The organism is uncultured Haliea sp., from assembly GCF_963973825.1.
Lineage (GTDB): Bacteria > Pseudomonadota > Gammaproteobacteria > Pseudomonadales > Halieaceae > Haliea.
The window spans coordinates 1-115,343 of sequence record NZ_CAXBAE010000012.1 but is presented as its reverse complement, the minus strand read 5'-3'; the positions used below and the strand labels follow the sequence as shown (position 1 = coordinate 115,343).

The window sequence follows — 115,343 nt, the reverse complement described above, 5'->3', positions numbered from 1 at the left end:
TTCCCGACAGGGGGGTTACTCCAGTTGCCTGGAAGCGTGGATTGGCGGCGCTGCCGTGGTACCGGTTGCACAATCCGTCGGTACCTCTGGTACTGCCTGCCACTGAATCCGCAGTGGCCACGGGTAAAGCCGGTCCCTTTTAAAGGCTAGTTGCGGCTGGTGGGTTCCTCGCAGACGTACTGCAGGTATTTCAGCATACCGCGGGCATTGGCAAAGCCTGGGTGCTCGGCGATCCGCTGCTGGGGAAACCAGTCGGCCAGGTGCTCCGCAAGCGCGGCGCTGCCGCCGCCCACAAACACCACGGTGTCCAGTTCCGCGCCCATGCCCAGCTGGCGCCGGGTTTCGGCATGGATCTGCACCACCAGCTCGTGCTGGGCAGCTTTCACCAACTCAGAGACATCGTGCGCCCTGCCGTGCAGGCGGACGCTGCCGGAAGACATCGCGGCGGCGAGGGTCTGTTCGCCCAGGGTTTCGAGATCAAACCGCTTCTGGATCTCCCGCGCGACCTGCGCCTGAACATCCAACAATCCCCGAGTCAGGGAGCCCGATGAGCGGTGCACGATGCCCTGGTCCTGCACCACCACGTAATCGGTGGTACGGCCGCCGATGTCCACGATCGCCATGGAGGCCTCCAGCAGGCGTGCGTCAAGCGCAATCCCGTCCGCGCGCTGCCGGATGACCTGGTCATACCAGGCCGCCAGCGCCTCGGGAATCACCTCGTGAAAGGCCACGGCCACCGGCAGACGCTGGGTGGCATACAGCCCACCCGTGGACACCGGTTGCACGGGAATTTTCAGGGACTCGCGTTTCAGACCGATCGCCTGCTCGCGCTTCTGGCCGTCCTTAAAATAGAAGGCGGACACCGGCAGGCCGGAGACCACGTGCACCGAGTGGCCGGCGAGCATCGCCTCCTGAAAGGCGTGCTGGACAATGGCGCGGTGCAGCCCGGAAATCGGATAACCGTCATAGCAGGTGGACTCGCCATCGATCTGACCCACGGCATAGCGGGATCCCTCGGTGTCGTACTCGAAAATCTGCTGTTGCGCGGAGTCCATCCAGGTAATCCCTGCCTGACCGATGCGGCCCCGGGAGGGAATGGCGATCAGGCGGCCGTCGGCCAGCGCCAGTTTGGTGTAGGCATAGCCATCGTCCAGACCCACCTGAATCACCGTCATGTTGTCGTCGTGGTTGGCGGCGCTCACCTCCTCCAGGGACGCGCCGACGTCGGGCTCGGCCGCAGTCTGCGGGGCAGACAGCGGGGGCAGCTCCCGGGCGTTTTCACGCTGACTGTTCTGCATGATCCCTCCTCATCCAATCAGTGTACGGAGGCCCGCCAGGGGTTTGCCGCTCGGCGTACCGGCGGTGAGTGGGACGTAAATATCTTCCGCGGCAGCCCTCGGGGGCGCCTGGTGCGGGCGGGAAACTGGCGCGATGTGCAGGGGCACTGTGACCCGTGCGGGAGCGTCGGCCATCGCCTGACGCAGTCCCAGACATTCGCTGCGAAATCCCTGCAGCAGCACCTGCCGGAGCCATTCCTGGCGACGGGCTGCGGGATTGCGGCGCAGTGCGGTGATCAGCAGCGCCTCCAGCGGAACCCGGGTATCGAGCACCACCGTCAGCCGCACCTGTGGGCTGCGCGCGGGCCCGGCCACCGTCTGTACTCACCGGGGACCACCCGCAGCCGCGGGTGCCACTGGCATCGACTCAGGGGCAACGCCCTCGAGCTGCTCAGCTGTGCTGGGTTCCAGCTGATCTTCGGTTTTCGTGAGACTGCGTGGTTCAGCATGCGCCAACGGCGATACACGTGACGGCGCATGGCCCGCGGTACGTTCACCGCTCAGGATGTCCAGCGGGAGCTCACCGAGGTGCGCTCGGGCCTGCTGGGCCCGCTGGGTGTTGTGGTGAACGTCGGCGCGGTTGATGGCAAAGACCCGAAAGCCCTGGGGCAGGCTCAACACACCCCGCAGGCGGTGTGCACCCAGCGAAATCAGATCACCCATCTGACCGGAAGGGCAGGCCCCCACATGCTTTAGGGTCAGGCACTGGCAGACCAGGGCATCGTACTCCCCCAACAGCTGCGCGGCGCGGTAGGCGTGGGGCGTGGCAAACTGCAGCATCAGGGTCTGGGGGCGGCGTGACTGTGAAATACCGACGCGGAACCTGAAATTGTCCAGCGCCACGCCGTCCACCTGGACCCGCTGGGTGGCGAGGAAGGTCTGGGCGGCAGCAATCGCCTCCTCCACCCGGACCAGCCACCAGTCGGCGTAAGGATCATCGTCCGCTGCGGCCTGCCAGAGAATGTTCATCTGCGACGCAAATCCCAGCAGGCCGGTGATCGCGGGCTTGTTGCCCCTGCGCACCCGGCCACGGATCAGGCGCTGGGCCTGGTCGGTGTGGATTTCAAGCCAGGCCTCGCCGGTCAGGCGCCCTACCCGTCCCTGGCTGGCGGTGGGTGTAGCGGGTGTCGAGGATTCGTTGATGGCATTGAGTGGCTGGGCTGTCACGGCGGCTGACCTCTTCCGGATCGCGTTCACTGGCGGCTATGAACGCATCGAGGGCACCGTCGCAACAACAATAAACCCCGTCAGCGTCCGACGGGGTTTGTGGTTACAGTGTAACCACTTTACTGCGGTTAAGTTATCGTGAATCTGGTGGGATTTAGCGCCGTGGTCCCCGACCCAGGGTCTGCTGGATCAGGGCCAGCTGTTCGGCGGCGGTCTGGCGCAGGGCATCCCGTTCGGCCTCGGTACGTGGCGCTGGAGGTGGCTCGGCGGGTAAGAGGGTGTCAGCGTTTTTGCGGTTGCGCGCGTCGGCGACTTTCAGGCCCAGATTGGGCACGAAGGTCCCGGCCCGGGCGGCGCGGCACAGGGCGTAGAAAAATCGGAGCTCATCGTAGAGCGGCTTTGCGCCCTGGGTTTCAGCCTGCACCCGGCCCGCAAGTTCATCCAGCAGGGGCTGGTGCAGCTCAGTTGGGATCGGGGTCAGGTACTGCAGCGCCAGTGTGCGCTGGTTGTCCGTCAGGCGCCGCGGAAAAATCAGGGCATCCAGCGTTGGGGTTTCTGACAACGGCGATTTGCGCGATGCAAAATTTTGGGCGGACTTTTCGGTAGTTGTCGTAGTAGTTGTTGTTGTATTACTACTACAACTACTACCTACAACTTTCACTAAATCAACCGCCTTCGAATTTTGGTGCTGGTTAATGGCACGGGCTGCATCGGGTTGTGACAGGAGGTCATCCCGCGCATCCAGTAATCCCGCGGTGAGGTCCGCCAGGGAGCGCGCTGTGCCGTGCGCCGGTCCGGCACTCTCCGCGGAGTCCATAGCCTCTCGCACCCGCTGTTTGATATCCGGTAACGGCGCCAGGGGGTCCTCACCCTGCTCCACCGCACCCGCCAGTGTGGCCAAGACTGCCGTGGCCACCCGTCGGACCCGGGCGTGGCTGTGGCGCTCGCTCTGGCGCACGAAAGCCATATACCCCTCGTCCAGATACAGTGCATCGGCGAGCGGCAGCGGGTTGTCGTGCAGGGCATACACATTGCCCTGAAACTGCCCCGTACTGGCACGCACCCGGGCGCACAGGGATAGCCAGCGGGTCAGACGGAGGATGGCAATGGCCCGGGCAATGGTGGAGGTTGAAGCGATATTGGCGAGTTCGGCAATCACCTCATAGCGGGGAAACGCCGCCCGGCCGCCGGTCTCGTGGGCCTGCAGCATGATCACCATCCACACGACTTTATCCACCGGCTCCAGTACAGGGTCGCAGACGACCGCCGTGGGATACGCCTGGTGCCAGTGCCCCAGAAACAGCAGGTTGTCCTGCGCCGAGCCCTGGGCGCGGCTGGTGGCGGCCTGGATCAGACGATCCAGGGCATAGGTCTCCGGCCGGGGTTCACGCTCGATGCCGGACATGGGGTTGCCTCAATGGTCGTCGGCAGACTCACCCTCGGGGTTGCCGTAGGTGGTCCAGCGCTGGGTCAGACACCAGATCGTGCGCAGCTCAAGCCCGGTGGCGTCCTTCAGGGCCAGATAGTCCTCGCCGGTCAGTGAGACTTCGCCGTCGTCACCCGCCCGCGCCTGCCAGGCCAGCCACAGCGCATGGGCGGGTTCCTCGTCGGGCTCACTGGGGCGGCCCACCGCGGCGGTAAACCCCAGCAGACGACGCCAGCGTGCGTACTCCTTGGACCCGAGCCCAAACAGGGCGCGCATCATTTCCTGAGGGGCGTCGGCCTGCATCAGGGTGAGTTGCAGCTGGTCGGATTCACGCTGCTGGCGCAGGCGCGCCACCAGGTGCCAGAAGACTTCCCGGTCGAGCTGGACCTGCAGGCAGTGCCCCCGAAAGGTCCCGGTCCGGCAGAGATCGGTGATGTTGAGCTGCTGGAGAGCGTCAACCTCTTTGGGACCGAACTGCATGGCCCGCAATGCGAGCTGATCGCCTTCGTCGAGGCAGCGGACCGCGTACAGGAGTACCGCGGTGGTTAAGTCAGACTCCTTACTGGTTGGCATCGCTCCCCTCCCTGGGTAACCACAGATCAAGACCCGCGCGATCCGCAGCCTCGTGGATCGCGCGGTAGGTGGCCATCAGCGCCAGCAGATCGCGCCAGTCGGCATCGGCGAGCGACCGCCACAGCTGAAAGCCCCAGCGCCCGGGATCCGGCGTCCAGACATGCCGATGGAGCACGCCCGGATCCTGCTGCGAGACCGCCGTGCGCAGCACCGAATCAACCACCAGATGGGGAAGAACCTGATTCGCCGGTGCCGTCGTCAGCTCCGCGCAGGCCGCCAGCTGCCACCACAGGCAGGACACCTCGCCAAACAGGGCCGGATCCAGCGTGTCGCGCAGCTCCGGGGCCGGCACATCGGTCAGCATGAAGCCCAGACCCTGATCCGGCAGTGGAACCACCAAGGCTGCGAGCCCGTAGTGCTCTCCCAGCCCGGCGGCCAGTGTGTAGGCGGTGAACCGCAGCGAGACCAGTGGATCCTCGGGCACTGGGACAGTTGCGCTGACCGGCTCCGCGGCCTTGGAGGGTATATTCACCCTCCTCTGCGGCTGTGTCGGGTTCGATGGCTCTTTCACGCCACCTGGTTGCGTGGCCTCTGGCTCGTGTGCAGTCGGCAGTGGTTCCAGCACCACTTCGGTATAGCCAGAACCGCTGAGCAGAGCATCGAGTTGCAGGCGGACGCTATGGAGGCTGGTATCCGTTGCTTCCGCCACCTCGTTCTCGAGGGCGGTCCTCAGCAGCTCCAGGTTCCAATCGGGCGAATCGTAGCGCTGACAGAGCGCGGCAAAGATTTCCGCGCACTCGGACTCTGGACCGAGCGCATGGCGGTACCAGAGCTCGAGAAAGGCGTTTTCCAGCGCCTGGAGCTTTTCCACCTGGGGACGGCCCAGGCCGGCATTCAGGGCCTCCGGGATCAGCGGCAACAGGCGCTCCACCGCATAGACCATCTTGGAGATCACAGTGTGGTTAATGCCAAGGCCCCGCTGGGTCATGATCTTGGCAAGCCCCCGCAGCGTGAGGGTGCGGTGGGGTGATTCAGACTCGAGTATGGCTTTGAGATCCATCACCGCCAGCGCCTTGTCAATAAAGATCAGGCTCCCCCGAAGCTCGTTCTCCCTGAGGTGCGCCAACAGGACATGGGATTCCTCCGTCCAGGGCCTATAGACGCAGTTGACGGTACCAAACCGCTCATCCCGGGTTTCCTGGTAGAGTTCCTGCAGGATTTTTAGGCGCGTGTTGCCACCCACAAGAGGTACATAGTGGTTTTCACCAGGGCGCTGAGTGACCACCAGGGGCTGGTCGAGACCCTGTGAACGGATGGATGACTTGATGCGCTGGTATTCTGCGTTGAACCCATGCCGGGGGTTATGTTCATACGGCTGGAGGTCAGAGAGCGGCATCACCAGAGCGCCTGAGGCTGCTGGCTGGGCGACCGGTAAAACCGGCTGCCCATTCACGATCCTACCCCCGCTGTAAGGATCACCAGTGGGCAGGGGCATTGCCGACATGGGGATCCGCGATAGCGATCAGGTCGCAAGGGGCCTGCTCGGGGAGCCCAGCGCGGCTCGGGGCGGGATGTGACAAGCTGGGACGAATCCCCGGGATACGCGCGGTCGTTGATGGCATGCAGAAGCCGGTACGGAGAGATCATGGAGAAAATCCTTTTCCTCGCAACTCTCTAAACGTAGCATCGATAGAAAAACTTGCATTCATCATTTGCGTCCAAATTTAGCTGACTAGCCCCAACTTGCGCAGAACGCCACCCGGTGCCCTGTGTCTGAGGAGGCTTATCGACCGAATCGGCGATAGATACTATGGTCCGTATGTAAAGTCGGTGCTGCGCAAAGTGGTCGAGCGACGGGTATGAGCCGCCCCGAGCATTCACTCCCAGTCCAGATTAACGTCGACAGCTTCGCGTGTTCCGCGTCTGTTCCCACTCTTCAATCTCAGTGAGTCGCCAGCGTGTGCAGCCCACTGAGAGCTTGATAGGCTTGGGAAAGGCAGCGGAGTGGGTCCAGCGCCAGACCGTGGCGCGGCTAACTTGAAATCGCTGTGCGATGGCAGTGTCGGATAAATAGACTGTACTGTGCATGGCATTGCATCCTTTGTTTATTGGAAGCATTGCGAGAGAGTCTGCATGGATCGGTGAAGAAGCAAAGAGAAAAACCCGCACAGGCTTGACCCGATTTCCAGGAGCATATACTTGACCACCACATTTAAGAACAATAAAACAGAGTAAGCCCCGGATCATACTGTTGAAATAGTCGCTCTCTGGCCTTGGATCGATGAAGCGACAGCGGATGAACAACACGGCGGATGACGTGGAAACGGTCTGCCACGATCATCGCATTGGGGAAGTAGCGACGAGCGATATTGCGGTAGGTCTCCGACAGATCCATGACGATCAGCTGGACGTTGTCCTTTCCCGGCGGGGCCTTCAGATAACGCTGCGTATTCCGCAGCCGATCCCGGAACTCTGGGGGATATCTCGTTAGTTTGTTCATTGCTCCATCCTCTCAAGGTTTGGAGCCTCCGGCAAACTCAGGGCGATTCAGGGTCTTCACAATGGGCCGTAATATGCAAGCAGCAGCACATCTTCGGTGGGCGCGACATTGTAGCGTGGCGGCGGTAAGCGTACATCGATGCCCAGAGAATCCAGCAGGTTCTGGAGGCCGGGCTGACACTTCGTTAGCCTTGGTCAAATAGGCGTTGACGTAAATTGGCGCGTACACGTTGCAACTGTCCGATCAAACTGTCGCGCTCTTCGATCGGGATGCCGTCCAGTAGAATCTCCTCAATCTGTTCAACGACATTTTCCAGTTCGGGCAGCAAAGGTCGGATCCTGCCCGTGAGCACAACGCGTTTCACGCGTTTGTCACTTGCGTCTGGCATGCGTTCAACCCAGCTTGCGTCTTCCAGACGATCAACGATTTTGCCCAGCGGCGGCTTCGCCATCAACAGTCTTTCGGCTATCTGTGTCTGGGTTAGTGGCCCCTCTGTATAGAGTAGGTAGAGAACCTGCCACTGACTGCGAGTCAGTTCGAAGTCTCGAACCTCGCGATTGAAAATCTTGGCAACCATTAAACTCACTTCGTGCATCAATGTACTCACGTGATGGTGCGTAAACCGCTTGCCCTGAATTTCTTGACTTTTCACTGAAATATTGATTACCTTAGTTATAGAAACTACAGTTACTTTTTAGCTGACATGCAGACACTAGTCAACTCTCTGAGCGCTTATTGAAAGAATGGACACAGTTTCACCGCCCCGTAAATTCCTGCTGGCCGGCTGTCTCTTGACAGTACTTGCGGCCTGTGACCATTCAACCACGGAACCTGCAGCGGGCCTAGAGTCCAACGAAACCGCTCCCCTGGCCCAAATCCAGATCGGGAGGCCAGAACAGGTCCATATCAGCGAACCCATACTGACAACCGGTTCCGTATTTGCGCACAAGACAACCAATGTTGTGCCCCTTGTTGGCGGGCTGATTGAGGAAATCCGTGTGAACGTTGGTGATCGTGTTGACCAGGGTGACCCGCTCATAATGCTGCGACAAACAGAGTTCGAACTCGCGGTGAAGCGGCTGGCACATGCGCGAGATCTGGCCAAATCGGAACTTGAAGATGCCCTGCGCAATTTGGACAACGCCAACAGGCTCAGAGAACGGGAGGTAATTTCCCAGGAAACCCTTGACGCCCTGGAGACGCGCGTTGCGGTGTCCACGTCCAAATTGGGCATGGCTGAAGTCAACTTGTCTCTCGCGCAACAGGAGTTGACCGACTCAATTGTAAAGGCGCCTTTTCGCGGTGTCATCACCAAGCGTTTTGTCGATGAAGGCGCATTCGTGCCCTCGGTAATGCGCTCGGAAAGTCCGGTCGTTCAATTACAGAAGATTGACATTGTTATCGTTCAGATCTTTGTGCCAGAAACATATCTCACATCAGTGAGTCCTGGCATGCGGGCAATTGTCCATATTCCCAGCCTGGGTCAAACCTTCGAATCACGTGTGGCCTTGATCAACGATAATCACGAACTGAATACACGCAATATCGAATTGCGTATCGGTATCGCCAATCCTGACTATGTCATAAAGCCCGGGCTGTTTGCGGTGGTCAAGCTTTACCCTGAAGCCCGAGAGATTCGGATTCTGCCACCGGAATCACTTTTAGGCGCGGGGCAAGACAGGCACGTGTTGACAGTAGAAGATGGCAAAGTCCAACGGATGAATGTGGCGGTAAAAGCCTTGACTGATGGCAGCTTGGAACTGCTTTCTGAACTAGATCCTGATACCAACATTATTGTCGGCACGCAACGTCACACTCTGGAACCGGGCAACCCGGTCACAGTCGACCAACTGCTCTGATGTGGATCGCTGACCTCTCGATTCGCCGTCCTGTCATGACCGTCATGTTCGTCGGCGCATTGGTATTGCTGGGCGCCATATCAATGCCGCGCGTCAATATGAGTCTGTTCCCCCATGTTGACATTCCCATTGTCACTGTTGAAACAACTCTGGAAGGTGCCTCTCCCGCGACAATGGAATCAGAGGTAACAGACCGACTTGAGGAGGAACTGTTTGCGATCGCGGGACTAGACAGTCTTCGCTCGGCAAGTGCCGACGGGTACTCCCAGATCATCCTGGAGTTCGAACTGGAAACGGACGTGAATTTGAAAGCACAGGAGGTTCGAGACAAGGCAGCCAGGGCTTTCCCGTTTTTACCAGAGGGGACAAAACAACCACTGATTACAATCCTCGATCCGGATTCCGAGCCGATAGTCTCCATCATCATGTCTGGGCCTCTGCCGACAGGCGAGTTAACCAAACTGGCCAAAAGCACAGTGAAGGAACGCTTACAGAGGGTTCCGGGTGTCGGTAGCGTACAACTTGTGGGAGATCGTGAAAGGGAAGTCCGGATTTGGCTCAATGCAAGCCGGATGCGCGGCTATGGCACTACTGTTGACGATATATCTGCAGCCATAAGACGAGAGCACGTGGACATCGCCGGTGGACGACTGGAATACCAAAACGGCAACTCTGAGTTCACCGTCAAGACACTTGGAGAGGTGACAAGCATCGAAGAGTTGAAAGATATTGCGATATTCCGCGTCAACCAGGCACTGGTCCGATTGAGAGATGTGGCAAGATTGGAAGATGGGCTTGAAGATGAACGAAGTTATGCCGAACTCGACGGAATAAATGGCATTAGTCTTGAGATACGCAAGCAAAGCGGTGCAAACACCGTCAACGTGGCTCGAGCCATTAGAGCAGAGCTCGAAAAGATAAGGGACGAAATACGATCCGACATTTCCCTGACCCCGGTCAGGGATAATTCCAGATTCATTGAATCCACGGTACGAGACGTTTCATTCGACATTATATTGGGTGTCGTGCTCGTTGTTGCGGTGACACTGTTTTTCCTTCTGAGCATTCGTGCCACTATCATTGTTGCTACGGCCATTCCTACGGCACTCATAGCCACCTTCTTTGCCTTTTACGTCCTGGATTTCTCAATAAACATGATGTCGCTTATTGCGATTTCTTTGTGCGTTGGCCTACTGGTCGACGATGCCGTCGTAGTGTTGGAGTCGATATACAGGGAAATCGAGGAAGGTCAAGAACCCGCTGTTGCCGCGTCGGTAGGCACAGGAAAGGTCGCTATGGCAGTGGTTGCCTCGACGTTCGCAGTCATGGCTGTTTTCCTGCCCATTTCGTTCACGGATGGACTGATCGGCGTATTCATGTACCAGTATGGCGTTACCGTCGCAGTTGCTGTCGGAATCTCTTTGATAATATCACTGACTTTGACTCCCATGCTCTGCTCCAGACTGCTGCAGCGCAGTACCACGAAAAGCTCAGCAGTACACGCATTGGAACGCGCACACTCCAGGCTGGAATCCAGCTACGTGTCCTTGGTACGAGCGGCATTGTCCGCAAGGTGGCTGGTTCTGATTTTTGCCGGAATAGCCGTCGCCATTGGTGTCCATTACGCGGGCAAGGTTCCGCTGTCATTCACGTCCAAAGCTGATCGGAGCGAGTTTATCGCTGCGGTTGAACTGCCGCTGGGCACCGGAATAGCTGAGTCAAAGCGAGTGGCTTCCAGGTTGAGTGCAAGGGTCAAGGAGTTCGAGCATGTTCAGCTGGTCTTCGCCGTTATCGGCTCAGGCGCACAGACAAAGACCAATGAGATCAGCTTTTATGTCGGCTTGACCCCCAAACAGGAACGCAATATTCATCAAAACCTGATTATGGATGAAATCCGTCTCGCCTTGACTAAAGCAGCGCCTCAGGCTCAGCACATCACCATGGCTCAGGTACCCTGGATCTCCGGCGGCGGCTTCTTCGGCGCGGACCTCGATTTGGCGCTTAGTGGGCCGGATCTCGACAAGCTTCAGCGCTATTCCGAACATATAATGCAGGCGATGCAGGCCTCGGGACTGTTTCGCGACGTCAAATCCAGCTACGAATCCGGCAAGCCCGAGATTCAGGTAAGCATCAACCGCGACCGTGCGGCCAAGCTTGGTATATCCGTGCACAATATCGCCAGTGCTGTTGGTACAACTATGGGCGGCAAGGATATCGCCAGCTTTCAAGAGCACGGTGATCGCTACGACGTCAGGCTCAGATTCGATCAGGAGTATCGCGATCACATTGGCACATTTGACCTGATTCAATTGCGATCCTCGGACGACAGCCTGGTCGACTTCCGAAGTGTTGCTGACGTAGCAATCAAGGATGGGCCGGTACAGATCGACAGGTATAACCGTGCCAGAAAAATTTCTGTATCAGGTAATGCGCCGGCGGGTACTGCCGCTGGAGAGCTACTGGTAGCAATGGACAGAATTCTGACCGATATGGAATTTGAGCCAGGTTATGAGGCAACCTATCTTGGAACCTCCGAGCAGGTGCGCGAGGTTGCCAACTCCTTGTTGTTCGCTTTCATGCTGGCCCTGCTGATTCTGTACATGATTCTCGCAAGTCAATTCGAAAGCTTCGCCCAACCTGTCGCCATAATGCTCACCGCGCCTCTGTCTTTTGTTGGCGCATTCACTTTACTGGCTCTGACCAACTCCGAGCTTTCCGCGACGACACAGATTGCCATGGTAGCCTTAATGGGCCTGGTGATGAAGAATGGTATTTTGCTGGTGGATCAGGCCAATCAGTCCATGTCGCGAGGCTTGGCGGCAAAAGACGCGATGATAGAATCGGCAAAGTTACGGCTACGTCCAGTTCTGATGACGGCATTCTCCACTATATTCGGCATGATCCCCATCGCTCTGGCGACAAGCGACGGAGCAGAACTACGGACATCTACCGGTATTATCGTGATTGGCGGTTTGGGTTCTTCAACTCTCCTGACTCTGTTTGTGGTGCCGGTGGTATTCACCCTGATTGTAGACTCGAAAATCAGGCTTAATCGCTTCTTGGCAGAACGGAAGGAATCCGTGAAATGACTTCAGATCACATAAAGCAGTTGTATGGGCTGTTTTCCAGCCGAGTTGGGGCGCATCTTGATCTAGGCCTGAAACTGGTCGACATAGAGGGCGACACGGTAAGGCTTCTCCTGCCTTTTCAGCAAAAACACGCCAATGCATTGGAAAACGGAGCGATCCATACCAGCGCACTGGCGACGGCCATTGACAGCGCTTGCGGGTTCGCCGTCATGCTCAGACTGAAAGAGCCAACAGCGATAGCCACGGTCAATTTGAGAATAGATCATATTCGGCAACCCGAATCGGGACAGAACGTGACAGTCGAGGCGCAGTGTTATCAACAGTCGGGAGATTTTGCCTACGTTCGTGCCAGGGCCATATCAACGAAAACTCTCTTCACCTACTCTAGTGCCATCAGCATTTTTAAAGTTGGCACGCCAGGCCCAGCTCTGAACTCAGCCCTTTGATTCGGTACAGGATATGAACACAACCTCACTTGCCTTGTTTATTGAACAATCCCCTTATGCGCTCAATTACGGTACAGAGATCCTCTCTGCAGAGGAGTACGTTGAGTGCGTGACACAGTGGCGGGAGATATTCACCGGAAACCCGCTATTGCGCGCTTGGCACGGCGGTATTGTATCAGGCGTTCTTGAATTAACTGGCACCCTGGCCGCCATCAGAGCTGCAAACAATCAGAATTGTGGCCTGATCTCCATCAATACAAGCTATTTGCGCCCTACCAGCGGTGACAAAGCGATGTTCAGCAGAGCGAATATCGTCAGAAGTGGCAAGCAGATTCAAACAATCAATGCCGTCGCCTGGCAAAACTCACTCGAAGAACCTACGGCGATCGCCTCATTGACATTTGTTAACGCGCGGTAGTTCAGGCTTGCCCTGACAGTAATTGCCGACATCGAACCGTGAAGTGGTTAAATGGATGTTACCAACCCAGTTAAGGATAATACCCTGAAACTGGAGATGGGATATGACCACAAGAAAGCAGTACTCGAAGGAATTCAAGCTGGATGCTATCAGCCTAGTGGTGGAGCAGGGCTATTCACGGGCCGAGGCAGCGCACGGCTTGGAGATTAATGCAAACATGCTGGGGCGCTGGCTCAGAGAGCACGAGGCACCGGAGGGGCACGCTGAGCCTGATCGTTCACAAACTGAAACACTGTGTCGACTCTCGGAGCGCTTGCTGAAAGAATGGACACAGTTTCACCGCCCCGTAAATTCCTGCTGGCCGGCTGTCTCTTTACAGTAGTTGCGGCCTGAGACCATTCAACCATGAAACCTGCAGCGGGCCCAGAGTCCAACGACACCGCTCGCCTGCCCCAAATCCAGATCGGGAGGCCAGAACAGGTCCATATCAGCGAACCCATACTGGCAACCGGTTCCGTATTTGCGCACAAGACAACCAATACCGTGCCCCTTGTTGGCGGGCTGATTGAGGAGATCCGGGTGAACTTTGGTGATCGTGTTGACCAGGGTGCCCCCTCATTCGGCTGCGACAAGCAGAGTTCGACCTCTCGGTGAAGCGGCTGGCATAGACTGGGGCTTGATGAAACTGAACGCCGAGAACAGGCGTGATCTGCTGGAAGTGCTGGAGGATCGCCACGGCAGGCGCTCGACCATCGCCACCAACCAACTGCCCATCGAGGAGTGGCACGCACGCCGTGATCGGCGATCCGACACTCGCTGACGCCATCCTGGATCGCCTGGTTCACAACGCCTACAAGATCAACCTCAGGGGAGAATCCATGCGAAAACGGGGACTGGACCCATTATAGATGAACATCGGAATTAATCAGAGTAGCCCTAAGGCACATCTGAACAATGGTAATAGTTCCCATCGGAACCAAAATGGCCTCACTGAAGGCGCGGAATCGCCCATACACCACATAGACCATACGGGCCCCCAAGGACATCATGGCCTTCCTGCGCCACCAGGCTTAGGGCAGAAACGGTATCGGCGACCCCATGGCTCGCCTGTAAAGAGCGGACCAGTTCTGCCTCCAGAAGTAAAATTTGCCTGGAAAACTCTCGAGACAGATCAACAGAGGACTGTTCACACTAGGAGATTTCTAGCACTGACAGCCGATGCGCCCCCGGATGCTCTTCATCTTGGCCGTAGCTGGCAAACCTTCGCGGCAGAATCTTTCCCAATCAGCCATCAGCTTACGGCGCTTGTCGATCAGTTCGGATCGAGCATAAGCTACGCGAGTGGCATCGCTATTGACGTGCGCCAAGGCGAGTTCACAGACTTCTTCAGGATAGGTGGTGTGTTCCTGAGCCCAGGTACGGAATGTGGCCCTGAAACCGTGCTGTGTGACTTGGTGGCCCATATCCTTTAACACCTTTGTCAGGGTCATATTTGACAGCATCTTGCCGGTCGGGCTCACAAATATCAGGTTGGAGTCATGGTCGCGGGGGAGTGATTTCAGCAGGTCCACCGCCTCGCGGCACAAAGGCACCTTATGGTCGCGACCGCCTTTCATGCGCTCACACGGAATAGTCCAGACTTTGGCTTTGAAGTCGATTTCGCTCCACATGGCGCCGCGTATCTCGCCGGATCGGGCAGCAGTCAGGATAGCGAACCGCAGCGCCATTGCACCGGTGCTGTCCTTGGCGGCCAGCTCGCTCATAAACGGCGGGACTTCATCGACCGGCATGGCTGCCAAATGCTTTACCTTGCTCACCTTACCCGGCAGGGGGAGAGAGAGGTCGAGGTTGCCGCGCCACCGTGCGGGGTTGTCGCCATTGCGGAGACCCTCGGCGCCTGCCATATCGAGGATGCGTTCGACTGTGACCCTAACCCTGGTTGCGGTCTCGGTTTTTGTCTCCCAGATGGGAGTCAGCATTTTTATAATGTCCGCCCGCTCGATGTCGGAGACCTGCAATTTACCCAATATCGGATAGGCGTAGGTTTCGAGGTGAGCGGTCAATTTCTGAACCTGCTTAACGGTCTTTAACTCCTTGCTCTTCTTGACGATGAACCTGTCAGCCACTGTGCGAAACGTGACTGCTTTCGCCTGTTCAGCGGCCAGAGCCGACGCAAGTGCCTTTCGCGTCACACGCGGATCAATGCCCTGCCTGATCTGCTCCTTGAACTCACGAGCCTTCTGGCGGGCCATAGACAGCGTCACTTCAGGATAGGGGCCCAATCCCAGCTCAGGCCGGTCTTTGCCGATAGGCGTTTTCAGAATCCAGGAGCGGGCAAAGGTGGTATTACCGGGTGCGGGTGGAGCGCAGTACAGGTACAGGCCGCCAACACCGCCGACCGCGTGCAGCTTGGTACAAGGCGCGCCCTTATTACTCCCGGATTGTACCCTGCCCCATTTCAGCCGACGGACTGCGGCATCAGATAGCTCCTGCGCGAGTCTAGGCATTATCAATACCCCGAATGTGATACCACTTGTTTTCGGAACCGAACTTTAAGCCCCCCATTTCTATCCCTACATAGGAGGATCAATTGCATGCTACAGCTTGATATGGGAGAAGACAACGTAATTGGTGCGATCGCTTTATTTATAGTATATTGCGACAAAATGCGACTCGGAGAGACCGGCAAAAATTCATATCTCCGGCACCATCCCCCCACGGTGCATTCTGGCCGGATAGGGAATAGTCAAGATCAGTCTACCTCCCCGAACAGTTTTTTGTGCAGCTGGGGAGCAAAGATCACCGTACGCTGGTGGTGCTCCAGCGCCGCCGCATCCTCTGCCAGCCAGTACACTATATCCGCCACCGTCTCGGGTGCGGTTGGCTTGAAGCGCTGGGCGATCTTGTCGTCAAAGCCGTTGGCTTTCATCACCTCTGTGAGCACAAACCCGGGTTCGACGGAAAAAAACCGAACGCCACTGTCCCGGTGTTCAACCCGCAACGCTGGCATCATGCGTATCAACGCGGCCTTCGAGGACGGATATACGAAGCCCCAACCGCCTTCGTCTGCCGGTGCCGGCGGGTCGCTGAGTGCGGAGCCCGAGACCATGTTGATCACCGCACCACTGGCGCGCTCCAGCATGCCGGGGAGCAGGGCTTTCACCAGCACCAGCGGCGCGAGAATGTTCCCCTGATACACTCTGCGCGCCTGCTCAATCTCGACTTCCAGAACGCGCTGCATATTGCCGGGCCCCTGATAGCAGGCGTTGTTGAACAGGACATCGACTTTGGCGAAGTGCTCCAGGGCGCGATCAGCCGCGGCCTGGACCGACGCCAGGTCCAGTATATCGGAGCGCAGCAGGAGGACCTCTGCGCCGTGGGCGCGCGCCGCTTCGCCGGTCGCCTCCAGTGAGCCCGGGAGGGAGGTGGTCGTCGGCTTCCAGCTCCCGTATTCATGTTGCTCGCCTTCCTGCATGGTGCGAGCCGTCAGCACCAGGTTGTAGCCCCGACGGGCAAACTCGATCGCCGTGGCAGCACCCATGCCGCGGCTGGCGCCGGTGATAAACGCGACTTTTTTCATATCCTGTTTCTCCTTCCGGTCAAGCGAACAGGCCATCAAGCCTAGCCTTTTCGGTTATGGGTGCCGAGCCGGTATACGATCTGGTTCCACACGGTGAGTGCAAAACACACGGCCATCCTGATTATCTGTACAACGGGCTGTCTATACCAGTGAAGGGCGTCGCCAGAGCCCGCCAGCAATGCCCAATCGGCTTGCGTGCATGGCGCTTGCTTCCCCTCACCCCTCGCTTGTAATCTGCTGCAATTCCTACCCCAGTGAAGGCCTTGCCCGGAGATCCCATGCCATGACAAACAAACCAGGCGTTTGGTTCGGCGCCCTGCTGCTGGCGCTGGGTGTTGCCGCGGCCGGCTGGACGGTCGGTGACGGTTTGCAGCGCTTCAAGTTGGCAGACCGTTCAGTCACCATCAAGGGGCTGGCGGAGGCGGATGTGGAGAGCGACTTCGCAGCCTGGAATCTCACCTTTCGCCGCGCTGGCAACGCCTTCGCTGACGTCCAGCAGGCGCTTGCCGAAGACCGGTCGCGGGTTATGCGCTTCCTGGAAGCCGCCGGCTTCACTGCCGAGGAACTGGAGATCAGGCCATTGCAGGTGCAGGACGCCTATTCCCGGGAGTACGGTGCGAGCAACCAGCCCCTGCGCTATACCGGCAGCGGCCTGATCATTGTCCAGTCAGACCGGGTGGCGCTGGTGGAAGCCACGGCGCTGGCGATAGACCCGCTGATCGAAGCCGGTGTTGAAATCGAAGGCGGCAGCGGCCCGCGCTACCAACTGCGCGGATTCAACGAAATCAAACCGGCGCTGTTGGCGGAGGCCACACGCAACGCGCGGGAGCAGGCAGAGAAATTTGCGGCCGAGGCCGGGGCCCGGGTCGGTGCGCTGCGCACGGCCAATCAGGGCGTCATCCGTATTACCGGCAGCGATGGTAATGACTGGGACGACGGCAGTTCCCGGGTAAAACGCCTGCGGGTGGTGAGCACCTTCGAGTACACGCTGGAGTAAGGCGCTGCCCCAACGCGGTGCACGGTGCCGCCCGTCCCGCTGTCAGGGCGAGAGGGCACCCTCCGGCGGAGCCACCACGGTGAAGGTATCTGTCGCCAATACCTGATGCTGTAAACCCGTAACGTAGCGCGCGCTGTAGACGCCGGGCGCCTCGAACGGATACCGCCTGACGCTGCCCGTTCCCCCGGTTTCACCTGTCGGCACGATAAACCCGTAGCGGGCACCCCAACCCCACATCTTTTCATCGGGCACATCCAGCGGGGCTATCACCACGCGGTCACCGCGGTACCCCGGGCCAGCCCAGGTGATGTCGAAACTGTCACCCATGACCACCTGCTCCGGCGCCTGCACCGTTGCATCCGCGCGCGTGATGGTGATCGGCTGCCGGGCGAGCACGGCATTCCCGGGGCTAAGGAAGTAAATCAACTCGTAGTCGCCCGCTATGTTGGGCGCTTGCAGTGCCAGCTGCCCATCCCCGGCGCCAGCGCGACCCAGCGTGACTCTGGCATCGCGGTTTGCCCGGGTCGCGCCGGGCGCGGCAATGGAGATGTAGTCGTCTTCCCAGTCCGGCGGGAGCGTGACCGACACCGGGACACTGGATCCTCCGACTGCGGTCGCAGGCCCCGCAATGCCCGCCACAACCGGCACTACACTGACAGGTGTCGTTGCCTGCACCGCGTGTTGCATGCCTGGGTACAGGGTATAGCCATTCGCCAATACATAGCGGACCTCGTATTCCCCCGGCTGCGGCGGCGCAGTAAGCTCTGCGCTGCCGTCCTCCCGCAACGGGCTGGTATATCCCCGCGCAAAGGCCGCCGCGCTGCCCGCCTCGACAATGGTGACAAAGTCACCGGGGGTGGCCTCCCCGGCCCACGCGACCGAGAACACCGAACTGACCGGGACCTCAGCCGGCGCCGACACGGTAAAGCCGCCATCCGTCACACGTAACGCATTGCGGGCGAGGATAAGGCGCGGTTGATCAAGCACGTAGCGCACTTCATAAACACCCTCTGTGGACGGGGCAGCAAGCGAGGCCGTGAGTGGCTGGCTGGCGTCGGACACGCCAGCCTTCGTGCGCGTGGGCATTGCGGCGAAGAAATAGATCGGCTCTCGTGGACCGTCTTCGGGGCTGGCGACGTGGAGATACGCACCCAACTCATCAGGGCCCGACCAGGTGACATCGAACGGGACACCCTCACGGGTCACCGCCGGGGTCTGGAGACTGACCTTGAAACCGAGGTCCACGGGCACGGTAATCACTTTCGGCTGCTGGGCTTCGACGGTGAATTGCAAGCGCCCGGTTTTCACCTCGCGGCCATCCTGCCAACCCCGCCAACGCGCCTCGGCGACATACTCGCCGGGCAGGACCTCGGTCATCGCGCTGCCGGTATCGGTGGCGGAAAAAACCGTCTCGCCGCCCGCAAGGGCTGTGACCGTCCACTCAAGCTGCGATTGGATCAGAGGCCCACCGGGCAGTACGGTGGCTTTCATCGCCAGGGTCGACGGCACTGCGTCGCCCCCAACTTCTCCTCCGGCCGGCCCCGCTTCCGCAAGGGTGCGCAGCGCCGATGCAAGCTCACTGGCACTGGCTGCGGCCACAAAGGTGCCGCCGGTTTCATCCGCCATGCACTGCAAACCCGCGCGCTCTTCCACGGTGACATCAAAGCCCACAACATGCACGGTAAAATCAAGACCGTTCTGTTCCAGCATTCTGGCCAGTGCACAGGGATCCACATCGCAGGTTTCCAAGCCATCGGACACCAGAATAACGGAGGCCGCCCGCTTGCGGTAATCCAGCGTCAGCGCGGCGTGTTCCACCGACTTCGCCAATGGCGTTTTTCCGTGGGGTGTGAGTTCCCGGAGAGCGGCGACCATGTCGGCCCGCTCTGCTCCCACACCTGCGAGCGTCTCGATGTCACTGCAGTCGCCCTCGCGGCGATGACCATAGGCGACCAGCCCCAGACGTTGCTCCGGCGGCAGCCCGAGTACGAGCCCCTCGACCACGTCCTTGGCAATCACGATCTTGTTGACCCCATCGATCTGCCCCCACATGGAGCCAGAGGCATCTAGCACAAGAATGGCATCGTTGGGCGACGATGCAGCCACGGGTAAGACAGGAAAAGACAGCATGGCGGCCAGGACGGCGCCGGGCACTGAGAGTCTGGACAGGTTCATTGCTGCACCCCACACACTGGATTCAGGCGATCGGCATGTCACATCCGCAATGCTGCCGAAGGCACAGCATCGACGAAGCGACACGTCCCAAGCATAGTGCAGAGTTGAGGATACAGCGAGTCACTGCGCCGCAAATGGACTGGCGCGGGGGTGTAGAAAGAAAAACCCGAAGGGTTGCGTTTGCGCCCCTTCGGGTATCGGGCATGGAACCGCGAGAGGTTCCCTCAGTCCTGGATCACGATCTCGACCCGCCGATTTCTCTGGCGACCCTCAGCCGTCGCGTTGTCCGCCACAGGCCGCGACATGCCGAAACCTTCAGTGCTGATGCGCTCCGGGCTGACACCGGCATTCACAAGGGCCTGGCGCACCGACAGGGCACGACGCTCAGACAAACCCTGGTTGAAGTCCGCACTGCCGGTGCTGTCGGTGAACCCCTCGATCAACACCGTTTTCTCCGGGTATTCCTCGAGGAAGTTGGCCAGCCGCTGAATGGTAGTCGCGGCGCCGGGCTGCAGCTCCGCCTTGCCGGTGGCGAACAGCACGTCTCCCAGCGTCATCACCATGCCGCGTTCCGTCTTCACCGCCTGCAGCGCGAGCAGCTCACGGCGCAGGGACTCGGCGTCCGCCTGGGTGCGTTGCAGCTCGGCCTCCCGTGCCTCCAGTTGCGCCTCACGCGCCGACAGCAGAATCTGGTCCTTGGTCTTGCCCAGCGTTTTCAGCTGTTCGCTGGCTGCCTTGCGATCTGCGATGGCCACCGCGGTATCGGTACGCACCTTGGCGACGTAGGCCAGGGAGGTCATATCCTCTTCGGAGGTCGCGACCGCCGCAGACTCCAGCGCCTTGTTGGCCCGTTGCAGTTCCGGACCGGCGTAACGCAGTACCGTCTCGCTCTGCTTGGCGGCGTTATAGCTCGCTTCCGCATCCAACAATGCCTGATTTTTCTGCAGGCTACCGCAGGCCGACAATACGGCCACAGACGCCACCAGCACACACATTTTGATCCCGGTTGAAAGTTTCATAAACGCTCCTGCTATCCTGTATGACGCGCTCAGTTACGCTGGCCGCGTTCGATTTCGCTGCGCAATGCCTCAATGCTGGCCTCCAACTCACGCAGAGCGGTCTCTACGCGGGTCTTGCTGGCAAAGGCCTGGGCATATTCCGCATCCGCTGCCGCCTCGTCCGATAGACGCTTGGCTTCTGCGTAGTCCTTCTCATCCATGGCGCGCTGGGCACGCCGCAGCTTCTCCTTGGCGCGGTCCATTGCGACCGGCGCATGCAGCGCAGCCTCGTTGTTTTCGGCGCTGGTCAGCGCGGTGCTGGCGCTGGCCATCTCGGCCTCGGGGCGGGGGGTGCTGCTGCAGCCCTGCGCCAATACCAGTACACTGCCGGCGAAGACGGCCGCGGCAATCCGCCGCCATTGGGGTTGCAATACATTCATTGTCGCTCTGCTCCTTGTCGGGTAGCTGCACGCTGCCCGGGTAGAAAAACATGGGTGGCCAAACGTGCGGATCATGCGCCTCGCCGTACAACTAAACAAGCGGTATGCAGGCCGCAGAAACGGTAATATTGCGGCCTGGCATCGAAGTCACCACCCTCATCCCACCATGGAGAGAACGCCCATGCATCGCTCGCTCGCCGCAATACTGATTGGCGTCATCACCTGCCTGACGACAGCGGCCCAGGCGTCGGACAGCAGCGGGCTTGCGCCCACCTCCGGCAGCAGCGTGCTGGAGGGTTTCACCTTTGATGACGGCTCGGTACTCGATCTGCGCCAGCACTACTACACCCTCGGCACGCCCCGACGCGGCGCCGACGGACGCGTTGAGAACGCGGTGCTGATCATGCACGGTACGACGGGCAGCGGAGACGGCTTCCTGCGCGATAACTTTGCCGGAGTGCTGTTTGGCAAAGGACAGTTGCTGGACGCAGATCGCTACTACCTCATCCTGCCCGATGCAATTGGCCACGGGCGCTCCAGCAAGCCCAGCGACGGGCTCCGCGCCGCCTTCCCCAAATACACCTACGACGACATGGTGCGGGCACAGTACAGACTGCTCACGGAGCATCTGGATGTCGACCATCTGCGGCTGGTGACCGGCACCTCAATGGGCGGCATGATGAGCTGGGTATGGGGCTACACCTATCCCGATTTCATGGATGCACTGATGCCCCTGGCCAGCCTGCCGGTGGAGATCGCCGGCCGTAACCGCATGACCCGCAAAATGATCATCGACGCCGTGCTGGACGACCCGGCATGGAACGGGGGTGATTACACAGAGCAGCCCCCTGGCCTGAAGGAGGCGATGTATGGCCTGCTGTTCATGGTCTCCAGCCCCCTGCAATACCAGTTAAAGGCACCGACCCGCGAATCCGCGGAGGCCATGATGGATTCACTGGTGGAGCGCTACCGATCAGCCCTTGATGCCAATGACCTCATTTACGCCTTCGACGCCTCGCGATTCTACAACCCGGCACCGCACCTGGAATCGATTCGTGCACCACTGCTGGCCATCAACTCGGCGGACGACCAGGTCAACCCGCCCGAGCTCGGCATTCTTGAACGGGAAACGGCGCGTATTCCGGGGGCTCGCGCTGTTGTGTTACCGATTACCGAAATGACGCGTGGCCACAGTACCCATTCGCAGCCCACTGTGTGGGGGCCTTATCTCGCGCAGCTGCTCGCCGCCACCGGGCCCGAACCCGTGTCCGAAGGATCAGCGCCCGGCCTGTTGCTGAACACAGCTGACCCGGCCTGGACCCAGCGCGCGCCAGAGCGTTTCAGGGCACGCTTCCTCACCACCGAAGGCGCATTCACCGTGGCGGTGCACCGCGACTGGGCTCCCCGCGGTGCCGACCGCTTTTACCAGCTCGTGCAGCAGGGTTTCTATGATGGCGTACACATCAATCGCGTGATGCCCGGCTATATCGCGCAGTTCGGACTGAGCCCTTTCCCTGCAGTCACGGCGGCGTGGAAGGACAACACGCTGGTCGACGACCCAGCACAGGTCAGTAACTCCCCGGGGCGCGTGGCCTTCGCCATGACCGGCCCCGACACCCGCTCGACACAGGTGTACATCAACCTGGGAGACAACGCGCAGCTGGATACCGAGGGCTTCGCGCCGTTTGGCGAAGTCGTTGAAGGAATGGAGGTGGTGGAACGCCTGTATCCGCTGTACGGCAATGAAGCCGGGGGCGGTATGCGACACGGTCGCCAGGGCCCCATCGAGCAGGGCGGTGCTGACTACGTGTTCACCCACTACCCCTTGCTCGACTTCATCGTCGCAGCAGAGGTGGTCGGCGATTGAGGCGCAGCCGCTCTAGGCCGCGGGCTGCTCCCCGGCCAGCACACAGTCACGCAGGGTGCGCTCTCCCAACTGGGCGCTGACCGCGTCGTCAATGCCCTGCAACAGCGCATCCACCGGCTCTGCGGAAACCACGCGGCGCTCCATGAGCGCCTGTTCCTCATTGGGACTGCGGATACTGCGCAGCAACTGTGCAACGGTCATGGTGGACGGGTCGCGTGCCACCAGATACTCGGGGGGCTCACTGCTGGTTTCCACCAGCAGGTCACGGCTGGCCAGCAATTCCACCGCTTCGGCAACGCGGTCAGGGGGCGCCTGCAGCGCATCAGACAGCGCATCCACCGTCATTGGCGGCGCCTTGCCGATGAAGGCCCGGGCAATCTGATAGATTACCAGCAGGGTGAGCTGTTCACGAAAACGGCCACTCAGCGCAACCCGCTGGTCAGAAAGCCGGATGCGCTCAGGATACTGGTGATAGAACGCCACCTGCGCACCGATCAGCAGGATCAGCCAGCTGACATACAGCCAGATCATGAACATGATCAGAATCGCAAAACCGGAGTAGATGGCCGCATACTTGGTGGAGCCAGCGGCAAACTCGGCGAACACCAACCCTGAGCCCTGCCACAGGCTGCCGCCAACAACGCCCCCCACGAATGCCGACGCAAAGTTCACCCGCGTGTTGGGCACAAACACGTAGGCAAAGGTGAACGCGAATATCACCAGCAACAACGGCAGCAGGCGCGACGCCAGCACCAGGAGGCTACCAAAGGGCTCGATATCCATGACCGACTGCATAACACTGCTGTTCATCATGGAGGCGGTCAGCCCCATGGCGGAAAACACCAGCACGGGGCCCACCATGATCACGCTGAGGTAATCGCTGAAGCGTCGGGATATGGGCCGGGAAGACTTGGCGCGCCACACATAGTTGAAAGACACTTCGACTTTCTGGATCAGCGATACCACCGTGTAGAGCAAGAGCGCGAGGCCCAGCGATCCGAGCACGCCAACCTTCATGTTCTCGACAAAATCCAGCAGGTTGAGCACGATTTCATGCCCCTGCTCGCCCAGGGGGGCCACCAGGTTGTACAGCAGCGGCTCTATCTGGTTGTGCACCCCAAAAGCCTTGAGGACCGAGAAACTCACCGCAAGCAGCGGGACCATGGACAGCAGGGTGGTGTACACCAGGCTCATGGCACGCAGCGTGAGCTGGCCCTGTGATATTTCCCGCACCAGCACAAACACAAAGCGGATCGCCTTGTAGGACCAGCGCTGCAGGCTGGAGAGCTGCTCGAGGTCCACTCGCCAGAGTTCGTTCAGCAGAAAGCCCCTGATGGTGCCGTAAATACCTGCCGGGCTTTGCATGGTGTCTCCTTTTACCTGCGCGCTCGCTCTGCCCTCCATCATAGCGCAGATTGAAAATCCGGGGGCATGGGCCAGCCGTGTGATTTCGGCTATTCTGTGGCACGGCCGCTAGCTGCCGCCCAACCTCAAGGAGACTGCACATGATTGGATACATCACCATCGGCGTGAACGACATGGCCAAGGCCAAAGCCTTCTACAGCGAACTGCTGGCCGACCTCGGCGCCGAGATAACCATCGACATGGATCGCATCGCGTTTTTCGGCACCGGCATGGACCAGCCCATGCTCGCCGTCTGCGTGCCTTACAACGGCGATGCTCCCAATCCGGGCAACGGCAACATGTTCGCGATCAGTGGCGGCACCAAGGAGAATGTCGACAAGCTCTACCACAAGGCTATCGCGCTGGGTGCCACCTGCGATGGCGAACCCGGGCAGCGCATCCCGGACATGTTCTACGGCGCCTACGTGCGCGACCCCGATGGCAACAAGATCGCATTTTACGTGTTCGGTTGACTTGATATCGGCAGCGGGTTGCATACCCCAAACAAGGTATGCACCCGCGCCCCCCTCAGCCGTACTCTCTGCGCCCGCAATAACCGTACAGAACAAGAGGTAAACTCTATGCACGCACGCAAGCCCATCACACTTCTGGTCGCCGCCTGCCTGGGCGCCGGCAGCGTCAACCTCATGGCACAGGGCCTCGAGGAAGTGGTCGTCACCGCGCAAAAGCGCGAACAGACCTTGCAGGATGCACCGATCTCGATTGCGGCCTTCAATGCCGACCAGCTGGAGCAGAAAGGCGTCAACACCATCGACGACCTGGGCACCTCGGTACCCAACGTGAAGATCACCCGCTCGCCGTCCAACACCTCCGCGGCCACCATCGCCATCCGCGGGTCCGCCACGATCAACCCGGCGATCACCTGGGAGCCGACTGTCGGCATCTACCTGGATGGCGTATTCATTGGCAAAAACGTCGGCGGCATTTTTGATATCGCCGAGCTGGAGCGCGTGGAAATGCTGCGTGGCCCGCAGGGCACGCTGTACGGCAAGAACACCGTCGGCGGCGCGGTGAACCTGATCACCCGCAAGCCCAGCGGCGAACTCAGCGGCACGCTGCGTGGCGGGGTGGGCAACTACTCGCTGGGCACCTTCTACGGCAGCCTGGACCTCCCGGCAATCGACCTCGGCGGCGCGGGCCAGGTCATGGCGAAACTGACCGGCTCCTACCGTGAGCGCGACGGTCTGTACGACAACGTCAACGACCCCTTCGGCAACCCGCTGGCAAATCCGGTGTTGATCGATGAGTTCAACAATATCGACAATACGGTCGGGCGCTACGACATTCTCTGGGAAGCCTCGGATCGCTTCGACCTGCGCTACACCTGGGACTACAGCGACCTGGACCTGGCGCCGTCCAAGAACCAGCTCACCTACCTGGACCCCAACGACCCTGCCGGGGTGAACGCACTGCTGGCACCCTATGTCACGGGCGAGAACGAAAACCGTGACAGCGTGAGCCTGGACCAGGCCAAATTCGAACGCTCCAAGTCCATCTCACAGTCACTGTTTGCCGACTATGATGCGGGCAGCTGGGGTGCCCTGGGCGATGTCACGCTGCGCTACATCGGCAACGACCGCTCACTCGACTGGGACGACGATATCGATATCGACGGTTCTCCGGTCAACCTGTTCACCTCAGCCCGCTTCATCGACTACGATCAGGCGTCGCACGAGGTGCAGATGATCGGCAGCACCGAGCGCACCAACTACGTGTTCGGCGTGTACTACTTCGAAGAGCAGGCGGACGTCTACAACCCGATCAGCTTCTTCGGCGCTTTCGGCGCACCAGTCTCGCAAAACCGTTACGGCTTCGACAACGACTCCGTGGCCGTGTTCGGCCAGGTGGAATGGCGCCCCGCAGCGGACGTTTTTCAGGATCGCCTGACCCTGACCCTCGGCGCCCGCTGGACGGAAGAGACCAAGGACACCTACATCGACCACCCCAATGACGTCGATGCGCAGGGTAACCCGGCTCCCTTTTCCGGCCGTGCCAAGAAGACCTTCAACAACGTGTCACCGACTTTCGTTGCCGCCTGGGATGCCAGTGACAACGTGAATATCTACGGCAAGATCGCCAACGGCTGGAAGGCCGGCGGTTTCAACGGCGAAGCGCCCTTTGAGGCCGCGTTCACCACGCCCTACGATGCGGAGGAGATCCTCTCCTACGAGGTCGGTATCAAGTCCCGCTGGAAAGACAACCGGCTGCAGGTCAATGGTGCCTACTTCTACAATGACTCGACCGACATGCAGATGTCGATCTTCGTCGCGGGCAGCAGCGCTGCGTCCATCGTCCAGAACGCCGGTGAAGCCACCATCCAGGGCTTCGAGGTGGAACTGGTTGCACTCCCCATCCCGCAGCTGGAACTGGCGGCGAGCTATGGGTATCTGGACACCACCTACAACGAGTTCATAGAAAACGGTGTGGACGTGAAGGACCAGAAGGACTTCCCCTACGCACCCCGCAACAGCGCGAGCCTGTCAGCGGAGTACAGCATTGCCGCCGGCAACTGGGGTGACCTGACGGCCCGCCTCGATTACGAGTTTGTGGATCGCCACGTGCCCTACATCGAGCCGAGCCAGAATGCGACCTCCGAAGTGCGCCCCTATGGCCTGGTGAACGGTCGCCTGACCCTTGCCAATGTGCCTGTGGGTGACGGCCAGTCACTGAAGTTTGCCCTCTGGGGTAAAAACCTGGCCGACAAGGAATACCGGATCAACACCATTCCGTTCGGCATCTGGACTGCCAGCTACTACGGTGACCCGCGCACCTACGGCGTGGAGGCCACCTACGAGTTCTGACACGCAGCCGCAGCAATGGCGCCTCCGGGCGCCATTGTTTTTTGTAGCGAACGGGACGCAACCACCGCAGAAGGAGGCGCACATGACGCCGGACATGGAACAACAGTTGCAGGCGCTGCTCGACAAGCAGGCCATCATGGAGTTGATCAACGCCTACTGCAACGCGGCGGATCGACACGATAACGAGAAATTCCGCTCCCTCTACCACGAAGACGCGATTGATGACCACGGCTCCTTCTTCAAGGGCCTCGCCATGGATTTCATCGATACCTTGCCGGATATCCAGGCCAATATGGAAATCCTGCACCACAACGTCACCACGGTGAACATCAAGCTGGACGGTGACCGCGCCGAGGGGGAGGTCTACATTCTGGCCTTTCACAAGATCAGCACCGAAGAGGGGCCGCTGGACCTGCTGATTGGCGGGCGTTACTTCGACAAGTACGAAAAGCGCAACGGGGTGTGGAAATTCACCTACCGCGCGGTGGACGCCGACTGGGCCCACCTGCACCAGCCCTCGCTGGTCAACCTGAAAAACCCGATTATCGACGGCGCACACATCGGTCGCCCGGGGCCGGAAGACCCCTCCTACTCGATTTTCGACCTGCTACAGTGGGGGCAGCGCTAGTCACCGCCCCTGCACACCGGACAAGGATACCCATGAGCAAAGCTGAAAAACTGAAGATTGCCAATGCCCACTTGCCACCCTGCCTGCAGGTCCTGCACGGCGAGTTGCTGGACTTCGATGACACCGCGGGCACGGCAGAGATGCAGTTCGACGTCAGCGAGCAGTTCTGCCACTCCGTCAACGTGGTGCAGGGCGGCAACGTCACCGTCATGCTGGACGCCGCCATGTCGCACGCACTGTTCATGCAGCAGGCTGATGTGGCCGCCATCCCCACGCTGGAGCTCAAGGTCAGTTTCCTGGAACCCACCCTCGCCGGACGCAGTGTCGCCCGTGGCAAGGTGGTCAAGTGCGGCAAGAGCATCGCCTTTCTGGAGGGCTCCCTGATCAACCCCGCTGGCCAACTGGCTGCCGTGGCCTCGGCCACCGCCAAAGTCGTGCGCAAGAAAGCGGATTGACCGTGCTGCCCCGCCGCTCGCTCGCCCTGCGTTCCCTGGGATTCGCCACCGCCCTCGCCGCCTGCCTGCCGGTTTCCGCCGAAGAGCACAGGGAGTGGCGCAGCTATGGCGGCGACGCCGGGAACACGCATTACTCCAGCCTTGCACAGATTGACCGCGACAATGTCGACGAACTGACCCTGGCCTGGCGCTACGCCAGTGCAGCCGGTCAACCGCTGCCCCACAGCTCTGAACTGCAGGTTAACCCGATTGTCGTGGATGGCGTGCTCTACGGGCGCAACCCGCTGTATAACGTGTTTGCCCTGGACGCCGCCACGGGGCGTGAACTGTGGACCTTTGCACCGGACCAGGCGCATGTGGGCATGTCGAACATGCGCGGCGTCACCTACTGGCAGGACGGCGATGACCGCCGCATCCTGTTCACCACGGGCCACTTCCTGATGGCCCTGGATGCCGACAGCGGCAAGCTGATCCGTGGCTTTGGCAATCAGGGACGGGTGGACCTGCGGGAAGGCCTGGGGCGCGCGCCCGAGCAGGTCAGCATCAACGCCCCCTCCCCCGGTGTCATCTTCGACGACCTGATCATCATGGGCTCTGCGGTAACGGAAACTGCGGGCTCTGCACCGGGTGATATCCGCGCCTACGACATACGCAACGGCAAGCTGGCGTGGACCTTCCGCACCATCCCCGCTGCCGGTGAATTCGGCGCCGACACCTGGCCCGCGGGCGCTCGCGAGACCGCCGGGGGCGCCAATGCCTGGGCGGGCATGAGCGTGGACCACGCACGCGGCGTCGTCTATGTCCCCACCGGCTCCCCGGCCCCGGACTTCGACGGCTCAGGCAGGCCCGGAGACAACCTGTTCGGCAATACCTTGCTGGCGCTTGATGCCCGCAGCGGCAAGCGCCTGTGGCACTTCCAGACCGTGCACCACGACCTCTGGGATCGCGACCTGAGCTCGGCACCGACCCTGGCGACCGTCACCAGCAATGGCGAGCAGCGGGATCTGGTGGCCCAGGCATCCAAGGAGGGTGTGGTGTACCTGTTCGACCGCGACAGCGGCGAGCCGGTGTTCCCGATAGAAGAGATCCCGGTACCCCCCTCTGACATACCCGGCGTCTACAGCTCACCCACACAGCCCCGGGTCACCCTGCCGGAACCGTTTGCCCGCCAACACATGACAGCTGACGATCTCACCGATCTGTCACCCGAGGCGAATGCGGCCGCGCGCAAGGTGTGGGAAGAAGCGCACGAGCTGGCCTATCTGCGCCCCGCCGGCCTGCGCAAAACCATCCTGTTGCCGGGCTTCTACGGTGGCGCCAACTGGGGCGGCGGCGCCTTCGATCCGGAAACCAACCTGTATTACATCAACGCCACCAACGCGCCCAACATTCTGCAGATGGAGCCGGTGCAGGTGACGCGCGGTTCCAGCATGGGCGTCGGAGAGTTCCTGTTCCGCCAGCAGTGTGCCGGCTGTCACGGCGTCGATCTTGAAGGGTTCTATCCCTATGCACCCGCACTCACCGGGGTCGAACAGCGTATCTCCCGCCGCGAGGCACTGGAGGTGGTCACCGGCGGCAAAGGGCGCATGATGCCCTTCGGGCACCTGTCCCGACACGAACGTGATGCCGTGGTGGATTATCTGTTTGCTTACAGCGCGGGCGAGCTGGGCACGGCAAGCGAGGATGAGGGCGCCGAGAAGGAAACGGTATACGTATTCGCCGGCTACCGTGATTTTGTCGACGCCGAGTACTACCCGGCAATCAAGCCACCGTGGGGTACGCTGACCGCCATCGACTTCGTGAGCGGCAAGATCCGCTGGCAGATTCCGCTGGGCGAGTACGCCGCCCTCACCGAGCGCGGCATTGCCCCCACCGGTACCCGTAACTTCGGCGGCCCGGTGGTCACCGCCGGCGGTTTGCTCATCATTGCCGCCACCGCTGACGAGAAACTGCGCATTTTCGACAAGCGGGACGGCACACTGCTCTGGGAGTACCAGTTGCCGGCGGGCGGCTACGCCACCCCCGCGACCTACGCCATCGATGGTCGACAGTACATTGTGATCACGGCCAGCGGCGGCAAGCTGGGCACCCCTACCGGGGATCAGTACCTCGCCTTCGCCCTGCCTGAGTCCGCAACAGACTAGGGGCAGGCCACCCGGCGGTTGTGTTGAGCGGACGTGAATGCGAGAATCGCCCTTCGTCCGCGCGGAGAGCAGCCCATGACCGTCATTGTGGAATTTCAGGTACATCGCGACAACGTGCGCGAAACGCGCACTCAGCGGCACGCTTGCGCGGCACTGGACAACGACCAGCTGCTGGTGCGCATAGACCAGTTCGCACTGACCTCCAACAACGTCAGCTACGCCGTCGCCGGCGATATGATCGGCTATTGGCAGTACTACCCGGCGCCTGCGCCCTGGGGCATTGTGCCTGCCTGGGGCAGTGGTACCGTCATAGCATCCGCTCATCCCGAAATACCGGAAGGTGAGCGGCTGTGGGGGTTCTTCCCCATGGCCAGCCATACGGTGCTCACCGCAGGACGTGTGCGGCAGGACCAGCTCACTGACGTGGCCGAACACCGCCAGCCACTGCCCGCCCTCTACAACAACTTCCGCCGCACCGCGGCGGAGCCGGCCTTTCTGCAGGCCATGGAAAGTCAGCGCAGCCTGCTGTTTCCGCTGTTCTCGACGGCCTACGTACTCTTCGACTACCTGCAGGACAACGCCTGGTTTGGGGCCACCCAGATCGTGATCGGTTCAGCGTCGTCGAAGACGGCCTACGGGCTGGCCTGGCTGCTGCGCCAGTCAACGGCGGCACCACCTGTGGTGGGGCTCACCTCGCCGGGCAACGTGGCATTCACAAGTGCCCTCGGCTGCTATGACAGCGTGCTCACCTACGGCACTGAGGCGCAGCTGAACCCTCTACCCAGCGTGTGGGTAGACATGTCCGGCAACACCGGGGTGACCGCCGCGGTGCATGAGAGCCTGGATAGCCGGCTGCAGGCCAGTGTGAGTGTGGGGCTCACCCACTGGGACGCACCTGCCCGCAAGGGTCCACTCCCCGGGCCCAGGCCCGAGTTTTTCTTCGCGCCGGCGCAGATCGGCAAACGCGAAAAAGAATGGGGGCCGGGCGTGATCATGGAACGTGCGACTCAGGCGAGCGCCGACATCGCGACAGCCACGGCCGAACACACCGTTATAGAACACCGACACGGCACCGAGGCATTGCGCGATGCGTGGTTGGAGTTGCTGGACAACCGCGCCCCGGCGCAGCGCGGCCTGCTGCTGTCACTGGCTGAACCGTAAACCACCAGCGCGCTCAGCCGCGCCAGTGGTCGGGCCCCGGACCAAGCACTGCATAAGAGCCCACGTGACCCCGGTTGTGCTTGCAGCGATGCTGCAGGCGCCAGCAGCCGGCCACCAGCCTCCACTCATCGTGATAATCACCGAGAGTCCTGAACGTCTGCCCCTCATGCACCCCGCTACCGAGGTGCATATCGCTGACATAGGCGCGACTGCTGGCCCGCTCACCCTGCACCTCTATCAGCACGTTGCCCAGCAGGTGCTGGGTGGGGCCGCAGGCGTCGAGAAAGGAGCGCAGCAGCGTGATGATCTCCTCTACACCGCGCAATTCCCCGGTGCCGAGGTCCGCCGTTACCTCCGGTGCGCAGAGCGCACCCAGGGCCTCCCAGTCCCGATTGTCCATGGCCCGGGCAATGGCAACCAGATTGCGGTAAATGGCGCGCTCGGCGAGCAGTGTAGCCAGTGTCGCTTCGCTCATTGCTGCGCCTTCCGCGGCAGCAACACCGCGCGTATGTTGTCTGCCATCTGCCGTAAGGCGTCGCGCCGCGGCATGCCCAACAGCGCGTCAAACATGGCCTGGTTCTGCTCGCCGGCGATGTACACGGGTCCATCATCCAGGTGCTTTAGTGCCAGTTCAGCGACCTCCCGCGGGGCCATCATGCCTTCCAGCGTCGCCGGGTCGATGCCCTGCAGGGCGTGTGCCTCGGTATCGGTACTGCCGGGGCAGAGCGCCAGCACATCGATACCCTGTGGCTGCAACTCGCCCCAGAGGGACTCCCCGAGGCTGTTGATAAACGCCTTGCTCGCCGCGTAGGCCGCCGAAAAGGGAATCCCCATAAAGCCTTCCACCGAGCTGGTCAGAATGATGCCGCCACGACCGCGTTGCAGCAGCGCCGGAATGAAACGCTGAGTGAGGTGCAGCGGTGCCGCGCAGTTGACCTGCAGCAGCGCCGTCATCTGTGCCGGGTCGTTGTCCTGGTGCGGCCCCTTGAGCCCGAAGCCCGCATTGCTCACCACCAGGCCGATATCCATCGCCTCCGCCGCCTTGGTGATGGCCTCAATGGCATCGGGGTGCGCAAGATCGACGCAGCACAGCGCCACGCCAACACCGTGGGCGGACGCCAACTGCGCAGCCAAGGCCTGCAGACGGTCGCCGCGCCGCGCAACCAGCAACAGGTCGCAGCCGCGTTCAGCCAGACTGTGGGCAAAGGCCTGCCCGATGCCGGATGAGGCGCCCGTCACCAGGGCCGCTGGGCCATAGCGGGCTGTAAAAGCATTCTCCTTCATTGGGGTTTCTCCCGGTAGTCGGTTTCGGCACCCTGCTCACCGGGTGCCTCCAGCCGCTGAATCTGGTGTCGCAACCAGGCGCTCAGCCAGAAGTTGCCGCTGTCCTCCAGCAGTGCGCGATGGGCATCTGCCGCCAGCGCCCGGGCCGCCCTGTGGGCGGGGTCAGCCTGCAGCGCAATATCCAGCACATGCAAGGCCTGCTCAGCCTCACCGGCGGCCAGTTTCGTTTCCGCGCGCGCAACCAACGGTGCTATGCCACCGGCCAGTTCCACAATGTCAGCGGCCACCGCTCCCGCCGGCACCGCATACAGCTCGGTGGTGGAGCGGTGGTGAAACCAGCCCGCGTAGTATTCCCAGATGGCGCGCACGCCCCAGGCAACCTTGCCGTAGCCCTGCCCCACCTCGAGTTCGGGCGGCAGGGCAATCTCTGCCATCAGCGTATGCACGTCCTTCCCCGCATTCATACCCTCAACCACGGCGTCGTGGACATGGAGAATGGCATCGCGCAACACAGTGAGTTCTTCCTGTATCAACTGCCTGCCCTCGACTGGGCCGTGGTGGCCGTACAGAATGAGCTCCGGTTCCAACGCGCGCACGGTCTCCGCGGCCGCGGCACAGACCAGCGCATCCCGGTAGCGATCTCCGCGGATGGTGACCAGGTTGGGGAAGTGACCAAAAGGGCAACCGAACAGGTTACCCGTGAGGCAAATACGGTGCTGGGGGAGCCAGACGACGAGTGAGTCGTTGGTCTCGGCACCGGGAACAGCAATCAACTCAACCTCGAGGCCACCGTGCTCGAAACGGTGGCGCTCGTGAAACAACAGATCAGGTACCGGGCGCGCCTGGGCGGGAAAATCGGTATAGCCCTGTGCCGCATAGTAGGCGAAGGTGTCCCTGAACTTGTCCGCGAAAGCAAACGCGGAACGGCTGCCCCTGAAGGCGTGGAGGCGGGCATCGTAAGCCTGATGTTCGGGATTGCCCGCCTGGGCAATAATCTGCAGGCCCGGATACTGCTGGCGCAGCCAGTCTGCGCCACCCACGTGATCCACATGCCCCTGGGTAAAGATCAGGTGGGTCAGCGGGTCCTGGGTAAATGCCTCATAGCTCTGCTTGATAACGGGCGCCTCGAAGCCCATACCGGCATTGACCTGGATGTTGCCTGCAGGCGTTTGCAGCAGATAACTGTTGGAGAACGCCTCGCACTGCAGGATGAATGCATTGATGCGGCGCGCCCCGAAGCGCGCGGCATTCGGCTCCACAGGGCGTGACCGGTACAGGGGTTCCCCGCTGCGGCGCAGGGCTGCCTTCTTGTCATCGTGCACGACAGGTTCCTTGTTGGCGGCATGGGCCCCGCACAGTAGCGCGAGGCGTGGCCGAGGCTCTACTGCTCGCACCGCATCGTCAGCCGGCGGTTCGTGAAACTGTACCAGCGCCAGGCGGCCCGCCCAGCGAAGCGGGCGCCGCTAGCGCGGCAGGTAGAACTGCTCGTACCAGCGGCGCAGTTTGTTGATTGGCCCATCGCCATCACAGAGGATCGGATCCGCGCGGTAAACCTTGTCCTTCCAGATCTCCACATCCTGCCCGAATGCCGCGTGGGCACCGATCGCGTACTGCTCGGCGAACTCCTCGGGCACCGGTTCGCCATCCAGCCCACTGACGATCACGGCGCTGCAGAGATCGACTTCCTCACGATTGACCGGGGTATGGTAATTGACCCACCAGCTGCGATAGTCGACCCCGCCACCCCGCGACTCCGTGTAGTAATACATGATCGAGGGGCCATGATAGGTGGCATCGCCCCAGGCATCTGCAGGATTCGCGATGCTCTGTTCGCGCATGGCCTGCATATCGAAAGGCAGTCCGGGCGGGATGACCCCGCGCGCCGCCGCGCTCTGCTGCACCCGCGAAACCTGGGTGACCGTGCGCTCGCCGAAGCGGTTCTCGAACGACCGCACCTCGCCGCCGTGAACGTGGGGAAAGTGCGCAATATCGACGATATTCTCGATGACGTCACAGGGCTGCGCGCGAATCCGTGAGCGATGGAAACGCCAGTCGCCCCAGCCACCTTCGCCATCGCCCCACGCGTCGATGCCGGGCAGGTAATCTTCCGGCGGACCCGCCTCCGGATCATGCCACACGGCGATAAAGCCATTGCGCTCCAGCACCGGCCAGCCACGCAGCGCATTCCGCGCGCGCTCGGGTATGCGACTGGCATAGGGAATGTCGATGCATTCCCCGTCACCGGCGAAGGTCCAGCCATGAAAGGGGCAGGCCAGCGCATCGCCGACGATCCGCCCGCCATCGCTCGCCAGGTGCGCGCCCAGGTGCGGGCAATGTGCGTCGAGCACCGAGGCCTTGCCGGACTCACCGCGAAACAGCACCAGATCAACACCAAAATAATGCAGCCGCTGCACGGTCCCCGGCGGTAATTCACTGGAGAACGCGACAATGTGCCAGCCACGTGCGAAGCGGCCGGGCTCGAGAAACGCGTAACGGTAGTTACTCATTAGCCGACTCCTCGTCGTTCAGCGCATGCAGCGCCGCAAGGTAGGCAAAGGTCATGGCAGACCCGATTGTGGCCCCTGCTCCCGGATAGGTATCCCCCATCACGGCGGCGCTGGTATTCCCCGCGGCATAGAGCCCCGGTATGGCCTCACCCGATTCCTTCAAAACCCGCCCATGCTCGTCGCACAGCAATCCACCCTTGGTGTCCAGATCACCGGCTTCGCAGCGCAGCGCGTAGTAGGGGGCCGTATCCAGCGGGCCGAGACAGGGGTTGGGCTGCACTTTCGGATCCGCGTAATAGCGGTCGTGTTCCGAGTCACCGCGTCCGTAGTCCGGGTCTCGCCCTTCCCGGGCGTGCCGATTGAACCGCTCGACAGTGGCCAGGAGGCCCGCTGCGTCGATGTCAAGCGCCGCAGCAAGCGCGCCCAGCGACTCCGCCCGGGTCAGCAGGCCGGAGCTGAACAATGCCTCGGGAAGCTGCCCGTCACCGACCATTTTCCCAGGCTTGATATGGCCGACAGGGTACTGTTGACGATAGCGTGCATCGAACACCAGATAGCAGGGGATGGCGCCCTCTCCACGAGCTTCCGAGGCGTACTGGTCTTTCACCACATCCTCGTAGGGTTGCGCTTCGTTGGTGAAGCGCAGGCCCTTCCGGTTCACCATGATGGACCCCGGGTAGGCCTTGCCCGCGATCAGGGCCAGCACGCGGCCGTCGGGCATCCTGTAGGTCGGCGACCACCAGGCGCTCTTCATAAAACCCAGCGCCGCCCCCAGCGACTGCCCCATACGGATGCCGTCGCCGGTTGCACCCGGCGCGGCGGCCGTCCAGTCGGCGCCGATCGGCGCCTGCTGGAAGGCCTGTCGCATCGCGGCGTTGTGCGAAAAACCGCCCATCGCCAGCAACACACCGCGACGCGCCCGAATGCGCTGCTCCACGCCCTCCCGGACCACCACCGCACCGGTGACCCGGCCATCCTCCAGCAACAGCTCGCCCAGTGGCGCATTCAGCCACAGGGGAATATCCCGATCCATCAGCGAGCGTCGCAAGCGGGCCACCAGCCCCGCGCCCAGTGTTACCCGTTGGTCGGGCTTTCCGCGCAGGCGTGCCGGGAGATCCAGCCAGTAACGCGCATACAGGCGCACACCGAGCCAGATCGCCGCGAGCCCCATATCACCCAGCTTGCGCCCCTCGGGCACCGTGATGTTACAGCGCAGCAGCGAATCATAGTCGTTTCGTATGCGCTCGGCCTCGGGGCCGAGCTCGCGCAATGAGAAGGCACCCGGGTCCATGGAACGGCCCCCGGATTTGTAGCCCGGCTGGGTGGGGTAGTAATCCATGTACTCCGGCAGCGGCGTGAACTCCACGCGGCTGTGGCGCATCATGAAGTCCAGCATCTCGCCCGCGCGCGTTGCAAACGCCCGCAGCCGGGCCGGACTGACACTGTCACCGATCAGCGCCCGCAGATACCGCCAGCCCTCCTCCGCACTGTCATCAATGCCCAGCTCAGCCTGGCGATGATTGCCCGGCAGCCATGCAACGCCACCCGACTTGCAGGTTGTGCCGCCGTAGCGCGGCTCTTTTTCCACAACCAGTACACGACCGCCCAGCTGGTGTGCCACGACGGCACCCGTCATGCCCGCGGCACCACTGCCCGCCACCAGCCAGTCCACTTCCTGATCGTAATGCAATGCCGACCTCGCTTTGTGTTGTCAGGGAAGTAGCTTGGAGAATACGGGGCTGAGCCGCCCCTAGAAACCCGCAGGGCGGTAAAGTGCAGAGTGGTATGAATGCCTGAACGTCAGCCGCGGGTGGCCGATATCCGGCCAGCGATCACGGCAGGCTGGCCAGCCAGTCGTCAACGAGCGTCAGGGCACGCGCGTAATCGTAGGCCGCCAGTGCCCGCTGCAGGTTGCGGAACCGCTCCGGGGCCGCGGCGCGCAGGGCCGGGGCCTCCGCGTTCAACAGGGGACGCGCGGCGGCATCGTCCTCGGCCAGCAGTGCGCGCAGTCGGGTCAAGGCGCCGACGGTGTCACCTGCTGCCTGCTGGCCGCTATCAACCGGACCGCTTGCCCCTCCCGGCGACGGAATCTGCTCCAGGGCGGCCAGCAGTGGCAGCAGCAGCTGCGCGACATCCTGCAGCAACGCATCGACCTCCGCGGCATCCGGCTCGTCGGGACGACAGGCCTGCTCCAGCGCCGCGGCCGCCTGCGAGAGCCCCGATGCGCCCACGGTTGCAGCAAGCCCTTTCAGTGAATGTGCACTGCGCTGCGCCTGATGCCAGTGGCCACGCTGTACCGCCGTGTGGAAGGCATCGACAAACTGCGCCTGGTCTGTGGCGAAGCCGTGCAGGATACGCAGGTACAGGGCGGTATTGCCCTGCAGCCGCTCCAGCCCGGCAGCGGCATCGACATCGGGCAGCGCCAACACCTCCTCTGGCAATTGCACGGTGTGACCGGGGCGGGCCGCGCTAACGGACGGCGTCTCCACGGGCCCGGCACCCTCCGCAGGTGCTATCCAGCGCGCCATTGTGACCAGCATCACAGCCACATCAAGCGGTTTGCCGATGTGGTCATTCATTCCCACCGCGAGCACCCGCTCCCGGTCTCCGGACATGACGTTGGCCGTCATGGCAATCACCGGCAGCGCCTGCGTTGCCGGGTTGGCCCGGATACGACGTGTGGCCTCGTAGCCATCCATCACCGGCATCTGGCAATCCATCAGCACACCGTCAAAGCGCTGGGCTTCCAGTAGCTGCAGGGCCTCAAGGCCATCTCCCGCGAGCGTTACGCGTATGCCGTAGCCTTCCAGCAACTCACGCGCCACATCCTGGTTGACCAGATTATCCTCGACCAGCAAAACATGGGCTCCTCGCAGGTGATCGACAGCCTGCTGCAGGTCCCGGGTTTCCGACGCGCGGCGGGCACCCGCCCGAGGGCCGCCCTCGACCGCCTGAACCACCGCATCCAGCAGCGCCGATGGTGTCACTGGTTTGGTGAGGAAGGCGGCAATCGGCAGGCCGGTGTCGGGTTCCTCCACCGGTTCAGCACCGATATCCAACAGGACGATCACCGCGGGGGGTGGCAGCTGCGGCTCTTGGTGCTGCAGTTGCAGTAGCACCTCCCGCCCGCTGGCGTCACCCAGCTTCCAGTCCAGCAGGACCGCGGCATAGTGCGCGTCCTTTGCGCTACGCCGCAGGGCATCAATGGGCTGTGTGACATCGGCCGCGTAATCCACACGGTAGCCAAATGCGCTCAGGTACTGGCCGAGAATCTCCCGGGCGGTTCGGTTGTCGTCCACGACCAACACACGCAGCGGATCCTGCGACTGGGAGATACCGGGGCGCGCCTCATCGATGCCACAGGGCAGCGTGAAGCGGAACACCGAGCCCACACCAAATTCGCTTTCAACCCAGATCTGTCCACCCATCAGGTCGACGAGATTCTTGCAGATGGCGAGGCCAAGGCCGGTACCGCCATACTTGCGCGTGGTCGAAGGGTCAGCCTGGGTGAAGGCCTGGAACAGCGCGGACTGCTGCTCGGTTGTCAATCCAATACCGGTGTCTGTGACGCTGAATTGCAGCCGCAGTTGGTGTTCACTGCGCTCAATGATGTCAACGGCGACGATCACCTCACCACCGTCCTCGGTGAACTTCACCGCATTACTGCACAGGTTCACCAGAATCTGCCCCAGGCGCACCGGGTCACCCAGCAGCAGGCGCGGCAGGTCGGCGGGCAACCGGAACAGGAACTCGATGTTCTTTTCAGCCGCGCGCATGCCGGTGGTGTTCGCGAGGCGCTCAAACACCTCGTCCAGGGCAAAGGGGATGGTCTCGATACTCAGCTTGCCCGCTTCGATCTTGGAGAAATCCAGAATGTCGTTGATGATCGAGAGTAGCGTCTTCGCTGAAAGTTCAATCTTGCTCAGGTAGTCGCGCTGTCTGTCGTCAAGTGGTGTGCGCATGGCGAGGTGCGTCATGCCCATGATCGCGTTCATCGGTGTGCGAATCTCATGGGACATGTTGGCCAGGAAGCTGGATTTGGCGGCTGTCGCGGCCTGCGCTTCGTCACGCGCGGCTTCCAGTTCCTGGTTGAGCAGACGCTCTACATGGTGATTGATGCGCACACCGGCGATGCGCGTCATGCGACCGCTTTCGTCGCGCTCGACCACCTGGCCGACATCAAGAAACCAGCGCCATTCCCCATCGGCACACAGCTGTCGGTACTCACAGCGATAAACATCCGTGCGCCCTTCGAGGCAGTCCGTCGCCAACGCGATGGCCCGCCCGACATCGTCCGGGTGCGTCAGGCGCACGACGGAATCGATGCCGTGACGCAGCGGCGCCCAGGTGTCCTCACTCTCGCGCAATTCCAGCGGCGAATAGCGCATCAACCGGGTGAAATTCACATTGGTGATAAAGCGATCACCCTCGGAGAGGTACTCCCAGAGGCCGAGATCCGCCGCCTCGGCGATCAACAGCAGGCGTTGCTCGCTCTCCTCCCGGCGCTGTTCGGCGCGCATGCGCGGGGTGATGTCGATGAGGGTTCCGACGAGAGTCTCCGGGGCGCCCTCCTCGTTGTACTCGGCGCGCCCGGTCTCAAACACGAGTCGCACCTCTCCGTCCCGGTCCAGAATGCGGTATTGCAGCGTGAATGTGTGGTCTTCCTCGATGGCGGCGCTGATCACACGGCTCACGTGTTGCGCGTCCTCTGGGTGAATGACGCTGGCATAACTGCGCACCGCGTTGTTGATGAACTCGCTCGCGGGATAACCGGTCAGGGTCTGTACGGCATCGTTCATGTAGAGCATGGTCCAGTGCTCGTCTGGCCGTGCGCGGTACACCGTGCCGGGGATGGTGGACACCAGGCGACTGTACTCCTGGTCCCGCAGGGTCAGCGCACGCTGCATGGCCTTGCGCTCAGTGATGTCGCGCAGCGCAGCGATGATCCGCAGGCTGGCCCCCTGCCCCATGGGGTTGAGGCTGATTTCAACCGGAATCGGGGTGCCATCGCGGTGCGCCGCGACCAGCTCCCGGGCCTTGGCACTGCGCAGGGCACCCGAACGGGCCGCGCTGACAAACGCGTCGCGCATCGCAACGTGCCCCTGTCGCTGTGTTTCCGGCATGAGAATCTCGACACTTTCGCCGATCATTTCTCCCGGCGCGTACCCGAAGAGCTCCTGCGCGCGGCGATTGACCAGTGTGATCTCACCACGGGCATCGGTGATCACCAGGGCGTCCGGGGCCGACTCCAGCAGCGCTTCGAACTGCTGCTGCTTCTCCGCCTCCTGCCGCCGGGCCATTTCCAGCTCGGTCACGTCGAAGTTGACGCCGGTCATGGAGACAGACCTGCCCGTCTCATCGCAACGCACCTGGCCTCTTGCATGCACATAGACGGTGCTGCCATCCGCGCGCCGTAGCCGATAATCGACCTCCACCGGCTCTGCCGTCTTCACTCCACGCCGCAGCGCATTGACCAGGGCCGCGCGGTCCTCGGGATGTACCTGCGACAGGTACCAGTCACCATCGAGGCCCTCGCCCTCCGGGTCCACGCCGAGGGCACGGATAAAGCTGCCCTCCCAGGACCACTGATCGCTGAGAATGTCCCACTCCCAGATTGAGGCCCGGGCCGCACGCAGCGACTCGGTGCGGCTCAGTTCTGCCGCATGCAGGTCGGCGAGCAGCCTGCGGGTTTCCGTCACGTCCTGCAGCAGGCCCACATAATTCCTGATTCCCCCCGCCGGGTCGAAGACGGGAGCAATCACCTGGTCACACCAGAGGAGGCGTCCATCCCGGGTCCGGTTGGTGATTTCGCTGTGCCACACTTCGCCAGCGGTAATGGTCTGCCACATGTCCTGGTAATAGGCGGCGTTCATTTTGCCGCTCTTCAACAGACTGGGCGTGCGTCCGGTGACCTCAGCCTCGGTGTATCCGGTCAGCCGCGTGAACGCCGGATTCACATACTCGATGCATCCCCGCACGTCGGTAATGAGCACGGACACGGGGCTCTGTTCGACGGCCGAGCCCACTGCGCGCATCTCCTCCCCCTGCTCGCGCAATTGACGCTGCAGATAACGCCGTCCACGCTCAGAGAGCCACAGCACGAAGGCGAGCATGCTGATCACCAGTATGGTGATGGCCAGCGCAACGGCATAGACCAGCCGCTCGACGAGGCGGTACTGCTGCAGCACCTCTGCCACATCGATTTCCGTGGCCACGCCGAGATCCAGCATCGGTGACCACGACCAGGCGCCCATCACCGGCTGCCCGCGGTAATCGCGGTAGCCCAGGGTTTCCACACCCTCAAGCCCGGAAATGGCCTGCGCCGCCATACGCGTCAAGGGCCAGGTGGACGCCGGTTCCTCGGGACGCTCGCCCGCCAGCAGGTTGACACCGGGGTCGAGCAGGCGCGGGTACCCCCGGGGCGAGAGAACACCGGGATAGCGTTCGGAAAGGGCCAGAATGTCCTCGGAGAAGCGCGAGCCACTGAGCACCTCCCCGCGACGGTTGAAGATGAATGACTCGCCGGACTCGCCGGCCCGGGCGGCATACAGCAGGGCGTTGAATTCCGCGCGATCACCCGCCTCAATGAGCAGGAACACCGTGCTGGCAGCGTCCAGCCGCACCGCCCGCAACAGTGCCAGGTGGTGCTCATGCGTGCTCGTGTCGTGGTCGATGGCCAGCAGCAACGGTGCGCGCATTGACGCCGCCGCCTCCAGGTGCTGCGGCAGACGTTCGCGTGGGTATGTCTCACCCGCACGGTGTGGCTCATTGCCCGCCAGCACCTCGCCGTCGCTGTCGAGCAGCACGAAATAGGGGTTTTCGTGATTCGAGCGGGCGGCAATCAGGGCCGTCAGGGAAGCGGCCGCCTGGGCGCTGCGCTCCGGCGATGCGGCCTGCGCCACCTCGGCCATGCGCTGGCGCACATCGGCGGCCTGCAGCATTTCCCGCAGGTAGACCACCTGTCGCTCGAACCAGAGCTCCAGCCCGGACTGCACACCGCTGTTGATCGAGGTCAGAATGAGCGCCTGGTCGCTGCGCGCATCAGACTCCAGCCGCTGCAATGTGGCCTGGGCGGCCAGCACCGTGATACTCAGAAACAGGATGGCAACGCCGTATACGGCAAGCCGGAAACGGATCCCCGAGAACAGCACCAGCTGGCGTTGGGGGCTCACACCGCGCAACAGGAAAAGCAACAGTGCGACCACCAGAGCCACCAGCACAGCCAGTCCCACCAGCAGTTCCAGGGAATCGCCCATCAGGGCCGAAGCCGCGGAGGGACGGGAAACCTGTAATGCCTGCTCCGCGTCCAGCCAGCGTTCCAGCAGGTCGGCGCGCTGGCGCGGGGAAAACGTATCCAGCGCCTTGAGCAGCAAGCCGTGCAGCAGCGGCTGGTCTTTGCGCACGGCAATTCGCAGCCTGGCCAGGTCCGGCTCGGGCAGACGGTAGTCGCCAGTCACCCCGAGCTGCCCCAGCAAATTGGACTTGATCTGGTGACGCAGGGCCGGATAGGCGCCCACGGTTGCATCGGCGTTGCCCACGGCAACCGCCATCAAGGACGCTACCGTGCCCTCGGTGAGCACCAGCTCGATTCCGGGATGTGCCGCGGGCAGCAACTGCTCCGTGAAAAACCCGCGCGGCACCGCGACGCGCAGGCCCTGGGCGCGCTCCAGCGAGGTGACCGGCGTATCGAGCCGGCTGGCGATGCCGACCGTTGCCGTGCCGTAGGGCTGCGTGAACAACATGCTGGCGTCACGCGAGGGCGTCCGCACGGTGTTGAGCAGGATATCGATATCGCCGGAGATCAGCCGCGCTTCAAGCTCCGGCCAGTGCTCCGGCCCGACAAATTCGATCTGCACACCGAGCCGGCTGGCCAGCACGCGCATGACATCAATAGAGTACCCGAGGGGCTTGCCATCTTCATGGAAGTTATAGGGCGCCCAGTCCACTTCGTTGCCCACCCGCAGCACCGGATGCGTGTCGAGCCATTGCCTTTCCTCGGCTGTCAACGTCAACTGCGCGTGCGGCTCTGCGTGCAGCAGGGGCGCACACAGGCAGACAAATGTCAGGAGTGCGGCGCGCAACACCGCGCAGCGCGCCACCGGGCGCATCAGCGGCCCACCTGAAAACCGCCGGTAAACCTCATGTCAGTCCTGCGGTGCCTGTGGTAGTGAGGGAAGGATGCGCCCATCCTCCCGGTAGCGGCCACGGATCACCTCCATATCGGGAATGCACTGCAGGAGGCAATCCACCAGGTGGGGGTCGAAATGTTGACCCGACTGGGACACGATCCAGTCGACGGCCTCCTGCACTGGCCAGGCCTCTTTGTAGGGTCGCTTGCTGGTCAGCGCGTCGAATACGTCAGCGAGGGCGACGATGCGCCCGACCCGCGGTATATCGTCGCCTGCGAGCCCCTGCGGATAGCCGCTGCCATCCCATTTTTCGTGGTGGGAGAGCGCCACAATCGACGCCATGGCCAGCAAACCGGAGTCCTGGGAATCGCCGAGGATTTCCGCCCCGATCGCCGCGTGGGTCTTCATGACCTCCCACTCCTCGGGCGTCAGTTTTCCGGGTTTCTGCAGGATACTGTCGGGGATGCCGATTTTGCCGATATCGTGCATGGGGGCGGCGTTGAGCAACAGGTCCGCCTCGCGCTCGTCCATGCCGGCGGCAAGGCCTATCAGGCGTGAGTAGTGACTCATGCGAATGACGTGCAGGCCGGTTTCGTTGTCCTTGTACTCCGCCGCACGGCCAAGGCGCCGGATAATCTGCAGCCGTGTGTCATTGAGCTGCAGCGTGCGCTGGCGCACCTTGCGTTCGAGTTCCTGATTCTGGTCGTGCAGCGCCAGGTGGGTGCGTACCCGGGCAAGTACCACGGGCGGGCTGACCGGCTTGGTAATGTAGTCGACGGCACCGAGCTCGAGGCCGCGTAATTCGTCCTTGGGGTCGATACTCGCGGTGGCAAAGATAACGGGGATATGACGCGTGGTGTAGTCTTCCTTGAGCCGGCGACAGACCTCGAAACCGTCCATCTCCGGCATCATGATGTCGAGCAGGATCAGATCCGGTGGCGTACGGCGGACGATCTCCAGTGCCCGCAGACCCCGGGTCGCCACTTTCACCTGGTAGGCGTCGCGCAATACCTCAGAGAGGACATCAAGGTTCTCCGGCGTATCGTCCACGACCAGCACCGTCTTCCTGTGATTCTCCCTGGCCACGTCACACCCCTTCGACTTGCCTGTGAGCCTCAGCTGACAGTGTAGACTATCCGGCGCCTCCTGTACTACGCACCCACTCGGTGCCTGCGCTAGACCTGTGCCAGTTCACGCGCAATCACGGCCCTGACAAGAGGATTGAACGGGAAACCGATGTGGCTCGCCGGCACCGCCACGTTGCGCACCCAGCGCGCGTCAGCCTCACACTGGGCGATATCGCGCCCCACGATACCATCGGTCTTGCTGTAGAGGGCCAGCACAGGAACCTGCAATTGACCCTGGTAGGCATGCTGCACCCAGCGCCGGATGCCTTCTTCATCCGCGGGCCCCGGGTTGCGGCCGCTCATCACGCGGTACAGCGCGGTTCCGCGGGGATCCCCGTAGGGCGTACCCAGGGTGATCACGCGGCGCAACCACTCGGGGTGGCGATGCGCCAGCGCCACCGCCACGAGCCCGCCCAGGCTCCAGCCTATCAGCGTGACCTTGCGTCCGGTGCGCTCGAATTCACTTTGCACCAGTGCCGCGACGCGGCTTTCGGTTTCGCTGCGCGCTGCCAGCGCGGCCTCCAGGCTGGCTGCGCGATCGCCGCCTCCGTGACGTCCCAGCCCCCAGGGCATGGCGTTGTAGCCCTGGGCATTGAGGAAGCTGCGCAGGCCCGCCGTGGAGGCATCGGCCGCCATGAACCCGGGCAGTACGATGATACTGTGACCATCGCCCCTGGGCAGCCGACGCAGCAGGGGGCGCAACAGGGCACTGCCGCCCATTTCAAGGAAGACGCGCCCCACCTCGGTGACACTGTGGCGAATCAGCGGGGGACGCGGCGGCGGGGTTGCGTTGGCTACTGACATGACTTGGATACCTCACTGACGAGTGGGTTATACGCCCCGGGTTGCGGGCGGATCATCTCACTTCGGTTCAATCACGCGGCCAGCCTGCCGCCGGCTGATGTGGCCAGCGTCGTAGAGCCAGCGCAGTGTATCGTAAAGGCTGTCCTGCAGGGGACGAAAGCAAAACGCCAGTTCCCGCTCCACGCGCGAGTTATCAAGCGGCACCCAGCGCGTTGCGTACTCCATCGCCTCCAGGCCGAACGGCAGATCAACCGGCAAACGACCACTCAGCCGGTCGTAGACGCGGCCGCTGAGGCGGGCCGCCAGGCCGGGCATCGGCACCGTCAGCAACCGCCGACCCGTCACCGCCTGCAGGCTCTCGGCCACCTCCCGCCAGTCCAGATAGTGCCCACCCAGCACGTAGCGATTGCTTGGCGCCGGGGATTCCAGCAGCCTGCGATGCACCTCGGCGATGTCGCGCACATCGACATACTGCGTACCGGAGGAGGTGATCGGGATGATGCCCTTCAGCAACAGCTGCAGACCCTGGTGTGGTTCAGTAAGACCGGGGTCATCCGGGCCGATGACCTGTGCCGGGTAGGTGATCTGCACCGCTGCGCCCTCAGCCTGCAGGCCCCGCACATACTCCTCACAGGCCACTTTGGAGCGCCCGTAGGCATTGCGCGCCCTGCCCGGCGGAGAGTCTTCGGTCAGCGTCTCGGCCTGCGGGTCGTACAGCGCCGTCACACTGGAGACGTGGATGACCCGGTCGATGCCGCGCTCCACCGCGCCGCCGATCACCAGACGCGTGCCTTCAACATTGGTGCGCCAGACACGCTCCGCATCAGCTGCATGGGTGGAGACCATCGCAGCGGAGTGCACAACGGCGTCACAGCCGTCGAGGGCGCGCGCCACCTGCGCCGCGTCCGTTACATCACCGCGCACAACCTGCTGCACCCGGTCTTCGCCAAACAGGGTCAGCATCTTGTCGACGCTGCGTACCAGCAGGCTCACCTCGTGGCCCTCGGCCAGCAGCGCCTGCGCGGTGTGGTAGCCCACGAAGCCGGTGGCACCAGTGATCATGACTCGCATCTCAGCGCTCCGCCCGGTTGCGTGTTTTTGGCCGGGCCTTTGCAGCTGCGCCGGGCCTGGCCCGCGATGCCTTGACCCGCGGCGTTTTCGCGGCAGGTTTTGCCTTGCGAGTACCTTTCGCCGGCGCCCTGGTGGCTGCCGCAGCCTGCTTGCCTGGCGGCGCCGACGTGGGCAGCTGTGCCAGCAACTCCTGAAACGCGGCTTCCAGACACGCCACGTAGGCCGCCGGATCCGGTAGCATCTCGCGACAGGCGGTAAAGGACAGCGTAATGGAGCCCTGCCGGTTCTGCACCGCGCTGTAGACCACATGGAACAGGCCTATGCTGGGCAGCAGCGGCCCGAGACTCAGGGCATCAACCAGCCGGGCACCACAGAAATACTGTTGAAACGTCGGGCCGGGGACATTGGTGACTACCGTATTGAACATCACCGATGATTCCGTCAGCCCGGTGGCCGATGCCAGGCGCAGTGCCAGTGCCAGCAGATTGCCCGGCACCAGATCCGTCAGTTCCAGTGCCAGCTTGGGGCCCACCGCTGCTGCATAGGCCTTGGCCTGGCGGCTTTCCTGGTTGATCGCGCGCAGTCGCTGCACCGGATCCTCGACATCACTGCACAGCCCCACCCCCATAAAGCCGACCATATTGCCGCCAGCCATCTGTTCTTCCGGCGTGCGCACATCAATCGGACAGCCAGCCACCATGCCGTTGGTGGGCAATTCATCGCGCGCCTGCAGGTAGCGACGCAGCCCCCCCGACACCACGGCGAGCATGACATCGTTGATGGTACTGCCGGGGCACAGCTGGCGGAGACTGCGCACCGCCTCAAAGTCAAAGCGTGCGGCATCAACCACCCGGTGCGGCGAAATACGGCCCTGGAAACGGGTTCTCGGCGCCGGCGGGCGGGGTTCAAAGTCGTGCTCCGCATACCCCTTGCGCAGCCGCAGCCACATCGGCACCGCCTGCCCCACGAGGCGCAGGGCCTTGCCGGGCATCTTCCAGGCGTCGCTGTAGGCCTTGCTCAACATGCTGACCCGGGAGGGAATATCCGGTTCCCAGGGCGGCGCCTCTGCGACCCGCGCCACGGTCGGTGAAGTATCCAGCATCAGGCTCATAAAGCGCGACCCCGTGGCACCGTCCATCGCCGCGTGGTGAACTTTCAGCAGCATGCCAAAGCAGCCCTTCGGCAGGCCATGCACGTTGTCCAGCCCCTCGATGATGTACATCTCCCAGAGGGGTTTGTCCCGCGCCAGGGGACGCGAATGAATGCGCGCCGCCAGAATGCACAGCTGGCGCCAGTCGCCGGGCTTGGGCAGCGCGATGTGCCGCACATGGTATTCGAGGTCGAAGTCCAGATCGTCAGCCCAGTAGGGTTGGCCAAGCCCCAGAGGCACGCTCACCAGCTTGCGCCTGAAGATCGGCGACAGATGCAGGCGGGATTCCATCAGTGTGAGAATCTGCTTGAAGCGCACCTTCCCGCCAGGGGCCGTACCCTGGTCGTAGATACTGATTCCGCCGATGTGCTGCGGCATGCCTTCAAGCTCTGCATGCACAAACATGGCGTCCTGTCCCGACAACTGCTGCATACCCGTTCTCCCCCTCAGTGGCCGTGCCTGGTACCCGCTACGGTAACGCGTGTAGCCAGGTGCCGGAAGGGCTGTTGGTGCGCTCTTGCAGACAAACTGCCCGTTTATTGACTCAACGCAGGCCGCCTGTCTACACAGCGCGGTACAGCGCTGCCCCCGCAATCCCCAGGGCAATGGCCGGCATGGGCTTGCGCAGCCAGAACATGAGACCCGCGGTGGCCAGCAGCGCAAGGCGCCCTGCCGTGTCCGCCTGCAGGGCGATGGGAACCAGTACGGCAATCAGTACCGAACCCGCCATGCCGTTGATGAAGCCCTCGACACGTCGATTGAGCGGGATCAATCCCATGATAAACACCCCACCAAAGCGCACCAGCAGGGTGACCAGTGCCATGCAGGCGATGATCAACAGGGCGCCTGCCCCGGACGTCGAAATCATTGACCGCGCTCCAGCCACAGCGCACCGACCAGGCCGCCAGCGAGCCCTCCCGCCACCACATGGGTATTGGCCGGCAGCCAGTGCAGGGCTGCCCAGGCGGCCAAGCCGCCCGCGATCCAGGCGGCCACGGTGCGCAGGGTGCGCCGGCCCGCCAGCGCCATACTGAGCATGAAACAGCCCAGCACCATGTCCACGCCGAACGCGCGCGGATCTGCGATCAAACCACCAAAGACCATGCCGGCGAGCGTTCCCGCCAACCAGGTCAGCCAGATGGCCAGACCGCCGCCCACCAGCGCGCCCAAGGTGTTGCGTCCAGACTGCAGGTCGTTGAGCGCCATCGCCCAGTTGGCATCCGAGAGGGTGATCAAAGATGCGTAGCGGCGACGCGGCGGCACCAAAGCAAGCCAGGGATACAGCGTTGCCCCCATCAGCAGCATGCGCGCATTGATTGCCAGGGTGGTGACCAACAGGGGCACCAGCGGCACCTGGGCGCCCCACAGATCCAGTGCCGCGAATTGCGCCGTACCGGCAAATACCGTGGCACTCATCAACACGATCTCCACGGGCTGCAAGCCTGTCTGCACCGCAGCGAGGCCAAAGGCTGCACCGAAGGCCGCCACAAACAGCGACAGCGGCAGCAAACGCCAGAAACCGCGCCTGCATTCAACAAAGGACAGCGCCGGGGCGACCGTGGTACTCATGGGGATGTCACCTGTGAACATTGTGGGCGCACCATGATACCAGCATACTTGCGGGCTCAGAGCACACGCGCCAGCACAGGACAGGCCTCACATGGGTGAACTCTACATTGCACATGAGTACAGCATTGCAGCCCTGCAGCTGATTCTGGCCATGCTCGGCATGGGCGCCACGCTCACCGGGCGTGATTTCCAGGATATCGCCCGCGCACCGAGGCCAATCACTGCGGGCATGGGGGTACAGCTGTTGATGGTGCCCCTGCTCGCCTTGCTGTTTATCAGCTGGCCCGGCGTCACTGCGGGCATCGCGGTTGGCATTGCCCTGATTGCCGCGATTCCCGGCGGCACCGTGTCGAACATCTTCACCTACCTGGCGCGCGGCGATATCGCACTCTCCATCAGTATCACGACACTCACCACCCTCGCCTGCCTGGTCACCACACCGCTGATCCTCGACCTGCTGATCGGCCAGCACCTGCCGGCGGATTTCGTCATGCCGCGACTCAACATCGTGATGGAGATCGGGCTCACGCTGTTGCTGCCGCTGCTGATCGGCATGCTGTTTCTGCGCTATTACCCCCGCCAGGCCCCCGCTTTCTCCCTGTGGTGCATACGCGGTTCCCTGCTGGGCGTGCTGCTGATTGTGGTGGGTTCACTGCTCGCCGGCCGGCTCGATCTCGCCGCTTTTGGGGCCGGAAACGTGCTGCTGGTCGTCCTGTTCAGCGTCGCGCTGGCGGTGGCCGGGTGGCTGGTGCCACGGCTGACCGGCATGAACCGCAGCAAGGCCACCGCCATTGAGCTCGAAGTGGTGGTGCGTAACATCAATCTCGGCGTCCTCCTGAAAGTGTCCATCTTCCCCGCTTCCGATCCGGTGCTGGCACCGATTGGCGACCTGGCGCTGTTCACGCTGCTGCTCTATGGCGGCCTGCAACTGCTTATCGGCGCGGCGCTGATCCGCCTGCGCCGCAAGGCTAACGCGGCGCCGGCGGCGCACGCCAACAGCGCAGGCTAGGCCGTGCAAGCTGCCGCACTGCATCAGGAATTCACCGCCACGGTGCGCGACCTCGCCACGGACGGGCGCGGCATCGTCGAGCATCCAACGGGCCAGGTATTTTTTGTGTCCGGCGTCTGGCCGGGAGAAACCGCGCGCTTTCGTGTCACCGGGTTCAAGCAGCGCTTTGGGTTTGCGCAACTGGTGGCCCTGCTCGAGCCTGCTCCGGCGCGTGTTACACCGCCCTGCCCCCATCACGGTGTCGGTGAGCGTGACTGTGGAGGCTGCCCCTGGCAGTTCATGGATTACCGGGCACAGTGCGATGCCAAGGAGCAGCGGGTGCGCAAAACGCTGGCCCGCCATGGCATCGACGCGCACATTGCCGCACTGCGGCCAGCGCCGGACATTCTTGGGTACCGCAATCGCGCTCAGTTCAAAACGGATGGCCGCCAACTGGGGTTTGTCGCTGCGGGCTCCAATCGCCTCGCGCCAATAACCGACTGCCCCATCCTCACTGCCCACAACCGTGACACCCTGCGCACCCTGCTGGGCCAGCTCCCGAACACCGCCTGGAAACCGCAACGCAAACGCGGCTGGACGACCCTGGACGTGGACGATGCCATGCCGGCCGGTGACGTGGTGCCCAACCAGAGACGCCCATTCCGCCAGGGCAACAGTGCGCAGAACAGCTATATGCGCCAGTGGCTGGCAGAGCGCGTGCAGCGCCTCGACCCGTCGCGCACGGTCACCGAGCTGTTCGCGGGCTCGGGTAACTTCACCGAGGTGATTGCGGCCCGTGGGTTTCAGGCGATTCGGGCCGTGGAGGGCGTAGTCGAGAGTGTCGCCCAGCTCGACGCACGCGCATTGCAGGGAACCCACGCACTGTGTCACAACCTGTTTGTGGAAGCGGAATGCCGTCAGCTGCAGGCCCGCACGGCGAACTCCAGCGTCCTGGTGCTGGACCCACCCCGCGACGGCTTCAAGCACATTGCAGCCCTGCTGCCGAAGAAGCACGGCTACCGGGACGTCTTCTATATTTCCTGCGATGTGGCGACCTTCAGCCGCGACCTGCAGGTGCTGCTCGAAGCCGGCCTGACCGTGCGAGAACTACAACCGCTTGACCTGTTCCCGCACACGCCACACGTGGAGCTGCTCTGCTGGCTGCAGGCCTGAACGGGGCAAACTCCGATCAGGCTCCCGCCTGGGCCGCAGCGGCCTGGCTATTCAGTTCCGCCAGCAGTTCCGCCGGCAACTTCAACTGGCGGCCCAGCTCCTCGAGGTAGCTGCGCTCCATGAAACTCTGCTCATCAATCACCAGCACACTGGCCAGGTACATTTCCGAGGCGATTTCCATGTTGCCGGCGGCTGAAGCCACCTCCACCGGATCCAGGGGCTTCTGTAGCTCGCGGTCGACCCACTGGAGCAGCTGAGGGTCCGATGTCATGCCGCGCAGGCCCTCGTCAATCAGCTGCCGCTCACGATCGTCCACATGGCCGTCGGACTTGGCCGCTGCGATGATTGCCTTCAACACCGCTGTCGAGTGCTGCTCCAGCGCCGGCCCAGTCACTCTGTCGACGGTTTGCGGCGCTGCGGCAGCCGGCACAGCGCCCTGAGCCGAGCTGGCCTGCCAGTTGCCGTAGGCCTTGTAGGCCATCATGCCCAGCGCGGCCACGCCGCCGTACTTCAGGGCCTTACCGCCCATTTTGCGGCCTTTCTTGCTGCCCAGCAGTAGACCCAGCGCCCCGCCGGCCAGCGCAGCACCGCCCCGGCCGCTCAGGAAATCGCCGACAGCGCCGCCTGTCGAGGAGCCAGCTGCTGGCCCTGAGGTACCGGGCTGCTGACCACCGGAGGCTCCGAGCAGCTGATTTAACAGGTTTGACACATCCATCGTTAGCGCCTCTGCGTGTTGGAGTTGATACGTCTGATCAAGCCTGTAGGACCATGAAGAGTCACCATAGGTTCCCCGGGGCGCGGCCAGAGCAAGGGCAATGCCGGCGTATTTTCGCAGGCCTGTTGCCGCACCGAAGTCTGGCAGTGAGGGGAGTCACGGGGCTATCATCGGCGGATGACCCTGTCCGTTAACCTCATACCGGCCTATCTCAGTGCCCTGTTGCTGGTCCTGATGTCGCTCGTTTGCACGGCCTGCCTGTGGACGGCCAACTGGGCAGCGGTGCGTCAGGTACCAAGCCGCGCCCATCTGTTGTTCGGCGGGGCGATTGCCTGCCTCGGCCTGTGGCTGATTTCATTTCCCGTGATTGTTGGCGTGCGCGTGCACTTCCTCGGCATGACCGCGCTGACCCTGATACTGGGTTGGCGTTTCGCCATCCTCGCCGGCAGCGCAGCGGTGCTGGCACACACGCTGGCGATTGGCCAGCCCGCGATGTCCGTTCCGGCCGCCTGGCTGTTGACGGTCGCGGTGCCGGCGACGGTATCGCGCTGGCTGGTGTATCAGCTGCGCAACACCCGCGCGCAGAATCTGTTTATCTACATGTTGGGGGCCGGCTTCGGTGGGGGCGCCCTGTCATCACTGGCGGCGACCTTGAGCGCGGTGGCCCTGCTCTGGTTATCGGGGCAACAGGCGCTGGTCACCCTGGCGCTGGAAAACTGGCCGGCCGCGCTGTTGCTACTGTTTCCCGAGGGGTTCATCAACGGCATGGTGATCACGGCGCTAACCGTGTTCTACCCCGACCTAGTGAAAACCTTCGACGACGAGCACTACTTCTCGGGCTAGGGGACCAAGGTCAGGCGGAGGCTACCGCGAAGGGTTGCAAGACTCAGGCGAAGTCCTGCCTTTCCATCCAGGGGATTAAACGCTTGAAGGCCTCCTCGATCTGCTCTATCGATGTGGAATAGCTGATGCGCAAGGCATTGCTGCAGGAGGGGCCGAAGGTCTCACCCGGAATGGTGCACACCCCGGTCTCCTTGAGCAGCCGCAATGCCACATTATTGCCGTTGATGCCCTCGGGCAGCGCCGGAAAGATATAGAAAGCCCCTTCCGGCTTGTAGCCTTCCAGAAACGGTGTCTGCCTGACCAGTTCCACCACGCGATCGCGACGCTGCGTGTAGACCTGCAGCATGTTGTCGACAAAGTCCCGTTCACCGCGCAGCGCTGCCACCCCCGCCCACTGGCAGGGCGTATTTGCCACCGTGGTGGTGAACATGTGGTAGCGACGCAGCTTCTTGATCGCGCCCTGGCTGGCGATCAGCCAGCCCACTCGCATGCCCGCCATGCTGAAGGTTTTCGAGAAGCTGCTGATCACCATCACATGATCAAGGTCTGAACAGCAGGACAACACACTCGGATAGGTCTTGTCGTCGTACACCAGGTGGTCATACACCTCGTCGCTGATGACATACACACCGCGGTACGCCGCCTCCTGCACAATTGCCTCGATGGTCTCGCGGGGGTACAGCGTGCCGGTGGGATTACTCGGCGAATTGAGCACGATGGCGCAGGTGTCAGCGCTGATCGCATCGATGACGTCCTGCGGGTCCAGCTGGTGATGACTCTCGGCCCGGGTCGGGATGGTCTTGACCGTGCCACCGTTCATCCGCACCAGCGGCGCATACAGCATGAACGAGGGCTCCGGAATGATGAACTCGCGTCCGGAGGACGAGGTCGCCGTCAATGCCAGGTATATGGCCTCGGTGGCGCCCGTGGTTACCAGGATGTTGTCGGGCGTCAGCTCGCGGGCGTAGCGGGTGCCGTAGTAGTCAGACAGTGCCTCGAGCAACTCCGGCAAGCCGGCGTCCATGGTGTAGCCGGTTTGCCCTGCCTGCAGGGCCGCCACCGTGGCATCCACCACATGCGCGGGCGCGGGCAGGTCAGGCTGGCCGATGGAGAGGTGTATGACATCCTCCATGGTCGAGGCCAGGTTCACCATCTTGCGAATACCGGGCATGGGAATCGCCAGCAGGGCCGGATTCCAGACCGGGTCCTCGCTCTCGTAGAAATCGCTATCCAGATCGCCCATGCCGTTTCCTCAGCGCTGCGTGAACATCGGGGGACGCTGCGCGGTCAGTGGCGCGGCGCACTGATATGCGTAGCCCGCCTGCAACACCCGGGCATCATCAAACTTTGCGCCGACCAGCTGCAGGCCAATCGGCAGGCCCTCACTGCAGAATCCACAGGGCACGGACAGGGCCGGCTGCCCGGTCATGTTGAAGGGATAGGTGAAGGGCGTCCACGTGGGCCAGCGCGTGCTCGGCCAGTCCTCAGGCACCTCCCGATTGGTTTTGAACGCCGTAATGGGCAGAGTCGGGGTCAACAGCAGGTCGTATTTCTGGTGAAAGCTCGCCATGCGTTCGCACAGCGCCGCGCGCTCGTTCATCGCCGCCAGGTAATCCAGCATGGACAGCCGCGCCGCCTTCTCTGCAACGCTGACCAGTTGCGGGTCCATGAGCTCCCGCTTGCGCGCCCCGAGGTCGCGCATTGCATTCGCAGCGCCGCCATAAAACAGGTGGCCGAAAGAGCCGAGGGGATCGCTGAAACTCGGGTCCACCTCGACGACCGATGCGCCCAGGCTCCGGAACACCTGGGCCGCCTCGCGCAGGCTCGTCTCCACCTCCCGGGTAACTTCGACATGACCGAGATTGGGGCTGAACGCAATCTTCATGCCGGCGACCCCGTCGCGCAGCGTGGCCAGGTAATCGATGCCTCGACGCGGCACCGCATTGGCGTCCCGGTGATCCGCTTCGGTGATCACATTCATCAGCAGGGCGCAGTCCTCAACCGTCCAGGTCATCGGGCCGGCATGGGCCAGGGTGCCGAATGGACTGGCGGGCCAGTGCGGCACTTCCCCAAAGGAGGGCTTGTGACCGACAATGCCGCAAAACGCAGCTGGAATGCGTATCGACCCTCCGGCATCGGTGCCGAGGCCGATAGGCCCCATGCCCAAAGCCACGGCGGCTCCGGTGCCACCGCTTGATCCGCCCGCGGTTTTCTCGGGATTCCACGGGTTGTTGGTAGGACCACACAGCGGACTGTCGGTCACGCCCTTCCAGCCAAACTCCGGTGTCGTGGTCTTACCCAGCGGCACGTAGCCGTGGCGCTCGAGAGCCGCCACACAGGGCGCGCGCTTGCCCAGCGTGCTAGCCGGGTCGATCGTGCGGGACCCTTTCAGGGTCGGCCACATCGGTGTCAGGAACACGTCCTTCACGGCAACCGGCACACCGTCGAGCCCACCCAGCGTCGCACGGTTCCGATAGCGCTGTTCCGAGGCCCGGGCAATCTCAAGGGTGGTTTCTTCATCTACCAGGCAATAGGCATTCACCGCCGGATCCAGGGACCGAATCTGGCCGAGCATCGCCTCGGTGGCCTCTACCGGGGAGAGGCTGCCATCACGGTAGCGGGACAACAACTCCATCGCTGTCATGGCGACAATCTCATTACTCATGCGACGCTCCTGCACCGGCGAACTCATGGACATCGTTAGACGACGTCCCACGACCGTATGCCGCGCGCATCGGCAGTGTCAACCCGTGGGGTGGAAATAACCCCACCCAAGGAGGCATCCCGGCAAGAAAGTGCTTTCGAAAACAGCCTCTAGGGCGTGTACCAGATGGGAGACGTCCATGCCCGCTCCTGGATAAACGGGGGCAGATCCTCACGTGGAGGCACGCCGAGGGCGCGGGCGTCGTAGGTGGACCAGCGCGGCGTCGGTATCTCCAGCACACGCACGTAGTAGAAGGCCGGCTGACTCGCGTCGAAGTCGGGATCCACCCAGATGGATTTCAACTCCACACTGCCAATGCTGTTGCTGTAGGTGGCCGCCGCAACATCGACGGTATTGCCCACCGCCGGCAGCGCCCCCGTGGCGGTCAGCTCACGCTCCCCTGACCAGGCGACGTTGTAGATCCTCTCCCTGGCCTCGCCTTCCTGCACCCAGCCTTTCACCACCTGGATACGATCCAGGTTGGCACCATCGGCCTCCTTCATGGCCGCAATCACCAGGCTGGGGGCCCGGCCCTCCGGGCCGGACTGCAAATACCCTCCCATGGGGACACCGCGAGCATAGGCGCTGGCCACCCAATCAGGAGCCTGCAACAGATCGGGCGCAAAATCCCAGCCGGCAAACAGGCGAACGGTCATCCGGGTACCCGAGGTACCGTAGGTTTCCCTGCGCGACATGGCGGCAAAAATGTCCTCCCGCGTGTTGGCATCCGCCCAAACCGCCGCGACACCCCCCGAGCTGAACTGTCGCACCTGCCGATTGTTGTCCTCGTTGGGCAGTGGCCCGTTGAGACGACTCTGCGGACGGTTTTCAACGGCAAACTTGCCAGTGTGGTTATCCTCCTCAATGGAGGCGGCGGAATTGTGCGAATCCGAGTCCCCGATCACACCATACCTGAACGGATTACCGCGTCCCTCCGCTTCCATTGCCACGCCGTCGAGCAACGCCTGGCGCAGGAAACTGCCTGCACGCTGCGTAGGCCGCTCGGGAATTGCAGACAGTGTGTAATCCCATTGCTCAAAGGCGGCGAATTCGTCATTGGGTGACAACTGCGGGTGGGTTTCCGAGGTGCCCTTGATCTGACTGATTTCATAGAGCGATTCATTGCGCGTGCGGGCCTCTACATACGCCGCATCAAATGCCTCGCCAAAGGAATCACGGAGGGAAAACATCAATCCGTCGCTGGCGTTGCCGTTGTGGGGAATTGCCATCAGGGTGGCTCCGTCGGCCCGTGCAGCATCCATGTAATCCCAGAGGTCCTCTGGACGCGTCGAGTCGGCTGTCGAGAAAGGACGCTCCGGCACGCCCTCACCGGACTGGAAGACGACGACGCGATGCAGGTTGCGATTGTCCGGCGCGGAGGTCCATTCAAAGGCCGGGAACGTGGTGAACACACCGGGGTCATAGTGCGCATCGGCGATGTCGATGATCTCCTTCCAGAGGTTGGCGGCCATGAGCGGGTCGTTCAGTTCGGGTTGGGGCACACCGCGGTTCAGGTCGTCGAGCACGGCTGCAAAGGCTGCGAAGGCTTCCGCGCGGTCGGGCGAGGTTATCCTCTTGGCAATCGGAAGCTTACTGAAAGGGCTCTCCGGGTCGCGCATCTTGACGAATACGCCCATGTACTCGGCGTGCTCCGAAACGGCGTAAAAGTCCAGGGGAGTGCGTATCTGCATCGGACCACCGTTGCCGCCCCCCGGAATTGCCTCCCCCTTCGCCCAGCGGTAGGCATCATCAGGACCGGTCATCGCACCGTTGGCAAAGCCGTCAAAGGACCACGCCGTGTGAATGTGTACATTGCCAAAATAGACGTTGCGGGCTGTGCTGCCATGCACGACAGATGGCGAGGGCTTCGCGTCTGGAGCCGTTGCGCCAGCTGTTTCTGCGATCCCGCCGAGTACGGTCACAGAGCCCAGCGCTGCCAGCGTTGCAAGCAGACGCATAGCCCGGAGTCTCTTCGATACCATGATTAATTCCCCTCTCCGAGAACAGCGTCGCATGCATACGATACCGCAATCCTGTGCATCCAAGGCAGCAAAAAAAGACGCATAAACCCCGGTACAGTTCCAGTTTGATGGAGCGCACCGCCTTCTGAAAACGCTCTCGCGGATTCGAGTGAACCCCCATTCCGTCAACCGGACGGTATGGGCTTGGCTGCCGGAGCCAGGGTCAAACTGCCGCGTTAATCTGTTTTTAATCTTTGCGAAAGGTGTTTTTCAGAGACGCCCGCTAGTATTTGCCTCGGTTAAACGTAACCAGTAAAGGGAGCTTATGAAAAACATCAAACTTGGATTGATCGCTCTGTCTGTGGCCGCGGCATCGCAAAGCACTTTCGCATTCGAGCAAGGCGACATCATCGTGCGTGCCGGGCTTGCCAATGTGTCACCTGACGACTCCTCGTCAAACATATTTGTCGGTGCGGACCTCGGGGTCGACCTGGCGGTCGGCGACGATACCCAACTCGGCCTCAACCTCGCCTACTTCTTCACGGACAGGCTGAATGTCGAAGTGCTGGCCGCTACGCCGTTTACCCACGACGTTGACTTTGGCGTCAGCGACCCCCTGGGTACGGGCAATCGCTTGGGCGAAGTCACCCACCTTCCGCCCACGGTTACCGTCAACTACTACTTCAACGCCCCGTCCAGCGCCTTCCAGCCCTACATCGGCGCAGGACTGAACTATACATTCATTTTCGATGAGGAGTTTACCGGCCCGAACGCGGACGCGGGGTTGGCGAACCTGTCGCTGGATGACTCCTGGGGTTTCGCCGCACAAGTCGGCGTTGACTACATGGTCAGCGACCAGTGGTTCGTCAATGGATCGGTACGCTGGATCGACATCGACACCGAGGCCTCGTTCACCCTCAACGGGGCACCTGGACGCGTGGACTCCATCGAAATTGATCCGATGGTGTACACCCTTTCCATCGGCTATCGCTTCTAGCGCGCAGGAAGACCTTGACCAACGGACTATTTTTCTCGTCACATACCATCCAACACAGGAGTTAGACCATGAAACTTAAAGCAGCCGCAGGTATTTCCGCACTCGTTCTGGCCTCCAGCCAGGCCTTCGCAAGCGCCGTCGTAGTGAATCAGGGCCTCTCGGAGCAGGAGGTGCTGGCGGCACAGAAGGGCTGGTGCCAGGCGCTGGTCGATATCAGCAAAACCCACGAGGAGAAAGGCCAGGCAGCCGCCAAGTCACTCGCCAAGAACGTCATCGATGCGGCTTACGGCTATCAGATGGGTGCAGTTCTGTTCAAACCCACATTGACCGTGAAACCGCAGACTTTCCGTCCCACCAGTGAAGGCGCGCTGTCCTATTTTGTTGGTGGCGACCCGAATTTCCCCAGCGATACAGGCTTCGCGCTCAAAGGCTGGCAGAAGTGCGAGATTGACAACAACGCCGTATTCATCGCGGGTGACAGTGCCTCCACAATTGGCAAGGTGCATTTCACCGGCAAAGACGGCAGTGTGACGTCAGTCGACAAAACCTGGGGCTTCGTGAAGGATGACGCCGGTGATGTGCGGATCGTGCTGCACCACTCCTCGCTGGAATACCAGAACTGATCTAACCACACGGCTTTTTGCCGCGGTAAGAGCGGCAAACATCCCGGCAGCGCCCGCCTCCACGCGGGCGCTTTTTTTCGTGCCGACTTCGCAACTGGCGCCTCGCCGCTCAGACCTCCGGGCCTTCCCGTAAGGCAAGCCGATACCCGTTGCCCCGCAATGTCTGGATCGCGATATCTGCGTCGGTTGCCAGTTTGCGCCTCAGGCGGCTGATATAGACATCGACAATATTGGTTTGCGGATCGCTGTGCGTTTTCCAAACACGGTTCAGGATGCGTTCCCGCGATAACACCTTTCCCTGATTTTCGGTCAGGTAGATCAGCAGCTCGAATTCAATCTTGGTCAGCGACATCTCCGCGCCCTTCACCCGCGCGACCCGTTCCTCCCGCTCCAGCACCAGCGTGCCGACCTCCAGCGTGCTCCGGCTGTCACGCGGCACTGCCCCGGCGCGCCGTTGCAGCGCCGTGATGCGCGCCAAAAATTCGTCGAAATCGAAAGGCTTGCACAAGTAGTCGTCAGCACCCTCCTGCAGGCCCCGGACCCTTTCGCTGACATCGTCCAGAGCCGTCAACATCAGAATCATGGGTGGCTCAGGCAAGGCCTTGATAACACTGATAATCTGCAGGCTATCCTGTGAACCGAAGAGGCGGTCGAGCACCACGATGTCGGGCGAGTGCTTGCGCACGGAGGGTACTACGTCATGCAGGTCAGTCAGTGTGGTGCAGGCGTGACCCTCGGCGCGCAATCCGCGTGCCAGGAAATGTAGCAGCGGTGCTTCGTCGTCGGCCAGAAGAATACTCATGACCGCCGCTCAGTCGGCAGGGTAAAGGAAAAACAGGAACCTTGTCCCTGCACCGACTCAACCATAATCTGACCACCGTGCGCCTCCACGATGGCTTTTGCGATGGATAAGCCGAGGCCCAGGCCCTGATTGTGCTTGCTGAAACGCACGAATCGCTCAAATATATTGTCCACTTCCGCCGCGGAAATGCCGCCGCCTGAATCCCTCACTGAGATCGTAACCATCTCCTCCCCGGCACGAGCTGCAATTTCCACCGGTTTACCTGCCTCTGAATACTTGGTCGCGTTGTCCAGCAGGATGGACACCACCTGCTGAATCCGCGGTTTGTCGATCGCCAGCGGGACATTGAGCAGCTGGGGTTCAACAGACAGGGTATACGCACGCTCGGTATTGAGCTTCTGCCACTTGGCCACTTCCTGCTCAAGCAGCGGCTCCAGTTCATTATTGCTGAACTCCAGGTGCAGTTGACTCATCTCTGCCCGCGTCAAGAGCAGCAGGTCATCCACCAGGCGGCTTAACTTGACCGATTGGTCCAGAATCGCGCGCAACGTCTCTTTAAAATCCGTTTCGGAGGCCGACTGCAACCGCAGCGTAACCTGCGCCTCACCCCTGATGATGGTGAGTGGGGTCCGCAGCTCGTGCGACACATCGGCGATAAACTGCCGACGCCGCGAGTCGATCTTGGTCAGCTGCAGGTTCGCCTCCGTTAACTCACTCGTTCTCTGCTTCACATCAAACTCGAGTTTCTGCCGCGATTCCAACTCCTTGGCTTCATGCTCCTGCAGACGCACCGCCAGCTGATTGATGGACATCGCCAGGGCCTGGAACTCATCGTCCAGGGTAACGGCTATGGGGCTATCGTAATGCCCGGAGGCGATGGCATTGGTAGCCCCCTGAATCAATACAAGCGGTTGGTAAAGCTGGTTGAAGAGCCAATAGCAGCCGTAGATGATCAATGGCAGCGACAAGCCAGCAAGGCCTATGGTGAACCAGACGATAACAATGTTGAGCGTATCTATCCTGGCATTGATCGCGGCAACCACACGGCTCTGCCGTGATACAGCGGCGTTGATCGACTCTCTGAACTCGTCATCAATCGTCACTTCAAGCAGGTTGCGCAGCTGTTCCTGCTGATTGAGCGGCAGGCCATTGCTACTGACAACCACCGCCTGGAATTCACCGATAATATGATCAATAAGACGCACAAGCTCGTCAGTGTCCTCGACGCTGCCCTGCGTGATAGCCACACCCAGGGCTTCCCGCTGTTCAAGTTCCAACTGACGAATCCTGTCGAGCGATTCCCGGATCGCAAGCTGCTTCTTGCGCACAAAAGCCTGATTGGCGTTGCGACCGAAAATCACTTCATCCGTAAGTTGCTTGAAAAGGCGATAGGAGGTGCCCGCCAGCTTCTCATGTTCGACAAGCAGGGACTGGGCAATGGTGCTCTGGCGGAGATTGTCGCGGGTGAGGTGCGCCGATATCGCGGTGCTGATCAACGCCACCAGCAGAATAAACGCTGTGGTAAACCCGAAATAGAAGAGCTTTCGTTTATACATGAGTCGGTTGCCGTGTGAAGCTGACCAGACTATCGTTGGCGGGCGCTGAAACAAAAAACGGCTGGCTCATGATGGGCCAACCGTCTGATGTTTAACGAGTTTTTGGCGCGCCTGGCACGATTCGAACGTGCGACCGCCTGGTTCGTAGCCAGGTACTCTATCCAGCTGAGCTACAGGCGCGTTGAGGGGCGCTACTATAGGTATCGATGCCCTGTTCGTCAAGTCCCCCGGCCCCAAAAACACGTCAATTGCCCAGCACCCCGCCCGCCACCGCGCCGCGGGACGGCGTGTCGACCAGAACGCCCGGGTTCATCATGCCCTGCGGATCGAGCACGGCGCGAGCGCCGGCGAAGGCTTCGCGGAACAGCGCTGGCACCTGCTCGTCGTAGCCCGCTGGACGATGATCCCGCCCCACGGCGTGGTGGTGCGTCACCGTGCCGCCAAGGCCGGTGACCGCCGCGTTGGCGGCACGCTTGATATGGCGCCAGCGGTCCAGCATCGCCTGCATGTCACCCTGGTCGGTGCCTCGCGCATAGAAGGTGAAGTACGGTGCAGGGCCATCGGGGTAGACGTGGGTAAAACGGCAACTGAGCAGGCCATCTGCCCCGGTTGCTTCGCGGATGGCGCGCTCCAGTGCAGCGCGCACACCGGTGTAGAAAGCGTCGAAGCGGTCCCAGGTGATCGCGGTCTCGAAGGTATCCGCCATGACGCCACGGGGTGTCAGGTAGTTGCGATAATAGGGCGCACGCAGGAACTGGTCGCGCCAGGTGCCCGCTGCGCCCTGCCGGTGCTCCGCCCCCGCGCTGTCATCCTGGCCGCGCAGGGAGCGCTGCGCCGCCTCGGCATCCCAGCGCCCGCCGTGGTCTGCCATCAACTCAAGCGCACGCGCCAGCCAGGCATCCAGCGGGTGATCGGCGGATTCAAAGGCCAGCACAAGCAACGCTGTGGTGCCGTCACCGACACCGTTCAGCAGCGCTTCCGCCGGGTCCAGCAGGCGGCAGTTGCTGGGAAACAGCGCTGCCTGGCTCACGGCGCGCACCGCTCGGGTGGCTTGCGCCATATCGGGGAAGCGCACGCTGGCCGAAGCGCGGTAGCGCGGGCGGTCCTGCACCCGCATCCAGGCGCGGGTGATAAAGCCGAGTGTCCCCTCGGAGCCGATCAGCATGCGGTCGGGGGACGGGCCAGCGCCGGAACCGGGCAGGCGGCGCGTTTCCAGCACACCACGGGGGGTCAGCATGCGCAGGTTCTCGACAAAGTCGTCGATGTGCGTGTACTGGGTGGCGTAGTGGCCGCCGGCGCGAGTCGCTATCCAGCCCCCCAGGGTGGAGAACTGAAAGCTCTGGGGGAAATGCCGCAGCGTCAGCCCCGCGGGTTTCAAGGCCGCCTCGAGCTCGGGGCCCAGGGCGCCCCCCTCGATCAGCGCCGCCCGGCTGCTGCGGTCAATATCCAGCACGCGATTCATGTATTGCAGGTCGACGGACAGCACGCCGTCGTAGTCGCCCCGAATATCCGCTTCGACACCACCGCAGACGCTGGTGCCGCCACCGAAGGGAATCACCGCGGCACGCACACTGTTCGCCCAGTCGAGCACCGCTTCGAGTTGCGTCTCATCGTGCGGGAATACCACCTGATCCGGCACTGCCGGCACCGTGCGATGCAGCAGGCGCAGGCTGTCGGCAAGCGACTTGCCCAAGGCATGGGACAGGCGGTCGTAGAGTGAGGCGGAGCAGATGTCCTGCAACGACGCGGGTGGCGTGATACGTGGCGCGGGTAGCGTGAAATCCGCCAGCGTCGGTGCGGCAACGGGGGACCCGCCCCCCAGCAGCGACACCAGGTCAGCCAGACGCGTTTCCTCGTCCGCATCCAACACCTCATCGGCGTAACCCCAGCCCCAGAAGCGCAGCGCACGCCGATGGCCGAGGGTTGCAGGCGAGGCGCTCACGTCAGCGGATAAAGCCTGTGCTGGATTCCATGTAGAGACGCAACGGCAGGCTGCCGTCGTCTTTCAGGTGGATGATCAACCCGTAGTTGTCGTTGTCGTAGTCCGCCACCCACTCGTAGCGGAAGTCCGGCAGTATGTCGATGGGCTCGGGACGGCGCCCCACCACTCTCACTTCCTCCAATGCGCCGGGGTCAAACGCCACACGCGCCTTGGGAATAATCAGGGTGACCTTGCGCTCGCCGGACGTCTCGCCGGGCTCCACATTGCCGACGGTGATACCGGAGTCGGCATCAAGATGGCCTTTCACCAGCTGCAGCCAACCACTCTCGGTGATCGCCTTGTCGGCCCAGGACACCGGGGCCGCAAGCATCATACAGAGCGCACTCGACAGACAGACAGAACGAACCAGCATGATGACCTCCAGCGTGCCGTGCGAGGAAGGTGGGGCAGTTCCTCAAGGCCGGGCCAAAACGGACCGGACAGAACTGCCCCGCCGACAGTTACTGCATGGCGTCCTTGACGGCCGCATTGGCGTCGTCAGCCATCTCGCCGGCTTTTTCCTTGGCGTCGTCCATGGCCTGCCCTGCTTCATGCTGCATGTCTTCAGCGGCCTGACCTGCATCGTGCATGGCGTCTTCCGCCATCTGCTCGCCGTCGTGCATGGCATCGTCCATGGCATTGCCTGCCTCGTCCATTGCGTCGCTGGCTGAGCTTGAAGCGCTGTCCATGGCATCGCCAGCGGCATCTACCGCGTCGTCCATGGCATCACCGGCTGCGTCCATGGCATTGCTTGCTGCTTCCGCCGTGGCGTTGCCCGCCTCTTCCGCTTTCTCCGCCACCGTGCTCATGGCATTGGAAGCCGACTCGCTCACCGCCTCGGCGTCTTCCTTGCTGCACGCAGAAAGACCGAAGACCATCATCGTTGCCAGTACGGCACCCGCTACTTTTTGTGTTTTCATACAATCACCCCTTGATTTGGTTGTGTTGTCGCGTCCGCACAGGACCCCTTGAGACTACACAGCTCGCGCTGCGGAGTAAAGCCGGACAAGCGCCCGCATGCACTTCGGGCCTACTCCGCAACAATATCGCCGCGCATGGCCGCCAGTCGCTGCAACAGCGCGTTCTGCGCGCCGGTGGCGATTCGTTCCCGTTCCATGACCCGGATGAGATCATCGACGAGACGGTTGAACTGGGCGGAGGTGACAGCCAGATGGCGGTGCGTTTCACGCATGCTGTCACCCGTGTAAACGCAGGGACCATCACTGACCGCGCAGAGCTGCTCGGCAAGTTTGTTACGAAAACGTTGAATGTCGGTGTCGGCGAACAGTGCGCGAATCTCCGCGTCTTCTGCTATCTCCCACAAGAGGCCATCGACAATCCTGTCTATCCCCGCCTGCCCGCCCAGCTCTGCGTAGAGCGACTGCGGCGACTGCACCGACTGCGCACAGCCTCCAGCCAAAAGGGTACAGGCCAACAGGACTTTCAACGCGTTCGACATCAATGGCTCCTACTGGCTCAGCTGAATTGACAGGTACCAACCGCTCTGGTCCTCCAGTCCCGCAATGTCGCCCAGCTCGGTCCAGGCGAGCACAGCGGCGACACGCGTGTTCGGGAACCAGCCGAGGAAAATATCCGCCCAGTCGTCCTCGGCCACGGCCTGCAGGCCATTGGGCTTCTGCCGATACTCGGCGCCGATCACCCAGTGACGATCAATAAACAGACCGGCGCTGAGCTCGGCGACCAGTTCGCGCTGCTCCGCAAAGCCCAGCAAACCGGTCTGGTGCGCCGCCGTCCAGCGCAGGCTGCCGTTGGCAAACACATTGCGCCCCAAGGCCTCATTGAGCCAGAGTTTGCCCACGGCGAGGTACAGGTCCGTGCCGCTGTCCCGGGCCGCTCCCAGGGCCTGCGGTACGGCCATGTCGCGGTTGCGCTTGTACTGCAGGCCCGCCGTCAATTGCGGTGCGCTGCCGTAGATGAAGTCCCCCGCCAGTCGCACCTTTGCCCCGAACACGTCCTGGCGAATCGCGAGGCCCAGCGGCTCAACCTCGAGATCCTGACGGCTGACGCTGAATTCGAGGCGGTTATCGAACCCCAGGCTGGCACTCTGCGTGTCCAGCTGGAAATCGTCGACCGAAACTCTGCTCAGGCCCAGGGCACCGCCCCATTCACCCAGATCGCCGTAGCCGCTGATAACCGCCCAGGGCGTGATGCCGCCACCCGCCTGCCCTTCTATGCTGTTCGCGCCACCCGTCGCCAGCAGGCGGCTGCCGGCCTGTGATGCGGCGGCCAGGCACAATGCCAGCGCCGCAACGAGCGCGCGCACAGTCATCATGCCGGCTCTCCCCGAATGGCCAGCACCGGCACAGGCAGGTCACCCAACCAGGTTTCCAGGTCAGCTGCCGACATCGGCCGGGCGATGTAATAGCCCTGCACGGCGTCACAACCCATTGCCTGCAAAAGACGCAGGGAGGCGATGTTCTCCACACCTTCCGCAACCACCTTCAGGCCCAGGTAGTGCGCCATCTCAATGGTTGAGCGGACGATCTGCTGGTCGTCTTTATCCTGGTCCAGCCGCAGCACCAGGCTCTTGTCGATCTTGAGCTCCTGCACCGGCAGGGTTTTCAGCTGCGCCAGGGATGAAAAGCCCGTGCCGAAATCATCGATGGCCAGGCGTATACCCACTTTTTCGAACTCGCGAATGTTGGCAAGGGCGAGGTCCATATCCGACATCATCATGGTCTCGGTAATCTCAAACACCACCGCACTGCTGTCCAGGCCGGAGCTGGCCAGCTGGTGGATCGCGTGGCGCACGAAGTCCAGTTGCAGGATGTCAGCCCCCGACAGATTGATACAGACGGTGAGTTCAAGCCCGGCGCGCTCCCACGCCTGGATCTGGCGCAGCACCAGCCTCAGCACAATCATGCTGATATCGGTGATGATGCCGGTCTGTTCCGCCACCGGAATGAATTCGTCGGGATATACCTCGCCCAGCTCGGGATCGTTCCAGCGCATCAGCGCCTCGACCTCCAGCACACGGTGATCCGCCATGTCGTACTTGGGCTGGTAGACCATGCGGAAGTTCTCTGCATCCACGGCGGCCTGCAAACGGTGCGCCAAAGTAATCTGGCGCAGGTGGTTTTCATCCTGTCCGATTTCATAGAATGAGTAGCCGTGCTTGACGTTGCGCGCATTGCCCAGCGCAATCTGCGCTCGGCGCAACAGCTCCTCGAACCCCTGCCCGTGCTGCGGTGCGAAGACGAATCCCAGCAAGGGTTCAACACGCACCGGGATGCCATCAATCGACAGCGGCGAGGCGAAGTCAGCACGCAGCTTGTCCAGTACCACGTCCACGCCGGCATGGGTCAGCGCGTCGAAGAACAGCAGGATCTGGGAGTCGGCGATACGGGCTGCCATATCACCGCGGCGCAGGCTGCTGCTGATGCGCTCTGCCACAGCCTGCAGCACGCTGTCGCTGAAGTCATTACCGTACAGATCCGTCAACTCACGCAGATTGCCGAGTTCCAGGAGGCCCATGGCGTAGTCGCTTGCTGCATTCGGCTCCGACAGCCGGCTGTTGAAGGCGCTGGCGATATAGCTGCGATTCGGCAGGCGGGTAAGCAGATCATGCTGGGCCTGATACCGAATGCGCGCCTCCCGTTCCGAGACGGTGTCCTGCATCAGGTTCAGCGTTTCGGCCAGCATGCCGAACTCGGCGCCGGAGCGCAGCTCGATGCGGTGCGTGTAATTGCCATCTGCGATACGGCGGGCGGCACGCACCAGCGCATAGATGGGCTGGGTCACGCCGCGGGCAATGAGCAGCGCGGTCAGAAAAGCCAGCAGCAAGGCCACGCAGCCAATGATGATCATCTGCTGGCGCAGCGGCGCATAGCTCTGCAGCGCCTGCTCCAGCGATTGCGAGAGCAGGGCCGTCAGGCGCGCATCGCCCTCATTGAGCAAGGTGACTTCGCGCGTTACCCAGCGCGCCTGCGCCAGCGCCGAGGTGGGTGCAGACTCGGGCTGGGCGAGGGCCTGAAGTTGTGTGCTCAAGGCCTCCGGCAGCGTGGAGTGCAGCATGCGCGCCGGCTCCCCGCCGCTCTGCGCCAGCAGTGTAATCTCGGCATTGGTCAGCGAACGCAGCGCTTCCAGCATCGACTCGTCCACCGCTGTACCCAGGCCGACCCAACCCATCAGGTCGGGCGCAAACACCGGCACCAGGACCAGCTGAAAGGGTTCCCCCTCAAACAGCGCCAGTATGGCGGCACCGCCGGTAGCTTCCTCCCGCAGGACGTCGGCGGCGCTGGCTGGCAGGCGTTTGACATCGTGGGTACTGAGCAGGATGTCGCCGTCCCGGGACAGCATAACGACCAGGTCCGCGGCAATGCGCTCCCCGTGGTTCGCCAGCACGCTGAGCATCGTTGCCTGTTCACCGGTAGCAATCGCGCGCTTGAACGCGAAATCCGCAGCCAGCACCTGTGCCCTGCCGCGCAGCTGTTCCCGGTCGACTTCCAGCAGGGAGCGAAACACCCGTTCCACAACTTCCAGTTCGTCGCGCACAATGCTCTCGACCGCCGTATTGGAGGCGCGCATGACCGCCAGCAGGCTGCTCGCCAACGTGACCGCGAGGAGCCCACCAATCAGCAGCAGCAGCTTATTGCGAAAGCTGATTCGCATCGCGGCTAAATCGTTTCAGCATGTTTTCCAGTTCGGAGTCTGACTTGCTGCCCTGGGGGTCCTGCCAGGCCATGGGCAGCTCGAGGGCAAGCGAGCCAGCACCATCCGCCGGCAGCGGGAACTGCAGCGGTGTGGACAGCTGCGGATGCCACACTTCAATGGCTGTCGCGGCCCCTTCCCAACGCAGGGTTGCACTGCCCTCTGTGTCAGTCACTACCGCACTGGGATTGGCGCTGACGTAGAGGTAGGCCTTCATGCTGTCGTGGATATTACAACCCAGGGTCACCACACCCGGGGCATTGAACGCCACCGGCGGGGCGTCGTTGGCGCGGAACAGCTTAAGCTCGAAGGCATTGCCGGGGGAAAAGGAATAGACATGGTGGCGAGTGTCGTCGCTGTTGGGAAAGGTCACCTCCGTGCCGGGGGCGATGGTGGTGACCAGCGGGTCAAAGCGCCGTTCGCGCTGATCCACCGTGGCGCCCCCTCGCGGCACCCCAGGCAGCGCCTCGACACCCGGCACCGTCAGCACTGCGAAGGGAACGGGTTGACCGTCACTGCCCGCAAGCTGCACCTGCAACTCACCGGCGATCACCTCGCCCAAACACAGCACACACCCCAGCGCCATGAAAAGCCACTGCACTACACCAACTCGCATACGTCCAAACCGTTGATTCCAGAGGGGCGATGATAGCGCATTCCTGCGCGATTTCGCGTGTACCGGGCGAGAAAATCGCAGCCGCCACTGCGTGGCGCCGGGTTTTGCGAAAGCGCGCAGGAGCGCTACACTGCTGCGCTTCCCTATTCAAGGAGAGACACACCATGTACAGCTTCAGCGCGCAGTCCATCGCCTACCAGGAACAGCTAAGGGCTTTTATGGACGAGCATATCTACCCGAACGAGCAGCGCTACGCTGAAGAGCTGCATGCATCCGAATCCCGCTTTGCGGCGCTGCCGGTCATGGATGAGCTGAAGGCCAAGGCGAGGGCAGCCGGCCTGTGGAACCTGTTCGTCTCCCCCCACGAGGCGCAGTTCTGCGACCATGACGGCTTCAGTAATTTCGATTATGCGCCGCTGGCGGAAATGATGGGCCGCGTGCTGTGGTCCGCCGAAGTCTTCAACTGCAACGCACCCGACACCGGCAATATGGAAGTCCTTATGCGCTATGGCAGCCCGGCGCAGCAGGAGCGCTGGCTGCAGCCGCTGCTGGCCGGTGAAATACGCTCGTCCTACGCCATGACCGAACCCCAGGTCGCCTCTTCGGATGCGACCAACGTGGAGCTGCGCATCGAACAGGACGGCGACCACTGGGTGCTGAACGGCCGCAAGTGGTTTATCACCAGCGCGATGTACGAACGCACGCAGATCTTCATCGTCATGGGCAAGTCCGACCCCGACAACCCCAACCGTCACCTGCAGCAGAGCCAGATCCTCGTGCCGCGGGACACACCCGGCGTCACCCTGGTGCGCCCGCTCACCACGCTGGGCTACGATGACGCGCCACTGGGTCACGCGGAGGTGCTGTTCGAGAATGTGCGGGTGCCGGCAGAAAACATGCTACTGGGGCCGGGACGCGGTTTCGAGATTGCCCAGGGGCGGCTTGGCCCGGGCCGCATCCATCACTGCATGCGCCTGATCGGTGCCGCCCAGCGCTCGCTGGAACTGGCCTGTGCGCGCGCCGAGAGCCGCACCACCTTCGGCCGCAAGCTGAGCCAGCATCAGTCGGTGCGCGAGGACCTCTCGCGCTGCTTCTCGGAAATCGAGATGGGCCGGCTGCTGCTGCTGAAAACCTGCTCGAAGATGGACGAACTGACCCCCCAGGGCGCCCTGGACTATATCGCGGCGGCGAAAAGCACCGTGCCGCTGCTGATGCAGAATGTGATTGATCGCTGCATGCAGATCCACGGGGCCGGCGGCCTCACCGAAGACTACTGCATGGCAGAAGCCTTCAACTACGCCCGCTGGTGTCGCCAGGCAGACGGCCCGGACCAGGTTCACCAGATGGCGTTGGGGAAAATGGTCATCAAGCGCTATGTCGATGCCTGAACTGCATCCGCAGTTGCAGGCCGACTGCCACGACCTGGGACGGATCGACAGCGGCCGCCTGTTGCTGTCGCGCAACGCCAGCCTGCACTGGCTGATTCTGGTGCCGGACACACAGGCCACCGACCTGCTGGACCTGCCCACCGACGCGCTGGGCCTTGCGCTGCAGGATTGCCGGCGCATCAGCCACTGGTTGAAGCAGGCCTGCGGCTACCCGAAAGTGAATTTTGGCGCTCTCGGCAACCTGGTCCCGCAACTGCACCTGCATGTGGTTGGCAGGCGTCCGGATGACCCGTGCTGGCCGCAGCCGGTCTGGGGCAACTTGCCAGCAGCGGGTGCGTGGTCCGCCACCGAGATTGCCGCGATGAGGAGCGCCCTGACCCATGACCGCTGACCAGAGCGCCCTGATCGTGGGGGCCAGCGGCGGCATCGGCCGGGCACTGGTCAAACGCTTGCTGGAGGACGGCCGCTACCGGAGCGTCATCGGCATCAGTCGCTCGGAGGCACCCCAGCCGGAGCTTGCGACGCAGCAGCGCTTACGCTGGCTGCCCTGCGCGGGCACACCCGCAGCGATTGAGGCAACGGCCGCCGAGCTCGAGGACGCGCTGCCCCGCCTCTCACGCATCGTTATCTGCAGCGGCATCCTGCACGACGCAGAGCACGGCCCGGAGAAGTCACTGGAGCAGCTGGACGCCGAGTGGATGGCCACCGTGTTGCAGGCCAACAGCATCACCCCGATGCTCTGGCTGCGCGCGCTGGCGGGCAAGCTGCAGCGCAAACAGGCCTGCAGGATCGCCGTGCTCAGTGCGCGGGTGGGCAGCATCAGCGACAACCAGCTCGGAGGCTGGTACAGCTATCGGGCATCGAAAGCGGCGCTCAACATGCTGTTGAAAACCGCCGCCGTGGAGCTGTCCCGCCGGGCGCCTGCATGCAAGCTGATAGCCTTCCACCCGGGTACCACAGACACCGCACTGTCTCGCCCCTTCCAGGCGCGCGTGCCCAGCGAAAAGCTGTTCACGCCGGACTTTGTCGCCGACCGCCTGCTGGGGATCATGGAGCAGGCACGTGCAGATGGCACTCTCTCCTACCTCGACTGGGACAACAAACCCATAGACTGGTAAAGCCGTGCTACGCTGGCCATTATTCCACACCGTCAGGAGCACGCCATGCTGGTCGTTCACCACCTCAACAACTCCCGTTCCCAACGCGTACTCTGGCTGCTGGAGGAGCTGGAGCTGCCCTACACAGTCACGCACTACGCGCGGAACCCGGAAACCAACCTGGCGCCGCCGGCGCTGGAGGCACTGCACCCGCTCGGCAAGTCCCCGGTACTCGAGGACGCCGGCCAGCTGATCCTGGAGTCCGGCGCGATTATCGACTACATCCTGCGCCGACACGGTGACGGACGCCTGCTGCCCACCGCGGGCACGGCAGCCCATGAACAGTACCTGCAGTGGCTGCACTATGCGGAGGGCAGCGCCATGCTGCCGCTGATGCTGCGCATGTACACCTCAAGGCTGCCCGACCAGGGCGCGGCACTGCAACCCCGCATCACCGAGGAACTCAACCGGCACCTTGGCTACGTTGATGCCGCACTGGCGGACAGGCACTGGCTGGTCGATGACAGCTTCTCCGGAGCCGATGTACAGATGTCCTTTGTTGCCGAAATCGCACCGCTCCTGCACACCCTGGAGCCCTTTCCCCACCTGGCGGCCTTCCGCAAGCGAATCCAGGATCGTCCTGCGTACCGACGTGCCCTGGAAAAAGGCGGCGCCTACGCGTTTGGTCCGGCCCCCTGACCCGATCCCGTCAAGGTGCGTCGCGCAGTTCCCTCGACCTCGCAGGGGCAAACCGCTATGCTCCCCGCGCATGAATTTCCTGTGCCTGCGGGCCAAGGTGACAGAACGTGGAACTGGTTGTATTCGATCTCGACGGCACGCTGCTGAACAGCGAATCCGGTATCAGCAGCTACACCCGGGACACGCTGGCGATGCTGGCAGAGCGCAATATCGCCTATACCGTGGCAACCGGGCGCACACTGCACGCAGCCCGTGACATCCTCGATGGCCACGGCTTCGCGCTACCGCAGATCTACAAGAATGGTGCGATGATCTGGTGCCCGAAGGCAACGGATTACAGCCACACCAGCTTCCTGACCCAGCGTGAAATCCAGCACGTGCTGGAGGCCGTGATGGCGCAGGAGGTCACGCCCTTCATCTTCACCCTCGCACCCGGCAACTACCACGCGATCTACCATACGCCCCTGCGCAACGACGTGGAAAAGCGCCTGTCCGAAACCTTCGCGCAGCGCTCCGAGGTGGATGTACTGCCGGTGGAGCGCATGCCCGCTGATGCGGACATCACCAACATCAGCGCGCTGGGCAAGCCTGCCCGCATCCAGGCGATTGCTGCCATGGTGGAGAACGAGGACAATCTCGTAGCCTATAGCGGCGATGCCCTTGAGGGCGCCGAGTTAAGCTGGATAGACATCCACCACAGCGACGCCAGCAAGGGCAACGCTGTGGAGGTGCTGAAGCGGGAGTTGGGGATACAGCGTGTGCTGTGTTTTGGCGACAGTGACAACGACCTGAGCATGTTTGCCCTGGCCGACGAGTGCTACGCCCCGGACAACGCCAAACCCTATGTAAAGGCGGCCGCGAGCGCCGTTATTGGCCACCACAACGAAGACGGCATCGCGCGCTTCCTGCGCGAGCGATTCGGCCTGCCTGACTGACGACCGGCAGGCCTGCTGTGCCTCAGGGTGTCGCGTTCCCGGGCGGGAAGGCACCCAGTACCAGGTTGGCCGCCTCGTCGTACTTGCTCTGGTCGCGGCCCAACTCGCCTTTCAGGCGTGAGGTAGTCACACTGCGCCAGACCGAGCGGTTCTGTTCCGGATCGATCATGTCCACGACAAAGGTGCCCTGGGTATATTCATGCACCGACACTTCCGTGCGGGTCGACATGCAGGACCAGCAGCTGTACATGCTGTAGGTGTTGTAACGGTAGAAACCCGGGCCATACATACCCATGGTAGTCGCTGAAGGCACCTCGTAGCTGCGCACGTCCATCTTGTCCTCGGTCACCAGGTGCCAGCTCAGTAACAGGTCTGCGTCCTGTGCGTTGTCAACGAGGGTAAAACCGCGTTCGGCGAGTGCGGACTTCAAACCGTTCTCGATGCGGTCGCGCGTCATGTCGCTCAGTTTCAGCGGATCCTCGCCGGGTGCGGATTCCGCAGCACGGTACAGCGCGACGGTCTTCACGGCGCTGAAGTCGTACGCGGGGTTGTAATCCACGGAGGGCGTTGGCGGCGCACTGGCGCAGGCAGCGAGGAAAACGGCAGCCATCAGAGCGAGCGCCGTGTGGATGTTCGAGCGGTACAACGATGTAGCCATGAGGGGACCCTGTAAAGTCTTCGCAAAGAAGGAACGCAATTGTAGCGCCTGTATGCAGTGAGTTGTAGCGTGAATTTCAGGGCGCGCGGCCTGCACCCCGCACTTTAGCTTCACCGGGGTGCGCGCTATCATTGTTCTCTCGAACAAGGGGCTACCATAATGATGAGAAACCTCCCCGCGTTGTCGATGCTGCTGTTAGCCGCCATCAGTCACGCCACCGATATCCAGGTCACGGACACCCAGGGCAATCCGGTGTCCACCGCAATGGTGACGGCCAGCCCCCTGCAGTTGCCTCCTGCCGACCTCAGCGATGACGGCTATCCGCCCCACGGCGTGACCAATACCGCCGCGGTGACCCTCACCCGCTTCACCGACGCCGACGGTCGCGCCAGCCTGCCCGATGCGGAGGATGACCGCCAGGTGCGGGTACGCGCCCAGGGGTACGTGGACGCCACGGTCACCGCTGAACCCGGTGTCGCCAGCTTGGCAGTCTCCCTGCAGACCATGACGCCGGAGCAGTATATCGCCAGCTTTCCCTCCAACGTCTGGCTGTCGCAACTGAGCTTTGGCGGTGATGCCGAACTGAAAAAGACCTTTCAGCTGAACTGCGCGTTCTGTCACCAGCAGGCCTCACCGTTCATGCGCAACGAGCGCACGGTGGAGCAGTGGCTGGCCGTATTCGAGCGCATGAACAGTTACGGGGCGCGACTGCCCACCGAAGACCACCGGGCGATCGCCGAACACCTGCAGCGTGAGCTGCGCGCGCTGCGCGAGCAGCCTGAGACCGTGCCGGAACCGCGCGCCTGGGGTGAGTTTCTTGCCGGGGTGAGCATGACCGAGTGGCCCATCGGCGACGGCTTCTCACAGATGCACGACTTTCTGCTGCACCCCAACGGCATGGTCTATGTGGGTGACAACCTGTTCGACCGCCTCTACGAGGTGGAACCGGACAGCGGTGAATACACGGTGTACAAGGTGCCTCACCGCGCGGACGACGAGGTCGGCGGCATTCTCGGCAACCGCTTTACCGTGTTCCCCAAAATGTACAACTACATGGGGGTGCACTCCTTCGCGGTGTCGCCGCGGGACGGCAATATCTTTATCACCCCGTCCATGCAGCAGGCATTGCTGGAGTTCAATCCCCGGACCAAGGCCTTCACCATCCACGAGATGGAACGCGGCTATTACCCTCACACCATCCGCATTGATGCGCAGGACCGGGTGTGGTTCACCCTGGCCCTGTCCTCCCAGGTCGCCAGATTCGACCGCGACAGTGCCGAATTCACGCTCTACGACCTCCCCGCGCGCAGTATCAAGGAGTGGCTGGTGCTGAAATCCCTGCCGCTGCTGTTCAGCCTGGACCCGGAGGTGCGGCCACAACCGGATCCCGACCGGGAGGGCACTGGCCTGCCCATGCCCTATGGCATCGATGTGGCACCGGATGGTCGCATCTGGGTCGCGCGGCTGTACGCCAACGACCTGGCGGTGATAGATCCGGCGACGGATGAGGTCACCATGATCGCGTTTCCCTATGCCGGGCCGCGACGCCTGCGCGCCGATGCCCAGGGCAACCTGTGGATCGTGGCCTTCCAGGATTCACTGCTGGTGAAGTATGCACCGGAGAGCGGCCGCTTCAGCGAATACCCGCTGCCGGTACGCAATGAAATCCCCTACGCGCTCAATGTCGACCGTGAGCGCGGCGTGGTGTGGGTGAACGGCAACCAGAGTGACACGCTGCTGAGCTTTGACATCGCGACAGAGGCCTGGCGCGTCTACCCGATGCCGCGGCAGCGCTTCTTCACCCGGGATGTGGAAGTGTCGGAGAAGGATGGCGCGGTCTACACCAGCAACTCCCACTTCCCCAGCTGGCAGACTGAAGGCGGCCAGCCCACCTTGCTGCGCATTACGCCGCCCTCCCCATGAACGTGAGGAGCCTGCGCAGCGGGAGCCTGCTGCTGTGCCTGTGGGTGCTGCCGACAGCGCCGCTGGCCGCAGAGTGGCCGGTCTACGGGGGTGACCCCGGTGGCCGCCATTACAGCACGGCGGCCGACATCAACACAGACAACGTCGCGCAGCTGCAGGTGGCCTGGACCTTTCGCAGCGGCGACAGCCGCGTGCACGCGAAAGACATGGCCCGGACCTCGACCCAGAGCACGCCCATTCTCCTGCCGGAGGCCGCGGGGGCCAGCCTGGTCTACTGCACTCCGTTCAACCGCGTGATCGCGCTGGACCCGGGCAGCGGAGAGCAGCGCTGGAGCTTCGACCCGCAGATCAACCTCGGTGGTGACCGCCCCTTTCGCTGCCGCGGTGTGGCCTATGCCGAGGACCCTGCAACCGCGGCGACGGCACACTGCCGACACCGGCTCTACCTGTCGACGCACGACCGTCAGCTGTGGGCCCTGGACGCACAGGATGGAACACCCTGCGCCGGGTTCGGCGAGTCGGGGCGCGTCGCACTGTACGGCGCCAGCGGCCATGCACCCGGCGATGTCAGCAACTCCTCGGCGCCGGTAGTGGCCCACGGAGTCGTCATCAGCGGTTCTACCGTCATCGATTTCACCCGGGCACAGACGCCGCGTGGCGTGGTACAGGCGCTGGACGCGCACAGCGGCGCACCGCTCTGGCAATTCGACCCGCTGCTGGACAACCCCCGGAGCGGCAGCGCCAACGTCTGGGCGCCGCTGTCGGTGGATAGCGAGCACGAGCTGGTATTCCTGCCCACCAGCTCGCCCTCCCCCGACTACTACGGCGCCGACCGTGTCGGCGACAATCACTACGCCAACAGCATCGTTGCGCTGGACCTGAAAACCGGCAACCTGCGCTGGCATTTCCAGCACGTGCGCCACGACCTCTGGGACTACGACACGCCGGCACAGCCCATCCTCTTCGACTGGCAGCGCGACGGCGTCAGCGTGCCGGCGCTGGTGCAACTGACCAAACAGGGTCTGGTGTTCATCCTCAACCGCCTCACCGGCGAGTCGCTGTGGGAGATGACGGAACAACCCGTGCCGCCCTCGCAGATGCGCGGCGAGCGCGCTGCACTCACCCAGCCCAAGCCTATCGCACCGCCGCCCCTGCTGGACTCCTTCCTGATGCCCCACGACGCCTGGGGCCTGACGCCGCTGGACCGCGCCGACTGCCGCAACCAACTGGAGCAGCTGCACAACCTGGGACTGTTCACACCCATCAGCGAAACCCCCACACTGATGTACCCGGGCAGCCTGGGCGGGCCCAACTGGGGCGGTGGTGCCCTGCTCGCTGAACGCGGCCTGCTGCTGGTCAATGTGAACAATGTCGCCTTCAGCGGCCGCCTGGTGCCACTGAGCAGCGACGCCGCCGCTGGCAATGGGCCGCCCGCAGCCGGCAAGCGTTTTCGCGTGGTCATGCAGGGCACGCCCTACGCCGTCGAAATCGGCAGCCTGCAGTCTTTCCTCGGCATGCCCTGCAACCCGCCCCCCTGGGGCAAGCTGGTCGCAGTCGACCTGTACGGCGGCCGTATTCTCTGGGAGACGGCACTCGGCTCCGTGCATGAAATGGGCCCGGTGAAAGCACCCTTTCACATTGAATGGGGCACACCCAACCTCGGTGGCGGCATCGCCACGGCCGGCGGCCTGTTCTTCATCGCCGCCACCATGGACCGCCAGTTCCGCGCCTTTGATGTCAACACGGGTGAGACACTCTGGCGCTACACCCTGCCGGTGGACGCCACGGCTACGCCCATGACCTACCGCTACCGCGGGCGGCAGTACGTGGTGATCAATGCCGGCGGCCACCACATGTTCAACCGCGGCAGCGGCGATTACCTGTACGCTTTCGGACTCCCACCATGAAAAAACGCTACCTTGTTCTCCTGCTGCTGGTACCGCTCGCCTACTGGCTGGCCAGCGAAGGTGTTTTTCGCGACCCGGTGAAGGCGGGCGAAGCGCTGGTGATACGCCATGCCGACAAGCTGCCCCTGGCCTGGTTCGGGGGGCGGCTCTATGACGCGCACTGTGCGGGCTGTCATGAGAACCCCGCGATGAAAGCCCCGACGCGCCAAGCCCTGGGGAACCAGTCCCGTGAAGCCATTCTGGTCGCGCTGGAGTTCGGCAAAATGCAGCCCATGGCGGCACACCTCAGCCAGCAGCAGCGACGCCTGATTGCCCTGTACCTGACGGACTCCGCCGAGGGCGTGTACGACTGGCTGGCGGACGCAGCGTGCGAACAGCCGCTGGACAGCGGTGCCACCCGGGTTGGCAGCTGGGGGCTGGGGCCGCACAACCGCCGCTTCGTGAGCAGCGCTGATGCCGGCATCGACCGCAGCAACGTGGGCACCCTGGAACTCGCCTGGACACTGGCCCTGCCCCGCGTCACCGACATGCGCTCGCAGCCCGCGCTGCTGGGCGATACGCTGTACCTGGGTGATCGTGCGGGCATGCTCTATGCGCTGGACCGCCACACCGGCTGCATTCACCGCCAGCGCGAGGTGATGGCCGGCGTACGCTCCGCCATCACCGTGGCAGAGGGTGGCAACGGCGAGCGCCTGCTGGTCTTCGCCGACTCGCTCGCCACCGTCTTCGCGCTGGACCCACACACGCTGGAGACCGTGTGGCAAACGCCGGCAAAGCTGTTTGAGAGCTCGGTGGTGACGGGCTCCATCAGTCACCATGCCGGGCGCCTCTATGTGCCGGTATCGTCCTATGAGGTTGCGGTGGCGGGCGGACCCGGCCACGCCTGCTGCCAATCCCATGGCGGTGTGATCGCGCTGGATGCGGCGACTGGCGAGCAGCTCTGGGCCTGGCATGCGACACCCGACGCGACGCTGCAGGGCCACAACGCAGATGGCAGTGCCCGCTACGGGCCCTCAGGCGCCTCGGTCTGGACCACACCGGCGATCGACGCTGCACGCAACCGCCTGTACATCGGCACCGGGCAGAACCTGTCGCGCCCCGCAACCGATACCAGCGATGCCATCATTGCGCTGGATCTCGACAGCGGCGACGCCATCTGGCGCTATCAGGCCACGGTGGATGATGTCTGGAACGCCGCCTGCCAGAACGGCGGCGCCAACTGCCCCAGCCAACCCGGCCCGGACTTCGACTTCGGTGCCTCGGTCATCATCAGCGACGCCGGCGAGGGCCGGCAGATGCTGCTGGCTGGCCAGAAATCCGGTGTGGTGCACGCGCTGGACCCCGATGCCAACGGCGCCGTGCTCTGGCGGCAGCGTGTCAGCCAGGGGACTACTAATGGTGGCGTGCACTGGGGCATGGGGCTTGCCGGCGAACGCCTGATCGTACCGGTGGCCGACCCGGAGCGGGACATCCCCGGCTATACCCCGGCGCCGGGACTCTATGCACTGGATGCTGTGACCGGCGAGCTGCTCTGGGAGCACCCGGTCAGTCGCGATTGTGATTTCCCCATGGAACACGCTCCCCTGGTTGGCCTGGCCCAGGTCCGTGCCGGTGGTGGCCAGCCCCTTGCCGAGCAATACCGCTGTTCCTTCTACTACGGCCTGTCGGCCGCCACGACGGTCACGCCGGAGCTGGCGTTCAGCGGCGCCCTGGACGGGCGTGTGCGTGCCTTTGATATTCGCAACGGTGAACTGCTGTGGCAGGCGGCCACTGCCGTGCCCTTGCGCGGTGACAACGGCGTCGACGGGCACGGTGGCGCAATCGATGTCACCGGGCAGGTGGTGTACGACGGCTGGCTTTACGTGCTGTCGGGCTACAGCATGTTCGGCCAGCTGCCGGGGAACGTGTTGCTGGCTTACCGCGTTACGCGCTAGCGGCCACTTTTTCCCGCGGCGACAGCAGCCAGGCCAAGGCGGGCAGGAAGAGCAAGGCGCCAATCATGTTCCAGAAGAACATGAAGGTCAGCATCAGGCCCATATCAGCCTGGAACTTGATCGGCGAGAACATCCAGGTTCCCACCCCGACCGCCAGGGTCAGCCCGGTGAAGGCGACCGCCGTGCCGCTGGACTTCAGGGCGTAGAAATAAGCGTTCTCCAGCGTCTCACCGCTGCGCAGATAGCTCTGCAGCGAGGAATAGATATAGATGCCGTAATCCACGCCAATCCCCACCCCCAGGGCTATGACCGGCAGCGTCGCCACCTTCACGCCAATGCCCAGGGCAGCCATCAGGGCCTGCCCGAGGACCGAGGTCAGCATCAGCGGCACGATAATGCAGGTGGTAATGCGCAGTGAGCGGAAGTTGATCAGGCACAGGGCGATCACGACGCCGTACACCCAGAGCAGCATTTTTGTCTGCGCCTCGCGGATGACGATATTGGTCGCCGCTTCCACACCGGCGTTCCCCGCTGCCATGTCGAACTGCAGCGTGTCGCTGTTGTGCTGTTCGGCGAATTCGCTCACCGCCGCAACCACGCCGTCCAGGGTGTCGGCCTTGTGGTCGTCGAGGAACAGAATCACCGGCGCCATGGAGCAGTTGGTGTTGCGCAACATGTTGGGCGCGCTGCTCAGGGAGTTGTTGAGGATGTAGCGGTTGCGGCTGGTTTCATGCCACTTGGGGCTGCCCTCGTTCATCCCCTGAATCGCCAGTTTCGACACATCCACCAGCGACATGGCCGACTGCACGCCGGGCACCGTCTCCATCACACCCTGGAAATAGTTCACGGCGGAGATGAACTCGTAGCTGCCACACTGCTGTTCGCCGGTGCTCGCCATCACCACAAACACATCGGTGCTGGTGCTGTAGTTGGCGGTCAGGAAGGCGTTGTCCTTGTTGTAGCGCGAATCCGGGCGCAGCTCCGGCGCACCCGGGTCCAGGTCGCCGATTTTCTGGTGCTGGCCGTAGTACAGCCCGCCGGCAAACAACAGCGCACAGACACCCAGCACGGTCAGCGCCGGGCCGCGGTGGGTCACCCGCGCAAGCAGGCGCCAGTGACTGAAACTGCTGTTTTCCTTGGTTGCCCGATAGCTGACACAGCGATCGGAAATTCCGGTATAGGTCAGCACCAGGGGCAACAGCAGCAGGTTGGTCAACACCAGCACCGCGATGCCGGTGGCGGCCACCACCGCCAGTTCCTGGATCACGGGAATGTCGATCACGCGCAGCGTGAAGAAACCCACGCCGTCGCTGACGAGGGCGACGAAACCCGGCTTGGACAGGCGGATAAACGTGAGCCTGGCCGCCTCGATACGCGAGGTCTTGAAGTAGATGAAGGTGCCGAAGCGGTTGATGATCTGCACCGAGTGGCTGACGCCGACCGCGAACACCAGGAACGGCACCAGCATGGAGTACGGGTCCAGACCCATGCCCATGAGTTTCAACAGCCCCATCTGCCACACCACGGCAACCGTGGAACAGAGCAGCGCGGCAGAAGTCAGCCAGCCACAGCGGGAGTAGAGAAACAGCATCACCGCGGTAATCGCGAAGGCGACCAGGAAAAACAGCCCGACCAGCGTGGCACCTTCAATCAGGTCGCCGATCAACTTGGCAAAACCGGTGATACGTATATTGATATCGTCAGACTGGTACTTCTCGCGCACCATCTCTTCCAGGTCTCGCGAGAACTGTGCGTAATCGAGCCGCTCGCCCGTATTCGGGTCCGTCTCGATCAGGGGCGCAACAATAATCGTGGACTGAAAATCGTTGGCGACGATACGCCCGATCTGCCCCGACTTGAGCACGTTTTCGCGCAGCTTGGCCAGGGTGCGTTCGCTGCCGTCGTAATCGTCGGGGATGACCGCACCGCCGACGAAGCCCTCCTCCGTGACCTCCATCCAGCGCGTGTTCGGGGTCCACAGGGACTGCAGCGCCGAACGGTCCACGCCGTTGACGTAGAACACCTCGTCGGTGATCTGCTTCAGCAGATCCTGGAACTCAGCCGTGAAGATGTCGCCGTTGCGGCTTTCGACAATGATGCGCACCGAATTGCCCAGGCCCTTCAGGTCATCCTGCCGGTTGAGGAAATTCTGGATGTACGGGTGCGAGGTGGGCAGCATCTTTTCGAAGCTGGCATCCGGCTGCAGCTGGCTGGCCTGCCAGGCGAAGAACACGGTCGCCGCAGCAAACAGCAGGATCAGCGGCAGGCGCGCCCGCATCAGCAAGGTGCCCAACAGCGGACGCAGGCGACCGTCTTCCGGTTCCAGGGTGGTGCTTTCGTGATCAGTCACAGGGATTTTGCCTCACTCAGTGCCGTCAGGCCTTTCATGCCAACCAGCCAGATATCGCCATTGCCAGCCTGCACCGCCGACGACAGGCTGGCGCGGGACGGATGTCGCCAGGCCTGCCGATTGCCGCCCGCGTCATAGGCCAGCACAAGACCACCGGAGCCCACCATCAGGGCGCGTCCGTCGGCCAGACGCACCCCGCCGTAGAGGCTGCTGCGCTCGTCGTTGGCCAGTTCAACCCAGTTCACACCCTCGTCCGCGGAGGCAAAGACGTGACCGCGCAGGCCGAAGGCGTAGACGGTGCCCTCGCTGACGACGGCGCCGAACAGTGAGCCGTCGTACAGATCTTCAACCCGGGTCCAGTTCGCGCCCCGGTCCGCAGAGTAATACAGCAGGCCGGCCTCGCCGCTGAGATAGAGGCGACCATCGGCGCCCGCGGCCATTGCGTAGTAGTGGAAGCGATCCGGATTGGCCACGCCGTCCACGGCGATCTGCCAGTCCTGGCCGGCGTTATCGGTGCGGTACAGCATGCCGTAGGCGCCCACGGCAAAGCCGGTGCTGGCGTCCAGGAAAAGCACATCCAGGAACGGGTCGGCCGGCCCGGTCTCGATCGCCTCAGTGGCATCGTCTACCGCAAACACGGCGTCATCCAATGCGTATTCCAGCGCGTCCTGCTGCTCGGGATCCTCATTGGCGGCTACGGCGTCCTCCAGCGCGGCAACGCGGGATTCTGCCCAGGCCAGGTACTGCCGGTTGGCATCGCGCCCGTCAAACTGCAGTGACCAGCTGAGCCCACCATCGGTGGTGTGCAGAATGACACCGGAGTGGCCCACCGCCCAGCCTACGTCGGGCTGCGGGAAATGCAGTGCGGTGAGGGTGGCACTGACCGGCACCTCGGCCTGCTGCCAGCTCGCCCCGTGGTCATCGCTGAGCACGATCACCCCGCGCTCACCGACCGCGACCAGGCGCTCACCCGCCAGTGCTATATCCAGCAACTGCGCATGCTGCGGGTCATCCATGCGCACCGCGGGCAGAAACGCAAACTCCTCGCCAGCTTGCGCAGGCAGCGCAAGAACCAGCAAGCCCAACAGCCAGGTGAAAGGCCGCACCAGGCCCTTCACCGCTCCTGCGCTACACACGGCGGCCTACCTAGCGGCGGCCGGCACGGCGCAGGGCCGCCGGGGTGAAGTCCTCAAAATTACCCACGTAGTCGAAGTCGTACTGGTAGCCACGCTCTTCGTTGTCGAGGCCGATCACCACATAGCGACCGGAGATCAGGTCGTGCAGAGACTCTGCGGCGAGCCAGGGCACCGCAACCTGGTAGTGCATCACCATGTGCCCTTCTTTCATTTTCCACAGCTCACCACGACCGTCATAGTGATCCACCACAGCGATCTGCCAGGTATCCTCATCCACGTAGAACGTGCGGCGGGCGTAGATGTGACGTGCATCCTCTTTCAGGGTTGCCTCCACCACCCACACACGGTGCAGTTCATAACGCAGGTACTGCGGGTCCATGTGACCGGGCTTGATGATATCGGTGTAGGCCAGGTCGCCACGACGCAGGGCATAGGCGTTGTAGGGAATATAGAGCTCGCGCTTGCCAACCAGCTCCCAGTCGTAGCGATCGGGAGCACCATTGAACAGATCGAGGTCATCCGCAGTACGCAGACCGTCGGAGGCCACACCCGGGCCGTCATAGGCGATGTTCGGCGCGCGCCGCACACGTCGCTGGCCGGCGTTATAGACCCATGCCGAACGCGGCTCTTTCACCTGGTCCACGTTCTCGTGTACCAGCAGCACATCGCCCTCAAGGCGGGCCGGGGCGAGGATGCGCTGCAGGAAGACAAACAGGCGGTTGGGGTTGGGGTTATCGGGGAAACGGTTGGCGAAAATCGCCTCTTCCTCGAACAGCACGGGCGCGAAGGCGCCATTGGCCTGCACCGGCGCCTGGATGTAGCGCCGCTTCACACCCAGCGGTGTGCGGTAGCGCGTGATGTGGTTCCAGATCACCTCAATGCCGCTCTGCGGTATCGGGAAAGGCACGTTGGCCTTGAAGTCCACAAGGCCGTTGCCGCCCGCCACCAGGTCGGTTTTGGTCGCCCACTCCTTGATCAGCGTGTACTCGGATTCCGGCAGGCGCGCGCTGCGGCGCGACGGATAGACCGGCATCTGGTAGGTATCGGGGTAACGCCGGAACATGGCAATCTGCCCGGGCGACAACTTGTCCGCATACTGGTCCACGTTGTCCGCGGTGATGGTAAACAGTGGCTGGTCAGCGCTGAACGGATCCACCAGACGCTCGCCCGGCGTGTAGCCCTCGGGCAGCTCCTGGTAACCGCCCTCCCAGCGCGGAATGCTGCCGTCCGCGTTGCCGGCGCGCTCCGCGCCCATCGGTGTCAGTTCTTCGCCGCCGAGGCGTGCGGCCTGTTCCGGGCTGACCTTGGCCAGAGCCAGGCTGCTGCCCATGCCGAGCAGCGACGCCAGGCCCATGGCGATCAATCTCTTGTTCATGTGTAACTCCTTTTATCGTTAGGTCTAGAACGCCACCGAGAAGCTGAGGGAGACAAAGTCACGGTCCTTCAACTCGTCATAATCCGCCCCGAAGAAACTGGTGTAGGACAGATCGGCGCGGTACACGTTGAGGTAGTCTGCCGTAACACCCACACTCAAGGCTATACGGTCCTCGACAAAGTTCGGTGCTGGCGAATTGCCCCGTACATCGTGCGACCATGCCATATTGGGCGTCAGGTTGATACCTGCCATCACGTCGGTGTATTCGAGGCCGGCGCGCACCCGGTAACCCCAGGAGAAGTCATCGGTGAAGCCATCGTTGGTGCAGTAGTCGCCGTTGCTGTTGGGACGAATACCGGCGAAGGCCTCTGCCGCGGGGTGGGAATCACAGGCGATGGGGGACCCGGGCCACAGGGCAAAGTTGCTGGCGAAGGGCTCGAAGTCACCCACGCCGTAATTGGGCGAACGGCCGTAGTTGATGCTGTCGTCCATACCGTTCAGCCACACGGCACCCACCTCGCTGGCGAACGACAGACGCTGCGCCCCGAGCACCTGCTCGAAAAACTTGATGAACGTCATCTGGAACTGGGTGTAGGACACGTCGTCGTAGCCCGCAACGTAGCCACCGGGCCCCTGCTCGAGCGAGCGCGACAGCATGCGCGACCATTCCGCCGCCGTGCCCAGCGCCACTGCCTGCAACAGGTCCGTGGTGTTGATCTGCAGCGGGAAGTCCGGACGGTAGCTCAACTCACCGGATACCGCCCAGTCGCCCACATTGGTCGCGAAGGTCAGGCCCCAGAGTTCAATATCTTCGGGGAACTCGAAGAAAAACTCGGGGTTGGCACCAAAGTTCACCGGCAGGCCGAAGCTCTGTGTGGCGTTGGTGGCGCTGAAGATCGGGGTGCGGCTGTGGTAGTTCATGTAGTACAGGCCGAACTCGGTGCCGTTCAGTTCTTCCACGTAGTAGCGCAACGCCAGGCCCCATTGCCCGGAATCCGATGCCTCGTCATCCGCGCCCCGGGGCAGGATCAGGCCGGCGGCCTCCGCCTCGCCATCCGGGATGGCATTGGAAATGGTGAGGTAGTCGCAGCCGCCGCCGTAGGGGTCCGCGGCGTTCCAGTAGGTGCCGCACTCATCGAGGATGGTGCGCTGCCAGTCGTACTGCACAAAGCCTTCCACGCTGAGGTCGTAGGTGAGGCCGTAGTTGGCGTACACCATGCCGACGGGCAGCAGCGCTTCCTTGATTTCCGAACCCGGCTTGCGCAGGGCGGTAACGTCGAAGGGGTTGATGACGTTCACACCGTTCTGGATAAACGTGCTTTCGCCCCAGCTCAGCACCATGTTACCGGCCCGCAATTCCAGCGGACTTTCACCCAGCTGGAAACTGCCGTACACGTAGTAGTCGAGAAATTCGATACCGCTGTACTGCGCCAGCGATTCGAAGTCGGAGGTATCGAGCTTGCGGTTCGGCTGGTAGCCGTTGGCCGCGTGGCCGTGGGGCACATCGCTGGTGCCCACTTCGTGGTCGTACCAGTACTTCACGCGGGTGAACATGCCGTAGGTGTCCGCCGCCAGTTCGAGGTCGTGGATACCCCGTACCTGCAGGGAGAACATGTCGCCGCGGTCGTAGTTGAGGTTGCCGTCATCCGCCGTGCTGGAAGACGCTCGACCGCGCCCATCCGTGTTCCCCGGGGACAATACGCCGAGGTCGGCGGCCTCCGTGCGCCAACTTGCGCCCACAGAGATGTTCGAGGAGAAATTGCCTTCGAAGGGCCCCAGCTGGAAGGTCTGGGACGAAGCGGGAAGTGCCATGCCGGCGGCCACCAGGGCCAGGATCAACGTGGATTTACGGTGCGGAATAAAGCATCCGGGCTGTTTTTTCACAATCAGCGCTCCTGCTGTCTTTTGTTAGGATTTATCTTGGCTATAGGATAGCAGTATCACCCGGTATCGGCACAGGAATGTTGCTCAGGATCAATTTTTGCCCATATCGCAATATACCGCGTGCAGCCATTCACGCTGGGGGACAAGGGCCCTATACTGCAGGCTGGCAATGGATTGAAGATGCTCATGACACCGACGTTGAAGGGACCCTGGTCCCTCGAGGACACCTACGACTTTCTGCGCGAAAGCACCTTCCCGCTGCGCCTTGCCAGCACCGGCACCGACGGCTACCCGCGGGTGGTCTCGGTGTGGTACGCATTTGCCGAGGAGGCCCTGCTCTGCGTGTCGCACCGCAAGTCAGCGCTGGTGAAGCTGCTGCAGCGCGATCCGCGGGTCGGTTTTGAAATCTCTCCCAACGAGCCGCCCTACCACGGGGCCCGGGGCCAGGGGCGGGCCAGCATGACCCCCCTGGGCGACAGCGATCTGCTCGAGGTGCTGCTGGAACGCTACCTGGGGCAGCAGGAATCGCGGGTCGGCAACTGGCTGCTCTCGCGCAAGGCCGAAGAAATGCTGATACGCGTGCAACCCGAGCGCATCTTCACCTGGGACTACCGCCAGCGGATGGCGGACGTCACTCCGGATCCGGCAGCACGATAACCGGCACCGGAATCCTGGCCAGCAGCTGCGCGTCTTCATCCGCAAGCACCCTGAACTCCGCGCGACGCAGCAGCAGTGCGCCGCAGCTGGCACGCTGCAGTTGCTGTTCAAGCGCTCGCGCCGAACGCGCCTGCAGCGCCTCGACCTCGGTGCACAGCGGTAGCTGCAACAGCTCTGACGGCACCGGCTGTGAAAGCACACGCAGCGGCCCGGGGCGTAACGGCGCCTTCTCATCGTACACCAGCACCGTGCAGGGTGCCTGCTGCAGCAGCGCGCGGCAGGTGGAACCCAACCGCACACCACCACAGTAGGCAGACAGCCCGGCCTTGCCCAGCACCAGCATATCGGCGGGGCCGACCTGGGCCAGCGTGGCGGCGACAACGCCGCCGCGACGCACCTGCAGTGAATAGCGCAGGCTGCGCCCGGCCGCTGCGGATTCCAGGGCGCGGTTGACCTGCTGCCGCTGCCGCGACAGCGTGGCCTGCATCGCCGTGACCGTCAGCGGCCTGGCCAGCCCGGTACGCGCGCCGACTTCACGGGCGAAGGGAAAGTCCGCCGAACGCAGCAGGTTTTCGTCTTCCACATACAGGGCCACCAGCTCCGCCCGGTGCGCATGCGCGAGCTCTACGGCGGCCCGCAGCGCCGCCAGGCTGTGGCGCGACGCATCCAACATGGCAAGCACGCGGCGCGCCTGCTGTTGCTGCAACGCCTCACTGTTCATCGTCCGCCTCCTCACTCGAGGGCGCGGCGCTATCATCATCCGCCCGCGCCGCCTTGACCGCCGCGGAGAACGCCGCGAGCCGCCGGGTGACGCGCTGCTCCAGCTCGGACGGTGCCAGCCCGGTGAGCAGTGCCAGGGCATCGTCCACATGGTGAATGGCGTAGATGCGGAAGCGCCCGGCCTCGACGGCCGCACGCACCGCCTGCTTCAGCATGAGGTGTTCGACATTGCTCGCTGGCAGCAACACCGCGTGGCCGTCCACCTCGCCCCGCGCGGCGCAGACATCAAAGAAGCCCTCGATCTTCTCGTTCACCCCACCAACGGCCTGCACCTCACCCCGCTGGTTCACCGAACCGGTCACCGCAAAGGCCTGCTTCAACGGCACCTTGCTGATGGCCGACACCAGGGCGCAGATCTCCGCCACCGAGGCACTGTCACCGTCAACACCACCGTAGGACTGCTCGAACGCGAGGCTGGCGGACAGCGACAGCGTGGTGTCCGGCGCGTAGCGGTTCGCCAGGTAGCGGGCGATGATCATCACGCCCTTGGTGTGTATGCGCCCGCCCATGCGCGCCTCCCGCTCGATATCCACCAGCTGGCCGCTGCCGGGCCGCGCGGTGGCCGTGATGCGCGACGGCTGGCCGAACGCGAAGTCACCCAGCGACAGGACCGACAGGCCGTTGACCTGCCCCACGGCCTCACCCTGGGTGGCAATCATGACGATGCCGCGGTGGATCGCCTCGTGACTGCGCTCGCGCAGGCGGCTGGCGCGCCGCAACTGCTGCTCAATCGCCGTTTCCACGTGTTCGCGGCCAATGGTCGTCGCACCCGCCTCCATTGCCCAGTGCTGCGCCTCCCGCAGCAGGTCGCGCAGTTCACGCTGGCGCGCGGTCAGCTTGCGCTGGTCCGAGGCCAGGCGACTGGCGCGCTCGATCACCGCGGCCACACCGCCGCGATCGAGAGGCTGCAGTCCGGCGTCCCGGGCCAGTGTCGCGATCATCCGCGCATACAGCGCCTGGTTGGCGGGATCGCGGTCCAGCGTATCCTCCAGGTCGGCCTGTACCTTGAACAGTTCCAGGAATTCCGGGTCGTGTTCGCAGAGGAGGTAATAGAACAGACGCTCCCCCAACAGCACCACCTTCACATCCAGCGGAATGGGTTCGGGCTCCAGGCTCACGGTGCTGATCAGGCCGTAGGCCTGCTCCAGACTCTCGGTGCGGATCTGCCCCGCCCGCAGCACCCGTTTCAGCGTTTCCCAGGCGCCGGGCTGGGTCAGCAGGCCGCGCACATCGAGCACCAGGTACCCGCCATTGGCCCGGTGCAGTGCGCCGGCACGGATCAGGGAAAAATCCGTCACCAGGGTGCCGTTGTGCACATGATGTTCGGTACGACCCACCAGGTGCTGGTGACTGGGCAGGTCCTGATAGACCACCGGCGCCCCCTTCGCCTCCGCGTTGTCCACCAGCAGATTGACCTGGAACCGGCTGAACACCGCCTCGGGAGACAGCTCCGGATTCTCGGCGAGGAACGCGGCGGCGTGGGACAGCACCGCCTGGCGACAGGCATCCAGGTGCTCCAGCACCGCGGGCTGCTGCCGATAGCGCTCCTCCAGCTCGTTCAGCGGTGCGCCGATGGCGGTCGTCAGCATTTCGGCGTTGAGGGTATCCACCTGCTGGCGCAGCTCCCGGGCCAGCAGGGGCATCTGGCGGATGGCCTGCGTCAGCTTGCGCTGCAGAATCTCCACCGTCGCCTCGATGCGCTCCTTGTCCCCTTTGGGCAGGGCACGAAAATCTTCGGGCGACATCATCGCGTCGCTATCGGCTTTGCCGTCAACCGGCGCGAAAGTGAATCCGTTGGGCGTGGAAACCAGCAGGATGTCCTGCTCACGGGCCTCCCGGCGGATCGCCTCGATGGCATCGCGCTGACGCTCCCCCATGGCCTGGTTCAGGTCCTGCAGGCGGTTCTGGTACTCCTCGCTTTCGAGCAGTGCGGGGATGGCCGCCCGGAGTTCGTCCACCAGTTGCGTGAGGTCGGCCACCAGTTGCCGCCCCATGCCGGCGGGCAGCGCCAGATACCGCGGTGAGGTAGGGTCGTCGAAATTGTAACGGTAGGCCCAGTCACCCGGCGTGTCCTCCGCCGCAGCACGCTGCGCCAGGAACTGCTCCACCAGGTCGTGACGCCCGTGGCCGGGGTCCCCCAGCACATAGAGGTTGAACCCGTCGCTGCGAATGGCGGTGCCGAAACTGAGCGCTTCGCGCGCCCGGTCGTGACCGTACAGGAGGTCCAGGGGCTCCAGGCCTTCCGTGGTGGTGAAATCGAATCCTTCGCCCGAGCAGGCGCGGTAGATCTGTTCCGCGGCCAGTGGTTCCAGCATTGAGCGCCCTCCTTTGCAACAACGGGAAAGCGAATCATAGCAGGCGGCGGGCAAAAAAAACCCGAGGCAGTCGCCCCGGGTTCACATCAACAGGCGGCGCCTAGATGGACATCTCCAGCTTGCGTGACAGCCGGTCTTCCAACTGTTCGTCGAGCTTGCGCGAGATCGCCTCGGCGGATACCGCCAGTTCGCGCTCGACGGCCTCGGCCTGGGCCTGCTCCTCTGCACGCGTGGCCGGTTGCCAGTCTGCGCTCAGCGCCGGTTCGTTCATGGCCAGCAGCATGCGGCCCTCCTGTTCGGCCGTCTGCGCGAAGGCGGTGCTGCCCAGGGCAGCGGTAAGCGCCAGGGTGCCGAGCCTGGCTGTTGCAGCCAACATTTTCATTTCCACTCTCCTCAGATGCCGGCAACGGTTGCAGACCATCTGCCACCTCTCGTCTTGCCGGTTTGTTACCACACTTCACATATGGTAACGCTTTTACTCATTTTAAAGGTGAATGGATCATGAATTGTTTGTCATGATCGCCATCTGAGGGTTGTATATTTCTCAGCACTTTCTAGGACTATGCCTTAAATCTATGTTTTATAGGGTTATTTTAATACCTGACAAAAACAATCGGGAAATTGTGAAAATTACCGTACCGGTATTGTCCAGAGTGTTACCCAGCCATCAGAGCCTCGACAGCAGGCCGCCCATCTTCTGCGCCAGCGGATAATCCCCTGCCGTCCAGCCCAGACGCACCAGCACCAGCGCCTCGTCGGGCAGCACGAGCACCGCCTGCCCCCGGTTACCCAGCATGGCATACGCATCGGGCGGCAGGCCGGGCCAGCGGAGTTCGCTGCCGCCGCCGTTCAGCCACAGCTGGTAACCGTAGCGTGGGTCGTTGAGGCTGTTATTCGGCCGGGTCGCGCGGGCCACCCAGTCCGGCGGCAGAAAGGGGCGACCGTTGACGGCACCCTGGTCCAGCAGGAGTCTGCCAAGCCGCACCCAGTCACGGGCGGTGGCGTAGACGAAGGAACTGGCGACCACAAGCCCGGTGGGATCCACTTCCAGCACCGCGCCCGCCATCCCCAGGGGTTGCAGCACTTCGCGCTGCAGGAAGTCCAGCTGCGCCTGCGGGCCGCCCAGCCGCTCCGCGGCGAAACGCGCCAGCAGGTTGGTGCTGCCCGAGGAGTAGTAGAACTGTTCTCCGGGCGGGTGTTCCGCCGGGCTCGCCAGTGCCACCGCCGAGGCGCTGGGTGCGCGAAACAGCATTCGCGTGGAATCGCTGCCCGGCACGTAGTCCTCTTGCCAGCCCAGCCCGGAGGTCATCTGCAACACCTCGGTCAGGCCAATACGCGCGCGATCATCCTGGGCCCATTCAGGAAACAGCGGCCCCGGGACACCGGCGGGAATGATCTCCAGCGCCTCCATGCGGCCAATCACAATGGCCATCAGGGATTTGCCCATCGACCAGCCCAGCAGGCGGGAACCGGCATCAAAGCCCGGCGCATAGCTCTCGGCAATCAGGGTGTCCCCCTGCAGCACCAGCAGGGCGCGGGTCTGCAACCCCTCGGCGTTATCGGCCCTCAGCACGGCCTGCGTCGCCTGTTGCGCCGGATCCGCGATAGCCACCGCAAGCGGCATGCCGGGTGACGCTGCCCCGGGTGGCACCGACAACCCATCAAGCAGCGCCGCATCGCCAGTATCGAGGGTGCAGCCCAGCCCGGGGCGGTAGGTCGCGGAGGTGGCCGCCAGACCAAACAGGGTGACCCGCACACCGTCGGCCGTGAAGTCCAGCGACAGCCGGCGATTGACCTCTGCGTAACTGGCCAGGTCATCCAGTATGCGCTGGTCGTCGAAGCCGCTGACAAAACGCCCGGAACAGGCCAGCTTGGCACCGAGCCCGGTGGCCAGCGCAAGGGCGTTGCCCAGCTGCCAGAGCGGCGTACCCAGCAACGCGGGGGGCGCCACGAACAACACGGTCAATAGCGGCAGGAAAATCAGCAACACAGGTTTCATCAGCAGTTTCCGTATCAGCGCAGGGCACAGCACCGCCAGCTTACGTCAGAACCTGCTGCGCCAGAAACAGGCTTGACGCCAAGCCGCGCGATCAGTTCTACTCGCTACACCCTGTCACCAAGAGTGTACGCCATGCCCGCCCTGGAAATCCTTGCCCCCGCCGCCCTCCTCGCCAGCTGGTCCCTGGTGATGCTGATCTGGATGGCCGCTACCCGCCTGCCCGCCATGAGCAAATCGGGGCTGGATCTGTCCAAGCCACAGCCGGGTGGCCGCCGCGGCGCCGACCTCGAAGGGGTACTGCCCGACCACGTGAACTGGAAGGCGCACAACTATACGCACCTGCACGAACAGCCCACGGTGTTCTACGCGCTGTGCTGCATTCTGGCGATCACCGGCATCGACAGCAGCCTCGCCGTTCAGCTGGCCTGGGCCTACCTGCTGCTGCGCATCGCGCACAGTATCGTGCAGGTCACCACCAACTACGTGCCGGTGCGCTTCCTGCTGTTCCTGCTGTCCTCGCTGGCACTCGCCGGCCTGGCCGCCATCGCGGTACGCGCCACCCTCTAGGACACCCCGCATGGCTCTCCTCTTCAGGACCCTCCTGGCCGCCCTGCTGTCAGGCAGCATCAGCGCACTCGCGGCCCCCACGTTCCAGCCCGCCCAGGCCCTGCCGCCCGGACACTGGGTGGATCACGGTGATGCACTGTGCGACGTTGCCGCCGCCACAGCGGATTACCTGGCCCGCGGCAACGCCTACGACCCGGCTGCAATTCACGGCGGTACCACGGCGTGGTTGCGGACGCCACCCGAGCGCATCCGCGCCACGCTGGACTTCGTGTGTGCAGTCCAGGCGGAGGATGCGCGCCTGGGGCGCCCATCGCGTCTTGCCGACCCGGCGTTTGTGCAGCAGCACTTCGAACTGCTGCGCTGGCAGCCGGACCGTGCGCGGGCAGCGCAGCTGGCCAGCGGCAAGCCGCTACTGCAGAACCTGCCGGCCGAACGCCTGCTGATGACCAAGTACTACGTGCGCGTGGCGTCGGGCAGCGAGCAGCCATCCCCCGCCACGCCGCACGCGCTCTACGGCCTGCCCCACGATGAGGCACAGCTGACCCTGGACGAGGCGGACGCGCTGGGCAGCGCTATCACCCGCTTCCAGTTCGGCAAGCAGGCCATCGTGGCGCAGGAGACCAACTCGGCAACCGCCAGTGCCATGGCCCAGCGCGCGCCGCCGCTGATCTGGCTGAGCCGGGCCGACCTGGAAGGCGCCCTGCTGCAGGGCACCGCCGTGGTCGAGGGCGCCAACGGCCAGAAACGCTACTTCAACGTCCACCGCAATAACGGCATCGCCTACGACCGCACGCGGAAACCCGAAGAGCAAGAGCGCTATTGGTTCTTCAAGGAAGTACCCGGCGTGCTCGGCTATGGCAAGGACGCCGACTACAAGATTCGCGTGCAGCCCCTGGTGACCGTGGCGGGGGATATTTTCCAGCTCGGCCTCGGACGCCTGGTGCTGCTGCGCACCGCGGAAGCGGGCCAGCCCACGTACCGGCTGAACGTGATGGCGGACACCGGCGGCGCTTTTCATGACAATCTGTACCAGCTCGACTGGCTGAGCGGCTACTACCGCGATTGGGCGGGGTATCATGCGGCAAACCGCCACATTGGCGACTATGCCGACGCCTGGCTGCTGCTGAAACGGGAGTAAGTCGCAAGCCGGCCCGGCCCGCATCACACCACTCGGGAGGTTGTATGGAGTACTGGCTGGCCTGGTTTCACGAAGGTAACGATCAGGTAAAACAGGTTGCCGCGGCGGCGGAAAAAATGGGCTATGCCGGCATTGCGGTGTCGGATCACGTGGCCATTCCCCGCGACTACACCGCTGTGCATCCCTCCGGGCAGCGCCACATCCACGCCCACACTCGCTTTCCCGACCCCATGATCACCATCGCCACCATGGCGGCAGTGACGGAACAACTGCGCTTCATGACCTACGTGTATGTGCTGACCATGCGCGAGCCGTTCAGCGCGGCAAAACAGGCCGCCACGCTTGCCATGCAGACAGACAATCGGTTCGTGTTTGGCGTGGGCGCCGGCTGGTGCGAGGATGAGATTGCCGTGCTCGGCCACGACCCGCGTAACCGCGGCAAGCGCATGGACGCGATGCTGGAGGTGATGCAGGATTTCTGGGAAGACGGCATGGCGGAAGCGGACAACGCCTTCTACCGCTTCCCGCCCACCGGGCAGTTTCCGGTGCCCGGCAAAGTACCGGTATGGATTGGCGGCAAATCCCCTGCGGCCCTGCGCCGCGCAGCGCGCTTCGATGGCTGGATGGGCATGAACTACCCGATGGCGGAGATCCGCGAGCTGCTGGATCGGCTCAACGCCGAGCGCGCGATCGTCGAGGCGGAACGTGGTACAGAGCCCTTCGGCCGCTTTGTGATGCCGCAGACCGAGCCGGACCCCGGCATCTACCACCAGTTGGAGGACTGGGGCATCGACGGCACCATCGCCATGGCCTGGACCGTTGACGACCCGGCCTTCCACCCGCTGGAGGCCAAGCTGGAAGCCATGGAGCAGTTTGCCGACCGTTTCATCAAACCGCGCTGAGCGCCAGGGTGACCGCAATGAACTATGGCAGCGTGGTACGTGATGGCGTGACCTTGCATTACGTTGAGTGTCGCGCCGGGGCGGAGCAACCCTGGGTGATTTTTTGCCACGGTTTCCCGGGGCTCGCCTACAGCTGGCGTCACCAGTTGCCGGCTGTGGCCAGCGCAGGCTTCAACGCCGTGGCCTTCGACCAGCGCGGCTATGGCCGCTCCAGTCGACCCACCGACCCGATGCTGTATGACAGCGAGCACACCGTAGGGGATGTGCTGGGCCTGATGGATCACCTGGGCCTGTCGCGCGCGGTGCTGGTGGGGCACGACTTCGGCGCGGCGCAGGTCTACAACGTGGCCGTGCGTCACCCGGACCGTGTCATGGCGGTGGTCGGCGTCGCCTGCCCCTACGATTTCGACCTCGCCGGACGCGGCGGCGCCGGCGCCAACCCGCCCCCGGGCAGCGCATACCCGCGCGCCTTTGCCCGTCCGGACAAGGCACCGAGCACCTGCTTTGCCGAGGTTGCGGCGCAGCACTTCTACCACATGCACTACTATCAACAGCCGGAGCGGCCGGAGCGCGAGCTGGCGCAGAACCCGCGCCTGTTCCTGACCCGCCTGTTCTGGGCACTGTGCGCCGACGGTCACCTGCTGGACTGGACCCGCTTCTCCACCGAGGGCAACAGCTACCTCGATGTGCTCGCGGACCCCTCGATACCCCTCCCCTGGCCGTGGATGACGGAACAGGACCTGCAGACCTACGTCGACGAATTCACCCACTGCGCGCCGGGGTTGGAGTTCATCGGTGGCATCAACTCCTACCGGGTCGCGGACCGCAACTGGGAGATTGGTCGGGCGTGGGCGGATGCCCGGGTGACGCCGCCGTCGCTGTTCATCGCCGGGAGCGCAGACCCGGTGCTGCAGATGATTGGCGACGATGCGCTCGCCGTACTGGCGCGCTGCTCCAGCGACCTGCGCGGTGTCGAGCTGATACCGGGGGCCGGCCACTTCGTGCAGCAGGAACAGCCCGAGGCATTCAACCGTGCCCTGTTGCGCTTTCTGGATACGCTGCCCGCCAGGCAATAACCGCGCGCTGCGCCGTCAGTCCTGAACGCGTTCCAGGTCACCGGGGAAGGCCGCACCGGCGCGCCAGTAATGCCAGGCCGCCCAGACATTGGCCAGCGAGCAGATCAACAGCGCCCAGCGCAGTGAGTGCACCCCGTAGTCCGCGGCCAGCAGGTCGCTGATCAGCCCGACCACCGACGGGCCCAGCGCCAGCCCGATGATATTGATCACAAACAGCAGAATGGCCGAGGCCACGCTGCGCATGCGCAGGCCCACCAGGGTCTGGGTCTGGGCGAAGGTGGTGGCCTGGTAGAAGTTGCCCAGCATCACCGGCAGCACCATCAACAGCAGCACCGCGCGAATATCATCCAGCACAAACACGAACACCCCGGCGGGCACCGAAATCAGCAGGGCCACCGCGACGATCCACAGATACCAGCGCGCATCGCGGGCGCCGAAGTGGTCTGCGAGCCGCCCGCCCAGCACGATCCCGATACCGCCGGGAATGCCGAATATCAGGCCCAGCCAGGTACCGATCTCACCCGAAGACATGCCGTGGGAGCGCGCCAGGAAAGCGGCGGACCAGGAAATCAGTCCGTAGCCGACAAAGGCGGTGATGCCGCCGCCGAGCGCCATGTGCACAAAGGAGCGGCGCGCCAGCAGGTAGCGAAACACGGTACCGATCGCGGGCTGCTGCCCGGGCGCGGTCACCCGGGTTTCCGACATGCCGCGGTCCGGCTCACGCACGGTGAAGCGAATCACCAGCGCCAGTACAATGCCCGGAATGCCCACCACGAAAAACGCCACACGCCAGCCGAACCACTCGTTCATCCAGCCGCCAACGAAAAACCCGAACAGGATGCCGATCGGAATCCCCAGCGAATAAATACCCAGTGCCGTGGCCCGCTCATTGGCGGGGTAGTAATCCGCCAGCATGGAATGCGCAGGCGGCGAGCACCCGGCCTCCCCGACCCCGACGCCAATGCGATAGACCAGCAGTTGCCAGTAATTCTGCGCCAGGCCCTGGGCCGCGGTGAACACGCTCCAGATACCCACCGCGGCGGCAATCAGGTTGCGGCGGTTGGCGCGGTCCGCGTAGCGGGCTATGGGAATACCCATGAGGGTATAGAACACCGCGAACCCAAGGCCCGTGAGCAGGCCCATGGCGGTATCGCTGACGCCCAGTTCCAGGCGGATGGGCTCCACCAGTATCCCGAGAATCTGGCGGTCAATGAAATTGAAAGTGTAGGCGATGACCAGGATGGTCAGCACGTAGCGTCGCGTACCCGCTGAAAACAGCGAGGACGCAACGCCGGTAGCGGGCGGTGCTTCAGCCACGTCGGGGCTCCTTTTCTTATTGTCCGACAGACTATGTGTCTATCGCCCGGGGTGCAAGCGGTGAGGTGACTGCCCGCGCCCGCGCCGCCCTATTTGGGTGTCAACGTGATATCGATGTTGCCGCTGATACTGAGTTTCATTCCCGCAGCCTCGGCGGCCTCGACCAGTGCCGCGAGGTCGGCCTTGGTCTGGCGCAGTTCGTTGATGCGCTTGACGCCGGCGGCATCGGTCTCACCGAACCGTTCACGCCGGCTCCAGTTATTGCGCTGGTGAAAACTGATCTTGTCCTCAATCAGCGTCATCAACAGTTGATTGGCCTCGTCCGGGTAGAACACGCCGCTGATCAATCGGAACCGTTGAGCATCCAACTCGTCTGTCATGCTGAAGTCCTTACAGGTATTTGTCGGTGACCGCGCCTTCCGATGCGGAGGCCACGGTTTTCGCGAACTTGGCCAGCAGGCCGCGGGTGTAGCGCGGTGCCGGCGGCTGCCAGCGCGCGAGTCGCGCGGCGATTTCTTCCGCGCACAGGGTAACGTCGATCCGCGCCGCTTCCGCATCGATGACAATCTCATCGCCATCCTCGACGATCGCCAGCGGCCCCCCTTCACTCGCCTCCGGCGTGATGTGCCCCACCACAAAGCCGTGACTACCACCGGAGAAGCGACCGTCGGTGATCAGCGCCACATCGGCGCCGAGACCCTTGCCCATCAGGGCCGATGTGGGGCTCAGCATCTCCCGCATGCCAGGGCCGCCGCGGGGCCCTTCGTAGCGAATCACCACCACATCACCCTTCACCACGCGGCCGTCGAGAATGGCCTGCAGGGATTCCTCTTCCGAGTGGAACACGCGCGCCCTGCCCTGGAAGCGCAGGCCTTCCTTGCCGGTAATCTTCGCCACCGAACCCTCCGGGGCAAGGTTGCCGCGCAGGATCATCAGGTGGCTGTCGCGCTTGATGGGGTTGTCGAAGGCGCGGATGATGTCCTGCGACTCGGGGTACGGTGCCACGTCTGCCAGATTCTCGGCGAGGGTTTTACCCGTGACCGTGAGGCAGTCGCCGTGCAGCAAACCCCGATCCAGCAGCATTTTCATCAGCGGCTGGATGCCGCCAATGGCAATCAGCTCCGACATCATGTACTTGCCGCTGGGACGCAGGTCCGCCAGCACCGGGACTTTTGCGCCGACGCGGACAAAATCATCCAGCGTCAGCTCCACCTGTACTGCGTGGGCCATGGCCAGCAGGTGCAGCACGGCGTTGGTGGAGCCACCGAGGGCAATGACCGTGGCGATGGCATTTTCGAACGCCTCCCGGGTCATGATGTCGGAGGGCTTGATGTCGCGCTCCAGAAGCGCGAGTACCGCTGCCCCCGCCTGCCGGCAGTCCTCCGCCTTGGAGCGGGACACCGCCTCCTGTGCGGAGCTGTTGGGCAGGCTCATGCCCAGGGCCTCGATTGCCGACGCCATGGTGTTTGCCGTGTACATACCGCCACAGGAGCCGGGGCCCGGGATGGCGGTCTCCTCAATCTGCTTCACCTGCAGCAGGTTCAGGTCACCCCGCGCGTGCTGTCCCACCGCCTCGAACACCGAAATAATGTCGGTGTGGTTGGCGCCGGGCTGGATGGTGCCGCCGTAGACAAACACCGCGGGACGGTTGAGCCGCGCAATGCCGATCATGCAGCCCGGCATGTTCTTGTCACAGCCCCCCACAGCCACCAGGCCGTCAAAGCCCTGGCAGCCGGCCACGGCTTCGATGGAGTCCGCAATGATCTCCCGCGACACCAGCGAGTACTTCATGCCCTCGGTGCCATTGGCAATGCCGTCGGAAATGGTGATGGTATTGAACACCACACCCTTGCCGCCGGCCTCATCGGCACCCGCACAGGCCTCGTCTGCCAGCGCGTTGATGTGCATGTTGCAGGGGGTGACCATGCTCCAGGTGGATGCGATGCCGATTTGCGGCTTGTGGAAATCCTCGTCGGTGAAGCCCACCGCGCGCAGCATGGCGCGGGCCGGGGCTTTCTCGATGCCATCCACAACAAGGGACGAGTGGCTGCGTTTGTCTTTCACGGTGATGCTGTCCTCCGGTTTTGCTGGTTGAGTATACGCTGCGGGCACTGAACTGGCTTGGCACACCGGGCGCAGCACACCGGCGCCGACTGAGGCGCCACTGCCGAGCCGGTCATCAGGGGTTGCACCAGCCGCAATGCTGCGGGTCAGCGGTTTCCTGTGGCGGGGGCTCACGCTGCTCGTGCCGGCAGACGCTGCAGCGGCGTATGACAGTGAGCGGCAGCGAGGTCGGCGCGGCGCACTCGGCACAGGGCAACCCCGGTTCGAAACGGTCTGCCCAGAAGTCCAGGGCGGCACAGGCGGGGCACAGCGTTCGCAGGCGCCGGGCGAGCTGCTCGGCCGCCTGACGGATATAGGCCTGGCGCTCAGGGCAATGCATGGCCCTGAGATCCGGCTCAATCAACAGCCTGTCCAGATCGCCGCCCGCCCTTTGCGGCGACACCGTATCACGCAGGGCCTGCAATACAGCCGCCGCGCCGCGCAACCCCTTGCTCACGCCCCCCGGATGGCGAACGATCCAGCCCTGCTCGTCACCGTGGGCTGCCAACTGTTGCGCAAGCCGCTGCTCGGAGACCCAGGTGACAGGCGCGACCCGCACCGGGCCCGCGGCCCGCGCCACAATTTCCTGGCCGGATTGACGGTCCCAGAGCACCAGGAGCTCTTCGTCCCAGTTCACCAGGCCCGCCATGGGGCCGCCGCCGAAGCTGCCCTCACTGCCCAGGCCCAGGTCGAGGCCGGTGATTTCACAGGCCAGCCGGGCCTTGTGCCGCGCGCAGTCCAGGGGGCTCAGGCTGCGCTCAACTTCACCGGAAAAGGTGCCCAGCTGGTCGGTGTCGAAGGCATCGGTGACCGTCAGCACAAAGCCCAACGCCGCCAGCGGTGGCGCCACCAGGTCGCCTTTGGCGTGGCGGGTGAGCAGGGCAATCGGGCGGTCGGCGAGTGCGCGCATATCATCCATCATTCCAGAACAGACCGTATAGTATCCCAGGCAGGCAGCTGCGACCGCGCCATACTGCGGTCATGACTGGATTTTGTATAACAGTTACTTTCGATAATATCGTTCTTTTTTCGAGAACTTTTTATGCGCCAGCTGAACTTTCACCACCTGTACTACTTCTGGGTGGTCGCCAAGGAGGGCCACCTGACGCGAGCGGCGCAGCAATTGCACGTATCACAGTCCGCCCTGTCGTCACAGATCAAGCAGCTGCAGGAACAGCTCGGCCACGAGTTGTTCAGCCGCGATGGTCGCTCCCTGCGCCTGACGGAAGTGGGCCATCTGGTGCTGGAGTACGCCGAGAGCATTTTCAACCTGGGCAGCGAACTGCTGGCCCTCACCGAGAGCGGCGAATTGCAGCGCCTGCAGCGGCTGCGCATCGGGTCAGTGGCCACCCTGTCGCGCAACTTCCAGGAGAACTTCCTGCGGCCGGTGATTGGCGAGGCGAAGATCAAGCTGGTCATCCGTTCAGCCAGCCTGGAGGAATTGCTGGAGCAGCTGCGCGTGCACAGACTGGACCTGATCCTCTCCAACCGCGCCGTGGCCGCAGACACCTCCACACCCTGGCGCTGCCAGCAGATTGCCGAACAGAGTGTGTGCATTGTCGGCCCACCGGGCAAAGCGGCGAAAACCTTCCGCTTCCCGCAGAATCTCGGCACCCTGCCACTGCTGTTGCCCGGCCCCAACAGCGAGATCCGCAACCAGTTCGACCTGCTCTGCGAACAGCACGGGGTTGAGGTGGACCCCTACGCCGAGGTGGAGGACATGGCCATGCTGCGCCTGCTGGCCCGCGACTCCGGCGGGCTCGCCGTGGTACCGGAGGTGGTGGTGCAGGATGAACTGGAGTCCGGCAGGCTGCAGCGCTACTGCGTGCTGGACACGGTTGTCGAGCGCTTCTACGCCATCACCGCGAAACGCCATTTCGAGCTGGTGGCGCTGAAAACCCTGCTGGAACGCTACCAGAACAGCCCCCCGGAAACACCACGGCGGGACAAGGCCCGCAAGCGGACACGCTGAGCCACGTGGCTGGGCACGGCGATACGGGCACGGCACCCGCGGTGGTCTGGTTCAAACGCGACCTGCGCCTGAGCGACCACGCACCCCTCTGCGAAGCGATCGCCAGCGGCCGGCCGCTGCTGCTGATCTACTGCTTCGAGCCCTCCCTGCTTGCGGACCCGCACTACGCCACGCGCCACTGGCGCTTTGTCACCCAGTCACTGCGGGACATGAACCGGCGCCTGAAACCCCTGGGCACCCGCGTTCATGTCTTTCTCAGCGAAATGCTGCCGCTGTTGCAGGCCCTGCAGCAGGACGTGGGCCTCGGCTCGCTGCACAGCCACGAAGAAACCGGCCTGGCCATCACCTATGACAGGGATCGCGCCGTGGCCGATTTCTGCAGGGCGGCAGGCGTACCCTGGCTGGAGTCGCCGAGTAACGGTGTGCAGCGCGGGCGGCGCAACCGGCAGGGCTGGGCCGCCGCCTGGCAACAAAGCATGCAACAGCCGCTCGCGACGCCGCCGCTGCAGAGCGCGCGCCCCGCCCTGCTGCGCGCGGGTGGACGTAGCGAAGCCCTGCGCGCACGCGGGCGCGTCGACCCCGCCTGGCTTGCCGACGAGTCGGCGTTCCAGCGCGGCGGTGAAAGCGAAGCCCAGGGCTGGTTGCAGAGTTTTCTCTCACAGCGCCACACGCGTTACGCCTCCAGCCTGTCCAGCCCCGTTGCCAGCCGCGACCACTGCTCACGGCTCTCGCCCTACCTCGCCTGGGGCAACCTGAGCATGCGCCAGCTCTGGCAGGCGCTACAGCAGGCGCGCGCCCGCGGTGGCCCACAGCGGTCGCTGGCGGCCTTCGAGTCACGGCTCTACTGGCACTGCCATTTCATCCAGAAATTCGAGATGGAATGCGAGATGCAGTTTCGCGACCTGAACCGCGGCTACGCCCGGCTCGAGCGCCCACGCAACCAGGCACATGTCGACGCCTGGGCAGCGGGCGCAACCGGCTTTCCCGCCGTGGATGCCGCCATGCGCTGCCTGCACGCAACCGGTTACCTGAACTTTCGCTGGCGCGCCATGCTGGTGAGTTTTCTCACCCACCACCTGTGGCAGGACTGGCGGCTGGGTACCACGCACCTCGCCCGCCTGTTTCTGGACTTCGAGCCCGGCATTCACTACCCGCAGTTCCAGATGCAGGCGGGTGTCACGGGCATGAATACCGTGCGCATCTACAACCCGGTCAAGCAATCCATGGAGCACGATGCCGACGGACAGTTCCTGCGCCAGTGGCTGCCCGAGTTGCGTGCGCTGCAGGCACCGCTGATTCACCGGCCCTGGGCGATCGCGCCGATGGAATCGGCCTGGCTGGGGCTGGACCTTGACTACCCGGCACCCATCGTCGACCTGCAGGCTGCCCACCGGCGGGCACGGGAGCAGCTCTGGGCCCTGCGCGATGACCCGCTGGTGATGCAGGAGGCGGAGCGGATACTGGGGCGGCACATCGAGCGCGGCAAAGGCCGGCACGCTCGACGCCGCTAGCGGTCGCCGGAGGGCTCGAGAACGGGCACCAGAATCTCATTGCGCCGCATGAACCACGGCATGAACGGCGGGTCGTAGCGGGCCCAAACCGGCTCACCCACCACCGTCAGGGACTGCTCGGCAATCCATGCGGCCAGTTTTTCCCGGTGCTGCTGGTAGCGCTCTTTCGACCAGAAGCCTGAATAGCGCACCGCGGCCATGAACTGCGCGGGCACCTGGCGCAGGGTAACGGCCGGATCATCCGGCTGCGGAAGCGTCTCCAGGGAGTAGGACGCGGGCATCATGAAACTCACCACCCAGCGGCCATCCACCCGCTGCTGCCCGACCGGCGAGGTCATGTCGATCTTCTCGCTGCCCGCCTGCTGGCCGACGGGTGATGTCATGTCGAGGCTTTCACGCGATGTGTTGCTGCCCGATATATAGTCAAACAGCCGGCGAAAGGCCTTGCTGCCCGCGCCCTCAAAATCGCCCTCGACGACGGTTTCGGCCAGAATATGCGGCGCATAGTGGCGCAGCTCAAAGGGCTCATCCGCCTGCACAACGGCGTATTCCGCTTCTTCAACGGCCATAGCATTCCCCATCCCCGCCAGCGTAAGGAACGCGCCCACAGCGAACGGCCTGCACATGCGCTTCAGTGAGCGCAGGGTGATTCTCCCAACCCCTGCAGGGGTGACAGTGTAGAGTGGGGGCAAGGCCATTGGCATGGATACGCGCTCCGAAAATGCGTAAGGTAAAGGGCCCTTCGGCCGCGATACCCTGATAAGTCTGTCGGCCGGTATGGGCATGGGTCGCTCCCTGCAGGCACGGCCGCGGCGAGTGGAAACTCTGGACTGACTGGGGGGAGATTGCAATGTCGAGCGACTGGCAACGGCTGGGCGGCCTCATCGGCACACTCTTCATGGCGCAGGTGGCGTTCGCCGCCAATAACGACAACGCAAACTGCGCCGCGCTGCAACCGGCGCTGGCTGCCACCGCAGGCGTCACCCTCACGGAAACGCCCCAACTGATGCCCGCGGGCGACCTGCCAGCGTTCTGCAGGGTGCGCGGCCAGGCCGCCGGTAAAGTGGGCTTCGAAATGCGCCTGCCACCTCGCGCAGACTGGAACGGTAAATTCGTGCTCGCCGGCTGCGGCGGTTTCTGCGGCCAGTTGCTGCCCGACAAGCCGGGCTATTCCAACAGCATCAACGAAGCCCTGAAGCAGGGCTATGCCGCCATGGCCCACGACAGCGGCCACCAGGCCCCGACCTCGGACACCGACTGGGCGCGCAGTGGCGATGACCAGGCCGTTGCGCTGTGGGCCGAGGCCGTGTTGCCGACGCTGGCCACCCTGAGCACCGAGGTGATTCAGGCCTACTATGCGCAGGCCCCGAAACGGCGCTACTTCTCCGGCTGTTCCAACGGGGGCCGGCTGGGCCTGGTAGCAGCGCAGCGCTATCCCGAGCTGTTTGACGGCATCGCCGCGGGCGGCCCGATTCTGGACCTGTCCGGCAATGCCGGTGTGCAGGGCGCGTGGATGATCCAGCAGGCCTGGACCCCCGATGGTGAGCCCCGGTTCACCCCCGCACACATCGATCGCCTGGCCACCCATGTACGCGAGGCCTGCGATGCGCTGGACGGCCTGGAAGACGGGCTGATCGCCACACCGGAGCGATGCCATCCCGACCTCAGCGCGCTGCGCTGCACAGCCAATACCGACAGCGGCTGCCTGAGCGCGGAGCAGTTGCAACAAGTTGCCGCGCTGTATCGCGGCGCGCACGACGGCGATACGCAGCTGTTTCCCGGCCTGCCGCCGGGCTCCGAGCACCTGTGGCCGTTCTGGATTACCGGCCGTGACGGCCAACCCGCCTGGGGCAGAGACGCCTCCCAGGGTTTCCTCGACATCTACCGCAATGTGCCCGCAGGCCAGCACGTGAACCCGGCGAGCATTGACGTGGTGGCGGAAGCGGCGGCCATGGCGGCCTCGCCACTGGCACAGCGCGCCAATGCCACCAACGTGGATCTCTCTGGACTACGCGCCGCAGGCACGCGGCTGCTCATCTGGCACGGCTGGGCAGACCCGCTGATTCTGCCGCAGCGCACCATCCGCTATTTCAACGACGCGGCCGCGGAAAACGGCGGCGCCGAGGCGCTGGCTGACCACGCCCGCCTGTTCATGGTGCCGGGCCACGGGCATTGCTGGGAAGCGCCCGGCCTCGCACCGGACCTGTTCGACCCGCTGCAGGCCCTGGATGCCTGGGTAGAGCAGGCTGAGCCACCCGCACAGATTGTGGCCCGCGACACGCTGGACCCTGCGGCGGCCACGGCAACGGCGCTGCTGTGCCCCTATCCCCTGCGCGCCATCCATGACGGGCACGGGCCGCTGGATGATGCCGCAAGCTACCGCTGCGGCGAGTAACGAATACGCGCACTCCATCGCAGTGACTGGCCAACCCGCAAGGCGGATTTGCACGTGGCTATGGGCGCGTGTTTTCCGTAGAGTGAAGCGCATAGGGCGCGGGACGGCGCACACCGATGCCGCCCCACCCTCATCAAGGAGGTTGTTATGGGTGTAGAAGTAGGTGGCCTGCTCGGGCTGATCTGGCTGGTGATTGTTATCTGGGCCGTGATCAAGGTGGCGAAAAGCTCTGCCGGAGGCCTGGCGAAAGTGCTGTGGATTCTGCTGCTGTTACTGGCGCCCCTGGTGGGGCTGATTATCTGGGCGCTGATGGGGCCGAAGGGTTAGCGATCACCGTCTGCGTATTGGCCAGCATTTCGGCCCACACCGGCCAGAGGTGCTGGGCATACCAGGGGCTCACATCCACCGGCGGTGGCAGCCCACCGGACAGCCAGTCCCGCAGCCGTGACACCAGCGCGCCCACATCCCCCGGCGGGTAACGGCAGGCCGTTGGGTACTGTTCCGGATAACACAGCGCATCGGGCACCAGCGGCCTGGCGCCCGCACTCGCCGCCTCCAGCATCGCCAGCCCCTGGAACTCGTGGCGGGCCGTGCTCACCGCAATGGCCGCCTTACCGAGCAGCGCACGGTACGCATCCGCAGGCAGCTGACCATCCGCAACAATCCGTTCCGGCAGGGCCTCGCGCAAGCGCGCCAACGCCGGCGGCACCCGCGAAGGGCGCTTGCCGAGCAAGGCGAGCCGGAATGCCACACCCTGCCCTGCCAGGGCAATCATCGCCTCGGTGAACAGCTCCGGCGCCTTGTCGTGTTCCCAGCGGTGATTCCAGAGAATCAACTGTCCGTCGCGCTCCGCCGCCGGCGGCACCGGGTCTACGGGTACCGGGCACACACCACTCTTCTGCGCCAGCTGGTCGGCAATGCCGGCAGGTACCGCATCAGGCATCTGCTCCAGTAGCTGCTGCACGCCGTGCAGGTAACTGTCGCGATTGAAGGCGGAGTTGAACACCAGCCGGCTGGCCGCCAGACCGCCATACAACTGCACCATCTGCGGCTCAAGCCAGTGGCGCTGGCGGCTGCTGAGCGGGTAGGCAAACTGGTTTTCGTGGAAGTAATAAAGCGTGGGCACCGCCGCCAGACGCGGGTGCAGGCCCTTGAGGGTGGCGAGGTCCACCATCGAGGTGGCCAAAATCAGGTCCGGCTGTTGCGGTGGCAGGGCCGCCAGCCAGGACAGCGGATTGCCGCGAATACGCCAGGCGAAGTGCCGACCCGGCAGCTCCAGCCGCTGCCAATTGAACTGTGGCTGCGAGCCCAGCAGCCAGTCTGCCCAGGCAGCGTGGCTGTCGGCACGGTAGGCGGAGAGTAACCACGCACAGGGCGACGAGCCCGAGACGGCGGAATATGACGATCGATGCATGGCCATGATGTATCACACCCGCAGGAGACTTGTCATGCTTTGCAAACGGCAGCTTACCGCCCCACACACCCCATTCATCGCAAAAACCTTGCAGCAGAACTCCGCCCCGTAGACAGTACACGTTTGACCATCGGCCGGGGGACACACCGTGTATCGACTTTTTGCCAAAATACTGGCGGGGCTCATTGCCACCGTGGTGCTGGCCGTGGGCGCGCTGGCACTGGTCGTCAGCTACAACGCCGCCTGCGAGCCACCGCCCCCAGCGGCAGACGGCGCTTCAAGCTTCACGGCTGTCATGCAGCGTTGCTACGGCGATGCGGACATCATCACCGTGGAGACCGTGGCGAAGCCCGAGCTGGCAGAGAGCGACGTGCTGGTGCGGGTGCATGCCGCCTCGGTCAACCCCCTCGACAAGCACTTCCTGCATGGCACACCCTACCTGCTGCGCCTGGTCAACGGCCTGAATGCGCCGCAGTCGCCACGCATGGGCGCAGACTTCGCTGGCGTGGTGGAAGCCGTCGGCTCGGGTGTGACACGGTTCGAGCCGGGCGATGCCGTGTTCGGTGTGGCCAACGGCGCCTTCGCCGAGTATGTGGTGCGCAGCGAAACCGGTGGCATGGCCCTGAAACCGGCCAACCTCAGCTTCGAGCAGGCCGCCGCGCTGCCCGTGGCGGCGATCACTGCCCTGCAGGCGCTGCGCGACAAGGCGCAGGTGCAGCCCGGCCAACACGTGCTGATCAACGGCGCGTCCGGCGGCGTGGGCAGCTATGCCGTGCAACTGGCCAAGGCCATGGGCGCCACCGTGACGGCGGTGTGCAGCGGCCGCAATGCGGAGCTCGTGCGCGCGCTGGGTGCAGACCGGGTAATCGACTACACGCAGCAGAACTACACCGAAGGCGACACCCGCTACCACGCCATTATCGATATGGTCGGCAACCATGCCATCTCGGACATACTGGGTGTCACCGAGCCGGATGGCGTGCTGGTGCTGGTCGGCTCCATGAAGATAGACCCCTGGTGGGGCCCGCTGGCGCGGCCGTTACACGCCGTGGTGCGCTCGCCCTTTGTTTCCCAGCGGCTGGAGTCACTATTGGCAATGACCACCGCTGAGGACCTAAGGGCTCTGGCCCGCTATGCGGACGCCGGGCAACTCACGCCCGTGATCGATCAACGGTTCACCCTGGCGGAAGTGCCCGAGGCGATCCGCTACCTGGAACGGGGCCGCACGCGCGGGAAGGTGGTGGTGAGTGTGGTGCCCTAGCGCCGCTTTCAGCTCTGGTGCGAAAAATACGGGTCCAGCTCCATGCCCTCCGGGGGATTGAAGTACGTCCGTATGTGGCACACTTTGCCAGCGTCGTCCACGGTGTAAATCTCGATGCCTTCCACCACCACCGGCTTGCCATTGACGGTGCCGGTGGAGCGCACCACCAGCGCCGCCTGATCCAGGCAGACCTGCTTGAGCAGGCACTCCAGCGTCCAGACGTCGCCATTCTTGAAGCTGTTTTCCCAGCTCTGCTGCACCGCCAGCGGGCCTTCTTTGAGCAGGCCGCCGTAGGGGTCTTCAAACACGATGTCCTCAGAAAAATTCGCTGACCAGCGCGCCTGATCCTGTGCGTTCCAGGCGTCAAAATGTTCGTTGATGGCGTGGTCGATCTGTTCTTTGGTGGGCATGGGGTGGCTCCTAGGTGCATTTTTTTCGTGGCCGCGAACCGCGCTGCATTACTGTACTACTACCGCGATGCGATGCGGTACCGTGGGGCAGCCCTGAGCACCTACCGCCCAAACGTCCACTCCGTCAACTGCTGATCCGCCTTCAGGCGCGCCCGCTGGTGCAGCATGGCCTGATAGATGGCCGTAGGATTAGGCTGCTCGACCAGGGTGGGCAGGGACACGCTGGCCTCCAGCAGAAAACGCTCCCGGTGGGGCGACCCCAGCCAGGCGTGGTTCCACCAATCCAGAATGCGCTCATGTGCCGAAGACAGCGCCTGCGCGGAGGGCAGCTTGTCGCCCTTGGCCAGGTTGATGTCGCGGCGGGCCGGCAACAGGTTCCACAGGTCGTTGTTGAACCAGCGCGACCAGGGAAAGCAGTGGTCGATGTGCAGCCTGTTCGCCTCACGCACATGGCGGGCGCTCCACACGCAGGGAACGTCCACACCCTGCTGGCGCAGGTCCAGCACGCGACCGGCGGCGAGGCTGGTATCGCGCCTCCCCTCCTCCCAGGCAAAGACCTGCTGGTCGCCGGCGCGAGGGTCACTCACATTCCACTGACTGTGCAGGGCCGCCCACTCGCGCAGGATGGCGGGCTCCAGCCAGCAGGCGTACTGCCCCAGGGTCTGCCAGATCGCGGCGGGAATACGGAACACGCCGAACCGCGCCAGGTACTCCGGGGAAACCACCAGCGGTTGTGGCTGGAAACGAAACCCGCGCCGTTCGAATTCAAATACGGGGTCAGCCCGACCGGGCCACGAAATATAGTGCGCGGGCATTTTAGTGATATTGGCGCAGGCATCGCGGATGGCCTGGGTGACGATGGCGGCTTGGTCGGCCGCCAAATGGCCGCCCACCCGCAGGTCGTAGGGAGATACCTGCGCCAGCCTCCAGAAGGCATCCTTCGCGAAACCATAACCCTGCCCTGACTCGGGCCGTTCGCGCAGCTGGTGATTGATCAGCAGCGGCTTGTACTGCTTCAGCCAATAGAGGCCGACGATCCCAAGGGGAATGTCTACCCAGCCATCCGAGCGCCGCATGACCACGCCCGGAGCACTCTCGGCAATCCGGGTGAGCACCCGCAGCAGCCCCAGCTTGTAGGACGCCGACTTGTTGTCGTTGACGATGATGTGGCGCAGCAGCGGCAAACTGCCCGTGCCATCATCCGGGATGGTGAACACCACCGTTTCCCACTCCACGTGGGCGCGGGTCTGGTCCGGCTGCCGCACGGGGTCCTTCATCACCACCGCCCGGCGCTGGGCGAAGACCGCGAGCTCGGCGGCGGAGACCGGATGAAAACCGCGCTCCCGGTTCTCCTGCTCATCGCTGCCATGGCGCAAGGTGATCACCAGCGTTCCGCCGGGCTTCAGCAACTCCGTTAGGATACGGAAGGCCCGCTCGCGCTGGCCCGGCGCCACATGCATCCAGACGGCACTAAGCAGCACCAGGTCGAAACGGTGGCCGAGGGCGCGCAGGCGGGCGAGTTCGGGCAGGGAGTCGTCAAGCCAGGTGACGTTGGGGTGGGATTTGGGTATTGCCAGCTCACGCATGCCCTGGCTGGGCTCGACGGCGATGACGTCCCAACCCTTTTCGGCTAGCCAATTGGCGTCGCGGCCGGAGCCGGCGCCTATGTCGCAGGCGAAGCCGGGGGACTCCGGTAAGTTACCTTTTGCCCACCCACCGTGCACCATTTCGGAGGATAGTGCCTGGTACTGCTCAGATAGCGCTTTGGCACGAGCACTATAATAGTTTGGGGGTTTGGTGTTCATCACAAGCGCTACGCAGGACGGGCATGTTCGAACAAGTGAGCAGGCATAGGGTACTCGAGTTCCCAGACCATCGAGATCGGCCTGTCACCTTCGTAGGAGAGCAGCTCACTCACGGGCCCCAAAAACACAAAGGGAGACGTTTCCCGTCCTACCCGCTTCTTGAGGCGCGCGAAAAACAATACGGCATAGCCTCTCTCCTTGAAATGGATATAGCCCTTGCCCCGCTCGCTGTCCTGAGACGTTCCTGACTGGCTTTGCCAATGGAGCTTGGTTCGACTAATCGGGTAATCCTCGTACCGAGTTGTCGGAGAGAAATCCTTCTCTTCCTTCTGAAATGTAACTAGGTTGACGTAGAACTTGTTCTCCCGGGAGTGGAAAGCACCGACGCCGGTAGAGCCCGAGGCGTCTATCGTGGCCAAATCCAGAAGGGACTTGATTTCTGCCGAACCGTATTCCGCGTGAAGCCTGAGGCGATGGCCAGAGGGCAGTTGAACTTCAGGCATGACGGTACTTGCTCTTGAAAGCTGCCAATCCGCGATCTCAGCCGCATCACTCACCAGGGTGGGATTCGCGCTCCATTTGCCAATGGACTCATTCACCGAAGCAACGCCAACCTCGGTGCCCGTTCTTCCCCAGAGAAGATAGTGCAGGGCTACCCCTACCCTCGCATCATCAATACCTGTTCCGGCCTCTCGATGTTGCATTTTTGAAATTGCTTGCAGGAGAACCGGGTCTGTCCGTAGCGCAATTCTGGATAGCGCTTTTCTACCCACTGATATATCGGCATCAGATGGCCGCGACTCGCGAAACGCTACCGCCTTCCACTCAGACCAGGTCTTCTTCCTCAAAACTTCGGCGGCCTGCAAGCCGGTCTCTTCGATAAACGATCCAAACCGCAAGGGTTGATCTGACTCAGATTCCCAGGTACGAATCGTCTCTGGAATAAAACTGTTCAGGTCATCCAGAACCGCTCTGATTTTTCTCAGGACCTCATCTCTGGCAACTCGCTCCAGTTGGATATTGCATCCTGCTGGCAAACTCGGGAAGTCTTGCTCCACCTCTTTGTCCAGCCGCATACGACCGTCAGTGAGCAGCGCGGAAAACTTCCTATCCAACCGGTACCGTCTGTGAGTCTGACCTACAAAATCGAGAACGGTCAGGCAATCCTTACCGGGGGCATGACGAAGACCGCGTCCTAGCTGTTGCAGAAATACGGTGAGGCTCTCGGTAGGCCGAAGAAACATGACGAGGTTGATGTCCGGAATGTCAACCCCTTCGCTCAACACATCAACCGTAAACAGGAAAACTGTGGTTCCCTGCCTAAAATCACACAATCGCTGTTGTCGAACATCGGAGGGGGTGTCTCCGAGAAGGACTTCAGACGGTATCCCAGCGGCGCGAAAACTTTGCGCCATATATTTCGCATGGACCACACCCGCACAAAAGCCAATGCCTTTGGTGTCTGACAGGTCGGGTTGGTAATTTGCAAGCGCCTTCAGAATCAGATCAAGCCGCTGCCGCGCACGGAAATCATCTCCCGTGTAGACCGCTTCCAACTCAGTAGAGTTGTATTTCCCATTGCTCCAGAACCGCTCTTCGCTGAGGTCTACAGTGTCGGTTACGCCAAAATAATGGAAGGGACATAGCAGCCGCTCTTCCAACGCCTCAGGGAGCCTGATCTCTGCAGCATAGCGCCCACCAAAGTCGGACAGGATCGAGCTTCCGTCCATTCGCTCGGGTGTGGCTGTTAGACCCAACAGTAACTCGGGACGCAAGCTGTTGATGATGGGGCGGTAGCTACCCGCAGGCAGGTGATGCGCTTCGTCGATCACTACGAATTTGAAATGGTTGTCGCCAAGGGATTGCCAAGACTGCCTCGCAGTCAGACTCTGCACAGACGCGAATACATGCTTCCATTCAAGTGGCGACTGGCCGTCTACAAGAAGTTCGCCAAAATTGGCGTCACGAAGTACTGTTCGGAAACAACTCTGCGCCTGCTGGAGAATCTCTTTGCGGTGTGCGACGAACAACAAATTGGGTAGCCCACCAGACGCCTCCGCGAAACGGCGATAATCAAGCGCCGAGATTACCGTCTTACCGGTTCCCGTTGCAGCAACGACAAGGTTTCGATTCTCTCCATTCGCCCTTGCGGCGGACAGGGCCTCCAACACCCTTTCCTGAAAGGGTCTGGCAGTGATGTCAGCAAAGAACACCGGAATGCTTGCATCTCTCGCCCGAGCACGACCGATAGCCGTTCTAAACCTGGCAAAATCGTCTTTGAGAAACGGCTCAAACTCTGGGCTGTCCCAATAACTTGCAAATTCTGCTGAAAAACGCTCCAGAACGTGCTTCATATCCTGCTCTGTGACCTTCACCGTCCACTCTAAACCACTGGTCATGGCCGCATGGGACATGTTTGCAGAGCCGATGTAAGCCGTCGAGAAACCGGTGTCCCTGATGAACTGGTAAGCTTTGGCGTGTAGACGCGTGCCGCCTGTGTCGTATGATAGACGAACTTCTATATTGGGCTGGGATGCCAGCCACTCGAGTGCTTCCGGATCGCTAGCACCCATGTAGCTGGTGGAAATAATCCTGACCCGAACTCCCGAACCTACCAACGACTCAAATGCGGGTCGCAGTAATCTCAGTCCGGACCATTTTATAAATGAAACCAGGATATCGACCCGATCCGCGGTCGCCATCTCCGCACGCAACTCATGCTCCAGTGGCGGATCCCCGCGTTGTCCAGTGAGCAAAATGCTAGTAGAAAGCGGCGTCGTAGGTCGAACACTTCTCCGGGTGCCGCTCTGTACTTCTAGCAAGAGTTGCTCTTTCCTTGCGAGGATCTTCCGCTTGATCAGGTATTGCAGCCCATCGGTCTCTGACACCAGCTGAACAATTCGATTGACGAGCGCGCGCCTTCCACCAGGCTTCTCCTTCCGCAGTGCTTGTTCAAGGACATCAAATAGAAAACGAGAATAGGTATAAGGTTGCGACTCATCGTCGATTGACCTCAAAACCGCTTTCAGCTCTGGCTTGGACTCCAAAAGCTCTTGTAGCTCTTCGTCCAACAAACGCTCGTAGAGGCCTATCTGTAAACCTTTCATTATTATTTCGCCAGTTGGTTACGCTGTGAAAGGGTAGGTATCTCTGCAGGAGCCCATTGAAGCTGCTCCCCGCCTCCGGGATCTACCCAGGCGAAAGCGGCGTGCTCTGTGAGATGAATACAGCGCCGCTCGACACAGTACGCCAGCATTTGAGGCGATGCGTGCTTCTGCGACAACAAAAGTGCGTGGCGGGTTAAACATCCGCTGCAACGATTTGCTAGGCACCGGCGGGCACCACGGTTCGGCACTTGGGGAAAGCACTGCAACCCCAAAATTCTTGACCTGCATTGGCTCCAGATTTGGCCTTCCGAAGAACCATTGGTTCGCCACACTTCGGGCAGGCTTGTGACTCTGTTTTTGCATCTTCGGCCTCAAATCGAACTGGGCCCTGCTCTATGGCAGATCCCGGCTCAGTAGGCGCTTTAATGTCTTCAGACTGTTCAAACGGTGTAGACAGTTTCAGGGTTGCAGAAGGCGCTGATTCTGCTGGCACAACCGGTTGCGGTGACATGGCCCCCGTAATTTGACGTTGCAGCTCTGCTACAACATATGACTTTGCCGCTTTGACCCGGAGAAGCGGCAAGCCGGCTGATTGACAAGCTCCGTTGAGCAGGTCATCTCGCTTCTGGGCTTTAGATGACCCATGACTCGAATCATCCAATTCAACAGCCAGCTTGACTGAGCAATCCGTAGGTTCGCACACGATAAAGTCAAAGTGCTTTGATGAAATAGCATTGAACGCACGCTGCCAATCGGATCGGCTTTGCGCCTTTCTTGGGGAGATTACATCGGCCACACGAACCTTCGAGAACACGATCCCGGAGCCACCGACAGCTTGTACGAGGACCCCATAGAAAGATCGCTCCGCCTTCGAGAGAAGAAACTTGGATAACTGATACGGGTAAGCCCGAGATCCACCCTTGCTCTTGGCAAGCGCCAAGAGGAGGACCACTACAAAAATGATGCTTACAGCAAGCAGCAAGGTATTCATCCAGTACTTCCTCTAAATGCCTGAAGCCGCTTGCATCGGCGGCAAACCGCAGGTTTAACGTCCATCAAAGTAGTGCTAGTTCAGCGTCCGACATGGCGATCCGGCGATCGAAGGAGGCGTATGCCCACAGCCACTATCTGACATTACGAGCAATTTCTATCGAAACGAAAATGCATATCAACATACCCAAGCTAGTAATGTGTTTTACGCTCTCCCTACCCAAGCCAGCGCGCCTACAAATAAGGCCCAAAACGATATAGTTAAAAAATCCCGACAAGACGATTAGCACGATCGCGGTGTACACCGTCGTTGAGAACTGTGAAAATGCGTCATCCATAAACCTTCTTGCTCCTGGTTACGTCACATAACGCCGATATTCAGCGGCGGCCTTTGCGTAGCGAAGCGGAGAAAAGGCCATCCGGTGGAGGCCCGTCAGGGCCGAAACGAACTGGAATGACTCGTTAGTAGTGTAAATACCGCTATCACCCAGGCCAAGCCAATGCCTCTCCATATCTAATTTCAATAGCTTCCGTGATTGACCCGCCGCTGACTATGGCTGGACCATGTTGCAATCGCCACTCATTATTGGGGCCTACATAGCAAAAACTAGGCACTTCGAGATTCGGGAGCCTATTCAGAGTAAGTAATTCTCTTTTTAAGCTGGGCAATGGGAGGGAAGAAACAAGTACCGTCTTACTCACAAGCGGGCTTCTCATCCGCTGAACTGAATCTATAAGTAATCTAGCAATTGGGAGAGGGCCGGTCGTCTTTATGCGAGCACGGCGGGATAGCCGACATAAACGACTCCACTCACGGGGCTCCATTTCTTTACCATGCGATAAAATGCCCATTTCCGTTTTTCGAAGAGGACGCCCCTGGAAAGTTCCGAAATCAAATGAGCGCCTTACATGGTCTGTGGCATCTCCATTATTATCTAGAAAATTTGAAAGATGCCACGCATAGATTCGCAGCCCCTCTGGTGCAGGCTCTCCCACGTCCCACGGCATACCCCAACCAACACCAATAATGGCTAATTTTTTATTTCTGCGTGCTATCGGCTGGGCCCAGATCCGGTTACCAATTATCTTCCCGAGCAACGCAATTTTTCGATCAAGGTATCCCGTTGATAAGTCTTTGTGATTATTGGCCAACAATTCTGACAACCACAAGTGTGTAGGTTTTCCGTCGACTCGTGCCAGTCCAGTGAAGCTTATAATCCAGGCATCATTCCACAAGATTGACTTCGTCGCATCGTCATCTGCTATCGACCCATCTGGCCATGTCAGCCTTCGATCTGAAACCTGCATGGCGATAGGATATGAGGCATACGTAACAATTATCGTCATCTTGATAAGTCGTACAAAAGAATAACCATGGCCATGCCACAACTCCTGATCACTACTCTACTAACGCCTCGGTTTGCGGCGGACCACGCAGTGGGCCGTCCGAGCCGAAGGCGACAACACCGACTTGTTATGCGTCTTCGCCATTACCGGACAAAAGTTTCAGCATTGCACCTTGCCACCTAAGGATACTCTGAATAAGTCTGGAATTTTGCGATAATACGCCATGCCCCAACC

General features: G+C 62.7%; 93 protein-coding genes, 1 tRNA gene and 3 pseudogenes. 37 read left to right on the top strand and 60 right to left on the bottom strand.

Going from position 1 to position 115,343, the window contains the following annotated elements:
• Positions 1-146 precede the first annotated feature (146 nt).
• From AACZ17_RS13915 to AACZ17_RS13875, 9 genes and pseudogenes are all read right to left on the bottom strand, one after another.
• On the bottom strand, positions 147-1,298 hold the full coding sequence (locus AACZ17_RS13915; RefSeq protein ID WP_339638574.1) for a ParM/StbA family protein: 1,152 nt from the start codon (positions 1,296-1,298) through the stop codon (positions 147-149).
• Between the two features lie 9 nt (positions 1,299-1,307).
• Positions 1,308-1,652, bottom strand: coding sequence for a hypothetical protein (locus tag AACZ17_RS13910; protein ID WP_339638573.1), 345 nt, complete (start codon positions 1,650-1,652; stop codon positions 1,308-1,310).
• A gap of 9 nt (positions 1,653-1,661) precedes the next feature.
• Positions 1,662-2,504: a TIGR03761 family integrating conjugative element protein gene (locus AACZ17_RS13905; RefSeq protein ID WP_339638572.1), complete on the bottom strand. Its 843-nt coding sequence runs from the start codon at positions 2,502-2,504 to the stop codon at positions 1,662-1,664.
• A gap of 154 nt (positions 2,505-2,658) precedes the next feature.
• The gene (locus tag AACZ17_RS13900) at positions 2,659-3,909 is read right to left on the bottom strand and encodes an STY4528 family pathogenicity island replication protein (protein ID WP_339638571.1); all 1,251 of its coding nucleotides are present in this window, start codon (positions 3,907-3,909) and stop codon (positions 2,659-2,661) included.
• A gap of 9 nt (positions 3,910-3,918) precedes the next feature.
• Positions 3,919-4,503: a DUF2857 domain-containing protein gene (locus tag AACZ17_RS13895; RefSeq protein WP_339638569.1), complete on the bottom strand. Its 585-nt coding sequence runs from the start codon at positions 4,501-4,503 to the stop codon at positions 3,919-3,921.
• A complete protein-coding gene (locus tag AACZ17_RS13890; RefSeq protein WP_286983851.1) occupies positions 4,490-5,998 on the bottom strand; it encodes a ParB family protein in 1,509 nt (502 codons plus the stop codon). Before AACZ17_RS13890 ends, AACZ17_RS13895 begins: the two co-directional genes overlap by 14 nt.
• Positions 5,999-6,396: 398 nt before the next feature.
• Complete coding sequence (locus tag AACZ17_RS13885) at positions 6,397-6,591, bottom strand: AlpA family phage regulatory protein (protein WP_286983844.1); 195 nt, start codon at positions 6,589-6,591, stop codon at positions 6,397-6,399.
• 124 nt (positions 6,592-6,715) lie between these two features.
• Positions 6,716-6,955 (bottom strand): annotated as a pseudogene (locus AACZ17_RS13880) (transposase); the annotation flags it as partial.
• 232 nt (positions 6,956-7,187) lie between these two features.
• Positions 7,188-7,655: a MarR family transcriptional regulator gene (locus tag AACZ17_RS13875; RefSeq protein ID WP_286983845.1), complete on the bottom strand. Its 468-nt coding sequence runs from the start codon at positions 7,653-7,655 to the stop codon at positions 7,188-7,190.
• Between the two features lie 91 nt (positions 7,656-7,746).
• On the opposite strand from AACZ17_RS13875, the gene AACZ17_RS13870 reads away from it, so the two are divergent.
• The 6 genes and pseudogenes from AACZ17_RS13870 to AACZ17_RS13845 form a co-directional block, all read left to right on the top strand.
• Positions 7,747-8,862: an efflux RND transporter periplasmic adaptor subunit gene (locus AACZ17_RS13870; protein WP_286983846.1), complete on the top strand. Its 1,116-nt coding sequence runs from the start codon at positions 7,747-7,749 to the stop codon at positions 8,860-8,862.
• Entirely contained in the window at positions 8,862-11,951 is a 3,090-nt protein-coding gene (locus AACZ17_RS13865; protein WP_286983847.1) for an efflux RND transporter permease subunit, read from the top strand. Before AACZ17_RS13870 ends, AACZ17_RS13865 begins: the two co-directional genes overlap by 1 nt.
• Entirely contained in the window at positions 11,948-12,397 is a 450-nt protein-coding gene (locus AACZ17_RS13860; RefSeq protein ID WP_286983848.1) for a PaaI family thioesterase, read from the top strand. The genes AACZ17_RS13865 and AACZ17_RS13860 overlap by 4 nt, the downstream gene beginning before the upstream one ends.
• A gap of 13 nt (positions 12,398-12,410) precedes the next feature.
• Complete coding sequence (locus AACZ17_RS13855) at positions 12,411-12,815, top strand: PaaI family thioesterase (protein WP_286983849.1); 405 nt, start codon at positions 12,411-12,413, stop codon at positions 12,813-12,815.
• Positions 12,816-12,918: 103 nt separating this feature from the next.
• Positions 12,919-13,080: pseudogene (locus AACZ17_RS13850) on the top strand (transposase); the annotation flags it as partial.
• A gap of 402 nt (positions 13,081-13,482) precedes the next feature.
• Positions 13,483-13,723: pseudogene (locus AACZ17_RS13845) on the top strand (ATP-binding protein); the annotation flags it as partial.
• Positions 13,724-14,017: 294 nt separating this feature from the next.
• Here AACZ17_RS13845 and AACZ17_RS13840 read toward each other — a convergent pair.
• Positions 14,018-15,322 (bottom strand): tyrosine-type recombinase/integrase, encoded by a 1,305-nt coding sequence (locus AACZ17_RS13840; protein WP_339638564.1) that lies wholly within the window; start codon positions 15,320-15,322, stop codon positions 14,018-14,020.
• 245 nt (positions 15,323-15,567) lie between these two features.
• The gene (locus AACZ17_RS13835; protein WP_339638562.1) at positions 15,568-16,395 is read right to left on the bottom strand and encodes an SDR family oxidoreductase; all 828 of its coding nucleotides are present in this window, start codon (positions 16,393-16,395) and stop codon (positions 15,568-15,570) included.
• A 283-nt stretch (positions 16,396-16,678) separates the two neighbouring features.
• Here AACZ17_RS13835 and AACZ17_RS13830 point away from each other — a divergent pair, with 283 nt between their 5' ends.
• Positions 16,679-17,392, top strand: coding sequence for an SIMPL domain-containing protein (locus tag AACZ17_RS13830; protein ID WP_339638561.1), 714 nt, complete (start codon positions 16,679-16,681; stop codon positions 17,390-17,392).
• Positions 17,393-17,434: 42 nt separating this feature from the next.
• Here the strand turns inward: AACZ17_RS13830 and AACZ17_RS13825 are convergent, their stop codons facing one another.
• The 3 genes from AACZ17_RS13825 to AACZ17_RS13815 form a co-directional block, all read right to left on the bottom strand.
• A complete protein-coding gene (locus AACZ17_RS13825; protein WP_339638560.1) occupies positions 17,435-19,567 on the bottom strand; it encodes a VWA domain-containing protein in 2,133 nt (710 codons plus the stop codon).
• A gap of 224 nt (positions 19,568-19,791) precedes the next feature.
• Positions 19,792-20,586, bottom strand: a complete 795-nt coding sequence (locus tag AACZ17_RS13820) for an OmpA family protein (RefSeq protein WP_339638558.1) — start codon at positions 20,584-20,586, stop codon at positions 19,792-19,794.
• Positions 20,587-20,615: 29 nt separating this feature from the next.
• Positions 20,616-21,005, bottom strand: a complete 390-nt coding sequence (locus AACZ17_RS13815) for a DUF4398 domain-containing protein (protein WP_339638556.1) — start codon at positions 21,003-21,005, stop codon at positions 20,616-20,618.
• Positions 21,006-21,186: 181 nt separating this feature from the next.
• Here AACZ17_RS13815 and AACZ17_RS13810 point away from each other — a divergent pair, with 181 nt between their 5' ends.
• Positions 21,187-22,872, top strand: coding sequence for an alpha/beta fold hydrolase (locus AACZ17_RS13810; RefSeq protein ID WP_339638554.1), 1,686 nt, complete (start codon positions 21,187-21,189; stop codon positions 22,870-22,872).
• 12 nt (positions 22,873-22,884) lie between these two features.
• Here AACZ17_RS13810 and AACZ17_RS13805 read toward each other — a convergent pair whose 3' ends face one another.
• Positions 22,885-24,237, bottom strand: a complete 1,353-nt coding sequence (locus AACZ17_RS13805; protein ID WP_339638552.1) for a YihY/virulence factor BrkB family protein — start codon at positions 24,235-24,237, stop codon at positions 22,885-22,887.
• Positions 24,238-24,377: 140 nt separating this feature from the next.
• Between AACZ17_RS13805 and AACZ17_RS13800 the strand changes: the two genes are divergently transcribed.
• The 6 genes from AACZ17_RS13800 to AACZ17_RS13775 all read left to right on the top strand — a co-directional run bounded on the left by AACZ17_RS13800 (position 24,378) and on the right by AACZ17_RS13775 (position 31,486).
• Positions 24,378-24,749, top strand: coding sequence for a VOC family protein (locus AACZ17_RS13800; RefSeq protein ID WP_339638550.1), 372 nt, complete (start codon positions 24,378-24,380; stop codon positions 24,747-24,749).
• A 108-nt stretch (positions 24,750-24,857) separates the two neighbouring features.
• Positions 24,858-27,098 (top strand): TonB-dependent receptor, encoded by a 2,241-nt coding sequence (locus AACZ17_RS13795; RefSeq protein ID WP_339638548.1) that lies wholly within the window; start codon positions 24,858-24,860, stop codon positions 27,096-27,098.
• Positions 27,099-27,180: 82 nt separating this feature from the next.
• On the top strand, positions 27,181-27,726 hold the full coding sequence (locus tag AACZ17_RS13790; protein WP_339638546.1) for a nuclear transport factor 2 family protein: 546 nt from the start codon (positions 27,181-27,183) through the stop codon (positions 27,724-27,726).
• A 32-nt stretch (positions 27,727-27,758) separates the two neighbouring features.
• Positions 27,759-28,181 carry a PaaI family thioesterase gene (locus AACZ17_RS13785; protein WP_339638544.1) on the top strand — a complete coding sequence of 141 codons (423 nt, stop codon included), beginning with the start codon at positions 27,759-27,761 and terminating at the stop codon, positions 28,179-28,181.
• Between the two features lie 2 nt (positions 28,182-28,183).
• Positions 28,184-30,325, top strand: coding sequence for a pyrroloquinoline quinone-dependent dehydrogenase (locus AACZ17_RS13780; RefSeq protein ID WP_339638603.1), 2,142 nt, complete (start codon positions 28,184-28,186; stop codon positions 30,323-30,325).
• Between the two features lie 75 nt (positions 30,326-30,400).
• The gene (locus AACZ17_RS13775; RefSeq protein WP_339638542.1) at positions 30,401-31,486 is read left to right on the top strand and encodes a DUF2855 family protein; all 1,086 of its coding nucleotides are present in this window, start codon (positions 30,401-30,403) and stop codon (positions 31,484-31,486) included.
• Between the two features lie 13 nt (positions 31,487-31,499).
• On the opposite strand, the gene AACZ17_RS13770 is transcribed toward AACZ17_RS13775, so the two are convergent.
• The 12 genes from AACZ17_RS13770 to AACZ17_RS13715 all read right to left on the bottom strand — a co-directional run bounded on the left by AACZ17_RS13770 (position 31,500) and on the right by AACZ17_RS13715 (position 49,127).
• Positions 31,500-31,961, bottom strand: coding sequence for a nuclear transport factor 2 family protein (locus tag AACZ17_RS13770; protein WP_339638540.1), 462 nt, complete (start codon positions 31,959-31,961; stop codon positions 31,500-31,502).
• Positions 31,958-32,770 carry an SDR family NAD(P)-dependent oxidoreductase gene (locus tag AACZ17_RS13765; RefSeq protein WP_339638538.1) on the bottom strand — a complete coding sequence of 271 codons (813 nt, stop codon included), beginning with the start codon at positions 32,768-32,770 and terminating at the stop codon, positions 31,958-31,960. Before AACZ17_RS13765 ends, AACZ17_RS13770 begins: the two co-directional genes overlap by 4 nt.
• A complete protein-coding gene (locus AACZ17_RS13760) occupies positions 32,767-34,092 on the bottom strand; it encodes an alkyl sulfatase dimerization domain-containing protein (protein WP_339638536.1) in 1,326 nt (441 codons plus the stop codon). The genes AACZ17_RS13765 and AACZ17_RS13760 overlap by 4 nt, the downstream gene beginning before the upstream one ends.
• Before the next feature lie 141 nt (positions 34,093-34,233).
• Entirely contained in the window at positions 34,234-35,277 is a 1,044-nt protein-coding gene (locus AACZ17_RS13755; protein WP_339638534.1) for a Rieske 2Fe-2S domain-containing protein, read from the bottom strand.
• Positions 35,270-36,967: an FAD-binding protein gene (locus AACZ17_RS13750; RefSeq protein WP_339638532.1), complete on the bottom strand. Its 1,698-nt coding sequence runs from the start codon at positions 36,965-36,967 to the stop codon at positions 35,270-35,272. The genes AACZ17_RS13755 and AACZ17_RS13750 overlap by 8 nt, the downstream gene beginning before the upstream one ends.
• A gap of 142 nt (positions 36,968-37,109) precedes the next feature.
• Positions 37,110-43,385, bottom strand: coding sequence for a PAS domain-containing protein (locus tag AACZ17_RS13745; RefSeq protein WP_339638530.1), 6,276 nt, complete (start codon positions 43,383-43,385; stop codon positions 37,110-37,112).
• 36 nt (positions 43,386-43,421) lie between these two features.
• On the bottom strand, positions 43,422-44,492 hold the full coding sequence (locus AACZ17_RS13740; RefSeq protein WP_339638528.1) for a two-component system response regulator: 1,071 nt from the start codon (positions 44,490-44,492) through the stop codon (positions 43,422-43,424).
• A gap of 89 nt (positions 44,493-44,581) precedes the next feature.
• Complete coding sequence (locus tag AACZ17_RS13735) at positions 44,582-45,106, bottom strand: alpha/beta fold hydrolase (RefSeq protein ID WP_339638601.1); 525 nt, start codon at positions 45,104-45,106, stop codon at positions 44,582-44,584.
• 288 nt (positions 45,107-45,394) lie between these two features.
• A complete protein-coding gene (locus AACZ17_RS13730) occupies positions 45,395-46,408 on the bottom strand; it encodes an SDR family NAD(P)-dependent oxidoreductase (RefSeq protein ID WP_339638526.1) in 1,014 nt (337 codons plus the stop codon).
• A gap of 1 nt (position 46,409) precedes the next feature.
• Entirely contained in the window at positions 46,410-47,990 is a 1,581-nt protein-coding gene (locus AACZ17_RS13725; protein WP_339638524.1) for a wax ester/triacylglycerol synthase family O-acyltransferase, read from the bottom strand.
• Between the two features lie 130 nt (positions 47,991-48,120).
• Positions 48,121-48,426, bottom strand: a complete 306-nt coding sequence (locus AACZ17_RS13720) for an AzlD domain-containing protein (RefSeq protein WP_339638522.1) — start codon at positions 48,424-48,426, stop codon at positions 48,121-48,123.
• Complete coding sequence (locus AACZ17_RS13715; RefSeq protein ID WP_339638520.1) at positions 48,423-49,127, bottom strand: AzlC family ABC transporter permease; 705 nt, start codon at positions 49,125-49,127, stop codon at positions 48,423-48,425. Before AACZ17_RS13715 ends, AACZ17_RS13720 begins: the two co-directional genes overlap by 4 nt.
• Before the next feature lie 91 nt (positions 49,128-49,218).
• Here AACZ17_RS13715 and AACZ17_RS13710 point away from each other — a divergent pair, with 91 nt between their 5' ends.
• Positions 49,219-50,136, top strand: a complete 918-nt coding sequence (locus AACZ17_RS13710; protein WP_339638518.1) for a bile acid:sodium symporter — start codon at positions 49,219-49,221, stop codon at positions 50,134-50,136.
• A 3-nt stretch (positions 50,137-50,139) separates the two neighbouring features.
• Complete coding sequence (locus tag AACZ17_RS13705; RefSeq protein WP_339638516.1) at positions 50,140-51,288, top strand: class I SAM-dependent RNA methyltransferase; 1,149 nt, start codon at positions 50,140-50,142, stop codon at positions 51,286-51,288.
• Positions 51,289-51,304: 16 nt separating this feature from the next.
• Here AACZ17_RS13705 and AACZ17_RS13700 read toward each other — a convergent pair whose 3' ends face one another.
• On the bottom strand, positions 51,305-52,003 hold the full coding sequence (locus AACZ17_RS13700) for a tellurite resistance TerB family protein (RefSeq protein WP_339638515.1): 699 nt from the start codon (positions 52,001-52,003) through the stop codon (positions 51,305-51,307).
• A 177-nt stretch (positions 52,004-52,180) separates the two neighbouring features.
• Here AACZ17_RS13700 and AACZ17_RS13695 point away from each other — a divergent pair, with 177 nt between their 5' ends.
• Positions 52,181-52,846 carry an energy-coupling factor ABC transporter permease gene (locus tag AACZ17_RS13695; protein ID WP_339638513.1) on the top strand — a complete coding sequence of 222 codons (666 nt, stop codon included), beginning with the start codon at positions 52,181-52,183 and terminating at the stop codon, positions 52,844-52,846.
• A 43-nt stretch (positions 52,847-52,889) separates the two neighbouring features.
• Here the strand turns inward: AACZ17_RS13695 and AACZ17_RS13690 are convergent, their stop codons facing one another.
• From AACZ17_RS13690 to AACZ17_RS13680, 3 genes are all read right to left on the bottom strand, one after another.
• Positions 52,890-54,089 carry an aminotransferase class I/II-fold pyridoxal phosphate-dependent enzyme gene (locus AACZ17_RS13690; RefSeq protein WP_339638510.1) on the bottom strand — a complete coding sequence of 400 codons (1,200 nt, stop codon included), beginning with the start codon at positions 54,087-54,089 and terminating at the stop codon, positions 52,890-52,892.
• A 9-nt stretch (positions 54,090-54,098) separates the two neighbouring features.
• Positions 54,099-55,511, bottom strand: a complete 1,413-nt coding sequence (locus AACZ17_RS13685) for an amidase (RefSeq protein ID WP_339638508.1) — start codon at positions 55,509-55,511, stop codon at positions 54,099-54,101.
• A gap of 149 nt (positions 55,512-55,660) precedes the next feature.
• The gene (locus AACZ17_RS13680) at positions 55,661-57,508 is read right to left on the bottom strand and encodes a DUF3604 domain-containing protein (RefSeq protein WP_339638507.1); all 1,848 of its coding nucleotides are present in this window, start codon (positions 57,506-57,508) and stop codon (positions 55,661-55,663) included.
• 328 nt (positions 57,509-57,836) lie between these two features.
• Between AACZ17_RS13680 and AACZ17_RS13675 the strand changes: the two genes are divergently transcribed.
• Both AACZ17_RS13675 and AACZ17_RS13670 read left to right on the top strand, forming a co-directional pair.
• Entirely contained in the window at positions 57,837-58,508 is a 672-nt protein-coding gene (locus AACZ17_RS13675) for an OmpW family outer membrane protein (RefSeq protein ID WP_339638505.1), read from the top strand.
• Positions 58,509-58,576: 68 nt separating this feature from the next.
• The gene (locus AACZ17_RS13670) at positions 58,577-59,131 is read left to right on the top strand and encodes a hypothetical protein (protein ID WP_339638503.1); all 555 of its coding nucleotides are present in this window, start codon (positions 58,577-58,579) and stop codon (positions 59,129-59,131) included.
• A gap of 109 nt (positions 59,132-59,240) precedes the next feature.
• Here the strand turns inward: AACZ17_RS13670 and AACZ17_RS13665 are convergent, their stop codons facing one another.
• The 10 genes from AACZ17_RS13665 to AACZ17_RS13620 form a co-directional block, all read right to left on the bottom strand.
• Positions 59,241-59,933: a response regulator transcription factor gene (locus tag AACZ17_RS13665; RefSeq protein ID WP_339638502.1), complete on the bottom strand. Its 693-nt coding sequence runs from the start codon at positions 59,931-59,933 to the stop codon at positions 59,241-59,243.
• Entirely contained in the window at positions 59,930-61,489 is a 1,560-nt protein-coding gene (locus tag AACZ17_RS13660) for a HAMP domain-containing sensor histidine kinase (RefSeq protein ID WP_339638501.1), read from the bottom strand. The genes AACZ17_RS13665 and AACZ17_RS13660 overlap by 4 nt, the downstream gene beginning before the upstream one ends.
• Positions 61,490-61,592: 103 nt before the next feature.
• Positions 61,593-61,669 (bottom strand) — tRNA-Arg (locus AACZ17_RS13655).
• Positions 61,670-61,733: 64 nt separating this feature from the next.
• Positions 61,734-63,431, bottom strand: coding sequence for an FAD-binding oxidoreductase (locus tag AACZ17_RS13650; RefSeq protein ID WP_339638500.1), 1,698 nt, complete (start codon positions 63,429-63,431; stop codon positions 61,734-61,736).
• Position 63,432: 1 nt separating this feature from the next.
• Positions 63,433-63,843 (bottom strand): hypothetical protein, encoded by a 411-nt coding sequence (locus tag AACZ17_RS13645; RefSeq protein ID WP_339638499.1) that lies wholly within the window; start codon positions 63,841-63,843, stop codon positions 63,433-63,435.
• An 88-nt stretch (positions 63,844-63,931) separates the two neighbouring features.
• Positions 63,932-64,390 (bottom strand): hypothetical protein, encoded by a 459-nt coding sequence (locus tag AACZ17_RS13640; RefSeq protein ID WP_339638497.1) that lies wholly within the window; start codon positions 64,388-64,390, stop codon positions 63,932-63,934.
• Positions 64,391-64,500: 110 nt separating this feature from the next.
• Positions 64,501-64,929, bottom strand: coding sequence for a group 1 truncated hemoglobin (locus tag AACZ17_RS13635; protein ID WP_339638496.1), 429 nt, complete (start codon positions 64,927-64,929; stop codon positions 64,501-64,503).
• 9 nt (positions 64,930-64,938) lie between these two features.
• Positions 64,939-65,763, bottom strand: coding sequence for a DUF3034 family protein (locus tag AACZ17_RS13630; protein ID WP_339638495.1), 825 nt, complete (start codon positions 65,761-65,763; stop codon positions 64,939-64,941).
• Positions 65,760-68,102, bottom strand: a complete 2,343-nt coding sequence (locus AACZ17_RS13625; protein ID WP_339638494.1) for an EAL domain-containing protein — start codon at positions 68,100-68,102, stop codon at positions 65,760-65,762. The genes AACZ17_RS13630 and AACZ17_RS13625 overlap by 4 nt, the downstream gene beginning before the upstream one ends.
• Entirely contained in the window at positions 68,080-68,757 is a 678-nt protein-coding gene (locus AACZ17_RS13620) for a methylamine utilization protein (RefSeq protein WP_339638493.1), read from the bottom strand. Before AACZ17_RS13620 ends, AACZ17_RS13625 begins: the two co-directional genes overlap by 23 nt.
• Positions 68,758-68,921: 164 nt before the next feature.
• Between AACZ17_RS13620 and AACZ17_RS13615 the strand changes: the two genes are divergently transcribed.
• The 5 genes from AACZ17_RS13615 (at position 68,922) to AACZ17_RS13595 (ending at position 72,876) form a co-directional block, all read left to right on the top strand.
• On the top strand, positions 68,922-70,145 hold the full coding sequence (locus AACZ17_RS13615; RefSeq protein ID WP_339638492.1) for an acyl-CoA dehydrogenase family protein: 1,224 nt from the start codon (positions 68,922-68,924) through the stop codon (positions 70,143-70,145).
• The gene (locus tag AACZ17_RS13610) at positions 70,138-70,536 is read left to right on the top strand and encodes an HIT family protein (protein ID WP_339638491.1); all 399 of its coding nucleotides are present in this window, start codon (positions 70,138-70,140) and stop codon (positions 70,534-70,536) included. The genes AACZ17_RS13615 and AACZ17_RS13610 overlap by 8 nt, the downstream gene beginning before the upstream one ends.
• Positions 70,526-71,263, top strand: a complete 738-nt coding sequence (locus tag AACZ17_RS13605) for an SDR family NAD(P)-dependent oxidoreductase (protein ID WP_339638489.1) — start codon at positions 70,526-70,528, stop codon at positions 71,261-71,263. Before AACZ17_RS13610 ends, AACZ17_RS13605 begins: the two co-directional genes overlap by 11 nt.
• 45 nt (positions 71,264-71,308) lie before the next feature.
• Positions 71,309-71,941: a glutathione S-transferase gene (locus AACZ17_RS13600; RefSeq protein WP_339638488.1), complete on the top strand. Its 633-nt coding sequence runs from the start codon at positions 71,309-71,311 to the stop codon at positions 71,939-71,941.
• A 107-nt stretch (positions 71,942-72,048) separates the two neighbouring features.
• Entirely contained in the window at positions 72,049-72,876 is an 828-nt protein-coding gene (locus AACZ17_RS13595; RefSeq protein ID WP_339638487.1) for an HAD family hydrolase, read from the top strand.
• A gap of 22 nt (positions 72,877-72,898) precedes the next feature.
• On the opposite strand, the gene AACZ17_RS13590 is transcribed toward AACZ17_RS13595, so the two are convergent.
• Positions 72,899-73,534, bottom strand: coding sequence for a DUF4136 domain-containing protein (locus AACZ17_RS13590; protein WP_339638485.1), 636 nt, complete (start codon positions 73,532-73,534; stop codon positions 72,899-72,901).
• A 159-nt stretch (positions 73,535-73,693) separates the two neighbouring features.
• Between AACZ17_RS13590 and AACZ17_RS13585 the strand changes: the two genes are divergently transcribed.
• Genes AACZ17_RS13585 through AACZ17_RS13575 form a run of 3 tightly spaced genes read left to right on the top strand, consistent with a single transcriptional unit; the run spans position 73,694 to position 79,298 of the window.
• Entirely contained in the window at positions 73,694-75,457 is a 1,764-nt protein-coding gene (locus AACZ17_RS13585; protein WP_339638483.1) for a lyase, read from the top strand.
• A complete protein-coding gene (locus AACZ17_RS13580; protein WP_339638481.1) occupies positions 75,454-77,364 on the top strand; it encodes a pyrroloquinoline quinone-dependent dehydrogenase in 1,911 nt (636 codons plus the stop codon). Before AACZ17_RS13585 ends, AACZ17_RS13580 begins: the two co-directional genes overlap by 4 nt.
• Entirely contained in the window at positions 77,361-79,298 is a 1,938-nt protein-coding gene (locus AACZ17_RS13575) for a PQQ-binding-like beta-propeller repeat protein (protein ID WP_339638479.1), read from the top strand. The genes AACZ17_RS13580 and AACZ17_RS13575 overlap by 4 nt, the downstream gene beginning before the upstream one ends.
• Here the strand turns inward: AACZ17_RS13575 and AACZ17_RS13570 are convergent.
• Genes AACZ17_RS13570 through AACZ17_RS13555 form a run of 4 tightly spaced genes read right to left on the bottom strand, consistent with a single transcriptional unit; the run spans position 79,288 to position 86,043 of the window.
• Positions 79,288-81,648, bottom strand: a complete 2,361-nt coding sequence (locus AACZ17_RS13570) for an MMPL family transporter (RefSeq protein ID WP_339638477.1) — start codon at positions 81,646-81,648, stop codon at positions 79,288-79,290. The genes AACZ17_RS13575 and AACZ17_RS13570 overlap by 11 nt on opposite strands.
• A complete protein-coding gene (locus AACZ17_RS13565) occupies positions 81,645-82,784 on the bottom strand; it encodes a YCF48-related protein (RefSeq protein ID WP_339638475.1) in 1,140 nt (379 codons plus the stop codon). Before AACZ17_RS13565 ends, AACZ17_RS13570 begins: the two co-directional genes overlap by 4 nt.
• Positions 82,785-82,794: 10 nt before the next feature.
• Positions 82,795-84,159 (bottom strand): DUF1329 domain-containing protein, encoded by a 1,365-nt coding sequence (locus AACZ17_RS13560; RefSeq protein ID WP_339638473.1) that lies wholly within the window; start codon positions 84,157-84,159, stop codon positions 82,795-82,797.
• A gap of 24 nt (positions 84,160-84,183) precedes the next feature.
• Positions 84,184-86,043, bottom strand: coding sequence for a DUF1302 domain-containing protein (locus AACZ17_RS13555; RefSeq protein ID WP_339638471.1), 1,860 nt, complete (start codon positions 86,041-86,043; stop codon positions 84,184-84,186).
• Positions 86,044-86,229: 186 nt separating this feature from the next.
• On the opposite strand from AACZ17_RS13555, the gene AACZ17_RS13550 reads away from it, so the two are divergent.
• On the top strand, positions 86,230-86,700 hold the full coding sequence (locus tag AACZ17_RS13550) for a pyridoxamine 5'-phosphate oxidase family protein (protein ID WP_339638470.1): 471 nt from the start codon (positions 86,230-86,232) through the stop codon (positions 86,698-86,700).
• Here AACZ17_RS13550 and AACZ17_RS13545 read toward each other — a convergent pair.
• From AACZ17_RS13545 to AACZ17_RS13530, 4 genes are all read right to left on the bottom strand, one after another.
• Positions 86,675-87,421 carry a universal stress protein gene (locus tag AACZ17_RS13545; RefSeq protein WP_339638469.1) on the bottom strand — a complete coding sequence of 249 codons (747 nt, stop codon included), beginning with the start codon at positions 87,419-87,421 and terminating at the stop codon, positions 86,675-86,677. The genes AACZ17_RS13550 and AACZ17_RS13545 overlap by 26 nt on opposite strands.
• The gene (locus tag AACZ17_RS13540; RefSeq protein ID WP_339638467.1) at positions 87,411-89,795 is read right to left on the bottom strand and encodes an ATP-binding protein; all 2,385 of its coding nucleotides are present in this window, start codon (positions 89,793-89,795) and stop codon (positions 87,411-87,413) included. Before AACZ17_RS13540 ends, AACZ17_RS13545 begins: the two co-directional genes overlap by 11 nt.
• 100 nt (positions 89,796-89,895) lie before the next feature.
• Positions 89,896-90,177: a hypothetical protein gene (locus tag AACZ17_RS13535; RefSeq protein ID WP_339638465.1), complete on the bottom strand. Its 282-nt coding sequence runs from the start codon at positions 90,175-90,177 to the stop codon at positions 89,896-89,898.
• A gap of 285 nt (positions 90,178-90,462) precedes the next feature.
• On the bottom strand, positions 90,463-91,794 hold the full coding sequence (locus AACZ17_RS13530; RefSeq protein ID WP_339638462.1) for a serine hydrolase: 1,332 nt from the start codon (positions 91,792-91,794) through the stop codon (positions 90,463-90,465).
• A 132-nt stretch (positions 91,795-91,926) separates the two neighbouring features.
• On the opposite strand from AACZ17_RS13530, the gene AACZ17_RS13525 reads away from it, so the two are divergent.
• The 4 genes from AACZ17_RS13525 to AACZ17_RS13510 are packed head-to-tail and all read left to right on the top strand — an operon-like array spanning position 91,927 to position 95,477.
• Positions 91,927-92,361: an MAPEG family protein gene (locus AACZ17_RS13525; RefSeq protein ID WP_339638461.1), complete on the top strand. Its 435-nt coding sequence runs from the start codon at positions 91,927-91,929 to the stop codon at positions 92,359-92,361.
• A 10-nt stretch (positions 92,362-92,371) separates the two neighbouring features.
• Complete coding sequence (locus AACZ17_RS13520) at positions 92,372-93,499, top strand: MltA domain-containing protein (protein ID WP_339638459.1); 1,128 nt, start codon at positions 92,372-92,374, stop codon at positions 93,497-93,499.
• Between the two features lie 44 nt (positions 93,500-93,543).
• Positions 93,544-94,401: a TIGR03619 family F420-dependent LLM class oxidoreductase gene (locus AACZ17_RS13515; protein ID WP_339638457.1), complete on the top strand. Its 858-nt coding sequence runs from the start codon at positions 93,544-93,546 to the stop codon at positions 94,399-94,401.
• Positions 94,402-94,418: 17 nt separating this feature from the next.
• Positions 94,419-95,477 carry an alpha/beta hydrolase gene (locus AACZ17_RS13510; RefSeq protein ID WP_339638456.1) on the top strand — a complete coding sequence of 353 codons (1,059 nt, stop codon included), beginning with the start codon at positions 94,419-94,421 and terminating at the stop codon, positions 95,475-95,477.
• Positions 95,478-95,492: 15 nt separating this feature from the next.
• Here the strand turns inward: AACZ17_RS13510 and AACZ17_RS13505 are convergent, their stop codons facing one another.
• From AACZ17_RS13505 to AACZ17_RS13490, 4 genes are all read right to left on the bottom strand, one after another.
• The gene (locus AACZ17_RS13505; protein ID WP_339638454.1) at positions 95,493-96,794 is read right to left on the bottom strand and encodes an MFS transporter; all 1,302 of its coding nucleotides are present in this window, start codon (positions 96,792-96,794) and stop codon (positions 95,493-95,495) included.
• A gap of 89 nt (positions 96,795-96,883) precedes the next feature.
• Complete coding sequence (locus AACZ17_RS13500; protein ID WP_339638452.1) at positions 96,884-97,174, bottom strand: hypothetical protein; 291 nt, start codon at positions 97,172-97,174, stop codon at positions 96,884-96,886.
• A 10-nt stretch (positions 97,175-97,184) separates the two neighbouring features.
• Entirely contained in the window at positions 97,185-98,864 is a 1,680-nt protein-coding gene (gene ilvD / locus AACZ17_RS13495) for a dihydroxy-acid dehydratase (protein ID WP_339638600.1), read from the bottom strand.
• Between the two features lie 109 nt (positions 98,865-98,973).
• Entirely contained in the window at positions 98,974-99,819 is an 846-nt protein-coding gene (locus tag AACZ17_RS13490) for a DUF6671 family protein (protein WP_339638451.1), read from the bottom strand.
• A 120-nt stretch (positions 99,820-99,939) separates the two neighbouring features.
• Here AACZ17_RS13490 and AACZ17_RS13485 point away from each other — a divergent pair, with 120 nt between their 5' ends.
• Together AACZ17_RS13485 and AACZ17_RS13480 are read left to right on the top strand one after the other, a co-directional pair.
• Entirely contained in the window at positions 99,940-100,869 is a 930-nt protein-coding gene (locus tag AACZ17_RS13485; RefSeq protein ID WP_339638449.1) for a LysR family transcriptional regulator, read from the top strand.
• 5 nt (positions 100,870-100,874) lie between these two features.
• On the top strand, positions 100,875-102,380 hold the full coding sequence (locus AACZ17_RS13480; protein ID WP_339638447.1) for a deoxyribodipyrimidine photo-lyase: 1,506 nt from the start codon (positions 100,875-100,877) through the stop codon (positions 102,378-102,380).
• Here AACZ17_RS13480 and AACZ17_RS13475 read toward each other — a convergent pair.
• Positions 102,377-102,949, bottom strand: a complete 573-nt coding sequence (locus tag AACZ17_RS13475; protein ID WP_339638446.1) for a heme-binding protein — start codon at positions 102,947-102,949, stop codon at positions 102,377-102,379. The genes AACZ17_RS13480 and AACZ17_RS13475 overlap by 4 nt on opposite strands.
• 281 nt (positions 102,950-103,230) lie before the next feature.
• Between AACZ17_RS13475 and AACZ17_RS13470 the strand changes: the two genes are divergently transcribed.
• Complete coding sequence (locus AACZ17_RS13470) at positions 103,231-104,775, top strand: tannase/feruloyl esterase family alpha/beta hydrolase (protein WP_339638445.1); 1,545 nt, start codon at positions 103,231-103,233, stop codon at positions 104,773-104,775.
• Positions 104,776-104,922: 147 nt separating this feature from the next.
• The gene (locus AACZ17_RS13465; protein ID WP_339638443.1) at positions 104,923-105,102 is read left to right on the top strand and encodes a PLDc N-terminal domain-containing protein; all 180 of its coding nucleotides are present in this window, start codon (positions 104,923-104,925) and stop codon (positions 105,100-105,102) included.
• Here the strand turns inward: AACZ17_RS13465 and AACZ17_RS13460 are convergent.
• Positions 105,071-106,195: a DUF3524 domain-containing protein gene (locus AACZ17_RS13460; protein ID WP_339638441.1), complete on the bottom strand. Its 1,125-nt coding sequence runs from the start codon at positions 106,193-106,195 to the stop codon at positions 105,071-105,073. The two genes, AACZ17_RS13465 and AACZ17_RS13460, sit on opposite strands and share 32 nt — an antisense overlap.
• Before the next feature lie 142 nt (positions 106,196-106,337).
• Here AACZ17_RS13460 and AACZ17_RS13455 point away from each other — a divergent pair, with 142 nt between their 5' ends.
• Positions 106,338-107,450, top strand: coding sequence for an NAD(P)-dependent alcohol dehydrogenase (locus AACZ17_RS13455; protein ID WP_339638439.1), 1,113 nt, complete (start codon positions 106,338-106,340; stop codon positions 107,448-107,450).
• 8 nt (positions 107,451-107,458) lie between these two features.
• Here the strand turns inward: AACZ17_RS13455 and AACZ17_RS13450 are convergent, their stop codons facing one another.
• From AACZ17_RS13450 to AACZ17_RS13435, 4 genes are all read right to left on the bottom strand, one after another.
• Entirely contained in the window at positions 107,459-107,860 is a 402-nt protein-coding gene (locus tag AACZ17_RS13450) for a nuclear transport factor 2 family protein (RefSeq protein ID WP_339638437.1), read from the bottom strand.
• A 101-nt stretch (positions 107,861-107,961) separates the two neighbouring features.
• The gene (locus AACZ17_RS13445; RefSeq protein ID WP_339638435.1) at positions 107,962-109,587 is read right to left on the bottom strand and encodes a class I SAM-dependent methyltransferase; all 1,626 of its coding nucleotides are present in this window, start codon (positions 109,585-109,587) and stop codon (positions 107,962-107,964) included.
• Positions 109,588-109,673: 86 nt separating this feature from the next.
• The gene (locus AACZ17_RS13440; RefSeq protein ID WP_339638434.1) at positions 109,674-112,772 is read right to left on the bottom strand and encodes a DUF3427 domain-containing protein; all 3,099 of its coding nucleotides are present in this window, start codon (positions 112,770-112,772) and stop codon (positions 109,674-109,676) included.
• Between the two features lie 217 nt (positions 112,773-112,989).
• Complete coding sequence (locus AACZ17_RS13435) at positions 112,990-113,763, bottom strand: DUF2726 domain-containing protein (RefSeq protein WP_339638432.1); 774 nt, start codon at positions 113,761-113,763, stop codon at positions 112,990-112,992.
• Positions 113,764-115,343: the final 1,580 nt, after the last annotated feature.

Excerpts from the sequence above, each read along its gene's own strand:
- AACZ17_RS13600 (WP_339638488.1), top strand. The coding sequence starts at position 71,309 with ATGCTGGTCGTTCACCACCTCAACAACTCCCGTTCCCAACGCGTACTC.
- AACZ17_RS13675 (WP_339638505.1), top strand. The coding sequence starts at position 57,837 with ATGAAAAACATCAAACTTGGATTGATCGCTCTGTCTGTGGCCGCGGCA.
- AACZ17_RS13550 (WP_339638470.1), top strand. The coding sequence starts at position 86,230 with ATGACACCGACGTTGAAGGGACCCTGGTCCCTCGAGGACACCTACGAC.
- AACZ17_RS13735 (WP_339638601.1), bottom strand. The coding sequence starts at position 45,106 with ATGCCCTGGGGGCTGGGACGTCACGGAGGCGGCGATCGCGCAGCCAGC.
- AACZ17_RS13800 (WP_339638550.1), top strand. The coding sequence starts at position 24,378 with ATGATTGGATACATCACCATCGGCGTGAACGACATGGCCAAGGCCAAA.
- AACZ17_RS13825 (WP_339638560.1), bottom strand. The coding sequence starts at position 19,567 with ATGAACCTGTCCAGACTCTCAGTGCCCGGCGCCGTCCTGGCCGCCATG.
- AACZ17_RS13770 (WP_339638540.1), bottom strand. The coding sequence starts at position 31,961 with ATGAGCGAAGCGACACTGGCTACACTGCTCGCCGAGCGCGCCATTTAC.
- AACZ17_RS13590 (WP_339638485.1), bottom strand. The coding sequence starts at position 73,534 with ATGGCTACATCGTTGTACCGCTCGAACATCCACACGGCGCTCGCTCTG.
- AACZ17_RS13745 (WP_339638530.1), bottom strand. The coding sequence starts at position 43,385 with ATGCGCCCGGTGGCGCGCTGCGCGGTGTTGCGCGCCGCACTCCTGACA.
- AACZ17_RS13620 (WP_339638493.1), bottom strand. The coding sequence starts at position 68,757 with ATGCGAGTTGGTGTAGTGCAGTGGCTTTTCATGGCGCTGGGGTGTGTG.
- AACZ17_RS13545 (WP_339638469.1), bottom strand. The coding sequence starts at position 87,421 with ATGAACAGTGAGGCGTTGCAGCAACAGCAGGCGCGCCGCGTGCTTGCC.
- AACZ17_RS13790 (WP_339638546.1), top strand. The coding sequence starts at position 27,181 with ATGACGCCGGACATGGAACAACAGTTGCAGGCGCTGCTCGACAAGCAG.
- AACZ17_RS13725 (WP_339638524.1), bottom strand. The coding sequence starts at position 47,990 with ATGCAGCAGTTGTCGGGACAGGACGCCATGTTTGTGCATGCAGAGCTT.
- AACZ17_RS13900 (WP_339638571.1), bottom strand. The coding sequence starts at position 3,909 with ATGTCCGGCATCGAGCGTGAACCCCGGCCGGAGACCTATGCCCTGGAT.
- AACZ17_RS13585 (WP_339638483.1), top strand. The coding sequence starts at position 73,694 with ATGATGAGAAACCTCCCCGCGTTGTCGATGCTGCTGTTAGCCGCCATC.
- AACZ17_RS13440 (WP_339638434.1), bottom strand. The coding sequence starts at position 112,772 with ATGAAAGGTTTACAGATAGGCCTCTACGAGCGTTTGTTGGACGAAGAG.
- AACZ17_RS13695 (WP_339638513.1), top strand. The coding sequence starts at position 52,181 with ATGACCCTGTCCGTTAACCTCATACCGGCCTATCTCAGTGCCCTGTTG.
- AACZ17_RS13525 (WP_339638461.1), top strand. The coding sequence starts at position 91,927 with ATGCCCGCCCTGGAAATCCTTGCCCCCGCCGCCCTCCTCGCCAGCTGG.
- AACZ17_RS13785 (WP_339638544.1), top strand. The coding sequence starts at position 27,759 with ATGAGCAAAGCTGAAAAACTGAAGATTGCCAATGCCCACTTGCCACCC.
- AACZ17_RS13890 (WP_286983851.1), bottom strand. The coding sequence starts at position 5,998 with ATGCCCCTGCCCACTGGTGATCCTTACAGCGGGGGTAGGATCGTGAAT.
- AACZ17_RS13645 (WP_339638499.1), bottom strand. The coding sequence starts at position 63,843 with ATGCTGGTTCGTTCTGTCTGTCTGTCGAGTGCGCTCTGTATGATGCTT.
- AACZ17_RS13810 (WP_339638554.1), top strand. The coding sequence starts at position 21,187 with ATGCATCGCTCGCTCGCCGCAATACTGATTGGCGTCATCACCTGCCTG.
- AACZ17_RS13670 (WP_339638503.1), top strand. The coding sequence starts at position 58,577 with ATGAAACTTAAAGCAGCCGCAGGTATTTCCGCACTCGTTCTGGCCTCC.
- AACZ17_RS13435 (WP_339638432.1), bottom strand. The coding sequence starts at position 113,763 with ATGAATACCTTGCTGCTTGCTGTAAGCATCATTTTTGTAGTGGTCCTC.
- AACZ17_RS13730 (WP_339638526.1), bottom strand. The coding sequence starts at position 46,408 with ATGCGAGTCATGATCACTGGTGCCACCGGCTTCGTGGGCTACCACACC.
- AACZ17_RS13870 (WP_286983846.1), top strand. The coding sequence starts at position 7,747 with ATGGACACAGTTTCACCGCCCCGTAAATTCCTGCTGGCCGGCTGTCTC.
- AACZ17_RS13915 (WP_339638574.1), bottom strand. The coding sequence starts at position 1,298 with ATGCAGAACAGTCAGCGTGAAAACGCCCGGGAGCTGCCCCCGCTGTCT.
- AACZ17_RS13485 (WP_339638449.1), top strand. The coding sequence starts at position 99,940 with ATGCGCCAGCTGAACTTTCACCACCTGTACTACTTCTGGGTGGTCGCC.
- AACZ17_RS13685 (WP_339638508.1), bottom strand. The coding sequence starts at position 55,511 with ATGAGTAATGAGATTGTCGCCATGACAGCGATGGAGTTGTTGTCCCGC.
- AACZ17_RS13535 (WP_339638465.1), bottom strand. The coding sequence starts at position 90,177 with ATGAAAATGTTGGCTGCAACAGCCAGGCTCGGCACCCTGGCGCTTACC.
- AACZ17_RS13720 (WP_339638522.1), bottom strand. The coding sequence starts at position 48,426 with ATGATTTCGACGTCCGGGGCAGGCGCCCTGTTGATCATCGCCTGCATG.
- AACZ17_RS13510 (WP_339638456.1), top strand. The coding sequence starts at position 94,419 with ATGAACTATGGCAGCGTGGTACGTGATGGCGTGACCTTGCATTACGTT.
- AACZ17_RS13490 (WP_339638451.1), bottom strand. The coding sequence starts at position 99,819 with ATGATGGATGATATGCGCGCACTCGCCGACCGCCCGATTGCCCTGCTC.
- AACZ17_RS13680 (WP_339638507.1), bottom strand. The coding sequence starts at position 57,508 with ATGCGTCTGCTTGCAACGCTGGCAGCGCTGGGCTCTGTGACCGTACTC.
- AACZ17_RS13635 (WP_339638496.1), bottom strand. The coding sequence starts at position 64,929 with ATGTCGAACGCGTTGAAAGTCCTGTTGGCCTGTACCCTTTTGGCTGGA.
- AACZ17_RS13820 (WP_339638558.1), bottom strand. The coding sequence starts at position 20,586 with ATGAAACTTTCAACCGGGATCAAAATGTGTGTGCTGGTGGCGTCTGTG.
- AACZ17_RS13860 (WP_286983848.1), top strand. The coding sequence starts at position 11,948 with ATGACTTCAGATCACATAAAGCAGTTGTATGGGCTGTTTTCCAGCCGA.
- AACZ17_RS13540 (WP_339638467.1), bottom strand. The coding sequence starts at position 89,795 with ATGCTGGAACCACTGGCCGCGGAACAGATCTACCGCGCCTGCTCGGGC.
- AACZ17_RS13795 (WP_339638548.1), top strand. The coding sequence starts at position 24,858 with ATGCACGCACGCAAGCCCATCACACTTCTGGTCGCCGCCTGCCTGGGC.
- AACZ17_RS13840 (WP_339638564.1), bottom strand. The coding sequence starts at position 15,322 with ATGCCTAGACTCGCGCAGGAGCTATCTGATGCCGCAGTCCGTCGGCTG.
- AACZ17_RS13755 (WP_339638534.1), bottom strand. The coding sequence starts at position 35,277 with ATGAGTAACTACCGTTACGCGTTTCTCGAGCCCGGCCGCTTCGCACGT.
- AACZ17_RS13765 (WP_339638538.1), bottom strand. The coding sequence starts at position 32,770 with ATGAAGGAGAATGCTTTTACAGCCCGCTATGGCCCAGCGGCCCTGGTG.
- AACZ17_RS13445 (WP_339638435.1), bottom strand. The coding sequence starts at position 109,587 with ATGGTGCACGGTGGGTGGGCAAAAGGTAACTTACCGGAGTCCCCCGGC.
- AACZ17_RS13625 (WP_339638494.1), bottom strand. The coding sequence starts at position 68,102 with ATGCGAATCAGCTTTCGCAATAAGCTGCTGCTGCTGATTGGTGGGCTC.
- AACZ17_RS13515 (WP_339638457.1), top strand. The coding sequence starts at position 93,544 with ATGGAGTACTGGCTGGCCTGGTTTCACGAAGGTAACGATCAGGTAAAA.
- AACZ17_RS13660 (WP_339638501.1), bottom strand. The coding sequence starts at position 61,489 with ATGTATAAACGAAAGCTCTTCTATTTCGGGTTTACCACAGCGTTTATT.
- AACZ17_RS13805 (WP_339638552.1), bottom strand. The coding sequence starts at position 24,237 with ATGCAAAGCCCGGCAGGTATTTACGGCACCATCAGGGGCTTTCTGCTG.
- AACZ17_RS13615 (WP_339638492.1), top strand. The coding sequence starts at position 68,922 with ATGTACAGCTTCAGCGCGCAGTCCATCGCCTACCAGGAACAGCTAAGG.
- AACZ17_RS13775 (WP_339638542.1), top strand. The coding sequence starts at position 30,401 with ATGACCGTCATTGTGGAATTTCAGGTACATCGCGACAACGTGCGCGAA.
- AACZ17_RS13895 (WP_339638569.1), bottom strand. The coding sequence starts at position 4,503 with ATGCCAACCAGTAAGGAGTCTGACTTAACCACCGCGGTACTCCTGTAC.
- AACZ17_RS13470 (WP_339638445.1), top strand. The coding sequence starts at position 103,231 with ATGTCGAGCGACTGGCAACGGCTGGGCGGCCTCATCGGCACACTCTTC.
- AACZ17_RS13475 (WP_339638446.1), bottom strand. The coding sequence starts at position 102,949 with ATGGCCGTTGAAGAAGCGGAATACGCCGTTGTGCAGGCGGATGAGCCC.
- AACZ17_RS13885 (WP_286983844.1), bottom strand. The coding sequence starts at position 6,591 with ATGCACAGTACAGTCTATTTATCCGACACTGCCATCGCACAGCGATTT.
- AACZ17_RS13630 (WP_339638495.1), bottom strand. The coding sequence starts at position 65,763 with ATGATGACTGTGCGCGCGCTCGTTGCGGCGCTGGCATTGTGCCTGGCC.
- AACZ17_RS13520 (WP_339638459.1), top strand. The coding sequence starts at position 92,372 with ATGGCTCTCCTCTTCAGGACCCTCCTGGCCGCCCTGCTGTCAGGCAGC.
- AACZ17_RS13700 (WP_339638515.1), bottom strand. The coding sequence starts at position 52,003 with ATGGATGTGTCAAACCTGTTAAATCAGCTGCTCGGAGCCTCCGGTGGT.
- AACZ17_RS13855 (WP_286983849.1), top strand. The coding sequence starts at position 12,411 with ATGAACACAACCTCACTTGCCTTGTTTATTGAACAATCCCCTTATGCG.
- AACZ17_RS13665 (WP_339638502.1), bottom strand. The coding sequence starts at position 59,933 with ATGAGTATTCTTCTGGCCGACGACGAAGCACCGCTGCTACATTTCCTG.
- AACZ17_RS13605 (WP_339638489.1), top strand. The coding sequence starts at position 70,526 with ATGACCGCTGACCAGAGCGCCCTGATCGTGGGGGCCAGCGGCGGCATC.
- AACZ17_RS13580 (WP_339638481.1), top strand. The coding sequence starts at position 75,454 with ATGAACGTGAGGAGCCTGCGCAGCGGGAGCCTGCTGCTGTGCCTGTGG.
- AACZ17_RS13460 (WP_339638441.1), bottom strand. The coding sequence starts at position 106,195 with ATGGCCATGCATCGATCGTCATATTCCGCCGTCTCGGGCTCGTCGCCC.
- AACZ17_RS13575 (WP_339638479.1), top strand. The coding sequence starts at position 77,361 with ATGAAAAAACGCTACCTTGTTCTCCTGCTGCTGGTACCGCTCGCCTAC.
- AACZ17_RS13560 (WP_339638473.1), bottom strand. The coding sequence starts at position 84,159 with ATGAACAAGAGATTGATCGCCATGGGCCTGGCGTCGCTGCTCGGCATG.
- AACZ17_RS13640 (WP_339638497.1), bottom strand. The coding sequence starts at position 64,390 with ATGAAAACACAAAAAGTAGCGGGTGCCGTACTGGCAACGATGATGGTC.
- AACZ17_RS13450 (WP_339638437.1), bottom strand. The coding sequence starts at position 107,860 with ATGCCCACCAAAGAACAGATCGACCACGCCATCAACGAACATTTTGAC.
- AACZ17_RS13865 (WP_286983847.1), top strand. The coding sequence starts at position 8,862 with ATGTGGATCGCTGACCTCTCGATTCGCCGTCCTGTCATGACCGTCATG.
- AACZ17_RS13690 (WP_339638510.1), bottom strand. The coding sequence starts at position 54,089 with ATGGGCGATCTGGATAGCGATTTCTACGAGAGCGAGGACCCGGTCTGG.
- AACZ17_RS13715 (WP_339638520.1), bottom strand. The coding sequence starts at position 49,127 with ATGAGTACCACGGTCGCCCCGGCGCTGTCCTTTGTTGAATGCAGGCGC.
- AACZ17_RS13830 (WP_339638561.1), top strand. The coding sequence starts at position 16,679 with ATGACAAACAAACCAGGCGTTTGGTTCGGCGCCCTGCTGCTGGCGCTG.
- AACZ17_RS13530 (WP_339638462.1), bottom strand. The coding sequence starts at position 91,794 with ATGAAACCTGTGTTGCTGATTTTCCTGCCGCTATTGACCGTGTTGTTC.
- AACZ17_RS13835 (WP_339638562.1), bottom strand. The coding sequence starts at position 16,395 with ATGAAAAAAGTCGCGTTTATCACCGGCGCCAGCCGCGGCATGGGTGCT.
- AACZ17_RS13610 (WP_339638491.1), top strand. The coding sequence starts at position 70,138 with ATGCCTGAACTGCATCCGCAGTTGCAGGCCGACTGCCACGACCTGGGA.
- AACZ17_RS13465 (WP_339638443.1), top strand. The coding sequence starts at position 104,923 with ATGGGTGTAGAAGTAGGTGGCCTGCTCGGGCTGATCTGGCTGGTGATT.
- AACZ17_RS13710 (WP_339638518.1), top strand. The coding sequence starts at position 49,219 with ATGGGTGAACTCTACATTGCACATGAGTACAGCATTGCAGCCCTGCAG.
- AACZ17_RS13500 (WP_339638452.1), bottom strand. The coding sequence starts at position 97,174 with ATGACAGACGAGTTGGATGCTCAACGGTTCCGATTGATCAGCGGCGTG.
- AACZ17_RS13815 (WP_339638556.1), bottom strand. The coding sequence starts at position 21,005 with ATGAATGTATTGCAACCCCAATGGCGGCGGATTGCCGCGGCCGTCTTC.